Origin of the sequence: Curtobacterium sp. NPDC087082, assembly GCF_044745045.1 — a bacterium.
GTDB lineage: Bacteria > Actinomycetota > Actinomycetes > Actinomycetales > Microbacteriaceae > Curtobacterium.
On the sequence record NZ_JBIUZN010000001.1, the window covers coordinates 66,984 to 181,288 of the forward strand.

Below are 114,305 nucleotides of genomic sequence, written 5' to 3' on the forward strand. Positions count from 1 at the left end.
AGTCCGACGACTCGCCGACCGACGCCGATTCGCCGACCGACGCCGACGACGACCTGGTCGAACTGGTCGACGCCGAGTCGACGCTCCCGGGCGGCCCCGCCCTGCCCGAGTTCGACGCCACCGAGGACGTCGACCCCGCCGACGTCGAGACGGTGCCGTACGTCCGCGCCGAGCAGGAGCGACGGCTCAAGGCGGCCGAGCGGGACCTCGGCCAGCTCGGCAAGGTGAACCCGCTCGCGCTCGAGGAGTTCCAGGCGCTCGAACAGCGTCACGCGTTCCTCGCCGAGCAGCTCGAGGACCTGCAGAAGACCCGGACCGACCTCATGACGATCATCGACGAGCTCGACCAGAAGATGCAGACGATCTTCGAGTCCGCGTTCGACGACACGAAGGAGGCGTTCGACGTCATCTTCCCGATCCTCTTCCCCGGCGGCTCCGGGTCGATCACGCTGACGAACCCCGACGACCTGCTGAACACCGGCATCGAGGTGCAGGTGAAGCCCGCCGGCAAGAAGATCGACCGGCTGACCCTGCTGTCCGGCGGCGAGCGGTCCCTGGCCGCGGTGGCGTTGCTCGTGGCGATCTTCACCGCCCGCCCGTCGCCGTTCTACATCATGGACGAGGTCGAGGCGGCGCTCGACGACGCCAACCTCGGGCGGCTGTTGACGGTGTTCGAGCGGCTGCGGGCGTCGTCGCAGCTCATCGTGATCACGCACCAGAAGCGCACGATGGAGATCGCCGACGCGCTGTACGGGGTCTCGATGCGGCAGGACGGCGTCTCCGCCGTCGTCGGCCAGCGCGTGCAGAAGCGGTCCCCGGAGCCGGAGCCGGCCGTCGCCGTCGCCGTCGCGTAGCCGGCCGCCGCGTGCGGTTGTGATCCGTCGCTTTCGCGAAAGCGACGGATTGCCGCGAACGTTTGGCCGCACAGCGTCGCTTTCGCGGGACGGACGGCGAGCCATCCGCCGGATCTGTCGCTTTCGCGGCAACGAACGCTACCGCCGACGGACGGGAGGCGCGGTGCCAGCTGGCACCGCGCCTCCAGACCGTCAGGCGGTCGCGACTAGTGCGCGTCGGCCTCGACGGCCTCCTTCGGCTCGCCCGTCGGGGTGAGCCCGCGCTCCTGGCGACGCTTCGACACCACGAGCGACGCCACCGTGGCGACCGCGATCGTCAGCATGATGAAGCCCAGCGAGAACCAGATCGGGATCTCCGGAGCCCACTCGATGTGCTCGCCGCCGTTGATGAAGGGCAGCTCGTTGACGTGCATGGCGTGGAAGACGAGCTTGACGCCGATGAACCCGAGGATGACCGCGAGGCCCTGCCCGAGGTAGATGAGGCGTTCGAGCAGCCCGGCGATGAGGAAGTACAGCTGACGGAGCCCGAGCAGCGAGAACGCGTTCGCGGTGAACACGATGAAGGCGTCCTGCGTCAGCCCGAAGATCGCGGGGATCGAGTCGAGCGCGAAGAGCACGTCGGTGAGGCCGATCGCGACCATCACGAGCAGCATCGGCGTGAAGAGGCGCTTGCCGTCGACCTTCGTGGTGAGGCGGTCGCCGTCGTAGTGGTCCGAGGTCGGGATGACGCGCTTGAGGATCCGGATCAGGCGGGAGTCGCCCTCGTCGCCGCCGTGGTCGTTGCCGCTGCGGGCCTGCGACCAGGCGAGCCAGAAGAGCAGCGCGCCGAACAGGTAGAACACCCACGAGAAGTTGTCGATGATCGTGACGCCGAGGGCGATGAAGATGCCGCGTGCGACGAGGGCGATTGCGACGCCGACGAGCAGGACCTTCTGCTGGAACTCCTTCGGCACGGCGAAGCTCGTCATGATGATGAGGAAGACGAACAGGTTGTCGACCGACAGTGCCTTCTCGGTCAGCCACCCGGCGAAGTACTCACCGCCGGCCTGTCCGCCGCCGAAGACCAGGATGCCGACACCGAAGAGGATCGCGAGCCCGACGTAGAACGCCGACCAGAACGCGGACTCCTTGATGTGCGGGACGTGCGGGGTGCGCACGTGCGAGAAGAAGTCGAACACCAGCAGCGCGAGGATGCCTGCGATGGTGAGGAGCCAGACGAAGAGTGGGACGTCCACGGGTTTCCTTCAGGTCGATGGGCGCAACCAGGTGGTGGGTACGCCGAGGCCTGAAGGTCTCTTCCGCCGCGGTCCGCACGATGTGTCGACCACGACCGGCGCCCCGGGCCCGGATCGTTCCGGACCGTACTGACGGGGACACCGAGGAGGAATACTCCCCTTCGTGTACCCGAGCGTACCGGGCGCCGCCCACATGCGCCGCGCTCTAAGCTGGGAACATGGCGAGTTCCTGGTCACTGTCCTCCCGGCTGCGCGGGCTGTTCCAGCGCAAGACGATCGACGAGACCACGTGGGAGGACCTCGAGACGGCGCTCATCGGTGCGGACTTCGGCCCGGACATCGCCGACGAGATCATCGAGGACCTCCACGCGCGCGTCGACCGCTACGGCACGACGGACCCCGCCGACCTCCAGCGGATGCTGCGCGAGGTGCTCGAGGAACGGCTGTCGAAGCTCGACACCACGCTGAAGCTCAGCAACCGGCCGGCGGTCGTGCTCGTCGTCGGGGTGAACGGCGTCGGCAAGACCACGACCATCGGCAAGTTCGCGAAGTTCCTCAAGACGTACGACCGCACGGTCCTCGTCGGCGCGGCGGACACCTTCCGAGCCGCCGCGGTCGAGCAGGTCGCGACGTGGGCGGAGCGAGCGGGCGTCGAGGTCGTGCGACCGGCCCAGCCCGGGCAGGACCCGGCGTCGGTCGCCTACCAGACGGTCGAGAAGGCCATCAGGGACAACACCGAGATCGTCGTCATCGACACCGCCGGCCGACTGCACACCAAGGCCGGGCTGATGGACGAGCTCACCAAGATCAAGCGCGTGGTCGAGAAGCAGACCGAGATCGCCGAGGTCCTGCTCGTGCTCGACGCCACGACCGGCCAGAACGGCCTCGCGCAGGCGCAGGCGTTCATCGAGGGCGCGGGCGTCACGGGGCTCGTCATCACCAAGCTCGACGGTTCGGCGAAGGCCGGGTTCGTGCTGAGCGTGCAGGAGAAGACGGGCATCCCGATCAAGCTCATCGGCCAGGGCGAGGGCATCAACGACCTCACCGGTTTCACCCCGCACGTGTTCGTGCAGAACCTCGTGGGCTGATTCCGGGTACCGTCTGCGCAGTACAGGGATCGTCCAGGTACACGGAAGGAGCCCTCACATGCCCGCTCTGCTGATCATCGCGATCATCGTCGGCCTCGTCCTGCTCTTCAGCGGCATCTTCGTCGGTGCCCTGAAGTTCCTGCTGTGGGTCGGGATCGTCCTCATCATCCTGGCCGTCATCGGCTGGCTGCTCAGGAGCATCCGCGGTCGCGCGTAGCGACCGACGCGTCCGTCACGGACGCATGCGCGGAACGGGAGGCGCGGGGGCCCCGGGGCCCCCCCCCCCCCCCCCGCGGCCCGCCCGGGCCCCCCCCCCCCCCGCCCGGCGCGCCCGCGGCGCCGCGCGCCCGGGCGGCCGGGGGGGGGGGCCCCCGCCGCCCCCCGCGCCGGGTCGTCCGGGCTACCCGCCTGGCCCCGCCTATGGCGGCCGGGGGGGGGCGGCGGGGGGGGGGGGGGGGGGGGGCCCCCCGGGGGGGGGGGGGGGGGGGGGCCCCCCCCCCCCCCCGCCTCCCGTCTGGTGAGAGCGGGGCTTACGCCTCGACCGCGACCTTCTCCGGGTCCTCGTTCGAACCGGGCGCGCTCGGCGCGACCGCCGCGCGCACGCGCGCGCCGAGGTCGGCGTCGACGTTCGTCCAGTAGGCGAACACCCGCTCGCGCAGGTCGTCGCGCGTCACCTTCGAGACGTGCCCGGCGATGTTGCCGACCAGGCGCTCACGGGCGGCGTCGTCGAGGACCTCGCGCACCAGGGTGCCGGCCTGACCGAAGTCGTCGTCCTCGGGGTGGAGGGTCGCGGCGGAGCGCTGCAGCGCGCCGTCGGACTCCCAGCCGGGGGTCTCGTCGGTCGCGGCCGGGTCGGCGTGCGCACCGCCGAGAGAGTTCGGCGCGTAGACCGGGACCTCGGACTTCTGGAAGTCGAAGCGCATCGCGCCGTCCTTCGAGTACGAGTGCACCTCGTTCTTCGGAGCGTTCACGGGCAGCTGCGCGTGGTTCGTGCCGACGCGGTAGCGGTGCGCGTCCGCGTAGCTGAAGATGCGCGCGAGGAGCATCTTGTCGGGGCTCGCCGCGATGCCGGGGACGAAGTTCGAGGGGGCGAAGGTCGCCTGCTCGATCTGCGCGAAGTAGTTCTCCGGGTTGCGGTTGAGCTCCATCGTGCCGACCTCGATGAGCGGGTAGTCCGCGTGCGGCCACACCTTCGTCAGGTCGAACGGGTTGAAGCGGTAGCCCTCGGCGTCGGCGTAGGGCATGACCTGCACCTTGAGGGTCCAGCGCGGGTTGTCGCCGCGCTCGATCGCCGCGTGCAGGTCACGGATGTGGAAGTCCGCGTCCTCGCCGGCGATGCGGTCGGCGTCCTCCTGCGTCAGGGTCTTGTGGCCCTGCTCGGTGAGGAAGTGGTACTTGACCCAGAAGCGCTCGCCCTCGGCGTTGATCCACTGGTAGGTGTGCGAGCCGAAGCCGTCCATCTCGCGCCACGACGCCGGCAGGCCGCGGTCGCCCATCAGCCACGTGACCTGGTGGGCCGATTCGGGCGACAGGGTCCAGAAGTCCCACTGCATGTCGTGGTCGCGCAGGTGCGAACCCGGCAGGCGCTTCTGCGAGCGGATGAAGTCCGGGAACTTGATGCCGTCGCGGATGAAGAACACGGGGGTGTTGTTGCCGACGAGGTCGTAGTTGCCGTCCTCGGTGTAGAACTTCAGCGCGAAGCCGCGCGGGTCGCGCCAGGTGTCCGGGGAGCCCTGCTCGCCGGCGACGGACGAGAAGCGGGCGAGCATCTCGGTCTGCTTGCCCGGCTGCAGGAACGCGGCACGGGTGTACTTGCTGATGTCCTGCGTGACGGTGAAGGTACCGAAGGCACCGCCGCCCTTGGCGTGGACGACCCGCTCCGGGACGCGCTCACGGTTGAACTGGGCGAGCTTCTCGACCAGGTAGTGGTCGTGCAGCGCGAGGGGGCCGTCGGCGCCGACACCCATGGAGTGCTGGTCGCTCGACACCGGCGCGCCGGAGTTGGTGGTCGTGGTGGGGGTGCCGGCCGGCTGGCCGGGCGTCGTGTTCTGGTCGGACACGGTTCCTCCTTGGGTGGAACGGTTGGTTCGGTCAGGGGTGCTCGGGTTGCTCGTGGTCCCGGTTCGGTGCCGGGAGCGGGAACGACTGCGGTCGTCCCCGGGTCGGGGTGTCGGCGGTCAGGCCGGGACGGCCACGGTGTCGTCGCGTTCGGCGGCGGCGCACTGTTCGCAGATGCCCCAGTAGGTGACCTCGGCCGTGGTGACGGCGAAGCCGTGCGTCTCGGACGGGGTGAGGCAGGGCGCGTGGCCGACGGCGCAGTCGACGTCCTCGATCGCGCCGCACATCGTGCAGACGATGTGGTGGTGGTTGTCGCCGGTCCGTCGCTCGTACCGGGCGGGGCTGCCCGCAGGCTCGATGCGCCGGACCAGTCCGACGCCGGTCAGTGCTGCGAGGACGCCGTACACCGCCTGGTGGCTCGTGGTGGGCAGCTCGGCGGCGAGCGCGGTGACGATGTCGTCGGCGGTCGCGTGCGGCATGGTCTCCGTCGCGCGGAGGACCGCCAGGCGTGGTGTCGTGACCCGGAGACCGGAGGCGCGGAGCAGGTCGGCGTCGACGTCCATGCTGAGCCTTTCTTTTGCAGAGATCAAGACAACACGGCCACTGTACACCAGGCGATCCGATGGTCGAGCGCGAACGGTGGGTCATGACAGATGCACCACCAGTCACTCCCGTCCCCGCCGCGCTCCCCGCCCGCCTCGTCGCCGAGGCCGCGGGGACCTTCCTGCTCGTGTTCGCGCTCGTCGGCGCCGCGACCTCCACCGCCGTGTTCCCCGACGAGCACAACACGCTCGGGATCGGGCTGCTCGGGGTCGCGCTCACCCTCGGCCTCGTGGTGATGATCGGCGCGAGTGCGTTCGGTCCCGTCAGCGGGGGGCACTTCAACCCTGCGGTGACGATCGGCCTCGCGGTCGCCGGCCGGCACCGGTGGGCGGACGTCGGCCCGTACCTCGTCGCCCAGTTCGTCGGCGGCACGGCCGGGGCTGCCGTCCTCGTCCTGTTCGCCGGACTCGGACCGGCCACCGCCCTGCAGAGCACGCTCGACGGCGGCTTCGCCTCGAACGGCTTCGACGCGCAGAGTCCCGGCGGTTCCAGCCTGCTCGGTGTCGCCCTCGCCGAGACGATCGCGACGGCCGTCTTCGTGACGGTGATCCTCCGCGTGACCGGAGCCCGCGGGAGCGCGGTCCCGGCGCCCGTGGTCATCGGCGCGACCCTCACGATCCTGCTGCTGACGCTCATCCCGATCTCGAACGCGTCCCTGAACCCGGCGCGGTCGTTCGCCACCGCGGTGTTCGCGGGGCCGGACTGGCTCGCGCAGTGGTGGGTGTTCCTGGTCTTCCCCGTGCTCGGCGCCGTCGTCGCGGGAGCGGTCGGTCGGATCGGACGGACGTCACGCGCGGACGACGCGACGGTCGAGCTCGACGCGCCGCGGGCCTGAGCCGACCCGGGCGCGGGCGGGCCGGGCGACCGGCTCGACCCGCGCCTCCCGGAGCTCGTCCGCAGCGGCGCGACGTGCGGGACGCATGCCAGGCGCAGGCCAGTCGCATGCCCCTGGCGGAATACGATGTGTCACGATCCGGTCGCGATCGGCTGGAACGACGCTGGGAGGGCGGGAACCCGCGCTACCGTCCCGACATGTCCATGCAGCAGGGCCTGCCGCAGCAGGCGCACAGCGCTCAGGACGTCCGGGGGATCATCGCGCAGCGGGACCTGGTCGTCGACCTCATCCGGACGGCCTGCGTCGTCCTCGTCGTCTTCGTGCACGTCACGATGGTCGGTGTCGCCGTGGGGGCGGGCGGCATCGCGGTGACGAGTCCGCTCCAGGAACTCCCCTGGTACGTCGCCGCGACGTGGATCGGCCAGGTGATGCCGCTCTTCTTCGTGGTCGGCGGCTTCGCCAGCGCCGTGGGGTGGCGTTCCACGGTCGCGCGGGGCGGCGGCGCGCGGGACTTCGTGGCGACGCGGCTCGTGCGGCTGTTCCGGCCGGCGATCCCGCTCTTCGCGGTGCTCGCGCTCGGGCTGGGCGTCGCCACGCTGCTCGGCACGCCGCCGGAGCTCCTCGCCGAGGTCGCGTTCGGCATCGGCTCCCCGCTCTGGTTCCTCGCCGCGTACGGGATCACCCAGTGCTGCGTGCCGGTCATGATGCGACTCCACGAACGCGCTCCGTGGCGCACGCTCGGCGCACTGCTCGTGCTCGCCGCGGCCGTCGACGGCGTGCGGTTCGCCACCGGGACGGCAGAGGTCGGTCTCCTCAACCTCGGCCCGGTGTGGCTCTTCGCGCAGCAGCTCGGCTTCCTCTGGGCCGACGGCTGGTTCGCCCGACGATCGCGCGTGTTGCTCGTCGCCGTCGCCGCGGCCGGGTACGGCGTGCTCGTGCCCCTGACGTCGATCGGGCTCTGGGCTCCGGACATGCTGCAGGACCTCAACCCGCCGATGCTCCCGCTCGCCGTGCTGGCGATCGCCCAGGCCTGCCTCGTCCAGGTCGTGCACGCTCCGCTCACCCGGCTGATGCGCACCCGCGCGGCCCAGGGCGCCGTCTTCCTGCTCGGCCGGGACGGGATGACGATCTACCTCTGGCACCTGCCGCTGTTCATCGCGCTGAACGGGGTCGCCCTGCTCGTCGGCGTTCCGTTCCCGGCGCCGGGGTCGCCGACGTGGTGGGCGACCCGTGGGGTGGCCCTCGTCGTCCTCCTCGCGGTCGCCCTCGGCACCGCCCGGGCGCTGCGTCGGTTCGACCGGCCGCTCCCCCGGCTCGTCCCCGGCACCGATCGCCCGGCCTGGCCCGTGCTCGCCGTCGCGGCGCTCTGCACGATCGGGCCGGCCTTCGCGGTGATGCAGCTGCACCTGTCGTTCGGGGTCGCCCTGCTCGGTGCACTGGCCGTGCCGGTGGGGGTCCGGCTCCTGACGAGGACCGTGCCGACCCGGAGCGCCGCCCGGATCTGAACCGGTTCTCACCGGCAGGGGCTGCTCCGGGGTGCGTACCGGGCGGAGGATTGTGGTCGGCCGCACGATCCTCGAGGAGGCACCCCACGCCGTCGACACCCGAGTTCTGGAGCACGTGGCACCTCGACCCGCTCGCGGCCGTCCTCATCGCCGTGGCCGCGGTCACCTACGGCTGGTGGGTCGTCGGTGCCGCCAGGCGAGGCACCCGGTGGCCGTGGTGGCGGACGCTCGCCTTCGTCGGGGCGCTCGTCCTGTTCGGCATCCTGCAGTTCGGGATCGTCGGCATCCACGACCAGGACCTCCGGTGGGCGTTCGTGCTGCGGTTGGCCCTGCTCTTCTTCGCGGTCCCCACCTTCGCCGCGTTCGCCGCGCCCGTCTCGTTGCTCCGCTCGGGAGGCCCGGCTCGTCCCGCGCAGGCAGCCTCCGCAGCGCTCGCATCGCGTCCGGCACGGGTCCTCGGCAACGCGGTCGTGTCGCCGCTGATCGCCCTCGCGCTGTTCTGCGTGCTGCTCACCCCGTTCTCGGCGACGATCCGCGAGTCCCCGGTCTGGGCGACGGCGATCACGGTGTTCGTGCCGATGCTCGGGTTCGCCCTGCTGACCCCGCTGTCCGAGCCGGGAATCCTCCGCTCGTCGACGTTCGTCACGATGGAGTTCCTGCTCGCGTTCGTCGAGCTCATGGCGGACGCGATCCCGGGCATCGTGCTCCGGATCACGAACCACGTGCTCGACGGGTCGGTCACGGCGGCGGTCGGGCAACCGTGGTTCCCGTCGCCCCTGCGCGACCAGCACCTCGCCGGGGACCTGCTGTGGTTCATCGCCGAGGTCGCGGACGTGCCGGTGCTCATCTCGCTGTTCATCCGGTGGCAGCGGTCCGATCGCCGCGAGGCCCGCACCGTCGACGCCCTCACCGACGAGGAGATGGCGGAGCTCACCCGGGCGCACCTGCAGCGCCGCGGGTGACGGGGTGTCGGTGTCGGTGTCGGTCGTGACGCCGCGACATCGACATCGTGCCGGTCGATCGACGGGTGTCTTGTCGACCGATGCACACGCAGTGGATACACGCGCAGAGAACGACGTTCCACGAGTCGATCACGACGTGTCTTGTCGCGAAGTCGCCCCGCACGCGACGGAGCCCCGCGCCGCACGAGTGCGACACGGGGCTCCGGACTGGCTCGGACTAGGCGTCGGCGTGCCGCCCGTGGTGGTCGGTCGCGGCGAGCTCGGCCTCGGCGGTCTCCGGCGCGGGTGCCGCGGCGTGGACACCGTGACGCTGCTCGGACCCCACCACGCTGCCGTCGGACGCAGACGCGGGCGACCCGTCGGACGTGCCGCCGGTCTGCTGCCACGCCACGGTCTGCTTCGGCTTCGCCAGGAACAGCGCGGCGACGATCCCGATGCCGAGCACCACGGCGGGCAGGACGAGCGACTGCCCCATGGCGGTGGCGAACGGCTGCTGCAGGAAGGCCGGGAGCGCCCCGACCTGCTGCTCCGCACCGCCGGCGCTCGTGCCGCCGGTGGACGCCGGGAAGTTGGCCGTGATCCGCGCCTCGATCAGCGCCGCGATGCCGGCCGAGCCGAGGACGGCACCGATCTGCCGCGTGGTGTTGTAGACGCCCGAGCCGGCGCCGGCGAGCTTCGGCGGCAGGTTGCGCGTCGCGGAGACCGAGAGCGGCCCCCACATGCAGGCGTTCGCGAGGCCGAGGAGCGTCGACGGCAGGAGCACCCAGCCCCAGTCGGCACCCGATGCCAGGAGCGACCCGAACCAGAACAGCGCGCCGGAGAAGCAGGCGAGGCCGAACGCCGCGACCCAGCGGAGGCTCCACCGGTTGAGGTTCTTGCCGACGAGCGGGGCGAGGCCGGCCGAGAGCACGGCCTGGGGAACGAGGAGCAGCGCCGCCTGGGTCGGGCTGAACGTCAGCACGTCCTGCGCCCAGAGCATGATCGGCAGGGCGAACGACGAGATGGCGACGCCGACCGCGGTGATGGCGATGTTCGCGAGCGTGAAGTTGCGGTCCTTGAAGAGGCCGAGCGGCAGGAGCGGCTCACCCTTCTGCACGCCCTGCCACACCACGAAGGCGATGAGCACGACGATGCCGGCGATGATGAGCGACCAGACCGAGATCGGGCCGGTGATGGTCCCCCAGTCGTAGGTCTCGCCTTCCTGGATGCCGAAGACGAGCAGGAACATGCCGACGGCGCTCAGGACGATGCCGAGGGTGTCGAAGCGGTGCCCGTGCCGGTCGAACGACGGGACGAAGCGCTGCGCGAGCACGAACGCGACCACACCGACCGGGACGTTGACGAAGAAGATCCACTCCCAGCCGAAGCCGTCGACGAGCAGGCCGCCCACGATCGGACCGACGAGCGAGGCGACACCGGCGACGGCACCCCAGAGGCCCATCGCCGCGCCGCGGTTCTGCGGCGGGAAGATGCGCGTGATCACGGCCATCGTCTGCGGCGTCATCATCGCCGCGCCGAGCCCCTGGACCACACGGGCCACGATGAGCACCTCGATCGAGCCGGCGAGCCCGCACCAGAGGCTCGAGAGCGTGAACACCACGAGCCCGATCTGGTACATGACCTTCGGGCCGAAGCGGTCACCGAGCCGGCCGGTGATGAGGAGCGGCACGGCGTAGGCGAGCAGGTAGGCGCTCGTCACCCAGATGACGGAGTTGATGCTGGCGTCGAGCTTCGCGGCGATGGTCGGCGTCGCGACGGACACGATCGTCGAGTCGACGAGGATCATGAAGAAGCCGACGACGAGGGCCCAGAGGGCCGGCCACGGCTTCTTCTCGGTGGTGGTCGAGACGGAGGTCATCGAGTGGGTTCCTTGCTGTTCGGGGTGGTGCCTGTGTCGGTGGGGACGGCCGGGCCGTCCCAGGGGATGTCGCCGCTCGCGATCCGGTCGGCCGCGGCGTCGAGCCACTCGATCTGCGCGGTGAGCATGGCACGGACGTACGACACGTCCAGCCAGAAGCGGTCCGCGAGACGCTTGGCCTGGAGGCCCGTGGCGGCTTCGTCGTACTGCTCGCGTTCCGTCCGGAGTGCGCGGGCGCGGGCGCGCAGGGCGGTCGCCGCGTCCTCGGCGCTCAGGTTGTCGACGTGCGAGACCGCGAGTTGGAACTCCGGGTACTCGTCGGCGGGCTCGGCGATCATGCGGCGGAGGCCGTCCTCGAGCGCGGTGCGCCCGTGGTCGGTGATCGCGTAGGTGGTGCGTTCCGGTCGGTTGCCCTCCCGCGCGGTGCCGAGCGCCTCGGCGTAGCCGAGGTCCACCAGGCGACCGATCTGGTGGTAGAGCGTGCCGGGTCGGACCTTGACGTTCTGGTCCTCGCGACGCTGCAGCATCGTCTGGAACATCTCGTAGGGGTGCATGGGTGACTCCGCGAGGAGCCCGAGCGCGGCGAACGCGAGGGGCGTGAGCGACGCCATCCGTGCCTCCTGGACTGGTCCGTACCGATTATTCCAAGTGGAATGTACGCCTTCGAACAACCAGACGCAAGCGCGTCCGACCCGCCGCGCGCGCCCCGTAGACTGTTCGCGTCCCACCCATCCCCGAAGTGCTGGAGTGAACACGTGCCAACGATCGTCGTCGAGGTCATGCCGAAGGCCGAGATCCTCGACCCCCAGGGCAAGGCGGTGGGCAACGCCCTCGCCCGTCTCGGCAAGGCAGACCTGACCAACGTCCGCATCGGCAAGCGCTTCGAGGTGGCCGTCGACGGCCCGGTCGACGACCAGAAGCTGGCCGAGGTCCGCGAGATCGCCGCCGACGTCTTCTCCAACGCCGTCATCGAGGACGTCGTGTCCGTGACGGTCGAAGGCGAGTGACACCGGTGCGCATCGGCGTCATCACGTTCCCGGGCTCGCTCGACGACCGCGACGCCCAGCGCGCGGTCCGCCTCGCCGGTGCCGACCCCGTCGCGCTCTGGCACGGCGACCACGACCTGCAGGGCGTCGACGCGATCGTCCTCCCCGGCGGGTTCTCCTACGGCGACTACCTGCGTGCCGGTGCGATCGCGGCGAAGGCCCCGATCATGGCCGAGGTCATCGACGCCGCCGGCAAGGGGATGCCCGTGCTCGGCATCTGCAACGGTTTCCAGATGCTCGCCGAAGCACGACTGGTCCCGGGCGCGCACACCCGCAACGCGCACCAGCAGTTCATCCGGCGCGACCAGAAGCTCCGCGTCGAGACCACCGCCACGGCGTGGACGAGCGGCTTCACGGCCCGGCAGGAGATCACCATCCCGCTGAAGAACGCCGACGGCCGCTTCGTCGCGGACGCCGACGAGATCAAGCGCATCGAGGACAACGGCCAGGTCGTGTTCCGCTACGTCGGCGTGAACCCGAACGGGTCGATCGACGACATCGCGGGCGTCTCCAACGAGCGCGGCAACGTCGTCGGCCTGATGCCGCACCCCGAGCACGCGACGGAGCCCGGGTTCGGCCCGGACACCCCCGCGGCGATGGCCTCCGGCACGGACGGCCTCACCTTCTTCACCTCCGTGATCGAGTCGACGCTCGTCAAGTGACGACCACGCCGACGAACACGACTCCAGTGACAGGGAACGACACCACCGTGACGACACACGTCCGCCCGAAGCCCGACACCGTCCAGGACGCCGCAGCCACGCCCGACAAGGAGCAGCCGTACGAGGCGCTCGGGCTGAAGGCCGACGAGTACGCGAAGATCCGCGAGATCCTCGGCCGCCGCCCCACCTCGGGCGAGCTGGCGATGTACTCCGTGATGTGGTCCGAGCACTGCTCGTACAAGTCCTCGAAGAACTACCTCCGGCAGTTCGGCAAGAAGGTCACGCCGGAGATGACGAAGAACCTCATGGTGGGCATGGGCGAGAACGCCGGTGTCATCGACGTCGGCAACGGCTGGGCGGTGACCTTCAAGGTCGAGTCGCACAACCACCCGTCCTACGTCGAGCCGTACCAGGGCGCCGCGACCGGTGTCGGCGGCATCGTCCGCGACATCATCTCGATGGGCGCCCGCCCGGTCGCCGTGATGGACCAGCTCCGCTTCGGCGCGATCGACCACGAGGACACGCAGCGCGTCGTCCACGGTGTGGTCGGCGGCATCTCGTTCTACGGCAACTGCCTCGGCCTGCCGAACATCGGCGGCGAGACCTACTTCGACCCGGTGTACCAGGGCAACCCGCTGGTGAACGCCCTGGCGGTCGGGGTCCTCCGCCACGAGGACCTGCACCTCGCGAACGCCTCGGGTGCCGGCAACAAGGTCGTGCTCTTCGGTGCCCGCACCGGTGGCGACGGCATCGGCGGCGCGTCGATCCTGGCGTCCGACACCTTCACCGAGGGCGGCCCGACCAAGCGTCCCGCCGTCCAGGTCGGCGACCCCTTCGCCGAGAAGGTCCTCATCGAGTGCTGCCTCGAGCTGTTCCAGAAGGAACTCGTCGAGGGCATCCAGGACCTCGGTGCCGCCGGCATCTCGTGCGCCACGAGCGAGCTCGCGTCGAACGGCGACGGCGGCATGCACATCTCGCTCGACGACGTCCTGCTGCGCGACCCCACGCTCACCGCCGAGGAGATCCTCATGTCGGAGAGCCAGGAGCGCATGATGGCGGTCGTCCGCCCCGAGAAGCTCGACGAGTTCCTCAGCGTCGTCGGCAAGTGGGAGGTCGAGACCAGCGTCCTCGGCGAGGTCACCGGCACCGGCCGGCTCGTCATCGACTGGCAGGGCCAGGAGATCGTGAACGTCGACCCGCGCACGGTCGCCGTCGACGGCCCGGTCTACGACCGCCCCGTGGCCTACCCGACCTGGATCGACGCGCTGCAGGCCGACTCGGCCGCATCGCTCGACCGCCCGGCCGACGGCCCCGCCCTCAAGGCGCAGTTCCTGCAGCTACTGGGCTCCCCGAACCTGGCGTCGAAGAACTGGGTGACGAACCAGTACGACACCTACGTGCTCGGCAACACGGCGCTCTCCTTCCCCGACGACGGCGGCATGATCCGCGTCGACGAGGAGACCGGGCTCGGCGTCACGATCGCCACCGACGCGAACGGCCGCTACTGCCAGCTCGACCCGAAGCAGGGCGCCCGGCTGGCCCTCGCCGAGGCGTACCGGAACGTCGCCGTCACCGGTGCCGTCCCGGCCGCCGTGACCGACTGCCTGAACTTCGGCTCCCCCGAGAACCCCGAGGTCATGTGGCAGTTCTCCGAAGCGGTCGAGGGCCTCGCCGACGGCTGCATGGAACTCGGGATCCCGGTCACGGGCGGCAACGTGTCGTTCTACAACCAGACCGGCACGACCCCGATCCACCCGACCCCGGTCGTCGGTGTCCTCGGCGTGATCGAGGACGTCGCGCTGCGCGTGCCCTCCGGCTGGCAGGACGACGGCCACAACATCTACCTGCTCGGCACCACGTCGCTCGAGCTCGACGGGTCGGCCTGGGCCGGCACCGTGCACGGGCACCTCGGTGGCCGTCCGCCGGCGGTCGACCTCGAGCGTGAGAAGGCCCTCGCGGACCTCCTGCACGCCGCGGCGAACGAGCAGCTGCTCACGAGCGCCCACGACCTGGCGGACGGCGGCCTCGGCCAGACCCTCGCCGAGTCGGTACTCCGGTTCGGGCTCGGTGCCCGCGTCGTGCTCGACGAGCTCGAGGCCCGCGACGGCGTCGACACCGCCACCGCGCTGTTCTCCGAGTCGACCGGCCGCGTCATCGTGACCGTCCGGCGCGAGGACGACGTCCGCTTCCAGGGCCTCTGCGACGGCCGCGGCTTCCCGGTGCTCCGCATCGGTGTCACGGACGCCACGAGCGGGTCGCTCGAGGTCCAGGGTGCGTTCGAGGCGACGATCGACGAGCTGCGCGGCACCCACGGCGCCACGCTCCCGAGCCGGTTCGGGGACGTCATCGTCGAGGACGTGACCGAGGGCTACGTCGGTCGGGGTCCGCTCGACGACCACGGCTCGTTCTCGCCGCGGACCGACTCCTGAACGGGTCGGACCGGAGCGCCACGACGACGGGCACCGACTGATGCCCGTCGTCACCCTGCCGTTCCGTGGACTCGTCGATCGCTTCGGCCCCGTGCCGGAGGGCATCGAGCTCGACGTGTGGGACGTCGAGGCACCGTACGGACGCCCCGACGACGTGGCCATCGCGTTCCTGCCGTTCTACTTCGGTGGGCGGCACCGGTGGCAGTACGTGCACGACCTGCCGAACCTGCGGCTCCTGCAGCTGCCGAGCGCCGGGTACGAGCACGCGGTCCCGCACGTCCCCGGCCACGCGCAGCTCGCGAACGGCCGCGGCATCCACGACGACGAGACCGCCGAACTCGCGGTGGGGCTCGCGCTGACGTCACTGCGCGAGCTCGGGGCGTTCCAGGCCGACCGTGCGAACGGCGTCTGGGACGCCCGGACCACCCGGTCCCTCGCCGACCGTCGCGTGACCGTGGTCGGCTACGGCGCGATCGGGTCCGCCATCGCGACCCGCTTCGAGGCGTTCCGCACCGAGGTCACCGTGGTGGCGCGGACCGCGCGTGAGCAGGACGGCCGGCAGGTCCACGCGTTCGGCGAGCTCCCGGAGCTCGCCGCGACCACCGACGTCCTGGTGCTCATCGCCCCGCTGACGGACGAGACCGAACGGCTGGTGGACGCCGATCTGCTCGCCGCGCTGCCCGACGGCGCCCTCGTGGTGAACGTCGCCCGCGGCAAGGTCGTCGACACCGATGCCCTCGTCGCCGAGCTGCGGTCCGGACGGCTCTCGGCAGCGCTCGACGTCACCGATCCCGAACCGCTGCCCGACGGGCACCCGCTCTGGACGACGCCGAACACGGTCCTGACGCCGCACGTCGGCGGCAACACGGACCTCAGCGTGCCGCGGTCGATCGAGCTGATGCGCCGTCAGGTGGCCGCGTTGGCCGAGGGCCGACCGTTCGAGAACGTCATCGAGTCCTGACCACCCGGCCGGCCGGTCAGTCGGTCAGCAGCGCCATCCCGAGGCTCGGTGCCACGTCGTCGAAGCCGAGCGATCGGTAGAGCCGCTGCCCGGGCGGGTCGCCGACGAGGGTGACGTACGCGCCACGGGGTGCCCGGGAGCGGATGTCCGCGACGAGCCAGGCGACCACCGCACGACCGATCCCCCGGCGTTGGTGCGCCGGGTCGGTCGCGATGTCGGCGATGTGGAAGTACCAGCCGCCGTCGCCGATCGTCCGGCCCATCGCGACGGGCCGCCCGTCGGGATCGAGGACGTGGCAGGCGGACCAGCTGCCGGCGATCGCCCCGGCGCCCTGGTCGGCGTTCTTCGGCGTCAGGCCGGAGTCACGGCGCAGCCGGAGGTAGTCGTCGAGAGGAGGCGGGCCGGGGACGAGGGTGTAGGACGCGTCCATGGGGTCGGACTCAGACCGGCACGACGACCGGGACGACGCACGCCGGCGTGCCGACCGCGATCTGCGCGACGGCCTCGCCCGGGACACCGTCCTCGCCGAGGGGCAGGACCGCGATGGCGTCGGACATCTGGTTCGCCACGAGGAGGAACCCGGGCACCCGTGCGAAGTGCCGGGGCCACACTCCACCGGAGGACGCCGATCCCACGAGCGACAGCCCGCCGTCGGATGCGTCGAGCACCACCACGAGGTCGCGCCCGCGCACCGCGACGTACACGCGCCCGGCCTCGTCGACCTCGATGTGGCTGAGGAGCGACTCGCCGACCTCGCCGGTGAAGGTCGCCGCGGAGGCCATCGACACGAACGACCCCGAGCCGTCGCGGCGGAGGCGGTGGACCCGGCCGTCGAGCTCACCGGCCACGATGAGGTCGCCCTCGTACCAGGCGAGGTGCCGCGGTCCGACACCCGGGGTGACGTGGTGGACGCGGACCTGCTCGATGCTCGGGGCGTCCGTGATCCGGAACTCGTGCAGGGCGTCGCCGCCGAGGTCCGCCACGAGCACGGTGCCGTCCGGCGTCGCGGTCGACTGGTGGGCGTGCGGGCCCTCTTGCCGGTCCTCGACGGGGCCGGTGGCGTCGGGGAGGACCTCGGTGACGAGCGCCGACGCGGGCACCGTCACCTGGTCGTCGCTGCCGTGCGCGCCGATCAGCCCGTCGCTGCCGAGCACCGACGCGGCGTGCGACTCCGCTGCGGCGAGCGAGACCGCCGTGACGGTGCCGGAGACGTAGTTGGTGACGACGAGCGCACCGGACGGGTCGACGCGCACGTGGCACGGGGCGTCGCCGCCGGCCGGAGCGTCCCAGAGGTGCTCGAGCGACGAGCCGCCCAGGCGGAAGGCCGAGACACCGCCGTCGGCCGTCTCGGACACGGCGTAGACCCGGTCACCGGAGACGGCCAGGAACGACGGGTCGTCGATGACCGCGACGGTGCGAGCCGTCGGCGCGCCGCCGTCCGCAGTCCCGACCGGTCCTCCGGGCACGATCGAGATGCCCGTCGCGTTCCCGCCGCCGGTGGCCGTGTACGAGCCGACGAGCAGCGTCGGGAGCGCGTCGCTCACTCGTCGCCGCCGGCGATCTGCTCGTGGTGGTGGATGACCTCGGCGACGATGAAGTTCAGGAACTTCTCCGCGAAGGCGGGGTCGAGGTGCGACTCGGCGGCGAGGGAGCGGAGTCGTGCGACCTGGATCTGCTCGCGCCCCGGGTCGGCCGCCGGCATCCCCGCTGCTGCCTTGAGGTAACCGACCCGCTGGGTGTACTTGAAGCGCTCGGCGAGCATGTGGATGACCGCGGCGTCGATGTTGTCGATGCTCTGGCGGATGCTGGCCAGTTCGGCGACGGCCGCCGGGTCGTACTGGGGCGTGGTGTCGTCGTCGCTCATGCCCCGAGCCTAACGGCCGCGACCGCTCGGCAGGTGTCGGTTACGTCGGCGGCCGGCGACCGGAACCTGAGCGGGAACTGAGCACGCCTTCGGAACTGCGAGAATGGGGACCATGTCGGTCCTGCTCGTGATCTCGTGCGTGTTCGCGGTCCTCGCGGGCCTCGTGCACGTGTACATCTTCTTCCTCGAGTCCGTCGCGTGGACGAGTCCCCGTGTGCGGAAGATCTTCGGCCTGTCGTCCGAGACCGAGGTCCAGGCCACCCGCTCGATGGCGTTCAACCAGGGCTTCTACAACCTGTTCCTCGCGATCGGCGCGATCCTCGGTGTGGTGCTCGCCGTCACGGGCAACGGGGCCACCGGGTGGACGCTCGTGGTGTTCTCGACGGCGTCGATGCTCGGTGCCGCCGTGGTCCTGCTCGGGACGGGTCGCCGGTACCTCAACTCCGCGTTCGTGCAGGGGTCGTTCCCGCTGATCGCTCTGCTCTTCGCGTTCCTCGGTTCGACGTTCGGCGCCTGACCGCAGCGTCGCGACGGGCCGGACGCCGGCTCGGGACGCGACCACAGGAAGACGGGAGGCGCGGTGCCAGCTAGCACCGCGCCTCCCGTCGTTCCGCATCGGCGTCTCGCCGGCGCGTCCCGCCCGGCGTCAGCCGAGCTTCGCCTGGAACTCGTCCGGCAGCTTCTCGAGCGCCCACTCGATCGCGGCGGTGGTCCCCATCGAGAACGCCGACGACACGTCCGGGTCGTCGAACACGATGGCGTGCCCGGCCTCGACCGACGGCACCTTCTGGAAGAGCGGGTCGGACTCGGCCTTGGACGCCTCGACGTAGATCGGCAGGATCAGCGTGAGATCGGCGTCCAGCAGGTCGAGGTTCTCGTCCGACAGGTGCACCGAGAACGCCTTGCCGGCCTGCTCGTCGATCGCCTTCGGGATCGTGAAGCCGAGGTTCCGCATGAACGTCGAGCGGCTGTCCGTCGAGGCGTAGGCCCCGAAGCCCTCGGACGTGTAGGCGCCGACGACCGCCGACTTGCCCGCGAAGTCCGGGTGCGCCTTGCGGGCGGCGGCGTAGGCGTCGTCGAGGCCGGCGAGGAGCTTCTTGCCCGCGGCCTCCTTGCCGAGCGCCTTCGCGATCATCGTGGTCTGCTGCTCGGTCGACGCGAGGTAGTTCTCGCCGCCCTTCGGGATCGCCACGGTCGGTGCGATCGCGGAGAGCTTCGCGTAGCGGTCCTTGTCACCCGACGACTTCACGTCGAGGATCACGTCGGGCTTGAGCTTGAGGATGTCCTCGTAGCTCGGCTCGAGCGTCTGGATGATCTTCGGCGACTTCGTGTACGCGCCCTTGAGCCACGGCCCGACGCCGTCGCCACCGAACGCGAGCCAGTCGCTCGCCCCGACGGGCTGCACGCCGAGTTCGAGCGCGGTCTCGGCGTCGCCCCAGCCGAGGGCGACGACGCGCTTCGGCTGCGAGTCGATCTTCGTGGTGCCGAGGGCGGTGGTGATGGACACCGGGAACTGGCCGTCGGCGGACGTGGTCGCGGCGTCGTCGGACGACGAACCGGGGCCGGAGGCGCACCCGGCGAGGACGAGGGACGCTGCGACGACGGCGCCGGCAGCGGCGAGCGCTCGGCGGAAGCGGGAGGGAGTTCGGATCACGAAGGTAAGCCTAACCTAAGCGCTCGGCGCGGAACACGCCTGGATAGGCTGACGGGGACATGTACTCCGACCCCTCCCGGACCCGCCTCGCGGTGCTCGGCTCCCCCATCGCCCACTCCCTCTCCCCCACGCTGCACGCAGCGGCCTACGACGTGCTCGGGGTGCCGTTCACGTACGGGAGGCACGAGGTCGCGTCCGGCGGACTGGACGCGTTCGTCGCGGGGCTGGGTCCCGACTGGCGCGGCCTGAGCCTGACCATGCCGCTCAAGCGCGAGGTCCTGCCGATGCTCGACCGGACGACCCCGCTCGTCGACGAGCTCGGCGTCGCGAACACCATCGCGTTCCGCACGGTCGGCGACACCGTCCTGCGGTCCGGCGCGAACACCGACGTCGAGGGGATCGTGCGCCCGGTCGAGGCGCTCGGACACCTCCCCGGTGAGGCGACCGTCCTCGGCGGGGGTGCGACCGCAACGAGCGCCCTCACCGCGGCCGTGCGGCTCGGGGCGTCGCTCGTGCGGGTGTTCCTCCGCGACACCGCGAAGGCCGGACACCTCGTCGACCTGGCCGTGCGGCTCGGGGTCTCGCTCGAGGTGCTCCCCCTGACCGCGCTGCCGGGGACCCGCCACGGGTTCGTCGTCTCGACGCTGCCCGGGGGTGCGGCGGACACGCTCGACCTCGTGCCGTCAGGGCCGGACGCGGTGCTCTTCGACGTGGCCTACGAGCCCTGGCCGACCGCCGTCGCCACGCGGTGGGCGGACGCCGGCGGACGCGTGCTGAACGGGCTCGACATGCTCGCCGAGCAGGCCCTCGGGCAGATCCGGTTCTTCCTGAGCGGTGACCAGGACGAGCTCCTGCCGGCCGAGGCCGACGTGCGGAGGGCGATGCGCGCCTCCGTGGGCCTGCCGGAGACCATCGGGGCCTGAGCCTCGGTCAGCGTCGAGCTCGTGCCTCGGCGTCGAGCAACGCGACCGAGACGTCCCAGAGCCGCTCGGCGGCGGCCGGCTCGAGCGCCCACGGGAGCACGCCGTGCAGCCCGTCGGTGATGCGGTCGACGACGGCGGCCTCGTGGCAGTCCTCGAAGTACCGGCCGCTCACGCCGTCGAGCTCCGGAGCGGTGGCGAGGAGCACCGACGTCGCCGCGCCCTGCTCCGGGGACTTGACGACGTCCGCCGCGGAGACCTTCGTCGCCGCGAGCACCTCCGGGTCCCAGTGCTTCTGCAGCCCCGTCCAGATCCCTCCGGGCATGCACGCGTTCGCCGTGATCCCGTCGGCGGCCCATCGTCGTCCGACCTCGACGGCGAAGAGGACGTTGGCGGTCTTGGACTGGGCGTAGGCGAGTCCGGGCTCGTACGGGCGACGCCGGAAGAACAGGTCGTCGAACACGACCGGCGAGCTGCCGTGCCCGCTCGACGACAGCGAGACGATCCGCGCACCGGACGCCGCGGCGAGCGCTTCGTGCAGCCCGAAGGCCAGCGCGAAGTGCCCGAGGTGGTTCGTGGCGAACTGCGTCTCCCACCCGGCCGACGTGTACGACTCCGGGCTGTCCATCACCCCGGCGTTGGCGACCAGGGCGTCGAGGGGCCCGGACCACGACGCCGCGAACGCTTCCACGGAGGCAGGGCGGTCGAGGTGGAGCTCGGCGACGTCGGGTGCCGTGCGCCCGGTGGTGCGGGCGATGTCCGCCGCGACCCGCTGTCCGGCCTCGACGTCGCGGACCGCCAGGGTCACGGTCGCGCCGGCCCCGGCGAGCGCTCGGGCCGTCTCGACGCCGATGCCCGAGGCGGCACCGGTCACGACGGCGGTCCGTCCCCGGAGGTCGAGCCCCGCCACGACCTCGGCGGCGGTGGTGTGGGCGCCGAAGGCGGCGAGGTCACGGTCCGGCACGGTGTGCTCCTGTCTGGGGACGGAGACGCTCAGGACACCGTGCCGTCCACGTAGGACCACCGGCCGTGCTCGCGCACGAAGTCGCTCGTCTCCTCGAGTGTGCCCCGCTCGTCGTCGGTGCGCCACCACGCGCGGAAGGCGACGGTGCCGCGAGAGTCGAACGGGCCGCCGGACTCCGTCGACAGGATGTCCAACCGCGTCCAGCGCTGGGCCGGGTCGAGCTCGAGGCTCGCCGGGCGGGTGCGCGGGTGCCACGTCTGCAGCAGGTACTCGGGCAGGCCGAGGGCGAACGCGCTGAACCGCGACCGCATGAGCCGCTCGGCGGTCGGGGCCGCGGCGCCCGCGTGCAGCGGGCCGCAGCACTCGCCGTAGGGGTTGCCGCTCAGGCAGGGGCAGCGCGACTCGTCGGTGACCACGGGCGGCACGCTAGTCGACGATCGACAGCGCGACCGTGATGTTGCCGCGGGTGGCGTTCGAGTAGGGGCAGATCTCGTGCGCGCGCTCGGCGAGACGCTGGCGCTGCTCGGGTCGGGCGGCCGGCGCGTACACGTCGAGCTCGACCGCGAGGCCGAAGCCCCCGTTGCCGGTGCCGCCGATGCCGACCTCGGCCGAGACCTCGGCGCCGGTCGTGTCGACGTCGAGCTCCCGGCCCGCGGCGTGGAGCGCCCCGAGGAAGCACGCGGCGTACCCGGCGGCGAAGAGCTGCTCGGGGTTCGTGCCCTCGCCGCTGCCGCCCATCTCCTTCGGCGGACGGGTGTCGAGGTCGAGGCGGTCGTCCTCGCTGCGCACGTGTCCGTCGCGGCCGCCTCCGGTGGCGTGGGCGGCGGCGGTGTAGACGATGTCGAGACTCATGGCACGAGCGCATCGTGCGTTCCTGGACGACCGCTGGAGCGGGGCGCAACGGCGGGCGGCGGCGGTCGGTCGACGAGGACGCGTCGGGCGTGTCCGGCCCCACCGCTGTCAGCTTCACGGAGTAGACGGAACCTCGTGTTCAGACTCGGGTGGCAGGTGCTGCGGGAGCGGATCCCCACGGTGGTCGATCCCGCACGCGCCCGTCGTGCCGTGTGGATCGCCGCCGCGTGCTCCGTGGTCGTGCTGGTCGGCGCCGTCGTGCTGCAGCTCGCGTTCGGCTGGGCCGGTACGGGGCCCGTCCGACCGGTCGTGGTCATCGCGCTCGTGTCCCTCGGCCTCGGATCGATCGTGTTCTCCGCCTTCCGGACCGACCGTCCGCTCGACCCGGCAGCGACCATCAACGGGCGACAGGTCCGGCCGGACTGGCAGATGAGTGTGCGGTGGTCGGTGCAGCCCTACCTGGCGAGACGGCAGCTCCCGGTGACCCCCGAGGACCGTGCGGCGGTGCTGACCGACGTCGGACTCCTGCAGCGCGGGCTGGTCCGGCGGCTGACGCGGCTCGCCCCGCTCCTCGGCGGGGTCGCACTGCTCGGGATCGCGGCCTTCGTGCGCAGCGACGTGCGGCCGATCGCGCTGCTGTGGGCAGCGGTGTACGTCTGCACGCTGCCCGACCTCGTGGTGCGGCTCGGCCGGTCGGAGCGCGCGCGGCTCGCAGCCCTCGCGGTCGATCCGCCAGCCGGAGACGCCGATACGGGGAAGCACGGGGTCGACGGCTCGAAGGTGCGGCTGCCCGGTGACTGAGGCCCGCGAGCAGGAACCCCGGACCGTCTTCCGCACCGGGTGGCAGGTGTACCGCGAGCGGCTCCCCGAGCTCGTCGACCGGCGACACCACCGCCGTGCCGTCCGCGTCGGGATCGTCGTCGCGGTCGTCGCGTTCGCCGGGCTGCTGCTCCTGGGGGCGTTCGTCGAGCGCCTCGACGGAGCCGTCCCGGTCGCTGCCGGGGTCGTCGTGGCGCTCCTGGTCGCCGCGGGCATCGGGTGCGTCGGTGCCGCCCTCACGCCGATCGGCCCCCGGGGCTGGTCGCTCCCTCCTGTGCCCGGCATCGGGTGGCGTACACAGGAGGCGATCGCCCGGTACTTCCGCCGCAACCCGCCGCCGGTCGCGCCGGAGCACCGCGACGCCGTGCTGCAGGGCATGCCGGCGACCCGCGACCTGCTCGTCCGAGCGGCGTACCGCTCGCTGTTCCTCACGGGCGGGTGGATCGGCATCGTCCTCGGCACCCTCGTGTTCGACGTGGCCTCGTCGGTGGGCAGCGACACCGTGATCCTGTTCCCGGGCGTCTGGCTGTTCTCCATCGTGGTCACGAGCGGCACGGGGATCATCGGCATCCGGACGCTCGGGCGCCAGGAGCAACTCCGCGTCGAGGCCGAGGCGTTGCCGCCCGGCCCGCCCGCGCCGCGCCGAGGCCGCCCCGACAGCCCGAGCGGCAGCAAGCTGGCCCTCCCAGGCGAGTGAGCGCGTGAGCGCGTGAGCGCGTGTCGGTGGCACCGGGCACACTGGGCGCATGTGTGGAAGGTTCGTCGTCTCCGACACCACGGCCGATCTGCTGCCGGAACTGATCGGTGAGCTCGCCGACCGCACCGAGCACGTCGACGAGGACACCGGCGTGGTCGGCACCGGCCTGGTCCCGAGCTGGAACGTCGCACCGACCGACCCGGTCTTCGCGGTCCGGCAGCGGCACGGGCAGCGCGAACTCCCGCAGATCAGCTGGGGGTTCGTGCCGAGCTGGGCGAAGGACTTCCAGAAGCAGCGCCCGAAGCCGATCAACGCCCGCATCGAGACCGTCGCGACGAGCGGCATGTTCAAGCGGGCGTTCGCGACGAACCGCTGCATCGTCCCCGCCCAGGGCTACTACGAGTGGGTCGTGCGCGAGGACGGCAAGGAACCGCACTTCGTCCACGAACCCGGCGGTGCCCTCGCGATGGCCGGCGTCGTGAGCGCGTGGCCCGACCCCACGAAACCCGACGGCGACCCGGACAAGTGGCGGCTGTCCCTGGCGATCATCACGCGGGACGCCCACGTGGCCCCGGGCGAGGTGCACGACCGCATGCCGGCGTTCCTCACCCCGGACGGCTACGACGCCTGGTTGGACACCGATCAGGGCGGCCTCGGACAGGACGACCTGCTCGCCCTGCTCGACCACGAGTCGCTGACGGTCGCGGCGGGCCTCGAGCAGTACGAGGTCTCGCGTGCGGTGAACAGCGTCAGGAACGACGGGCCGCAGCTCATCGAGCGGGTCGCCTAGCCACGCCGCTCAGCAGACGTCGGACCCCGGCGTGGTCATCCCCACAGTCACGTCCGACACTTCCTGGGTCCGCAGGGTCCCCAGCGGCCCGGTCGTCGTCACCCGGAGCCCGGTCAGGTGTCCGCCGTGCGCCAGGCTCCTCGAGCGCATCTCGGCGACGACCCGGACGTCGTGGTGCGGCGCGATCACCGTGCCGTCTGCGTCGAGGACCTGTGCGCCGTCGACGACGCTCGCGGTGTCGCCCATCAGTGCGCCCGTGCCGGATCCCCGGACCTTCTCCGCGAGGACGACGCGCACCGAGCGGAGCCCGGAGTCCCACGTCGCACGGACGCCCCGGAGCGTGACAGGCCGGTCGGACGGGTTCCGCAGGACGAACCCGGCGGACATCCGGGTCTCGTCACGTCCGGGCTCGTCGTCCGACCACCCGCCGCAGACGCCGCTCGCGCCCAGCGCGCGCAGCGGCGCGGGCGACGAGGTGACGACCACGAGCCCGGCGAGCAGGACGAGTGCCGCGACGACGCACGTCGCCAGCACCGCGCGTGCAGACGGGCCCGCTCGGTGCGGGATGGTCGCGTGCTCGTCCGACGTCATGGTCCCCCCGGTCCGGGCCGAGCGTCGGCCCACGTCGAGAGCATGACAGACAGGAGGCCCGGACCATGTCAGCCGATCGGCTGACGTCGTCCGGGCCCGCAGTCCAGAGCGTCAGGCGCCGTCGCGACGCACGTCCGGCAGGAGCACGTGGAGCCGCTCGGCGAGCCGCAGCTGGGCTTCCTCGAGCGACCGGAAGTCGCCGACGTACTGCCCGAAGGTGTCGGACACGAAGTAGTGCGCGCCCTGGCGGTCGACGGTCCCGCCGTAGTAGCCGCCGTAGTTCGCCGCCCAGAGCCCCGTGTCGGGTCGCGACCAGAGGATGCGCGGGTGGACCGGCTCGTCGACGTCGGTGTCGACGACGAGGTCGACGTGGGTGTCCATGCCGGTGATCGCGACCATGGTGGCGGTGTCGACGGTCACCTCGGTGTGCTGGTGGTGGTCGACGGGCGTGCTCATGGTCGTGCTCCTCTTGGTGCGTGCTGCTGTGGTGCGGCGTTCCGTGGTGCGGGTGGTGCGGGGTGGTGCGGTGCTCCGGGGAGCGACGTCCTAGTCGACCGGGCGGATCACGGACGGCAGCATCACGTGCAGCTGGTCCGCGAGCTTCGCCTGTGCCTGCTCGAGCGACGCGAAGTCGCCGACGACGAGGCCGAACGTGTCCGAGGCGACGTAGCGGTCGTCGCGCTTGTCCACCGATCCGCCGAAGTACCCGCCGTAGTTGGCGACCCACTCGCCGTCGTCCTCCTGCGTCCAGGTGAGCTTGGCGCGGGCCGGGCGGGCGTGCGGTTCAGCCTGGGCTTCGAGGATGGCGATCGTGTCGACGGTCTCGGTGTCGAGCGTGACCTCGGCTCGGGTGTCGGTGCTGACGGTGGTGCTCATGTCGCTCTCCTTCGCGATCCGGGGTACATCGGCTGACATGAGAACGCTACGAGACCGACCCCTCCACCCGCCAGCGACGCCCGCCGATTCACGGGATCCGTCAATGCGCCCCATCGGCGAAGCCCGGGTTTCCGGGGTCGGGCGTCGCACTTCCGGGGTACAGGGGACAGATCGGGGTACTCGTTCTCCGGCCAATCCGATGGAGGACCGTCAGGCGCTCGTTCGGCCAGCAGCCCGGCGGTACGTCCCCGGTGTCATCCCGGCCAGCGGCGTGAACTGCTCGATGAACTGGCTCGTCGTCGCCCAGCCGCAGGCCGCCGCGACGTCGGTGACGCTGTGTCCTCCCGCGAGCAGTACGAGCGCACGGTGCACCCGGAGCTGCAGGCGCCACTGCCGGTACCCCGTGCCCGTCTCCTGCCGGAACAGCCGGGTCAGCGTCCGTTCCCCGAGCCCCGCCCAGGCCGCGAGCTCGGCGAGCGACAGCGGGGTCGACAGGTCGCGCTCGACCCGTCGCACCACCCGGCGCAGCCGGGGGTCGCGCGGCTCCGGCAGGTGCAGCGGCTGCTCCGGCGCGGACGCGACCTCGTCGACGACGACCGCACGGAGGTGGGACCTGGCCGTCTCGGAGCGCGGCGCCGGTGTCGTGAGGGCGAGCAGCGCCTCCCGTGCGAGCGGTGAGACGGACAGGACGGCGGGGCCGGACGGGAGGCGCGCGGCGGCCTCCGCGGACAGGTACACGATCCGCATGTCGGTCACCCCGTGGGCCCGGTGCCGGTGCTCGGCACCGGCCGGCACCCACGCGACCCGGTTCGACGGCGCGATCCACGCACCGTCGGCGGTGATGAGCGACAGCACGCCCGTCGCTGCGTGCACGAGGTGACCGAGCGGGTGCGCGTGGGGCGGGACCGTCTCGGCGTGCTCGAAGCGGTACGCCGCCTCGGTGCGGTCGTCGACGATCCGCTCGTGGGCGTGGCTGGAAACCGACATCGAGCGGCAGCATACGTGTTCCGGGCCGGTCCCGCCGGATGGTGGGATCGATGCATGACCACCGCTTCCACCACCGTGCCCGACACGAGACCCCGCCGGCGACTCCTGGCCGCCTGGTACGTCGGCGCCGGACTCCTGCTCGTCGCGCTGAACCTGCGGATGGGCGTGGCGTCGGTGGGTCCGGTCCTCGGTGCCGTCGAGCGCTCCCTGCACCTCCGTCCGTCGGCGGCGAGTCTGCTCACCACCATCCCGGTGTTCGCGTTCGGGGCGTTCGCGTTCCTGACGCCGCTGCTGACCCGGCGGATCGGGCTGCACCGGCTGCTCGGCCTGACGATGGCCGTGCTCGCTGTGGGCATCGCGCTGCGGATCGAGCCCCACGGCTGGGCGCTCTACGGCGGCACCGTGCTGGCCGGCGCCGCGATCGCGGTGGCGAACGTCCTCATGCCCGCGGCGATCAAGAGCGACTTCGCGCACCGGGTCGGGCTGATGATGGGGCTGTACTCGACGGCGCTGTTCCTCAGTGCCGCGATCGCCTCGGCGGCCGTCGTCCCGCTCGCGACGGCGTTCGGGTCGTGGCGACCGGCACTGGCGTTCTGGGCGGTGCCGGCGGTCGTCGCGTTCCTCGTCTGGTTGCCGCGGGCGCTGCGGAACCCGGGGCACACCGGGCGCTCGCGGACGGTGGACGACGCTCCGGTCCAGGCCGCCGACGAGCCGACGTTCGCCCGCCTGTTCCGCGACCCCGTGGCGATCGCGGTGACCGGGTTCATGGGGTTGCAGAGCCTGTCGTACTACGCGTTCCTCACCTGGGTGCCGACGGTGCTGCAGGACGCCGGGGTGACCGCGCACGAGGCCGGTCTGATGCTCGCGTACTCGAGCCTGCCCGGAATCGTCACCGGGGTGACCGGGCCCGCGATCGCGCGGCGACTGCGCCCGACGTGGGTGCCGGTCGTCGTCGTGGTGGTGCTCTGCGCGGTGGGGTTCGTCGGCCTGCTCGTGGCTCCGGCCGCCGGGGCGTGGCTGTGGATGACGTTGCTCGGGCTCGGGCAGGGCGGCGCGATCAGCCTCTCGTTGAGCTACATCGTGTGGCGGTCGCCCGATGCCCGGCACACCGCGCACGTGTCGACGATGGCGCAGGGGACGGGGTACCTGCTCGCGGGGCTCGGACCGCTCGGGATCGGGTTGCTGCACACGGCGACCGGGGGCTGGACGGTGCCGGTCGTGGTGCTGCTGGCGCTGCTGGGGGTGCAGCTCGTGGCGGGCGTCGCCGCGAGTCGCGAGCGGCAGGTGCTGGCGCGGCGCTGAGCGGCGGGCGGCCGGGGCGCAGGGTGCCCGCGCGTCAGCGCCCGGCGCGCAGTGTGCCCGCGCGTCAGCGCCCGGCGCACAGTGTGCCCGCGCGTCAGCGCACGGCGCGCAGCGCGTCCGCGACCACCACGAGCGCCGCGGCGATCTCGTCCGCCACCCGCTCGTGCGTCGCCGTCGACCGGCGGTACGGGTCGTCGACGTCGTCGTCCGCCGGGTCCGCGAGCGGCGGCACGGTCCCCCGCAGCCGGGCGACGAGTGCGACGAGCTCCTCGGGCGTGGACACGCCGCCGAGCTCGGCCGGTTCGAGCCCGTCGAGCACCCGGGCGAACTGCTTGACCGTGAACGCGCGCTTCGCCGTCCGGGGTGCGAGCGAGACCACGGCCGCACGGTGCGAGCGCTCGGCGGTGAGGACGAGGTCCGCCGACCCCGCGATCACTGCGGTGAGGTACCGCGCACGGTGCCCGTCGGGCGACCCGCCGAGCCGCACCGACTGCGCTGCGGCGGCATCGTCCATCGGAGCGCCGTCCTGCGCGATGGTGCCGGCGGACTCGACCACGAACGCGGGTTCGTCCGGGCCGAGTCGCGCCGTGAGGACCTGTGCGCCGAGCGGCGAACGGCAGATGTTGCCGCTGCAGACGAACAGGACGCGCATCGTCAGGCTGCGGTGTCGCCGAGCAGGTCGTGCCGCACGACGATGGCGTCACGACCGGGGCCGACGCCGATGGCGGAGATCCGCGCCCCGGACATCGCCTCGACCGCGAGCACGTAGTCCTGCGCGTTCTTCGGCAGGTCCTCGAACGAGCGGGCACCCGTGATGTCCTCGGTCCAGCCGGGGAACTCCTCGTAGACGGGCTTCGCGTGGTGGAAGTCCGACTGGTTGACCGGGACCTCGTCCACTCGGACGCCGTCGACCTCGTAGGCCACGCAGACGGGGATCGTCGACAGCCCGGTGAGGACGTCGAGCTTCGTCAGCACGAAGTCCGTCACGCCGTTGACGCGCGCCGTGTAGCGGGCGATCGGGGCGTCGTACCAGCCGCAGCGGCGCGGGCGACCCGTGGTGGTGCCGAACTCGAAGCCGTTGGCCCGGAGGAACTCTCCCGACTCGTCGAACAGCTCGGTCGGGAACGGACCGGCGCCGACGCGGGTCGTGTACGCCTTGACGATGCCGATGATGCGCTCGAGCTTGCCCGGGCCGATGCCCGAACCGGTCGCCGCGCCACCCGCCGTCGCCGAGGAGGAGGTCACGAACGGGTAGGTGCCGTGGTCGACGTCGAGCATGGTGGCTTGGCCTGCCTCGAACAGGACGGTCTCGCCGCGCTCGAGCGCACGGTGGATCTCGAGCCCGGTGTCGGCGACCATCGGACGCAGGCGGTCCGCGAAGGACAGCAGCGATTCGACGACCTCGTCGGCGTCGATCGCGCGACGGTTGAAGACCTTCACCAGCAGGTGGTTCTTCTGGTCGAGGGCCGCTTCGACCTTCTGGCGCAGGATGTTCTCGTCGAAGATGTCCTGGATGCGGATGCCGACGCGGTTGATCTTGTCGGCGTAGGTCGGGCCGATGCCGCGACCGGTGGTGCCGATCTGGCGCTTGCCGAGGAACCGCTCGGTCACCTTGTCGATCGTGCGGTGGTAGTGCGTGATGACGTGGGCGTTCGCCGACACGAGCAGCTTCGAGGTGTCGACGCCGCGGGCCTTCAGCGCGTCGAGCTCCTGGAAGAGGACCTCGAGGTCGACGACCACGCCGTTGCCGATGACGGGCGTGACACCGGGCGTGAGGATGCCCGAGGGCAGCAGGTGCAGGGCGTACTTCTCGCCGCCGACGACGACCGTGTGCCCGGCGTTGTTGCCGCCGTTGAACTTCACGACGTAGTCGATGCGGGACCCGAGGAGGTCGGTGGCCTTCCCCTTGCCCTCGTCGCCCCACTGGGCTCCGATGATCACTGCAGCGGGCATCTGGTTCTCCTCACGTTGGCGGAGGACCTCACACGACCAGTCGGGCCGGTGGTCCACCCGAGTCTATCGGACGGCCACCGGCACGCTACCTGCCGGTCGCCTGGCGCGGCCGACGCGGCGCCCCGCCGTCTGTCCGACGGACGGTACCGGAGACGGACTGGAGGCGCGGTGCCAGCCGGCACCGCGCCTCCAGTCCCCGAGCGGGTCGCGCTCGCGCGCTCAGCTGCGGAAGAAGTCCTGGTACGACGGGTCGCCCACCGGGGCCGAGTGGCCCGGCTCGGCGAGGCGTTCCTCGATCATCGACTGGATGACGTCGGGCGGGGTGAGCCCACGGCGACGCCACTCCATCGGGTTGGCCCGGAGCTGCTTCAGGGTGGTCTGCGTCTGCATGCTGCAACCCTCCCACCGGATAACTAGTTTGTCTAACTACATGTCCTCTTGACGCACTGCGGGCCCCGTCGCTGGGGTGCGACGGGGCCCGAGTGGTGGTGTCGGTGCCTAGCGGCGAGCGACCTTGGCGGTCGACTTCGAGGTCGACGTGCCGTCCTGGTAGCCCTTCGCCGTCGCGACGACCTTCACCGAGAAGGTGTGGCCGGCGTCGGACGTGCCGAGCTTGTAGGACGAGCTCGTCGCGCTCTTCACCGCCTTGCCGTCACGGAGCCACTGGTACGAGTACGTGACGCCCGAGCCGTTCCACGTACCGTGGTTCGCCTTGAGCTTCGTGCCGACCGTCGGCTTGCCGCTGATGGAGACCGCACTGCCCTTGACGAGCGTCAGTGCCGGGGCCACCCAGGTCGCCGCGGCGCTCTGGGCCTGGCTGCCGACCGCGTTGCCGAGGTGCAGCAGCAGGATCCGGGCGCTGGCCACACCGGCGCCGCGGGTGACCTGGAGCGTGCCCTTGTCGGCGAACAGCGTGCCGCCCTGGCCACCCTGCGCGAACGTGAGCGTCGGCTTGGCGAGGTTGAACTTCGCCATCGAGGTCACGTCGACCACCGAGGACCCGCTGGTGGCCGCACCCGGCGCGTACGCCGACTCGGTCTCCACCCGGTACGAGATGGTCTTGCCCGCGGCGCCGATCGCCGAGGCCGTCACCGGCAGCACCTTGACGGCGCTGTCGAACGTGTTGACGTCCTGGCCGGGGGCACCGCCGTTGAGCGGGAAGGCGTCGACCACCGGGTCGATGTCGGGGTCGTCGACGGCCTGCGCAGCCTTGGCGAGGTCGATCGTCGTGACGAGCGTCGCGTCGACCACGGACGACTTCGCGTCGTAGACGAGGTAGTCGTCCTTGCCGTCGCCGTTCGTGTCGATGAACACCTCGACGTTGGTCACGGCGCCCGGGTTGGCGTCGGGACCGGCCGTCTGCACACCGAACGCGAGGGTGTCCGACGCCTTGTCGTAGCTGACGCCGTAGGCACGGACGTCAGCGGCCTTGAGCGACTGCGACGCCGAACCCGTCGGGAACGACTCCACGCCGTCCGTCCCGCCGAGCACGAACGGTGCGACCGCGGCGTGGTAGCCCGAGGTCAGGCCGCCCTGGTCGACCGTGCGGCCGCTCAGCGCGAGGTTCGCGGTCTTCTGGGACCCGGTGAAGGACACACCCGAACCGCGCACGGCGCTGACCGGCTTCGGCGCGACGTACGTGCCGAGGCGCAGCGGGTCGAGCGTCTTGTCGGTCGGGGTGAAGGTCACGAGACCGGTCGCGGCGGTGACGAACTCCCGCTGGTAGCCCTGCTGCACCGACTCCTGGGTGGGGTCGATGACGCGGCGGAGCTGCGTCGGGTCGGCGACCGTGAAGGTCAGGTCCACGACCGCACCGCGACCGGGGCCGACGGTGACGCGCTTCGTGCTGAGCGAGAACGCGACACCCGGCTGGGACACCTGCGGCTGGTAGGCCACGTCGTAGGTGTGGGCCGTGGAGTCGGTGTTCTCGATGAGGAGGGACCGGGTCTCGCTGGTCTTGCCCGCGACCTCGACGACACCGAACGAGGCGGTCACGAGCTGACCGTTCTCGACGCTCTTCACGGTGGTGTCGGCGGTGACGGCCTGCAGGGCGTCGACGCGACCGGTGCCCTGGCGCAGCAGGGTCGCCGTGCCGGAGCCGTCCTTGACGTCGTGCGTCGCCGTGTTCATGAGCGCGGCCTTGACGTCCGGGGCCGACCAGGTCGGGTGCGACTCGAACGTCAGCGCGGCGATGCCCGCCACGTCCGGCGTCGCCATCGACGTGCCGCTCATCGACATGCGGTCGTCACCGGTGCCGTTGGCCGCGGAGATCACGTTGACCCCGGGGCCGGCGATGTCCGGCTTGACGATGTCACCGAACGAACCGTGGACACCGCGGCTGGTGAACGACGCGAGCGTGTTCACGGCCTCGGGGTCGGTGGCGAGTTCGAAGCCCTTGAGCTCGTCGGCGAACTTCACGTGCAGGGTCCCGGCCTTGGCAGAGGCCAGGAGGCTCGTCACGCTGTCCTTGGTCAGCTCGGCACCCGGGATGGTCGCGTTCCCCGCGATGCCCGAGCTGAAGGTGTTGATCGTGCCCGCGAGGAGCACGCCGACGCCGCCGGCGGCCTGGACGTTGTTGAACCGGACCCCGGACCCGCACTCGAGCGCGGCGTCGGTCCACTTGAGCCAGACGACCTTGCCTGCGACGGCCGCGGCGTCCGCACCCGTGAAGGGCGTGCAGCCGTCGACGTTCGTGGTCGGGACGACGACGTCGCCCTCGACCGGCAGCGTGCCCTGGAAGTTCTGGGAGTACTGCGCGCGGTAGGTCTTCGCGACGGCGGACGGGGCGGTCACCTGGACACCGTCGTAGAGCGACTGGCCGGTGGCGCTGGCGGCGACCGTCAGGGCACCCTCGGCGTTCCCGGGCGAGCCACCGATGTCGGTGAAGTCGTCGGCGTTGCCCGAAGCGATCACGGGCAGGACACCGCGGGCGGTGAGCGCGTCGATCTTCGCGTTGTCGGGGTCGTCCGGTGCGCCGTAGTCGGAACCGAGCGACAGGTTGAGGACGTTGATGTCCTTGCCCTCGGTCAGCGACTGGCCGACCCAGTCGAGCGCGGCACCGGTGAGGTCGGTCGAGCCGCCGCCGTCGCCGAACACCTTGAGGGCGTAGAGGCCGGCCTCGGGCGCGGTGCCCGGACCGATCCACATGTCCTGCACCTGCTGCGTGGTGAGCTTGGTGTAGTCGCCGTCGAAGGTCTGCTTGTCGGCGTCGAGGCCGTAGCCGGCGATCGTGCCGGACACGTGCGTGCCGTGGTCGCCGCCCTTGCCGTCGATCGGGTTGTCGTCCGGCGCGGGCACCGGCTGGTAGGTGTCGGGGTCGGTCGGGTCCGCGTTGTAGGTCGGCCCGGCGAAGTCGTACCCGCCGAGGAACTTCTGCGGGTCGTACGAGCCCTGAGCAGGCGCACTCGTCGAGGCGAGGGCAGCGTCGTAGGCGGCCGTGGTGCCGGGGCCACCGAAGTCCGCCTGGGTGTAGTCGAGGCCGGTGTCCAGCACGGCGACGTTGACGCCCTTGCCGGTGTGGCCGGTCTGCTGCCACGCGTTGAGCGCCCGCGTGTAGACGTCGCTCGCCGCGTTCTTCGGGCTGACGCCGTCCGCGCCCGGCTTCGCGAGGCTCGGGTCGACGCCGGACGGGGCCGCCGAGGCATCCTTGTTGACCGTCGGCTCGACGACCTTCTTCGGCGTGAGGGGGATGATGCTCGCGACGTCGGAGCGCGCCGCGACCTTCCGGAGCGCCTCGACGTCGGCGACGACGGCGATGCCCGGGACGGTGTACTCGGTCGAGTAGAGCTCGGTGGCGTCCGCGTCGGACTGCTTGACGGCAGCGCGGACCGCGTCGACGGTCGAGCCGATCGCCTTGACGCGCTGCTTCGCGGCCGAGGACTGCTTCTTCGACTTCGTCAGGTCGCCGCCCTTGGCCTTCGCGTCGACCTCGAGGGCGCCCTGGCCGGTCGTGCGCACGAACGCCGCGATCGTCTTCTGGGGCTTCGCGTCACGCAGCGGCTGCGCGATCTTCAGGTCGGCGGGCGAGAGGCCGGACGGGGCCGCGGAGGCCGCCCCACCGACGGCGAGCCCACCGCACGCGAGGGCCGCGGCGGCGATGCCGGCGGTCAGGACGCGTGCGATGCGATGGGGGTTCGGGTTCGGGTTGTCGTTCGGTGTTGCACGGTTCAAAAGGCGCACTCCTGGCTCCGTCCGTGTTCTTCATGGAATTGCTGTGAAGTTATGCGCTTGCTCTCAGGGAGCGCAGTCGGCACTTTGGGGGACCACCCTCGGTCGGGGGTGCCGGAACTGATAACTTGCACACATGTGTGCACGTTATTACGATGGGGTGCGTGACCACTCCTGACCAGCCCGCACGCGCTCCCCGCCGGGACGCGGCGGAGAACCGGGCTGCCCTGATCGAGGCGGCGAAGACCGCGCTCCAGGCGGACCCGGACGTCTCGCTCGAGACGATCGCGTCCGCCGCGGGACTCTCCCGGCGTGCGGTCTACGGACACTTCCCCTCCCGTGACGACCTCGTGCGCGAGGTCGTGACGGCCGGGGCCGCCCGTGTCGCCGGTGCGATGCCGACCGCGGCGGACCTCGGCGCACTCCCACCGGCCGCTCGGCTCGCCGCCATCGCGGTGACGCTGTGGTCCGAGGTGTCCCACGTCCGGTCGATGGCCCGGGTCGCGATCCGCAGCCCGTTCAGCGAGTCCGTGGCCGCGGTGTTCGCACCCCTGCGCGCCCAGGTCCGCGACGCGTGCGCCCTCGGGATCGCCGACGGCACCATGCGCGACGACGTCGACCCCGCGACGCTCGGCCGGCTCGTCGAGGGCGCCTGCATCGCCGTGCTCGACGAGGCCACGCGCTCCGGCACCTCGGACGACGACGGACGCCGCATGGTCGTCCTCTCGGCGCTCGGGATGGCCGGCATCGACTGGCGCACCGCTTCGCTCTCCGAGCCGGCCGCCACCACCACCACGAAGGTCTCCACAGAGAAGGACCGCGCATGACGCTCGAACTCGACCACGTCGGCATCGGCGACGACCCCGGTGCCGCGCTGCCCGTCGTCTCCGCCGTCGCCGCCCCCGGCCGCCCGGGTGTCGTCGCCGTCGAGACGGAGCAGGCACCCGTGCTCGCCTCGCTCGTCGCCGGCGGGCGCATGCGGCCCGAGACCGGTCGCGTGCTGCTCGACGGGCACGACGACGCCGCGGCGGTCCGGAGGACGTTCGCCCTCGTGGACACGCCGGGCATCGCCGAGCCCTTCCCCGTGATGAGCCTCAAGCGCATCGTGCGCGAGGAGCTCGCCTTCGCCGGACAGCGGCCCTCCCGCGAGCACGTCGACACCGTGCTCGACGAGCTCGGGCTGCGGGACTACGCCGACACGCACGTGCAGCGGGTCCCGACCGACGTGCGGGTCCGGCTCCTCGTCGAACTCGCCCTGCTGCGGGACGGGGTGACCGGGCTCGTCATCACCTCGCCCGAACGGCACGGCGGCGCCGTGGAGGGGTGGTTCGCGGTCGTCCGCGACGTCGCCCGCCGCGGCGTGACCGTCGTGCTCGTGACCTCCAAGGCCGCAGCCGCGACCGTCGAACACCTGCTCGACACCATCCAGACCGAGGACCCCGAGGACGTGGCCCGACCTGACGGAGACGACCCGCGCCTCCAGTCCGACACCGACCACCTGCCCACGGAGGCGACCGCGTGACCACCACCTCGCTCGTCCGCGCCGAACTGGCGCGACTCACCGCGACCCCGCTCGCACGACTCGCGTTCATCGCGCTCATGGTCGTGCCGCTGCTGTACGGCGGCGCCTACCTCTGGGCGAACCGCGACCCGTACGCGAAGCTCGACCAGGTCCCCGCCGCCATCGTCGACCAGGACGCCGGGGCGACGCTCGACGGCGACCACGTCGACTACGGCAAGGACGTCACGAAGGAGGCCATCGACGGCGCCGACTTCAAGTGGACGAAGACGACCGCGGCCGACGCGCGCTCCGGCGTCCGGAACGGCACCTACGACTTCGTCGTGACGATCCCGCACGACTTCTCGGAGTCCCTCGTCTCCGCACAGTCCGACGACCCGAAGCGTGCCGAGCTCGTGATGACGACGGCGGACACGAACTCGTACCTCGCCTCGACCATCGCGGAGCAGGCGGGCAAGACGATGCGCACCGCCGTCGCCGAGCGGGTCGGCAAGCAGGCGGCGAAGACCCTGCTCGTGGGCCTCGCCGACGTGCGCGACAGCCTGGGCGACGCGGTCGACGGCGCGGGGCAGCTCGCCTCCGGTGCGAAGTCCGCTGCGTCGGGCGCGGCCACGCTCGCGGACGGCACCGGCAAGCTCGCGTCCGGGGCGGCGACGCTCGCGGACGGGACCGCCGCGTTGCCGTCGCAGACCGCTGCGCTCGACCAGGGCGCCCAGCAGGTCGCCTCCGGGGCGGCGACGCTGTCCTCGGGCCTGCAGACGGCGAAGCAGCAGACCGCGTCGCTGCCGGCGCAGACCGCGCAGCTGAACGAGGGCGCACAGCAGGTCGCGGCCGGCAACAAGGCACTGGCCGACCAGACCGATCCGGCGCTCGACGCGCTGAACGGCCTCTCCCCCGACACCGTGACGGCGGCGATCACGAAGGCCGCCGCAGACCGTGGGGTGGAACTGACGCCGGAGGTGCAGGCGGTCATCACCTCCACCGTCGAGGCGCAGCTCGGTGACGAGAAGACGAAGGCCGACCTCGCGAAGGCCAAGGCCGCGCTCGAGGGCGTCGACCAGCTGCGCGACGGGTCCGCCCAGGTCGCGGCCGGCACCTCCGCCCTGGCGACGGCGGCCCCCACCCTGGCCGGCGGGGTCTCCTCCGCCGCGGACGGTGCCGCGCAGTTGGCGTCCGGCTCGTCGCAGGTGGCCTCTGGCACCTCGCAGCTCGCGTCGGCCGCGCCCACGCTGTCGTCCGGTGCGGCTTCGTTGGCGTCCGGAGCGGCCTCGGCCGACGACGGCGCGAAGTCGTTGGCGTCCGGGCTGACGAAGCTGCAGAGCGGCTCGTCCGAGCTCGCCTCGAAGCTCGACGAGGGCCGCACGAAGATCCCGGCGTCGAACGCCTCGCAGCGTGAGGACCAAGCGTCGGTGATCTCGGACCCGGTCAAGGTCGGGGACGACAACGTCGCGGCGGCGGACAACTACGGGGCCGGACTCGCGCCGTTCTTCATCTCCCTCGCGGCCTGGATCGGCATGTACGCGCTGTTCCTCATCCTCAAGCCGATCTCGAAGCGGGCGATCACCGCGGTGCGGAAGCCCCTCGCGGTGGTGTTCGGCGGATGGCTGACGCCGGCGCTGCTCGGACTCGTGCAGATGGTGGCGCTGTTCTTCATCGTCCGGTTCGCCCTCGACCTGAACGTCGTGCACGCCGGGGCGACGATCGGGGTCATGGTGCTGGCATCGGCGACGTTCGCGGCGATCATCATGGCGCTGAACGTGCTGCTCGGCTCGGTGGGGCAGTTCCTCGGCCTGGTGCTCATGCTCGTGCAGCTCGTCACCGCCGGCGGGACGTTCCCGTGGCAGACGCTGCCGGGGCCGTTGGCGGCACTGCACTTCGCGCTGCCGATGACGTACTCGGTCGACGCGATCCGGCAGACGATGTACGGCGGGGACCTCGGCGCGGCGTGGTCCGATGCGGGCGTGCTCGCGTGCTGGCTGCTCGGGGCGCTCCTGGTGTCGTTCGTCGTGACGGCGCGGCAGACGCGGTCGCGGACGCTGCGCGACCTGCGCCCGAGCCTGATCGGGTAGCGGGCGGGGGGGGGCCGCCCCGCGCCGCTTCGTGAGCAGAAATGGTCGGGTGACCTCAGGGAACCCGACCGTTTCTGCTCACGAAGTGCTTCGCCCGAGCGGCAGCTCGACCATGTCGCCGCCGAGGTAGCGGAGGTCCTCGGCGGGCAGGGCCGCACGGGCGTCAGGGTCCAGCACGCCCGAGGCGTCGTCGACCGGCACGAAGCCGATCCGCTCCCCCGCGGTGAGGTCGGCCGGGGACCCGGTGTTCCGGGACAGCGCCCACACGACGTGGTGCCCCGGGTCCCGGAGCGCGACCGTCGCCAGCACCAACCGAACCAGGTCGTCCGGCGAGCTCCACATCAGGAGCGCACGACCGGACGACGGCTGCTCGCCGAACGCCCCGATGCGTGCCGAGACGATCGACATCCCGAACCGATCGGCGAAGAGACTGCCGAGGAGTTCCATCCCGGCCTTCGTCACGCCGTAGTACGTGTCCGGACGGGGCAGCCGGTCCCCGGGCACGCTCCCCGGTTCGTCGAGCGGCTCGGGCACTCGGCCGACGGCGTGGATCGAACTCGCCTGGACGACCCGGAGGACCCCGGCCGCGGCCGCTCGCTCGAGCACGTTCTTCGTCCCGGTGAGGTTCGCCGCGACGAGGTCGTCCCACGCGGCCTCGGTCGGGATGCCCGCCAGGTGGACGACGGTGTCGACGCCGATCAGCGCGTCGTCGAGGGCATCGGCGTCGTGCACCGACCCGGGCACGAAGCGCTCACCACCGGTCGGTGGGTCGTCCGGCGTGCGCTCGTCGAACAGCACGAGGTCGTGACCGGCCGCGAGGAGTCGGGGCCGGAGTGCAGCGCCGATGCGTCCTGCGGCCCCGGTGATGAGCAGCGTCGCCATTGCCCGGACGCTACCCCCGGCGTGTGAGCACCGACCGCAGGTGTCCGATGGCCTCAGCGAGGTACCGGGTGAGGTCCGAGCGCGACCACCGGACGACGACCCAGCCGAGGCGCTCGGCCTCGCGGTAGCGACGGAGGTCGCTGGCCCACTGCGCGGCATCCGTGCGGTGGTGGTCGCCCTCGTACTCGATCAGGACGCGGTGCCGCGGGTAGGCCATGTCGACCCGACCGACGAACGACCCTGCCTCGTCTCGGATCTCGACCTGCAGTTCCGGTTCGGGAAGGCCCGCGCGGACGATCGCGAGCCGCGCCCGCGTCTCCTGGGGCGAACCGGCACCGACCCGGACCAGCTCGATCGCCGTCCGCAGCTTGCGGACGCCTGCTCGGGCTCCGGCCCGGACGAGTGCGGTCCGAAGGTCGTCGATCGTCGTGCGACACCGTGGCTCGGTCACGATCGCGTCGCCGAGCACGACGAGCTCGTCGGTCGTCAGCATCGCGCCGCAGTCGACCCACAGCGCTGCGGGAGTGCTCGCGGGCATGCCCCACCGCTCGGCGACGTCCGCTCGGTCGGGCGTGATCCGGTGTCCGACCACGCCCGTGCGACGCGGTTGGGCGGTCGGGATCGGACTCGTGACGTGCACCGGTGCCTCGTCGTCGACCGGGACGGGCAGCCCCCAGAGCACGGCGGCGGAGACGTGGCTGACGAACTGTCCGGGCAGCAGGACCGGCCGGAGGGCTCGGATCCGGTGCACGGCGTCGGGTGGGCGGTCGCGGGCCCACCGGATCGAACGGGTGGGCCGGACGAGGTCGCTCCGACGGAGTCGCTGTCGGGAGACTCCTGCACGGTCCGCGGCGTGGACGTCGAACGCGCGGTTGCGGAGCGCGGGCGGAAGCGGGCGTGGTCGCATGCGGTCACCCTCGCGCCCCGCGCCCCCGCACCACCCCCGAACGGAAGCACTCGTGCAGAACTCGCACCGCGCCTCCCGTGTGGAGGAGTGACCACGCGTAGATCGTGAGCAGACGATGTCGGGCCGGCACCACGCACCCGACCATTTCTGCTCACGAAGCGGCCGCGTGCCGGCCGCGCGCCGCCCGCGCGCCACCCCCGCTACCATCGACGGGAGAGCCACGGAGGTCGATGCAGATCATGGGAGCCGGCAAACCCGCGACCATCTACGACGTCGCCGCGCGCGCCGGGGTCTCGAAGTCCCTCGTGTCGCTCGTCCTGCAGCGCTCCCCGCGGGTGAGCCAACAGCGGCGTGACGCGGTGCTCAAGGCGATCCAGGAGCTCGACTACCGCCCCTCCACGGCCGCGGTGTCGCTCGCGGGCACGCGCTCCCGGACGATCGGCGTCGTCCTCGACGACTTCCGGAACCAGTGGTTCGTCGACCTGCTGACCGGCCTGCGCGAGGCACTGCAGGACCAGGGCCACCGACTCGTCGTCGCCGACCGGTTCCTCAACACCGGGCTCGACGCCTCGCCGGTCGAGGGCTTCCTGTCCATGCGCGTCGAGGGGATCGTCATCGCCGGCGAACCCGACACCGACCTCGCGATCCCCGCCTCGACCCCGCTCGTCATCGCCGGCGGCCGCGTCGCGATCCCCCGCGCGGACACCGTGGCGAACGACGACCGTGCGGGCGGGGCGATGGCCGCGGAGCACCTGCTCGCCCTCGGCCACACGCGGCTCGGGTTCGTCGGTGCCTCGTCGGCCGCGTCCGACGAACGACGCACGGGGTTCACCGCCGGTGTCGACGGCCGCGCCGAGGTCGCGACGGTCGTGCTCCCGGGCGAGCCCACCGAGGAGGCCGGGTCGCGCGCCCTGGCGCAACTCCTCGACGCGCACCCCGAGGTGACGGCCGTCTTCGCCGCGAACGACGTGATGGCGCTCGGCGCGCTGTCCGAGCTCGCCGAGCGTGGGCTGCGCGTCCCCGAGGACGTGTCGGTCATGGGCTACGACGACACCCCGCTCGCGGCGACGCGGTACGTGGGGCTCACGAGCATCGACGACCGCAGTGTCGAGATCGGGCGTGGCGCCGGCGAGCGGCTCCTCGCGCGGATCGCCGACCCGACGTCGGCGGCGACCGAGGTCCTGGTCGAACCCCGGTTGGTCGCGCGGCGCACCACCGCGGCGCGCTGACGCCGACGCGCCGGACGACCCGAGCGACCGCCCCTGCGCGCTGACGCCGACGCGCCGGACGACCAGCGCACCACCGCGGCGCGCTGACGCCTACGCCCCGGACAACCCGAGCGACCGCCCCTGCTCCACGGCCTCGCGCCGCGTCGACACCCCGAGCTTCCGGTACACGCTCCGCACCTGGGTCTTCACGGTGTTCACCGACACGTGCAGCTCCGACGCGATCCCCGGCACGCTCAACGGCTCCCCGAGCAGCCCCAGGACGACGGACTCCCGCTCGGACAGCACCACGCCGACGTCCGGCCCCGGGAACACCGACCGCAGCCCGCTCAGCGACGCCCACAGCGCCCGCACCCGCTCGTCCCCCGACGCCTCGACAAGCTGCCGGACGTCGTCCCGCGGCGGCGTGAGCAGCTCCCCGCGGAGGCCGTGCCGGTCGAACAGGTCCATCGCCTCGTGGAAGGCCGCGACCGCGCCGAGCACGTCACCGGTCCGTCGGAGCGCCACGGCCCGCAGCAGCACGAGGAGCGCGGTCGTGCGGGCCTGGTAGACCCCGTGCACGGTGACGGCGTTGACGATGGCGAGTGCCCGCTCCGGCTCGGCCCGGGCGAGTGCGAGGCCCATGTGCTCGGCGGCGTTCCAGACCTGCACCGGCCCGAGCGCCCCGAGCGCACGCTCGGCCTGCGACAGCTGTCCGGCGGCGAGCTGGAGCCGCACCCGGGCGAGGGCGAGCATCCGAGCGCCGACGCCCCCGGCGGTGCTGCGCTGCCGGTAGCGCTGCACCCCTGCGTCGTGCGCGGCGAGCTGGTCGGCCGGCGGGACCCGCCCGGCGACGGTGCTGGCACGGGCGCGGAGGGCGAGCACGATCGGCCAGTGCTCGAACGCGCCGAAGAGCGGGTCGACCCTGCGGAGGATCTGCTGCACCTCGTCCGGCTCGCCCTGCTCCAGCGCGACGATCGCCGTCGCGAGGGCGCCCGTGGGAACGTCGAGCGGTCGTCCGCCGTCGAGCAGCCGGCGCGCGACGTCCACCTCGCCGCCGAGGGCGTGCACGAGCGCCGTCAGTCCCTCGGCGGCCGCACGCTGCAGGTCGCCGTCGGCACCCTCGACGGGCTCGATGCGGGCGAGGGTGGCGAGTGCCCCCTCGCCGTCGCGGTCCGCCAGCTCGGTGGCCGCGATCTGCTGGAGGACGAACGGGAGGCGCGGTGCGAGTCGGTCGGCGGACGTCGCGTCGAGCGCGTCGAGCCGGGTCCGGGCCGTGCTCGCCGCCGCCACGGCGCCCACGTCGTCGCCCACGATCCGCCGGGCCTGTGCGTCGATCGAGGCGAGGAACACGGCGTCGGCGGGCGGGGCGGTGGGCAGGACGGCGGCCACCGCGGGGATGACGGCGGCGTTCACCCGGGAGGCTCGTGCGTGGTGCCGGTCGGCGGCGGACTCCGACCGGGCGATCGCGGCGAGCACGACGGGGTGCCGTGCCGCGCGCTTCGGACGGATCGGGTCGAGGAGCCGGGCGATCGCCGGGGCCCCGGGGCCGGTGATCCGTGTCCACGCGGCGGTGAGGACGTCGGAGAGCAGGTCGAGGTCGTCGAGCTGGACGGCCGCGTCGATGGCGGTGACGGTGTCGTCGTGGGTGATCGCCCACGCCGCGGCCCGACGGACGACCTCGCGGTGGCGCTCGGCGTCCGTCGCGGCACCGGCGGCCCGGAGTGCCCGGGCGATGCCGTCGAACCAGGTGAACCCGTCGTCGTCGAGCTGTCCGAGGCCGGCGTCCGCGGCTGCCCGGTGCACCGAGGCGAGGTCGACGTCTGCCTCTCCGCCGAGCTCGGCCAGGAACTCGTCCGGGGCGGACGGCACCACCGCGGCCCGTTCCCCGAAGGTCCGCAGCCACGGGTCCTGCACGGTCTCGCGGACCCACGCACCGGTCGCCGCCGTCGCCGCGTGGTCGAACCGTGCGGCGAGGTCGACGGGTGGCCGGTCCTCGTCGGCGACCGCGGTGGCGGCAGCGGCGAGCACGCCCGCGACACCGCCCACCTCGGCAGCGGTCCGGGCGACGAACGCGGGGGCGATCACGACACCGACCGCACGGCCGAGCAGGGCGGCGGTCTCGGCGGCGTCGAACGCGAGGTCCCCGGGGCCGATCACGGTGGCGTGCGTCTCGTCGGCGACGGCGGCGAGCACGGCCCCCGGCCGTCCGGCGAGGACGACGGGACGCTCCGCGCCGGCGGCGAGCAGGGCCCTGGTGCCGGCCGTCCCGAGCAGGTGGGCGTCGTCGACGAGGAGGGCGCGCCTCCCGGCCCGCTCGTCGTCGGCCACCTGCCGGAGCTGCCCCGTGGCGCCCGCGGCGTGCTCGACCGGCACCGACGTCCGGTCCGCCCAGTCGGCGACGAGCGTCGTCACGCCGGACCGCGGTGGGCCGGCGACGACGACCACCCCGCCGGCGCGGACGGCTCGCTCGATCGTCGACACCAGCCGCGCCCGGTGGAGGAGCGGCGTGGCGCGACGGACACCGCCCACCTGGGCGGTCGCGTGCGGGCGAGGGAGGGGCACCACCGGTGGACGGGCCGTCAGGCCGCGAAGCGCTCCACGCGCAGCACGCAGGAGAGGCCGCTCTCCGAGGTGTCGATCGTGGTGTCCCAGTCCTCCGACGCACCGGCGCCGACGGCGGCGACGTCGACCTCCTTCACGGCGCGGGTGTCCGACTGCCCCTTGAGCAGCGAGACGTAGATGCGGTAGCCCTGGCCGGTCTTCTCGGGGTTCTTCACGGTCCCGGCGACGGCCCACGACGAGCCGGAGCGCTTGCACGAGGTGACCTGCACGTCGGACTTCGCGCCCACGAACTCACCGGTGCCGCCGGCCGGGGTCTCCACGTCGGTGATCGCCGGACGCTCCGTGGCGGCCGTGGTCGAGGACGCCGAGGGCTTCGCGTCGGGGCCGTCACCGCCCGAGCAGCCGGCGAGGCCGACGCCGAGGGCGGCGACCCCGGCGAGTGCCAGGAGCCGGACGGACAGGGAGCGCGAGGGGCGCAGGGTCATCGGTGTTCCTTCCTGGGGCGACGGCGGCTCCCGATGACCGCCGTTGCGATGCCGAGTGCCACGAGGAGTGCGGCCACGGCGATTGCCGGCACGGGGTCGGACCCGGTGAACGCGAGGGCAGGGACCCCCGCGGCCGGGTGGACCGCGATCCGGACGGTGTCGGGCGCTGAGGTGATCGGGCCGGTGCCGGGCAGGGTCCCGGGCGTCGGCGTCCCGATCGCCGTCGCGCTGTTCTCGACGCTACCCGAAGCGCCGTCGGCCTGACCGATCACGTAGGTCGCCGTGGCGGTCACGCGCTGCCCGGGGGCGAGGACGCCCGCGGCGCCGGGCCACTGCCCGTAGGCGACGTCGGAGAGCCCGGCGAGCCGGTCGTCGACGTGCACGCCGCGCAGGGTGACGGTGCCGGTGTTCACGAGCGTGAAGCCGTACTGCAGCTGCTGCCCCACGGCGCCGTCGGTCCCGGCGGCGTACTGCACGGTCTTGTCGATCGTGAGCGAGCCGCGGCCGGCGACGGGTGCGGTGGCCGAGGAGGCCCCGCTCGTGACGTCGGTGCCGTCCGGTCCGGTGCCACCGACGGTCGCGGTGTTCACCACGCCGCCGGCGTCGACGTCCGCCTGGGTGATGCGGTATCCGGCGGTGCCGGTCGCCTGCTCACCGGGGGCGAGCGTGCCGGCGGTGCCCGGCCAGGTCCAGGTGACGTCGGTGAGCCCGGCGAGGCCGTCGTCCAGGGTGACGCCCGTGATCGGCGCGGAGCCGTCGTTCGTCACGGTGAACGTGTAGTCCACGCGGTCCCCGACGGCGCCGGTCGCCCCGGCCGCGAGCACTCCGCGCTTGTCGAGCGTCAGGTGCGGCGCGTTCGGCAGGGAGACCCCGGCCTCGGAGGTGTCGGTGACGGTGCTGCCACCCGGAGCGGTGCCGACGACCGTCGCCGGCGAGGACAGCGACCCGGCGTCCACGTCCGCCTGGGTGACGACGACGGTCGCGTCCACCTCGACGGTCTCGCCCGGCAGGAGCACGCCCGGTTCGCCCGGCCAGGCGTAGGTCATCGCGGAGACCCCCGCTCCGGCGTCGCGCACGGTGACCCCGCGCAGGGTCGTGTCCCCGCCGTTCGTGACGACGTAGTGGTACCGGACGGTGTCGCCGGCGGCGCCGGTCGTCCCCGGGGCCAGGGTCGCGGTCTTCACGATCGAGATCCCCGCGGCCGCGGTGCCCGTCGGGACCGTCGCGGCGCCGCCGCCGTCCACCACGACGCCGTCCGGTGCCGTGCCGGTCGCCCGTGCGGTGTTCACGACCCCGCCGGCGTCGACGTCCGTCTGGCCGACGGTGCTCGTGCCCGTGACCCGAACGGTCTCGCCCGGCGCGAGGGTGCCCTCCGCCGCCGGCCACGCCGTGTCGGTGGTCCGGAAGCCGGCGAGGTCGTCGGTGACCGCGACCCCGGTGAGCGTGACGGTGCCGCTGTTCCGGACGTCGATCGTCCAGCGGAGCTCGGTGCCACGGCCCGCGGTCGTCCCGGACGCGGGTGCGCCGGACTTCGCGACGGTCAGGCCCGGGGTCCCGGTGACGGTGGTCGACCCGGCGTCCGAGGCCCGCACGGTCGCCCCGGCCGGGCTCGTGCCGGTCGTGGTCGCCGTGCTCGAGACCGAACCGCGGTCGACGTCCTGCTGGGTCAGCGTGTACGTCGCCGTGGCCGTGGCGGTCTGCCCGGGTCGGAGGACACCGGACGTCGCGGGCCAGTCGACCGAGATCGCGCCGAGGCCGGGCTGGCCGTCCGCGACGGTGACCCCGCGGAGCGTCGCCGCCCCGGTGTTCGTGATCGTGAACGTGAACGCCACCTGGTCGCCCGCACGCCCCGCTGCACCGTCGGCGAGGCGCTGGGTCTTGACGATGTCGATGCCGGCGTCGGCCGCGGCGAGGGGCACCGTGGCGCTGCCCGCGGCCGAGACCGGGCCACCGGTCGGCGGGTTCGCCGTCGCCGTCGCGGTGTTCACGACGCTGCCGGCGTCGACGTCCTCCTGCGTGACCGTGTACGCCGCGGTCGCGACGACGTCGGCCCCGGGGGCGAGCGTGCCGTCGAACCCGTCCGGGTACTCCAGCGCGCCGAGCCCCGGCAGCGGGTCGCTGGCGGCGACGTCGCGCAGGGTGGTGGTGCCGGTGTTCCGGATCGTCAGGCGGTAGTCGACGGTGTCGCCGACGGACCCGGCCGCACCGTCCGCGAGCGCGCCGTCCTTGCCGACGGTGAGCGCCGGGGCGCCGGGCAGCACGAGCGTCGCGTCCGCGCTGGCCGTGACGTCGGTGCCGGTCGGCGGCGTGCCGTTCGTGGTCGCCGCGCTGCCGGCGCTCCCGTGGTCGACGTCCGCCTGGGTCAGCGTGTACGTCGCGGTCGCGGTGACGACCTGCCCCGGTGCGAGCGTGCCCGGGGTCCCGGGCCAGTCGTACGACACGGTGCCCACGCCGTCCTGCGCGTCGGTCACCGTGACGCCGGCGAGCGTCGACGTCCCGCTGTTCGTCACCCGGTAGGTGAACGTCACGACGTCGCCGGCCCGCGGGGCGGTGTCGCCGTCCGGCAGCGTGGCGGTCTTCGTGATCCCGATGCGGGCGTCGGCGGGGCCGGTCTCGACCGTCGCGGTCGCGTCGGCGGTGACGACGGCGCCGTCCGGCGCGGTCCCGGAGGCGGTGGCCGGGTTGGTCACCCGGCCCGCGTCGAACTGGGCCTGCGTGATCGTCGAGATCGCCGTCGCGGTGACGGTCTGCCCCGGTGCGAGCGCGCCCGGGGTGCCGGGCCAGGTGCCGAACGTCACGTCGCCGGTGCCCTGGAGCTGCTGGGCGATCGCGGTCCGGTCGAGGGACACGGTGCCGGAGTTCGTCACGGTGTACGTCCACTGCACGGTGTCGCCCACGGCGCCGGTCGCGCCGGGTGCGAGCGCACCCTGCTCGGCCAGCTCCAGGGCCGGGCGCGCGGTGATCGCGACGGCGGCGGTGTCGGCAGCGTCGACGGTCGCGCCACCGGGTGCGGTGCCGGTCGCGGTGACCCGGGAGGCCTGGGTCCCCTCGTCGACGTCGGCCTGCGTGAGCGCGTAGGCCGCGGAGGCGCGTGCGGACTCCCCGGGTGCGAGCACCCCGGTGGTCCCCGGCCAGGCGATCGTGATCGCGGACGTGCCGGTCTGCGCGTCGGCGAGCGTCACACCGCGGAGCGTCGACGTGCCGGTGTTCGTCACGACGTAGCCGAACTCGACCGTGTCGCCGGCCGTGCCGGTCGCGCCGTCGGCCAGGCTCGCGGTCTTCGTGACGGCGATCTGCTGGGTCGAGGCGCGCAGCGCGACCGTCGCAGCGTCCCGCTCCGGACCGGGGTCGCTCACGCCGGTCGGCACGGTGGCGTCGGCGGTCGCGGTGTTCACGACACTGCCGGCGTCGACGTCCGACTGCGTGACGGTCGAGCGTGCCGTGGCGGTCACCGACTGCCCGGGCAGGAGCTGCCCGGCGGTGCCGTTCGGCCACGTCCCGACGACGGGCGCGGAGACCCCGGGCAGGGCGTCGGCGACCGAGACGTCGGTGAGCGTGACGGTGCCGGTGTTCGTCACCCGGTACGTCCAGTCGATGCGGTCGCCCAGGTCGCCCCGGTCGCCGTCCGCGAGCACGCCGGTCTTGTCGAACGTCCACGACCCGGTGCGGACGGTGTCCAGGCCGCCGTCGGCCGTGGCGGTGACGACCTCGCCGGAGGGGACGGTCGCCGTCGTCGTGGCGGTGCTCGCGATCGAGCCCCGGTCGACGTCCGCCTGGGTGAGCGTGTACGTGGCGGTCGCGGTGACGGACTGCCCGGGCGCGAGCGTGCCGACGGTGCCGGGCCAGGTGCTGTAGGTCACGGCGCCGAGGCGCGTCTGGTCGTCGTCGAGCGTGACGCCGGTGAGCGTTCGGTTCCCGGGGTTCGAGACGGTGAACGTGAGCGTGACGGTGTCACCGGCGACCCCGGTGCCCGAGGTGACGCGCTCGTCCTTCACGAGCGCGATCACGTCGGACGGGTCCGCGGTGCGGATCGTCGCGCCGTCGGTCGCGGTCACCGGTGCGCCGGTCGGCGGGTTGCCGACGACGGTCGCCTGGTTGACGACGCTGCCGGCGTCGACGTCGGCCTGGGTGACCGTGTACGTCGCCGTCGCGGTGACGACCGCGCCCGGGGCGAGGGTCCCCGCCGTGCCCGGCCAGTCGGCGTCGATCGCGGAGAGCCCGGCGAGCCGGTCGGACGCCGTGATCCCGGTGAGGGTGACGCTGCCGGTGTTCTCCGCGCGGAACGTGTAGCGCACGGAGTCGCCGACGCGGCCGGTCCCCTCGTCGGCGTACGCGGCGGTCTTCGACAGCGTGATCGACGGCGACGGGGCGATGGTCACCGAGCGGGTGTCGGCGTCGCTGACCCCGGTGCCACCGGGGGCGTTGCCCGAGGCCGTGACGGTGCTCGTCAGGGTGCCGCGGTCGACCTCGGCCTGGGTGAGCACGTGGGACGCCGTCGCGGTGACGGTCTCCCCCGGTGCGAGGCGCCCGGCGGTGCCCGGCCACGTGCCGTACACGACGGTGGACGCGTCGGTCTGGTCGTCGCGGGCGGTGACGCCGGTCAGGGTGACGTTGCCGGTGTTCGTGATCGCGTAGGTGTACTCGACGCGGTCGCCGGCGACACCGGTCGACCCGCTCGCGAGTGCCGCGGTCTTCACCACGCCGATGCGCGGGCCGGACGCGGCGGTCTCGACGGTGGTGCCGTCGGTCCCGGTCACGTCGGAGCCGTCGGGTGCACGCCCCACGACGGTCGCGGTGTTGGTGACGGCGCCGGCGTCGACGTCGGACTGCGTGATCGTGTACGTCGCCGAGGCGGTGACGGTCTGACCCGGGGCGAGGACGCCGACCGCTCCCGGCCACTCGTCGACGGTCGGGTCGCTGAGACCGGGCATGCGGTCGATGAGGTCGAGCAGCGTGACCGTCACGTTGCCGGTGTTCGTGGCCGTGAAGGTGTAGCGGATGCCCTCGCCCGCGGACCCGGTCGCACCGGGCGCGAGCCGGCCCTGCTTGAGCAGGGTGAGCCCTGGAGCCTGGGCGAGGTCGACGCCGGCGGTGTCGGTGGCGCGCACCGTGCCTCCCGTCGGTGCCGTGCCGGTGGCGGTGGCGGCACTCGCGACGCGACCCGCGTCGAGGTCCGCCTGCGTGAGCGCGTACGTCGCGGTCGCGGTGACGGACCGGCCCGGAGCGAGCGTGCCCGCGGTGCCCGGCCACGTGCCGTACGTGACCGCGCTCGTGCCGGTCTGGGCGTCCGCGACCACGACGCCCCGGAGCGTCTGGTTCCCCGTGTTCGTGATCGTGTAGCCGAGTCGGACCGTGTCACCGACGGCCGGGGTGCCGGTCGTGGTGCGCTGCTCGGTCTTCGTCAGCGCGATCGCGGGCGCTCCGTCGTCCGTGCGGATCGTCGCGCTGTCGGATGCCGTGACGTCCGCGCCGCGCGCCGGCGTCGCCGTGACGGTCGCCTGGTTGACGACGGCGCCCGCGTCGACGTCGGCCTGCGTCACCGTGTAGCCGGCCGTCGCGGTGGTCGACTGTCCCGGTGCGAGCGAGCCGTCGCCGTTCGGGCCGGCCCCCACCGTGATCGTGCCGAGTCCGGCGAGGCGGTCCGTCACGCGGGCCGAGCCGAGCGTGACCTGGCCGGTGTTCGTGACTGTGAAGGTGTAGCGGACGGTGTCGCCGACTCGGCCGGTGCCGCCGTCGACGTACGCGGCGCGCTTCGTGACGCCGACGCCCGCGGCCGCGGTGAGCGCGACGGAACCCTGCGCCGCGTCGCCGACCCGGGTGCCGGTCGGGCCCGTGCCCGTCGTGGTCGCGGTGCTCGCGACGCTGCCGCGGTCCACGTCCGCCTGGGTCAGCGTGTACGACGCCGTCGCCGTGATGGACCCGCCGGGCGCGAGGGTGCCGACGGCGGTCGGCCAGGTGCCGAACACGATGTCGGACAGCCCCGCCTGGGCGTCCTCGAGCGCGACGGCGGACAGCGTCGCCGTGCCGGTGTTCGTGATGGTGTACCCGAACCGCACGGTGTCGCCCGCGGTGCCGGTCGCACCGCCGGCGAGCTGCTCGGTCTTGTCGAGCCGGATGCCGGGCACGGCCGTGGCGAGCGCGACGGTCGCGGCGTCGGACGCCGTGACGGTGTCGCCCGCGGGGGTGCGGCCGGTGACGGTGGCGTCGTTCAGGACGCTGCCGGCGTCCACGTCGGCCTGGGTGACGCGGTACGTCGCGGTACCGGTGACGACCTGCCCGGGGGCCAGCCGTCCGGCGGCGGTCGGCCAGTCGGCGACCTCGACGTCGGACACCCCGGCGAGGACGTCGGCGACCTCGACCCCGCTGACGGTGAAGGTGCCGGTGTTGGCAACGCGGAACGTGTAGCGGACGGTGTCGCCGACCGCACCCGTCGAGCCGCCGAGGCTGCCGGTCTTGTCGATCGACAGGGCGCCGCGCGGTGCCACGGTCACGCCGCCGTCGTCGGACGCGGCCACGTCGGCGCCGCGGGGCGGCGTGCCCGTGGTCGTCGCGGTGCTCGCGATGCTGCCGCGGTCGACGTCCTGCTGCGTGAGCGTGTACGTGGCGTGGGCGACGACGGACTGCCCGGGCGCGAGGCGTCCGGCGGTGCCACCGGGCCAGGCGTCGAACCGGACGGCGGACAGACCCTGCTGCGAATCGGTGACCCCCACGCCGCTGAGCGTGACGTCGCCGGTGTTCGTGACCGTGAACGTGAGGTCGACGGTGTCGCCGGCGGCGCCCGCTCCCCGGTTCGTCTCGGTCTTCTGGATCCCGATGCCCGGCGCTCCGGTCGTCGTGACGACGGTGCGCGTCCCCGATCCGGACACGGTCGTGCCGGCGGGGGTGGTGCCCGTGGTGGTCGCGGTGTTCGCGATCGACCCGGCGTCCACGTCGTCCTGCGTGACCGTGCGGTCCGCCGTGACGACGACCGCCTGGCCGGGCGCGAGGGTGCCCGCCGTGGCGTTCGGCCACGTCGTGGTGGGGGTGCCGAGCCCGTCGAGCGGGTCGTCGACCGTCACGGCGGTGAGGGTGGTCTGCCCCGCGTTGGTCGCGGTGACGGTGTACCGGACGACGTCGCCGACCCGAACGGCACCGACGTCGCCGGCGCCGACGACCGCGGCCGTCTTGCGCGTCGACACGGCCGAGGTCGGGTCGAGCACGACGCTGCCGTCGTCGGTCGCCGAGACCGCGGCTCCGCTGCGCCGGTCGGTCGCGGTGGTGGTGGCACCGCTGGACAGTGCGACGTGGCCGTCGGTGTCCGCCGCGGCACGGTCGACGTCCGCCTGGGTGAGCCGGTGGCTCGCGGTCGCGGTCACCGACTGGCCCGGGGCGAGCGTGCCGGTCGTCCCCGAGGGCCAGGCGCCGAACACGATGCCGGACAGCCCCTGCTGCTCGTCGGTCAGCCCGACGCCCGTCAGCGTCGTCGTACCGGTGTTCGTGATCGTGTACCCGAAGCGCACGGTGTCACCGGCGACGCCCGCGGACCCGTCGGCGACGGCCTCGGTCTTGTCGAGGGTGATCGTCGGGGCGCTCGCGTCGACCGCGGTGGTGCTCGTGGCGGTCTTCGTGATCGCGGCGCCCGCGGGCGGGCTGGCGACGGCGTTCGCGGTGTTCACGACGCTGCCGGCGTCCACGTCGGCCTGGCTGATCGTGTACGCCGCCGTGGCCGTGGCGACCTCGCCCGGTGCGACCACCCCGGGGCGGGACGGGTCCGGCCACGTGTACGACAACACCCCGACGCCCTGCAGCTGGTCGGTCATCTGCAGCAGGTCGAGCGTGGTGTTGCCGGTGTTCCGCGCGGTGAGCGTGAAGCGGAGGTCGTCGCCGACGGCCGCACTGCTGCCCGCGGGCACGCCGGACTTCGTGAAGTCGAACGTGTTCACCTGCGTGACGGGCACCGTCCGGTAGCTCGTCGCGGTGACGGCCGCGCCGCCGTTGGACGGGGTGCCGCGGGTCGTCGCCGGGCTCGTGACGTACCCGGCGTCGATGTCCGCCTGGGTCAGCGTGTGCACGGCGGTGGCGGTGACGGTCTGGCCCGGGGTGAGCGTGCCGGTCGTCCCGGACGGCCACGTGCCGTACGTCACGGCGCCGTCGCCGGGGTCGGCACCGGCGTCGGTGATGCCCACGCCGGTCAGCGTGAAGTCGCCGGTGTTCGTCACGGTGTACGCCAGGTCGACCGGGTCGCCCGGGCGGGGCGCACCACCAGAGCCCGCGACGGACGCGTCCTTGACGATGCCGATCGCGGCGGTGTTGTCGGCGTCGGTGGCGATCGTCACGGTCGCGTCGCGGCTCGTGGTGGCTCCGGCGGGCGTGGTGCCGGTGACGGTCGCCGTGTTCGTGATCGCGCCGGCGTCGACGTCGGCCTGCGTCACCGTGTACCGCGCGGTGGCCCGGAGCCGCTCGCCGGGCGCGAGGGACCCGGCCGTCCCGCCGGACCACTCGAGGTCGCGGAGCCGGCCGGCGGCCGCCGCGTCGGTGACCGGGGTCGAGGCGCCGAGCCCGATGAGCTGGTCGCGCAGGGCGAGGCCGCTCAGGGTGACGGAACCGGTGTTCGTCGCGAGGAACGAGAAGACGACGGTGTCGCCGACCCGGCCGCTCTGCACGGCGCCGTCGGCGGACTGGCCGTAGCGGGCGGTCTTCGTCAGCGTCACGGCCGGGGTCGGCGTGATCGTGACGCCGTCGGTCGCGGTCGCGGTGACGCGGGTGCCGGCCGGGGTGGTGCCGAACGCGGTCGCCGCCGAACGGATGCCGCCGGCGTCGACGTCGGACTGGCTGATCGTGTAGGTCGCCGTGGCGGTCGCCGAGCGACCGGGGGCGAGCGTGATGGTGGTGTCGCCGTCGGCGAAGACGACGCTCGAGATGCCGCGCTGGGCGTCCTGCACGCCGACGACGGTGAGCGTCACGTTGCCGGTGTTCGTGACGACGTAGCGCATGTCGACCTGGTCGCCCGCGGTCGCTGCGCGGGTCGTCGAGCCGTCGGCGTCGAAGGTCTCGGCCTTCGTGACGGCGAGCCCCGGTGCCGCGCTCGAGGTGGGGACGGTCGCGGCGGCCGTGGCGGACACGGTGGCCGGGTCGGTGCCGGTCGGTGCGGTGCCGGTGACCGACGAGGTGTCGACCAGCGCGCCGGCGTCGACGTCGGCCTGGGTGACGGTGGAGGTGGTGGTCGCGGTGACGGTCTGGCCGGGTGCGAGGGTGTTCGGCGCGTTCGGCCAGGCGTACGTCACCGTCCCGCCGAGGGCGTGCACGACCTCGGGCACGGTGAGCGTGACGGAACCGGTGTTCGTCGCCTGGTACGTCCACGTGACGACGGAGCCGACGCCGCCGGACCCGCTCGTGACGGACCCCGTCTCGGTCAGGGACACCGCCGGGGTGCGCTTCGTGCTCGCCGAGCCGGTGTCGGTCGCGCGGACGGTGGTGCCACCGGGCGACACAGCCGTGGTGGCGGCGTCGCTCGAGACGGTGCCCCGGTCCACGTCCGCCTGGGTGAGCGTGTAGGTCGCGGTGACCGTGACGGACTGCCCGACGCCGAGGGTCCCCGCGGTGCCGGACGGCCACGTGCCGTAGGTGAACGCGGAGTGGCCGGACTGCTCGTCGGTCAGGGTCACGTTCGTCAGGGTCTGGTTGCCGCTGTTCGTGATCGTGTACCCGAGCCGGACGGTGTCACCCGCGACGCCGGTGGCACTCGTGGCGAGGCGCTCGGTCTTCGCGAGGGAGATCGCCGGTGCACCCGAGGCCGGGGTGACCGTGGCCGCGCCGGTGGCCCGGACGGTGCCGCCGGTCGGGGTGGTCGCCGTCGAGGTCGCGGTGTTGACGATGCTGCCGGCGTCGATGTCGGACTGGGTGACGGTGTAGGTCGCGGTCCCGCGCACGGTCTGCCCGGGTGCGAGGGTGCCCGTGGTGCCGGACGGCCACGTGCCGAACGTGATCCCGGACAGCCCGGCCAGCTGGTCGCGCACCCCGACGCCCGTGAGCGTGGTGGTGCCGGTGTTCGCGACGTCGAAGCGGTACGTGACCGTGTCGCCCGCGGCGCCGGTCCCCCCGACGACGGCGCTCTTCGACACCGCGATGCCCGGCGCCGGCGTGATCGTCTGCGCGGCGGTCGCGGGCGTGGACACACCCGTCCCCTGCGGCGTGGTGCCGGACACGGTCGCACGGTTCGCCACGGTGCCCGCGTCGACGTCGCCCTGGGTCACCGTGTACGACGCGGTCGCCGTCACGGACTGCCCCGGTGCGAGTCGCCCGGCGGCGCCGGGCCAGGTGTACGTCAGCGTCCCGAGCCCCGCGTGCGGGTCGGTGATCGTGACGCCGGTCAGGGTCTGGTTGCCGGAGTTCGTGGCGCGGAACGTGTAGTCCAGGGTGTCGCCCGCGCGGCCGGTGTACCCGGTGCCCGTGGCGACCGACTTGGTGAACCCGAGCGCGGGCGACCCGGTGAGCGGGATGGTGCCGGAGCCCTGCGCGGTGGCGGTCGAGGTGCCCGACGGGCCGGAACCGGTCGCCGTCGCGGTGTTCGTCACCGAGCCGGCGTCGAGGTCGGTCTGGGACACCGTGCCGGTCGCCGTCGCGGTCGCGGTCTGCCCCGGGGCGAGCGTGCCGCCGGTCCCGGGCCATGAGTACGTCAGCCCGGACAGCCCGGCGAGCGAGTCCGTCGCCCCGACCGAGGTCAGGGTGGTGGTCCCGGTGTTCGTGATGCGCAGGGTCCAGGTGGTGCGGTCACCCGCGGTGCCGGTCGACCCGGCGTCGAGCGCGCCGGACTTCGCGACGCTGATCGCGACGGTCCGGTCGACGGACACCGACGCGGCGGTCGCCTGCGAGACCAGGGTGTTGCCGGGGGTGGTGCCCGCGACGGTCGCGGTGTTCCGGACGGTCCCGGCGTCGACCTGCGCCTGGGTCAGCGTCGAGGTCGCGGTGGCCGTGACGGTCTGCCCCGGCGCCAGGCGACCGGTGGTCCCCGGCCACGAGTACGTGATCGACGACAGGCCCGCGAGCTGGTCGGTGATCGCGACGCCCGTGAGCGTGACGTTGCCGGTGTTCCGGGCGCTGAAGGTCCAGTTCACGGTGCCACCGGCGGTCGGCGAACCGGACCCCGCGACGGCACCCGTCTTCGTGAACGACAGGGCGCCGGAGGACGGGACGGGCAGCGTGTGCGGGCTGCTGGCCGTGACGGACCCCTGCGCGGGCGTGGTCGCGGTCGCGCGGGCCGTGTTCACCACGCTGCCCGCGTCGACGTCGGCCTGGGTGAGCGTGTACGTCGCGGTGGCCGTGACGGTCTGGCCCGGAGCGAGGGTGCCCGCGGTCCCCGAGGGCCAGGTGCCGTACACCGGCGTGGAGACGCCGGCGAGGGCGTCGCCGATGCGGACGGCGGTGAGCGTCTGGTTGCCGGTGTTCCGCGCGGTGAACGTGTAGTCCACGGTGTCACCGGCGCGGCCGGTCGCGCCGGACGCCAGCGCGCCGGTCTTCGACACCGCGATCCCCGGCGTAGCCGGCACGGTCGTCCGTGCGGTGGCGGCGTTCGTCGCGGTGGTGCCGTTCGGGGCGGTGCCGGTCGCCGTCGCCGTGTTCTGCACGAACCCGGCGTCGACGTCCTTCTGGGTCAGCTTGTAGGTCGCCGTCCCCGTGGCGCTCTGCCCGGGGGTGAGCCGCCCGGCGGTGCCCGGCCACGTGTACGCGATCGTCGACAGCCCGGTGAGCGGGTCGGCGACGGTCACCCCGGTGAGGGTGGTGTTGCCGGAGTTCCGAACAGTGAACGTGTAGTCCACGGTGTCGCCGACGGCGCCGGTCGCCCCGGACGCCAGCGCGCCGGTCTTGGCGATCGCGATGCCCGGGGCGCGGGACACCGCGACGGTGGCGGAGGTCGTCGACGACGCGGGCTGGCCGGAGCCGTCGGCACGGGTGTTGCCCGCGCCGGTCGCGGTGTTCACCACGCTGCCGGCGTCGACGTCGGCCTGGGTGAGCGTGGACGTGGCCGTCGCGGTGACGGTCTGGTTCGGGTCGAGCTGTCCGGTGGTGCCGGGCCAGCCGTAGGTCAGCGCGGAGATGCCGCTCAGCCCGTCGGCGATCGCGACGCCGTACAGCGTGGTGTTGCCGGTGTTCGTGGCGCTGAACTGCCAGTTCACGGTGTCGCCGACCTTGCCGGAGGCGCCGGTCGCCAGCGCGCCGGTCTTCGTCACGGCGATCTTCTGTGCGGCCGCGATGTTGACGGTCTTCGAGGTCTGGCCGCTCGTCACGGCGGTGCCGGACGGGTTGCTACCGTTCGCGGTCGCGGTGTTCGTGATCGAGCCGGCGTTCACCTGCGCCTGCGTGAGCGTCGAGGTGGCCGTCGCGGTGACGGACTGGCCCGGCGCGAGCTTGCCGGTCGTGCCGGAGGTCCAGGTGCCGTACGTGATCGCCGAGATCCCGGCGAGCGGGTCGGCGATGGTGACGCCGGTGAGGGTGCGGTTGCCCGCGTTCGTCACGGTGAAGGTCCAGGACACGGTGTCACCGGCCCGCCCGGTCGCGCCGGACGCCAGGGTCCCGTCCTTGACGATGGTCAGACTGGAGGCATCGGTCACCGCCACGGTCGCCGTCGCGTCCGGCGCGGTGACGGTGCCGCCGGTGGCGCCCTTCGCTGCGGCTCCGGCGGTGTTCACGACGCTGCCCGCGTCGACGTCGGTCTGGGTGAGCGCGGAGGTCGCTGTGGCGGTCACCGTCTGCCCCGGCGCGAGCGTGCCGCTCGTGCCGGACGGCCAGGTGCCGTAGGTGAGCGCGGAGACGCCGGCGAGCCGGTCGGTGATCGAGGCGGCGGTGACGGTCTGGTTGCCGGTGTTGCGCAGCGTGAACGACCAGTTCACGGTGTCGCCGGCCTTGCCCGTGGACCCGGCGGCGACGGCACCGCTCTTGGTCAGGACGAGTGCGTTCGCGGCGGGGATCGCGACGGTGGCGGTGGCGGTGGGTGCCGTGACGGTGCTGCCGGTGGCGCTCCGACCGGCGGCGGTCGCGGTGTTCGTCAGCGTCCCGGCGTCGACCTGCGCCTGGGTGAGCGTCGAGGTGGCGGTCGCGGTGACGGTCTGCCCGGGGGTGAGTCGGCCGGTGGTGCCGGACGGCCAGGTGCCGTAGGCGATGGCGGAGACGCCGGCGAGCTGGTCGGTGATCGCGGCACCGGTGATGGTCTGCGCGCCGGAGTTCGTCAGGCGGAAGGTCCAGTTCACGGTGTCGCCGGCCCGGCCGGTGCTCCCGGACGCGAGGGCGCCGGCCTTCGTCAGCGTCAGGGCGTTCGCGGCCGTCAGCGGCTGGGTGCGCGACGCGGTCGCGCTGGGCTTCGGGCCGCCGTCCGGGTCGGTGCCGGTGACGGTGGCGGTGTTCGCGACCGAGCCGGCGTCGACGTCGGTCTGCGTCAGCGTGTAGGTGGCGGTCGCGGTGACGGCCTGGCCGGGCTGGAGCGTCCCGCTGGTGCCGGACGGCCAGGTGCCGTAGGCGAGCGCGGAGAGCCCCGACAGCGGGTCGGTGATCGCGACGCCGGTGAGCGGCGAGGTGCCGGAGTTCGTGGCGGTGAACGAGTAGTTCACGGTGTCGCCCGCCTTGCCGGTGGCGCCGGAGGCGAGGGCGGAGGTCTTCGTGAGCGCGAGCGACGACAGGTACGTGTTCGTCGCGTTCGTGTCGGTGACGGTGATCGTCGGGTCGCCGGTGACCTGACCGGTCGCGGTCACCGAGCTCGTGGTGGACGCGGCGGTGGGTGGCGGACCCGTGCACCGGACCGTGGCGGTCGCTCCGGAGGCGAGCGGCCCCGCGATCGTCGTCGACGGCGTGCAGGACTCGGTGTCCGGGAAGGTCAGCTGGATGTTCGACAGCGACACCGAGCCGTTGTTCGTCACCGTGATCGTGAACGAGGTGTTCTCGGTCGCGGTGCGGTACTGGTCGTTCGTGCTGCCGTCCAGGGTCTTCACCACGCTGAGCGCCGCGGTCGGGACGGACAGCACGGCGTTCTGCAGCAGGTAGGAGTCACCGCTCGTGCCGACGGTGAGCGTCATCGACGTGTCGCCCTTGTCGACGCCGCTGAGCGTCTGGGTGTGGACGTCGACGCTCTGGTTCGTGAAGGTCGACGTGTCGCCGGTCTGCGTGTACCGCACCGACCCGTCCGCCTGGCCGACACCGATGTTGCCGGAGGCGTTCTTCGTGTTGAGCACCTCGGTCGGACTGCCGCCCTGCGGGGTGTACCGCATGTAGTCGCCCGTGATGCCGCGGTCGCCCTCGTACAGCGTGTAGCCGAACTTCACACCGGGCTGCAGCGCCGAGAACCCGGTGAAGTTGACGGTGAGCGGGCTGTCCGACGCTGCCTCGCGCACGTGGCCCTGGTAGTAGATGACGCGGTGCGGGGCGCTCGCGGCGTTGCCCGGCACGTACTTGCCGTAGTCGTAGACGACCGTGAGCGACCAGCCCGCGTAGCAGCCGGCGCCGACCGCTGCCCAGATGTTGCCGGCGCTGATGGTGAGGGCCGACCCGGTGGTGGCGTTCGCGAACGCACTCGTGACGTCGGCGGAGGCCGAGTAGTACAGCGCGCTCGCCTGCGACGCCGGGTCCTCGAGCAGGGCCTGCGGCGCGACGGTCTGGATCGCGCCGGAGCCGACCTTGAACTGCACGCCCTGGGTCCGGTAGCCCGCGGCGGCGTCCGGTCGGGTGGCGTACCACTGCGAGCCGTTCGCCGAGTTGCCCGAGCAGGTCACGTTGCCCGCGCCGGTGAAGACACCCGTGTTGGCGCTCCAGTCCAGGTAGGCCTTCGCGACGGTGGCCCCCGCCGGGATCGTCAGCGCGCCGGTCGACGAGTTCGTGGTGAAGCCGGAGACGGTGTTCGAGTTCACCATCTTGAAGTAGTCGTTGTACGACGTGGAGACGCCCGTGCCGGGGTTGTTGGCGTGCAGGTCCGTGCAGCTGCCGCTGGTGTTCGTCGCGGTGAGCGCGGAGCCGGTGCAGGCGAGCACGCCGTTGCCCGTCATCGTGAAGTCGCCGTTGACCGTCGCCTGGTAGTTCGGCGACTGGTCCGAGCCGGTGCCCCACTGCACGACCGCGGCCTGGGCGACGCCCTCGGTGCCGAGTGCGACGCCCGCGGTGGGGATGAGCACGGCGAGCGCCATCGCGATCCCACGGAACCAGCGGGGACGGGCGATGGTCTCCGCGCGGTGGCGGGGACGGGGTGCGAGCAGCAAGCAGTGACCTTCCGGGCACGACGAACAGACCCTTGGGAGTGGTCGGGTCCACGCTGCCGGGTGGGATCAGGGATGTGACGACCGCCTCACAGGTCGTCCTGTCGATCTTCTGTCGCTTCTCTGACACCCGTCGCGCAAACGGGGGTTTTTCACCCTGCGATTCACCCCGTTCGGGGGACAACCCTCAGTCGGTGGCGGCGTGCTGGACGACCCAGCTGTGCATGACGATCGCCGCGGCCGCCGAGGCGTTGATGCTCCTTGTCGACCCGAACTGCGTGATCTCGAGGTGTCCGTCCGCCCCGGCGACGGCCTCGTCGGTCAGCCCGGGGCCCTCCTGCCCGAACAGGAACACGCACCGTTCCGGGATCGGCGCCGTCTCGATGCGGGAGGCCCCGGGGGTGTTGTCGATCGCGATCACCGGACGCCCCTCGTCGCGCATGGCCTCGAGGAAGGCGGCGACGTCGGGGTGGTACCGCACGTGCTGGTACCGGTCGGTGACCATCGCGCCGCGCTTGTTCCACCGACGGCGCCCGACGATGTGCACGGTGCCGGCGAGGAACGCGTTGGCGCTCCGCACGATCGACCCGATGTTGAGGTCGTGCTGCCAGTTCTCGATCGCCACGTCGAACGCGTGGCGGTGCGTGTCGAGATCGGCGACGATGGCGTCCATCGACCAGTAGCGGAACCGGTCGACGACGTTGCGGGTGTCCCCGGTCGCCAGGAGCTCCGGGTCGAGCCGCGGGTCGTCCGGCCAGGGCTCGGGGTGCGGCCCGACCCCGTTCGTCGTCCGCTCGTGGGACGGTTCGGGGACGGCGGTCACGCCCCCAAGCGTACGGCGGGGTCGCCGGTCACCGGATCCGGGACTCGATCCCCGCGATGAGGACGTCGAGCCCCAGCGCGAACCGGTCCTCGTACGAGTGCGAACCGAGGATCTCCGCCACGAGCTCGTGCCGCTCCGGACGACCGGCCGCGGCCGAGCCCCGGCCGACCTGCACACCGGTGTGCCCGACCACGAAGTCGTACACGACGAAGAACGCGTACATCGCCTCGGCGTCGGGCAGGCCGGCCGACCGGAGCGCACCGACGACCTTCGCCACGACGGCGTCGGACTCCGTCGACACCAGGGCCCCGCGGCGACTGTGCGACTCGAGCACGAGGGGGTGGGTCAGCATGAGGTCGCGGAAGGTCGTGGCGAACGTCCGGACGACCGCGTGCCACTCGTCCGGCCAGACGAACGTCGCGGTGAACTCGTCGACCGTGCGGCGGACGAGCTCGGCGTGCAGGTCGTCGAGGCCGCCGATCGTCCGGTGCACGGTCATCGGCGCGACGCCGAGCCGGACGCCGAGCGCGCGGAAGGACAGCCGGTCGAGGCCGTCCTCGTTCGCGATGGCCGTCGCGGCGTCGATCACCTGCTCGCGGCTGAGGACGTTGGGGCGGCCACGGCGCCGTCGCGGAGTCGCCTCGGCCTGCTCCGACGGCGTGACGGGCCGGGGTGCGACGGGCGGGGTTCCGGGTTCGACGAGCACGGGGCGTCCTCCTTCTTCCAGTACGTGTCCCGAAAAGCCTAGGGCAAAGCCGACCGGCATTCGGTGTCTCGACCATCTCGGGTCCGCGACCGGCGCGCAAGAGCCGATCCGTGCCTCCCGGCCTTCTCCGAGCCGACGCCGAGCCGGGCCGTCACGGGCGCGCACTAGGGTGAGGGGCATGGCAACCCGCGACGAGGTCGAGTGCTGGCTGACCGACATGGACGGCGTGCTCGTGCACGAGAACCAGGCGCTCCCCGGGGCGCCGGAACTGATCCAGCAGTGGCTCGACGAGGGCACGGAGTTCCTCGTCCTGACCAACAACTCGATCTTCACCCCGCGTGACCTCAGCGCCCGGCTCCGCTGGTCCGGCATCCACGTCCCCGAGGAGCGCATCTGGACGAGCGCCCTCGCCACCGCCGACTTCTGCAAGTCCCAGATGCCCGGCGGCTCCGCGTTCGTCATCGGCGAGGCCGGCATGACCACGGCCCTGCACGAGGCCGGCTTCATCATGACCGAGACCGCCCCCGACTACGTCGTCGTCGGTGAGACCCGCAACTACTCGTTCGAGGCGATCACCAAGGCCGTGCGCCTCATCCGCGACGGTGCCCGCTTCATCGTCACGAACCCCGACGCGACGGGCCCGTCGGCCGAGGGGGTCCTCCCGGCGACCGGCGCCATCGCCGCGATGATCGAGAAGGCCACCGGCAAGCAGCCGTACGTGGTCGGCAAGCCGAACCCGATGATGTTCCGCTCGGCGATGAACCGGATCGGCGCCCACTCCGAGAACACCGGCATGATCGGCGACCGGATGGACACCGACGTGCAGGCCGGCATCGAGGCAGGACTCCACACCGTCCTCGTCATGACCGGCATCAGCGACCAGGCCGAGATCGACCGCTACCCCTTCCGCCCGAGCGAGGTCATCTCCGGCGTCCACGAGCTCGTCCGCACCGAACCCTTCGAGGTGGAGCTGTAGCGATGCGCTGGGACCCGACGCGGTACGCCGCCTTCGCGGACGACCGCGCGCGGCCCTTCCACGACCTCGTCGCGCAGATCGCGTGGCCGGCGGGTGCGGGCCAGGAGGCGCCCCGTCGCGTCGTCGACCTCGGCTGCGGCCCCGGGACCCTCACCGCCACGTTGGCAGCGCGGTGGCCTTCCGCGTCGGTGGTCGGGATCGACAGCTCGGCGCAGATGCTGGCGTCGGCGCCGACCGGCCCCGGGTTGTCGTTCGAGCTGGGCTCGATCGAGGACTGGACACCCGGCCCCACGGACGACGTCGTCGTGACGAACGCGGCGCTCCAGTGGGTGCCGTCGCACGTGTCACTGCTGCCGCGATGGCTCGACGCGATGCCGTCCGGATCGTGGTTCGCGATGCAGGTGCCGGGCAACTTCGGGTCGCCGTCGCACGCGCTCATGCGGTCCGTCGCCGCCTCCGGGCCGTGGGCGCCGGCGTTGGCCGGTGTCCTCCGCGAGGACCCGGTGCTCGACCCGGCGGGCTACCTCGGCATCATGCTCGACGCCGGGTTCGAAGCCCGCGCGTGGGAGACCACCTACGCCCAGCTCCTGCCGGGCGTCGACCCGGTGCTGGACTGGGTGCGCGGGACCGGGCTCCGTCCGGCACTGCAGGCGCTCGACGCGGCGGACCCGTCCGGCGCGTCGACCGCGGCGTACGAGGCGGAGTACGCGGCGGCGCTGCGGTCGGCGTACCCGGCGGGGGCGCACGGCACGGTGTACCCGTTCCGGCGGGTCTTCGCCGTCGGCCGCAAGCCCTGAACCGAACCCCGTGATCGCCGCCGCTCATCGGGCGCGGCAACGCGTTGCCACTCGGTTGCTCGACCGCGTCGCCGCCACCAGACTCGGAACTCCTGAAACATCAGATTGGAGTTCCACGATGGAGCGAATTCTCTCGGTCGCCGCGGTCGGCACCATGGCGCTCGGCCTCTCGGTCGCTGCACTGCCCACCGCCGCGTCCGCCTCGGTCCCCGGACCTCGGGACCCGTCAGCCCCCGGCTGTTCGACGACGACGATGGTCGCCGACCACCTGAAGGGCTGGGTCCACTGGACGATCGAGTGCACCGAGGCCCGCACCGTCGTCGTCGACGCGACGGCGTTCTCGGGCACGCCCGACGACCACGAGATCGTGGACGAGCAGCAGGCCTCGCGGTTCGTCGCCGCGGGCGAGACGTGGACGGACTTCGTCAGGCTGCCGACGGCCGGGGTCGACCAGTTCCGCGCACAGGCGGTCACGTTCGTCACCGCGGACCCGTTCGAGCGTCCGGCGATCATCGGCGGCGCCACCGGCTGATCGCCGCCGCTCGGCGCCCTACTCGACCGTGACGAGGGTGCCGAGCGGCAGGGCGTCCACCGCCGCCACCGCTTCGGCGTCGAGCCGCACGCAGCCGTGCGACACCGCACCCGAGGTCGTCGCGTTCCAGTGCAGCCCGATCAGCCCGCCGTCGTGCCCGCCGTACGGCTCGTCGGCCGCGCTCGAGTGCAGCGAGGTCAGCTGGATCGGGTGGTCGCCGGTGCCCTGCGCGGGGTCGACGTACCGCTGCTCGAGGTAGCCGGTGACCCCGGTCGGCGTCGGGGTGTCCGCCGTGCCGACCCCGGCGCGGAACCGCTGCACGGCCCCGCCGTCCGACGAGACGATCGACACGGACTGGTCCGTCGTCGAGATGACGACGCGGGAGGTCGGGGTCGACACCTCCCGGAGCGACGCCACCGGCACCCACGCCGAGGTCTGCGCCGCCGCCGATCCCCCGGCGGCCGAGGGCAGCTGCTGGCGCGCCGGGGTGAGGACACGCTCCCAGTCCCCGTCGCGCTCGACCCCGACGACCGTGGTGGGCTGCCGGAGGAAGTCGGTGGCGGCGAACCGCGCGACCGGTGTGGTCCGCGCCGCGCCGAACAGGGGTGCGTCGGCCCGGAGCCGGAACACGGTGTCCGAGGTGATGGTCCGGTCGAACGGCATGAGCCCGCCGATGACCGCCGAGTACTGCGCCTCCGGCAGTGCGGCGAGCGCGGCTGCCCCGACGTGCGGGACGGCCGGGGCGACGTGGGACCGGGTCGCCGACGCCGACGGGACGGGTGCCGAGGCGACCGGGGTGGACCCGAGCAACGGGACGGCGACCGCCCCGGCGAGGACGACCGCGGCAGCGACGCCGGTCGCGGTCCAGAGGGTGCGTGTGCGCATGGGGGTGCTCCAGGGGTGACGGGAACGGGAAGGCGGCCGGCGCCGCCGCACGGGACGGACGCCGGCCGGCCCGCGATCAGCCGGAGACGACCGGCAGGTGGATGCCCGTCCCCGGGTCGACGACGGTGCCGGTGCCGCCGCTCCCGGCTCCCGTGCCACCGGTGCCCGTGCCCGACCCGGCAGCGGCCGGGGTCACCGTGATCGCGAGCGGTGCGACGAGCGCCGAGGCGCCTGAGGCGTCGACCACGTCGATCGTGTGCGCTCCGGTGGCCGTGCCGGCCGGGATGGTGACGCTGCCGGACACCGTGCCGTCCGCCGCGACGGTGAGCGTGCCCACCGTGACCGGGGTGGAGTGCAGGACGACCCGGACCGAGGCCCCCGGGGTGAACCCGGTGCCGGCCAGCGCGAGCGACCCTCCGGCAGCGACCGAGGTGCCCTTCGGCGCCGTGAGGACGCCGGTCACGACGCGAGCGGTGCCGCCGGTCGAGAGGACCTTCGCGGTGCCGTCGGCCGACACCGCGACCGTGGCGCTCGTGGCGGCGGCGAGGTCGAGGCGCTCCCACGAGCCCGCGGCCGAGCCGGACTGGTCGAGCGGGTAGCCCGACGCGATCTCGGTCTGGGCGAGCACGGCGGTGCGCTGCGCGTCGGTCAGGGTCGGGAACGCGGTGAGGAGCAGGTTCGACGCACCGGTCGGCACCGAGGGGGCGAGCCCGGTGGTGCCGGTCGCCGCGAAGCCGTAGGTCATCCGCTCGCGGTAGACCGCCGCGGCCGAGGCGCGGTCGGTGACGACCTGGGCGGTGCCACCGGGGATCGCGGCCCCGCCGTACGGGTCGTCCGAGTACGCCGTCGAGTGGGCGATGCAGTTCGCGAGCGTGTCGCCGCACTGCTGCTCGAGGTACGAGACGAGTTCCTTCCGCGCCGGCTCGAGGACCTCGGTGCGGTACTGGGTGTCCGACCAGCGGGCCGCGAGTGCCGCTTCGCCGTCGATGCGCCCGCCCATGATGTCGAGCGGGTAGTGGACGCCGAGCACGATGCGGTCGTTGCCGGCCTCGGAAGCGCGGGCGAGCAGCTCCGGCGCCAGCTCCGGCACGAGCGTGGCGAGGGTGATGCCCGCCTGGTACGCCGTGGTGGTGTGACCGCTCGGGTACGAGCCGCCCGTGCAGATGCCGGCGGTGCCGTACCCGGGGTCGAGCACGACGTCGTTCGGCGAGAACTCGTGCGACGTGTCCGTGGCGACCGGCACCCGCGTGATGTCGAGCGTCCCGTCCGCCGATGCCCAGGCCTTGCCGGCGCGGTTCGCGGCGAGCGACGACGCGTTCACCTTCGCCGGGGCGCAGCCGGTCTGGTCGTCGGTCGCGGGCAGCGTCGCGGTGCTGCTCGCCGGCAGGTACGGCCGCGGGTAGCTGTAGTGCGCCTTCGCGTCACCCGTGCTGACGTACGCGCCGCTCGTACCGTTCGAGGAGTTCACCACCGCCGAGGTCAGCGGCAGCTTCCCGGCGTTCCGACCCTCGACGTAGATCTTCTCGAGTGCCGGACCGAGCCCCTGCGACACCGTCATCGACTGGTCGTACGCGGTGTTCGTGGCGTTCTGGTATTCGGAGTCCTGCAGCGCCTTCAGCTGCTGCGCCTTCGTGGCGTGCTGGTTGATCCACGAGGTCAGCTGGTCGTTCTCCGCCAGCGTCCCGGCATCGAGCACGGTGCCGTGCAGGTCGTTCGTCCCGCTCGACTTCCAGTAGTGGTCGTACCCGCTCAGCAGGGAGACGAGGTCGGGCTTGGCGGTGTCGCTCGGGTACCCCGCCGCGGTGGCGACGAGGGGCGAGCCGACGACGAGGGCGGTCGCGACGGCGGCGACGGTCACCCCGCGGAGTGCTGATCTGTGCATGCGCCGAACGCTAAGGACGGGTGGTTGCCGAGCGGGGAACGGTGCACCAAGCCGAGGTGAACCGGACCGCAGCCTGTGCGCACTCGCAGCCCCGCGCCTCCCGTCCGTCCGTCGTCACCACACGGCGGACAGGGCCCACGCTCGCCGGTCCCTGAACGACGCGTCAGCGGCGGTCAGGCCGTGCCGAGTGGGGAGAGGCGCGGCTCGTCGCCCAGCACCGCGTACGCCCCCATGGGCGGCACCGTCCGCCACCGGCGCCGCAGGCGGCGCGGCCGGTCGTCCCGCCAGGCGATCACCCCACCGGCGACGACCCCGAAGGCGAGGACCGCGAAGGACAGCAGCCCGATCACGCCGACGACGGCGAGCTTCGACGGGTCCTGCACGTCCGTCGTCGCCGAGAGGCCGATCGACCCGAAGTCCCAGAACGCGTGCAGCAGCACCGGCAGGAGCAGGTTCCCGGTCAGCCGACGCGCGACGTAGAGCGTCGAACCGAACGACGCCGCGAACACGACCTGCACGAGCGTCACCCCGAGACCGGCCCCGGCGAGGGCGTTGAGCAGGTGCAGCACCCCGAACAGCGCGCACGACGCGATCCACACGCCGAACTCGGGCAGGCGCCGCCGGAGCCCGACGAGCAGGACGCCGCGGGTCATCAGCTCCTCGAAGACCCCGACGAGCAGCACCCCCACGGCGAGCAGCAGGAAGTAGCGGACCGGCAGCGCCGACCAGTCCACGAGCGGCAGCCGCACGATGCACACGACCGCGATGAGGATCGGCGCCACCATCGTCCACCGCAGGCGCGTGCGCGTCGGGTCGACGGTCGCGATGCGCCACCAGCCGAGCCCGGTCACGACGAGGCAGAGTGCGACGGCGGCGATGCCCTCCGGGACGACGAGCGACCGGACGACGCTGTCCACCGTCTGCCCGAGGGTCGGGTAGTCGTCGCTCGGCCGGGCCCGCCAGGCGCTGACGGCCGCGAACGCCACGAGCGGCGCGAGGCCGACGAGCAGCGACGGCGGGACGGGCCAGCGGCGGCGGCGGGAGGGGTCGGCGGCGGTCACCTGCCGTTTGTACCATTGGGGCATGCGCTTGCCCTCCCTGTCCACGATGGCGGAGGACTACGTGAAGCTCGTCTGGAAGGCGAGTGAGCGCGGCGGGACGGGTCTGGCCACCCGCGACATCGCCGCAGCGCTCAAGGTGTCCGCGTCGACGGTTTCCGGCAACCTCCGGAAGCTCGACCGCGACGGCCTCATCGAGCACACCCCGTACTACGGCGTCGTGCTCACCCCGCTCGGCCAGCAGGTCGCCGTGGCGATGGTCCGGCGGCACCGGCTGATCGAGACGTTCCTCGTGCAGCGGCTGGGGTACTCGTGGGACGAGGTCCACACCGAGGCCGAGGCGCTCGAGCACGCGGTGTCGGAGACCTTCCTCGACCGGGTCGACGCCGACCTCGGGCACCCGACGCACGACCCGCACGGCGACCCGATCCCCCGCGCGGACGGCACTGTGCCGGACTCCCCCGGGACCCTGCTCGGGGCCATCGAGCCCGGGGCGTGCGGCACCGTCGACCGGGTGTCCGACGATGACCCCTCGCTGCTGCGGTACTTCGACGAGCTCGGGGTCGGGCTCGGGACGCACCTGCGCGTGGAGCAGGTGCGGGACTACGCGGGCGTCATCGCGGTGTCCCGGCGGTCGTCGGACGGGTCGGAGTCCCTCGTGGACCTGCCCGCGGCGGCGGCCTCCGCGATCTGGCTCGCCCCCGACGCCGACTGACGCCCGGCGCCGGCCGCGCCCGCCGCTCGCGGCCGCGCCGCTCGCGGCTGCGCCGCACCGCGGTCGCACGACATGCCGCTCACGTCCGCCGAGCGGGCACAACGTGCCGCCCGGCGACGCCGAGCGTGACGTTTTCTGCCCACTCGGCGCGCGGCCGACGGCATGTCGCGCCCGCTCGTGGGAACGCACCCACCGGACGGACGGGAGGCGCGGCGCCAGCCCGCACCGCGCCTCCCGTCCCAGCGGGCGGAATCCACCGCCGCCCACCGGGCACGACCCGCCGCTCACGTCCGCCGAGCGGGCGCCACGCGCCGCCTGGCGGCGCCGAGCGTGACGCATCCCGCCCACTCGGCGCACCCCCGCGCGCCGGCCCCGCGCCCGCGCGCCCGCGCGTCAGCCCCGCAACACGGGGGACGACGCCCGGCGGAACGGCGCCGTCACCGTCGGCAGGATCTCCCGCCGGTTGATCCAGAACACCACGACCGCCGCCGCCAGGTGCACGATGCTGAGCACCCACCGCCCGTTCGTGTCCGTCACGAAGAACTGCACCGCGAAGAGCGCCGCGAGCCCGATCGCCGACCACCGGTGGAACCGCAGCGCGATGATGATCGCCACGCCGAGCACGGTCTGCGACGCGGTCAGCATGAACTCCTCGACCTGCCGACCGTCGAGCGGCAGCCCGCCCGAGGTGCCACCGCCGAGCACGTGCGCGATCGGCAGCGACCCGACGAGCAGCGACCACTGGTTGACCTTCGACGCGATGAGCGTGCCGATCGCCGCCCCGCCCATCCCCCGCAGCGCGAAGAGCGCGGCGACGATGAACTCCGGCGACTCGGTGGCGAGCGGCGCGAGCCACTGCACGAGGAAGTAGCTGTCGATCCCGAGGGCGCTGCCGGACTGCACGAGCGCGTCCGCGAACGGCTCCGCCGAGGACAGGATCACGGCCGCGGCGACGACGAACAGCGCCACGATCGTCCAGCGACGCCCACGCTGCGGCATCGAGGCGATGTTGCCCGCCATGCCGACCATCTCCTCCTCGTCGTTGTCGCCGTCCTCGACCTTCGACGCCCGCCAGAGGTACCAGACGAACGCGGCGAGCAGCACGAACCCGAACCACATCGGGATCGAGCCCATCAGCGGGATGAGGAACGCGACGAGGGCCAGGAGCGCCAGGAACCCGATGTCGAGCCGCGAGGACCGCTCGAGCTCGAGCACCCGGGTAGCCGAGGCGGGGAGCGACCCGGTCCGGACGAACCGGCGCGCCACGAGCAGCGAGATGATCACGACGAGAGGCCACCCGAACCCGAGCAGCAGCCGGTTCGAGCCGGTCATGTTGGCCGCGGCGAACTGCTCGTACGAGGGGTCGTACCCGGAGCGGAACGCGTAGTACAGGTCGACCGCGTACTCGGGCAGCACGGCGATCAGGGCGAGGATCGCGATCGCGAGGGCGCCGGCGATGTCCTGCTGCGCGGCCTCGGCGGCCCAGGCGAGCAGGAACGAGGCGGCGACGACGGCACCACCGAAGACGAGCAGGTCGACGACGGGGTTCGGCGCGAACCCGCCGATCCGGAAGACGACGGCGGGCAGGGCGATGGCGATGCAGATCGCGATGCGGCCCCAGGCGCTGGCGCCCATCCGGGACGCCACGACGCCGGGCGTCGAAGCGGGAGACAGGGTGTCGATCATGGTGGTCCTCGTGGTCGAGCCATGACGCTGCACACACTCGAGCGGCTTCGGCCATGGCGGAACGGCCGAAGGTCTCGCTCGCCTCGAGGGCCACGTGCACCGGGCCGATCGTCGTGATGGCCAGTGTGTCGATGCACGCGCTGGGAGCTACTCCCCTTCGCCACCCACCTTGGCGCGCCCCGATCCGCGTGCGCAAGCCGATCCGGCCTGTTCGGCGTCCCGAATCCCGGTGTTCCCCGACCCGCCCCGGAACGGCCTGGAGGCGCGTGGCGGCGCCGCACCGCGCCTCCCGTCCGTCCCCGGGTCGCGCCCACCGCGTTTCGTGCGCAGAAATGGTCGGGTCACCTCCGCCGACTCGACCGTTTCTGCTCACGAAACGACGCCGCGCGGCGCCGCGGCGCGTCGCCCCGCGCGCGCTACCCCTTCGCGGAGCGGGTGCGGCCGAGGGCGACCTCGCGGCGGGCGCGCTCGACGGCGAGGGCACTCGCGGCGTCCGGGTCGCGGAGCAGGCGGTCGACCTCGGCCACGTGCGCACGGACGTCGTCCGAACCGCGCCCCGAGGCGTCGTCGAGGACCGGTCGCACCGCGTCCTCGCCGAGTGCGACCAGGGCGCGGGACAGGCTGAGCCGGGTCTCCTGGTCGCCACGGCCGAGGTGCTCCGCGAGCGTCCGGGCGAGGGCGTCCCGCTCGGCGTCCGGGACGAGTGCGGCCGCGGTGCGCCACGCCGCCCGGAGGACCCCGACGTCGGAGTCCCGCAGCAGGGGCCGCACCGACGGCCAGACCGCGGGGTCGCCGATCTTCGAGAGCGTGTGCAGCGCCTGGCTCCGGGCCTGCGGCAGCGGTCGGTCGAGCTCGGGCAGCACCCGACGGACGACCGCGTCGGCGGGGAGCCGGATGAGCGCCCACGTGAGCATGTCGCGGACGAAGAAGTCCGGCTCGACGGCGCACTGCTCCACCAGCACGTCGAGGTCCGCCGGGTCCGGGTGCGTCCCCGCGGCCATGACGGCGCGGAGGCGGACGGACGAACGCGGGTCGGCGAGTGCGGTGGTGAGCGCGGACATGGCCCCATGCAAGCGCACCGTCCTGCGTGACGTCCGGAGACCGCCCGCCAAGGGTCGAGGCATAGCGTGGGCGGGTTCGTTCGACACGACCACGAAAGGATCCCCATGCCCCGCATCGGTACCAGTGACCTCACGGTGTTCCCCCTCGCCCTCGGCGGCAACGTCTTCGGTTGGACGGCCGACGAGCAGACCTCCCACCAGGTGCTCGACGCCTACACCGCGGCCGGCGGCGACTTCGTCGACACCGCGGACGTCTACTCCGCCTGGGCACCCGGGAACTCCGGCGGCGAGTCCGAGCAGGTCATCGGCTCGTGGCTCGCGACGTCCGGCAAGCGCGACGACGTCGTCATCGCCACGAAGGTCTCCCAGCACCCGCAGTTCCAGGGCCTCTCCGCCACGAACGTCGCCGCGGCCGCACGAGCGAGCCTCGAGCGGCTCGGCACCGACCGGATCGACCTGTACTACGCGCACTTCGACGACGAGTCGACCCCGCTCGAGGAGACCGTGCGCGCGTTCGACCAGCTCGTGCGCGACGGCCTCGTCCGGTACACGGCCATCTCGAACTACTCGAAGGAGCGGGCGGCGGAGTGGATCCGCATCGCGCGGGAGAACGACCTCGCCCTGCCCGTCGCGATCCAGCCGCACTACAACCTGGTCACCCGCGAGCCGTACGAGTCGGACATCGCTCCCCTGGCCGCCTCCGAGCACCTCGGGGTCGTGCCGTACTTCTCGCTCGCGGCGGGCTTCCTGACCGGCAAGTACCGCACGAAGGAGGACTTCGCCGGCAAGGACCGCGAGGGCCAGGTCTCCGGCTACTTCAACGAGGCGGGGCTCGCGGTGGTCGACGCGCTCGCCACGATCGCCCAGGACCGCGGCACCGAGGTCGCGACGGTCGCCCTCGCGTGGCTGCAGGCGCAGCCGGACGTCGTCGCGCCGATCGCCAGCGCACGCAACACCGAGCAGCTGCCGGCACTGCTGGCGTCGGCGGAACTGGAGCTCAGCGCCGACGAACTGCGGACCCTCTCCGACGTGTCGGGGAAGGTCTCGGCCGCGGCCTGACACCGGCGCGGTCGACCCGGGACGACATCGTCGACGTCGTACGACCTCGGTGATGTCGTTCCGGGTCCGCCCGGCCCGACCCCTCACGTGCTCGGCGCGACCGACCCCGTCATCGTGTCGCCCGACGACCGGGTGACGAAGCACGAGATGAACGTGTCCCCCTGGTCCCACGTCGTCTGGTCGGGCGCGTAGGACCCCTGCACCTGCACGTCCCCGTACGCCGCCGCGGCCGAGGCGTTCAGGGCCGCCGACGTCTGGCACTGCTCGGCCGCCTGGGCCGCGAGCGCGTCCGGCCCGGGCCACTGGTTGGCCGAGACGGGCAGCCGCGCGGTGAGCTGGGCGACGTGCGGCGTCTGGCAGTCGACGACCGTGTAGGTCTGCGCCCAGGCGTTCGTGAACGGCGACAGGCACTCCCCGCCGGCGAGGTCGGTCCACGCGTGCTCGCCGGGGGCCGCCGGCGTGGTGGCGAACTGCAGCGTCTCGAGCGAGGTCGATGCCGACGAGGGCTGCGACGCCGCGGCGGACGGCGTCTCCTTCGGGGTCGCCGCCGCCGAGGCCGCTGACGTCGAGGTCGGCGCCGGCGTGCGCTCCTCGATCGAGTTGCCGAGGATCCACCGCGTCAGCGCGAACACGGCGACGAGCAGCACGACGATGAGCGCGACCGAGCCCCAGATGAGCAGCCGCTTCCCGCGCTGTCCCTCGTTCCGGAGCTTGGCGAAGCCCTCGTTGATGAAGTTGTCGCGGTCGCCCCCGCCCGCGGACGCCGACGGCACCGGCGCCACGGGTGGCACGGGCGTGCGCTCGGGCGCGGGTGCGTGCGCCGGCGTGGCACCGACGGCCGGCATCATGCGCGTTCCGGTGTCGTGCGGGTCGTACCCGGTCCCACCGAGCTGCCCGACCGCCTCGGTCCCGAAGAGGTCCTTGATCGCACTCGTGTCGCTGGTCTCGCGACCGTCCCACTCGGACTGGTCGAGGTCGTCCGGAGCGGCGGCCGGGAGCGGTGCCGGCTCGTCGCGCTGCGGCTCCGGCTCGTGACCGCGGATGCCCATCACGGCGTCGAGGTCCTGCCCGACCGCCGGAGGCAGGTGCGCGGGGTACGCGCTCGGCTCCGCCTCGGACGCGGCCGGTTCGACCAGCGGCGGGGCAGCCGTCGGCGGCACGGTGCCGTCCGGCTCGGCCCACCACGGGCCGCCGGCAACGGGCAGCGCCGTGGTCGGTTCGTCGACCTGGAGGCGCGGCTCGTCCTCCGGCGCCTCCGTGGCGTCGTCGGGGTGCCCGGGCTCCACCCCCGTGGTCGGCTCGACGACGGGCGTCCCGCCGACCGGGGTCGGCAGCGCACCCGCGACGACGTCGTCGTCCGAGTCGTCCGAGTCGTCCGAGTCGTCCGCCAGGCTCCACGAGCCACCGGCCAGCGCCGTCGTGTCGAACGCGTTCGTGGTCAGGGTCGCCGGCACCTCGCCGGCCTCGTCGTCGCGGATCGCCCAGTCGAACGGGCGATCCTGCCCGCCGGTGCCCTCGCCCTCGCCGTCGGCGATGCGGAGCAGCTCCGTGAAGCTCGGCGGTTCGTCGGTGGCCGGCAGGACGTTCTCCACGCCGACCGGCTGCGGCACGACGGGGAACGCGGGCGCAGCGGGCGCGTCGGCCGGCTGCGAGCCCGTGGCCCGACCGAGCCAGTCGACGTCCTCGCGTCCGGCGCCGAACGGGTCGGTGCGACGCCGCTCCTCGTCGATCGCGCGGTTCTCGGCCGCACGCTGGTCGCGGTGGGACTGGGCGGTCGGCAGGCTGATCGACGACGGGTGCGGTGCCGTCGACGACGGCGGGACCGGGGCCGCTGCGGGGATCCGGTCGGAGAGGGTGGCCCGCTCGGCCTCGGCGTCGGCCTGGGGGTTCTCGGACGGTGCCTCGAGCTGCTCGGGCATCGAGATCGCCTGCGTGGAATCGTCCTCGGCGGACGACGCGGGGGACGCGGGGGACGCGGACGACGCGGGGGTCACGGGCTCGTCGGACACCACCGGCTCGAACGGGTCCGGCAGGGGTGCGCCGGTCTCGCGCGCGGTCTTCTCCGCCTCGCGCCGCTCACGGCGCGAGGGCCAGTCGTCCGCGCCCCGCGGCGCACCGAAGATGTCGGCGGCACTGCGGAGACCGTGGAACGGAGCGTCCGGGGCGGAGTCGCGCCGTGCCTCCAGTCCGTCGTCCCCGTCTGCGGGACCGGCGGTCTGGTCGGGCTCGTGCGCGTCGTCCGGACGCTCCTCGGTCACGCGCTCAGCCCCAGATCAGCCAGCCCGATCGCCGCGAAGTACGGGTACCCGGCAGCCTCGATCTTCTCCTTCGCGCCGGTGTCGCGGTCGACGACGACGGCCACGGCGGCGATGATCGCGCCCTCGCGCTCGAGTGCCTCGGCGGCCTTGAGCGGCGAGCCGCCCGTCGTCGAGGTGTCCTCGAGTACGATCACGCGCTTGCCGGCGAGGTCCGGCCCCTCGACCTGCTTGCCGCGGCCGTGGTCCTTCGGCTCCTTGCGCACGACGAACGCGTCGTAGGCGAGTCCGCGGGCGGCGGCCTGGTGCAGCACGGCGCTCGCGATGGGGTCGGCACCCATGGTCAGTCCGCCCACGGCGGCGACGTCCGGCACCTGGCCGATGAGGTCGGTCATCACCTGACCGATGAGCGGGGCGACACGGTGGTCCAGGCTCACCTTGCGGAGGTCGATGTAGTACGTCGCCTTCTTCCCGCTGGTGAGGGTGAAGTCTCCGTGGAACACCGCTTCGTCCGTGATGAACTGGATGAGCTGGTCGCGCGCGTCGGTCACAGCCCACAAGGGTAGCCGGTCGTCCCTGCAGCGCGCTGCCCCGTGTGGGTGGGGTGCGCTGCGAGCCACGCTCGGTACGCTCCGGTCATGTCCTCCGACGCGCGCCCGGTCAGCGAGGTCGTGCGTCCGACGGGCGGCTCGCGGTGGCGCGCGCGACGGCTCGCGGTCGGCCAGGAGGCGCTGGGCGCCCTGGTCGCGCTGGCCCTGGCCGTCATCGCCCTGCGCCACGTCGTCGCGACCTCCAGGGTCGCCCTGCTCTGGTACGACGGGGACTCGGTGCTGCTGCCGCTCGTCGAACGGTCGATGCAGCTCGGGCAGCCGTTCGAGTGGGCGATGTCCCCGGCGCTGTTCTTCTTCCCGGAGCTGCCCGTCTACCTCCTCTGCTCCGTCGTGACGGCCACGCCGCAGCAGGCGCTCGCGCTGAACGGCGTCCTCGTGCTGCTCGCCGTGTACGCGCTCGTCCGGGCCGCGGCGAACGAGCTCATGCCTGCGGCCCGGCGGTCGGCCCGGATCGCGGTGTCCGCGGTCGCCCTCGGGTTCGTGACGCTCCTGGTGCTCACCGAGTCGTCGGCCACCGCGACCTCGTTGGAGCTCGCGTCCCTGCTCCTCACGACGACGTACTACTACGGCGCGGTGCTGGCGATGCTCGGCACCGCGGTGCTCGTGCTCCGTGCGGTGCGGCTCGGGCGGGCGTCCGTCACGGTCCTCGTCGTGCTCGGCCTCGTCGCCGCGTGCACGACGGCGTCGAACCCGCTGTACGTCCCGTGGTCGGCCGCCCCGGTCGTCGTGACCCTCGTGCTCCTGGCACTCGCCCGCCGGCTCCCGTGGCGTCCGGTCGGGCTGCTCGCCGCGACGCTCACCCTCGGGTCCGTAGTCGGCTACCTGCTGCGGATCCCGCTGCGGCCGTTCGTGTCCCTCGACCCGTCGACCTACGTCCAGCCGTCGCGCGCCGGAGAGACACTCGGGTTCTTCGCCGCGCTCACCGACGACCGCGCGGGGTCGGCGGCGGGCGACGCGGGGCTGCTCCTGCTGCTCGTCGGGGTGCTCCTGTCGGTCGGCGGCACCGTCTGGGCGTGGCGGGTCCGGACCTCGCGGACCGTCCTCGTCGCCGCAGCGCTCCCGCTCGTCACCGTCGTGGCGGTGTCGGTCGGGGTCGTCGTCGCGGGTTCGGAGACCCCGCGCTACCTCGAGCCGATCGTCACGGCGCCGCTGCTCGCCCTGGTCGCGGTCGCCGAGCTCGCCCGCACCGCCGTCCGCCGGACCCAGGTGCACCGGCCGCGACGCGGCATCCGGGCCGTGCTCGCCCTCGCGGCCGCCGGGGTGCTGCTCGCCGGGATCGCCACCGCACCGAGCACCGCCCGCGCGGTCGCACAGGCGCGCTACGACCCGGCGGCCTGCCTCGACCGCTGGGCCGACGGGCGGGACGTCGTCGGGGTGGGGCAGTTCTGGACGGTCCGCCCGCTCGCCACGTACGCGTCCACGAACGTGCAGCTGCTGCAGGTACGGGACACGTTCGCGACCTACCCCTGGCTCGTCGACCTGGGGGCCTACCGCGACGCCGCGCCGACCTTCGTGGTGATCGGGTCCGGCGACGTCTGGACGACCGCCGTCGAGGACTCGCTCGGCCCGCCCGCGACGATCACCCACTGCACCGGGTTCGACGTGTACGACTACGCCGGGACGTCGGGCGCCGCCGTCCTGCAGCGGGACGTCGTCGACAGCGCCGATGCCGTCCGGCGGGAACGCGGCTTCTGAGCGACCGCCCTGCGAAGTTGTCCACAGCCGCGCGGCGACGGCCGATCGTGCCTGAACGGATGTATAGGCTCGTGCCCGTGACTCGTCCCACCAGCCACTCCCGTCCCCGTGCCGCCGTCCGACTCCGTCTCGCCGCCACCGGCCTCGCGCTCGCGGGCCTCGTCGGCACGGTGGTGTTCGACGCGCCGGTGGCGAGCGCGGCGACCTACCCCTCGTGGGACGAGGTCATGGCCGCGCGCGGGCAGGAGTCCGACAAGCAGGACCAGATCACCGAGATCCGCGGCATCATCTCCGGGCTGTCGAGCAAGGTGAAGGCGGCCGAGGCCGAGGCCGAGCGCCTCGGCACCGAGTTCTTCGATGCGCAGAGCGAAGCGCAGGACGCCGCCGAGAAGGAACAGCGGCTCCGCGCCGACGCCGACGACCACGCCGAGGTCGCCGAGCAGAGCGCCGCCCAAGCGGGGCAGTTCGCCGCCCAGATGGCCCGGTCCGGCGGCGCCGACGTCACCGCGTCCGTGATCTCCGGCGGCCAGGACGCCAGCGACCTCCTCTACAACCTCGGTGCGCTCAGCAAGCTCTCCGAGCAGGCCGAACGCGTCGAGGCCGCCGCCACCGCCGACGCCGCCGTCGCCCGGTCCCTCACCGCCCAGGCCGACCGTGCGTCCGAGGCGCTCGACGACCTCGCTGCCGAGGCCGAGCGCCGCATGCAGGCCTCCCAGGCCGCGGCGGACAAGGTGCAGGCCGCCTACGACGAACAGCAGACCAACAAGGCACGGCTCGACGCCCAGCTCGCGACGCTGACCTCCGGCCGGGTCCGGACCGAGGCCGAGTTCGCCAAGGGCGAGGCCGTGCGCAAGGCGGCGGAGGAGAAGGCCGCGCGCGAGGCCTACCTCCGCGCCATCGCCGCCCAGAACGCCGCGAACGCGGCCAACGCCGGCAGCGGCGGCGGGGGTGGCGGTACCGGCAGCAGCGGCTCGGGTTCCAGCGGTTCGCCGGGGTCCGGCTCAGGGACCGGGTGGGTCCGTCCGGCCAGCGGGTACGTGATCAGCCCCTACGGGTACCGCGTGCACCCGATCTACGGCACCGTCATCAAGCACGACGGCGCCGACCTCGCGAGCGGGTGCTCGACGCCCATCGTCGCGGCGGCGGCCGGCACGGTCGACTACGCCGGCTGGTACGGCGGGTACGGCAACTACGTCCGCATCAGCCACGGCGGCGGGGTCCAGACGGCCTACGGGCACATCGTGAACGGCGGGTTCCGGGTCAGCCCCGGCCAGCAGGTGTCGGCCGGGCAGCTGATCGCGCTCGTCGGCTCCACCGGCAACTCGACCGGCTGCCACACGCACTTCGAGGTCCACGTGAACGGCGCCACGGTCGACCCGGTGCCGTTCATGCAGGCGCGGGGCGTGGCCTTCTAGCCGTCCCGTCGGGCATCCGGTCCGGCGCTCGTCCCGTGGGCGGTCTCCGTGCCGGACGCGGTCTCGAAGCCGGACGCGGTCTCGATGTCGGACGCGGTCTCGATGCCGTCGTCGTCCAGGTTCCACAGCGCCCGGTACCAGGCCGTCCGCTCCTCGTCGACGGGCAGCCCGTACGCCTCGTGGAAGAGTCCGTCCCACCCGGGGCCGTAGTTCCACCCGAGCGCCATCGTCGCCACGCCCAGGTCCGCCCAGCGGTCGGCGATGCCGAGGGCGTCGAGGTCGACGTGCCCGGCGAACCGACCGTCCGCGCCGATCAGGGTGTTCGGCGTGCACGGGTCGCCGTGGCACACCACCACGCGGTCCACGGGCGGCTCCGGACCGAGCGCGTCGGGGTCCGCGCCGGCAGCGCGGGCCCTTCCGGCCCGCTGCACGGTGGACCACTCGAACGGGCAGTCGAGCACGGGCAGGGTGTCGTGCAGCGCCCGCAGTCCCTCGCCGGCCGCGATCACGGCCGTGCGCGGTTCGTCGTGCCACCGGGGGTCGACCGCGCTCCACCCCGGCAGCGCGCGGGTGCGGAGCCAGGCCCCCTCGTCGTCGACCCCGTGGTCGAGGAGTTCCGGGACGCGCGCGTACCGGGAGGCCCAGGTCAGGCGTGCGGCCTCGCCGACGATCCAGGGCGTATAGGCGTGCGGGAGCACCTTGACGTACTCCTCGGCCAGGCCGTCCGCACCGATGCGGAACGTCCGGCCACCGATCTCGTTGACCCACACGGCCTGCACCGGACGACCCCGTGCGACGCCACGGACGACCGCGGGCACCGCGACGGCACCCCGCGCACGGGACAGTCCGTCGATCGAGCGCGGCATGCCGACCTCAGTGCACCCGGTCCGTGCGGCGGGAGCCCGCGCCACCCCGGGCGATCTCGAGCAGGACCGGCAGACGGTCCCCGAGCAGGGCGTCCAGGTCGGCGACGATGTCCTCCACCCCGGTCGTGATGTCGCGCGGCGAGGCTCCGCGACGGGGTCGGACGCGGATCCGGATCGCCCGGCCGCCCCGGACCCGGAACACGTCGACCGCGAGCGAGCCCACCTGCGGCATGGCACCGATCGCCGACGACAGCGCGTGCTGCACCGCGGCAGCGTCGATCCGGACCGAACCGGCGACCCCGCCGGCGGACCCGTCGTCCTCGACCACGGTGCCGACCCGACCGCCACCGAGCGTCGACAGCACCACGATCGCCAGGACCCCGAGCACCACCGCGCCGCCGAGGACCCAGGTCCACGCCGTCACCGAGGTCTCGCGCGGGGCATCCGCACCCAGGGCGTCGAGCACGCCGGCACGCTCGTGCCACGCCGTGGCCGCCCACGGCAGCGTCTGGACGAGGATCGCCCCGACGCCGAGCACGAGCAGCGCGAGTCCGACCAGCACGAGCGCCGTCCGTCCGACGACGCGGTTCGTCGCGTTCATCCGTCCACCCGTCCGGTCGGCTGCACGCGGACCCGCGCGGTGACGACGGGCTGCGCGTCGATCGCGGCGAACTCCGCGGTCACGGCGTCGGTCGCGGCGACCGCGGGGACGTCGGCACCCGCGGGCGGGCGGAGCACGACGTCGACCGTCCGACGGCCGACGGTGCCGACGGCCGCGTCCGGACCGAGCCGGGTGGCCGACCGTGCGGCCCGCGCGGCGGCCGATGCGAGCACCTCGTCGTCGACGACCACGGCGAGCCGCGACGACGACATCGCGTGCCGGGGGCGACGCTGCGGCAGGAGCCCCTGCGCGAGGAACACGAGACCGACCAGGGCGACGATCGCCGCGATGCCGACCACGACGGTCGCGTCGAGCCCGCGGGGTGCCCGGGCGGCGGCGTCCACGACCGCGCGGGGGTCGACACCGAGCGCACGCTGGTCGAGGAACACGAGTGCGGCGGCGAACACGGCGGCCGCGGCGAGCACGAGGGTGACGAGCATCGCCACGACGACCGCTCCCGACCGCGAGGCGTTCGTCTCGCGGCGGACGATCCGGCGGTACACCCGGCCGTGGGTCGGGCCGGCCGGCAGGGAACGCTCGGTCACCGGACCCTCCTCGGGGTGTCGACGACGGACGACGAGAACGTCACGGTCACCCGTTCGACCTGTCGGCCGGTGATGGCGCGGAGCCGCTCGGCGATCGTGCCGCGGGCGCGGTGCGCCGAGGTGGTGACGGGTTCGTCGGGGACCGCGTGGCTCCCCAGCACGGGGACGGCGAGCGGTGCGGTGATCTCGACCGCCAGCCCACCGCGGCCGTCGTCGGCGACCCGGGCACGCGCCTCCTGGAACGGCACCCGGAGCGCTTCCGCAGCGACCGCCTGCGCGGTGTGCACGAGGGCTGCCGAACCGATCCGGTCGGAGCCGGGGACCCGTCCGCCGCTGCCGGGACCGGCGACGGCGGGCGTGCTCACGACGAGCTCCGGCGTCCGCGCAGCACGTCGAGGAGTCGGCGCACGTCGACGTCGCCGGTGACGATGCGGGCGACGATCCCGCCCACGAGCATGCAGACGGCCACCACGACGAACGCCCATGCCCCGAGCGTCACGGCGACGATCGCGAGCAGTGCGCCGACACCCATGCCGACGACGGTGGCGTTCACCGGACGCGGCCCTCGGCGTCGTCGGCGACACCGTTGAGGGCGGGGATGTTCACGTCGTTGATGGCGATGTTGACCTCGGTGACCTCGAGCCCGACGAGCTCGGTGACCGCGGTCGTGACGGCCGCGCGCACCGCGGTGGCGACGTCCATCATCGGCGTCGGGTAGTCCACGACGATCGTCAGGTCGACCGCGACCTGCGTCTCGCCGACCTCGACGCGGACGCCCTGGCCGAGCGCGCTCGAGCCGATCGCGTCACGGATCGCGCCGAACGCCCGGGCCGCATTGCCGCCGAGCGCGAAGACGCCGGGGACGTCCCGGGCGGCGATGCCGGCGACCTTCGCGACGACCGTGTCGTCGATGATCGTCCGGCCCTTGGTGGTGACCTGCGTCGTCGTGGTGCCGGTCGTCGCGGTCCCGTCGACGCGGTTCGTCGTCGATGCCATGAGTGCCTCCGATGCAGTCTCGTCCTGGTGTCCAGCGAACACCATCGTGCCGTGCTCCGCCCGGGAGCACGGCCCGGCGCGCGGAGCCCGCCGGGCCGGCGCACGGTAGGTTCGGACCCATGCGCGTGGCGACCTGGAACGTGAACTCCGTCCGCACCCGAGTGGGTCGGATCGTCGACTGGCTGGTGCGCGAGGACGTCGACGTCCTCGGCATGCAGGAGATCAAGTGCAAGCCGGAGCAGTTCCCGGTCGAGGCGTTCGAGGCCGCCGGGTACCAGGTCGAGGCGCACGGCCTGAACCAGTGGAACGGGGTGGCCTTCGCCAGCCGACTCCCGCTCGAGGACGTCACCCGCGACTTCCCCGGCCAGCCCGGGTTCCTCAAGGGGCACGAGGGCCCCGACCTCCCGGTGGAGGCCCGCGCCCTCGGTGTCACGGTCGACGGCGTCCGCCTGTGGAGCCTCTACGTGCCGAACGGGCGCGAGGTCGGCGACCCGCACTACACGTACAAGCTCGACTGGCTCGGGCAGTTGGCCGACCGCACCTCGGAGTGGCTCACCGCGCGCCCCGAGCAGCCGCTCGCGCTGATGGGCGACTGGAACGTGGCGCCGCTCGACTCCGACGTGTGGGACGTCTCGGTCTTCGAGGGGCACACGCACGTCACCGAGCCCGAGCGCGCGGCCTTCCGGGACTTCGAGGCGCGGGGCCTGCAGGACGTCGTCCGCCCGATCGTGCCGGACGGCTACACCTACTGGGACTACAAGTCCCTGCGCTTCCCCCGCAACGAGGGCATGCGCATCGACTTCATCATGGGCTCGCAGGCGTTCTCGGACGTCGTGACGGACGCCCGCATCCACCGCGACGAGCGGAAGGGCGACGCGCCGAGCGACCACGTCCCGGTGTCGGTCGACCTGGACCTCGAGACCTCGCTCGACGACGACCGGCCGATGATCTTCTGACGCCGTCTGTTACTCCCCGCGTCCGCCCTCGTTGAGCGGGGCGGACCCAGCGACGTACGTTGCCTGCACCGAACCCCTTCGAGAGCAGGTGAAGCCATGTCCCGCACGACCCCGTCGACGATCCTTCCGATCCAGCGCGTCATGGCCGACGCCACGCCCCGCGCCTGGAGGGACGGCATCGTCGCCGAGACACGCCCCGCCGACGTGGTGGTCGCGTTCCTCGACGGCGGCGTGACGCAGCTGCGGGTGGCGGACGCCGACACGCTCGTGTCGGTCGGCGACCCGGTCGCCCACCACCCGGCCGCGGAGATCCTCAGCGCCGGCGGTCGGAAGACCACCGCGCGCACCGCGTGACGCGTCAGGCGGTCATCGAGGCCATCATCGCCTCGCACTTCGCGACCATCTCGTCGCACGCCATCGCGCAGTAGCGGCACGACTCGTCCATGTCCGCGTGGCTGCGGCACTCGGCGGCACACGCCGTGCCCATCGCGACGCAGGCCGTGAGCATCGCGCGCATGCTGTCCACGTCCATGCCCATCGGACGCATCATCATCCGCATGCCGGTGTCGGCCATCATCGCCGTGTTCGAGCACATCGCGGCACAGGTGGCCATGTCGGCACCCATCTGCATGTCGCTCGCGGAGCACATGGTCGCGGCCATCGACGCGGCGTTCATCGCCATCATCGTGTCCTGCATGAGCTCAGCGTTCATCGCCACGGGCATCTCGCTCGTGGACATGGTCTTCATCATCGCCATGGTGTCCATCGGGGACCTCCTCTTCCGTTCGGTGGCGCCCACGGTACGCGCCGCCCCGATGCGGCACGCGGCTAGGGGTGCAGGAGCGCGGCGACCGCGACCAGCACCGGCACGGAACCGATCGTCGAGATGAGCACCACGTCCCGCGCGACCGGCACCGCCGCCCCGTACCGCTGCGCGTAGTTGAAGACGTTCTGCGCCGCCGGCAGCGCCCCGAGGGTCGTGAGCACGAAGACGTCCTGGTCCCCCAGCCCGAACACGAACCGGGCGAACACGAACGCCACGGCCGGCATCACGACGAGCTTGATCGCCGACGCCACGATGACGTCCGTCCGGATCGCCGGGTCGCGGAGCGGGGTCGCACCGTGCAGGCTCATCCCGAACGACAGCAGGACCACGGGCACGGCGGCCGCGCCGACGAGCGAGAACGGCTCGAGCACGGGCGTCGGCAGGTCGATGCCCGTCGCCGAGAAGACCAGGCCCACGAGCGAGGCGATGATGATCGGGTTCCGGAACGGCCCCGAGATCCGGCGCCACCAGCTCCCGCCCGCCGAGGTCGCGGTGTCCAGGATCGTCAGCGCGATCGGCGCGAGCACGATGAGCTGCAGCAGGATGACCGGCACGACCGCGGTGGCCTGGCCGAGGACGTAGACGGCGACCGGCAGCCCGATGTTGTTCGCGTTGACGTAGCTCGCGGCGAGCGCCCCGACCGTCGTGGTCGCGAGCGGCCGGCGCAGGACGACCCGGAAGACCACGCCGGCGCCGATGGCCACCACGACCGCGCTGAGCAGGGACACCCACAGCATCGGCGACAGCAGGACGTGGATGTCCGCCGTGGCGATCGTGTGGAAGAGCAGGCAGGGCATGAGCACGAAGAACGCGAGCCGGCTCATCACGAACTGGGCGTGCTGGCCGAGCAGTCCGATGCGTCCGACGACGTACCCGGCGGCGATGATCGCGCCGATGATCGCGAACCCGGTCAACACGCCACCCATCGGCTCCATCCTTGCACCATGCGACGTTGCTCAGGCCGGAAATGCGAACGCATCGAATACCGTTGTGCCCACCATGACCTCGACGAACTCCAGCACGCTCACGCGTTCGACCGACTCCAGCCAGCCCCTCGTCCCCCTGCTCGAGGAGCGGTGGAGCCCCCGTTCCTACGACGAGACCGCGACGATCGACGACGCGGCGTACGACGCGGTCCTCGAAGCCGCTCGCTGGGCCCCGTCGGCCATGAACTTCCAGCCGCGCCGCTTCATCGCCGGCCGCCGTGGCACCGAGACGTTCCGGAAGATCAACGAGAACCTGCTCGGCTTCAACGCCGCCTGGGCCTTCCGCGCCAGCGCCCTGGTCGTCGGCGTGCTCGAGACCGTGACCGAGGACGGCGACGAGCGTCCCTTCGCCCAGTACGACCTCGGCCAGTCCCTCGCGGCCCTGACCGTCCAGGCGCACGCCGAGGGCCTGCACGTGCACCAGATGGCGGGCATCGACGCCGAGGGCCTCCGTGCCGCGTTCGACCTGCCGGAGCGGTTCCTGCCCTACACGGTCACCGCGATCGGCACCGTGGCCGACCCGTCGCAGCTCGACGACAAGGCCGCCGAGCGCGAGGTCGCCCCGCGGACCCGTCTCCCCCTCGACGAGGTCGTCCTCGTCAAGGAGTAGTCCTGCACCACCGCACGCGGCCGCATCCCCACCGGGGTGCGGCCGCTGCCGTGTGCGGCGGGGCGTAGCATGTACTGACATGCAGCACGACGCGAACACCCCCGGCCCCGAGATGAACTTCTACACCCGCAAGTGGGTCCGTCCGGAGGACCTCAACGCCAACGGCACCCTGTTCGGCGGCAGCCTCCTCCGCTGGATCGACGAGGAAGCCGCCGTCTACGCGATCATCCAGCTCGGCAACGGCAAGGTCGTCACGAAGTACATGTCCGAGATCGTGTTCGTGTCGTCGGCGCGCGAGGGCGACATCGTCGAGATCGGACTCGTCGCCACCCGCTTCGGCCGCACCTCGCTGACGATGCGGGCCGAGGCACGGAACCTCTTCACGCACCGCAGCATCCTCACCATCGACGAGGTCGTGTTCGTCAACCTCGACGAGGACGGCTCCCCGGCGCCGCACGGCTACACCGACATCACGTACGACCGCGACCGGGTGCCCGCCACGCACCGCGCGTGACACCGCAGACATCACGCAGCGCCGTCCGGGCAGGACATCGCACCCGGCATGTGATCGGGGGCCTCTGGCAGGATCGGGGCATGACCACGCCCCGCCTCGTCGCCTTCGACCTGGACGACACCCTCGCCCCCTCGAAGTCCGCGCTCGACCCCCGGATGCTCGAGACCTTCGCGTCCCTGCTCGAGGTCGTGCCGGTCGCGGTGATCTCCGGCGGCAACTTCCAGCAGTTCGAGCAGCAGCTGGTCGCACCCCTGCGGCGTCGCGACGGGCTCGTGCTCGACGACCTGCACCTCCTGCCGACCTGCGGCACCGCCTACTACCGGTGGACCGGCAACGACTGGGCGCTCCAGTACGCCGAGGACCTCACCGACGAGCAGAAGGCGCGCGCCCTGGCCGCAGTCGAGGCCGAGGCAAAGGCCGCCGGGTTCTGGGAGTCCGAGACGTGGGGCCCCATCCTCGAGGACCGCGGGTCCCAGATCACGTTCTCCGCGCTCGGCCAGTCCGCTCCGGTGGACGTGAAGAAGCAGTGGGACCCGACGGGCGCGAAGAAGGACGAGCTCCGTCGGCGCGTCCAGGCCGAGCTGCCCGACCTCGAGGTCCGTTCCGGTGGCTCGACGAGCGTCGACATCACCCGCAAGGGCATCGACAAGGCGTACGGCATGCAGCGCCTGGCCGAGATCACGAGCGTCGCGCTCGACGACATGCTGTTCGTCGGCGACCGCCTCGACCCCGAGGGCAACGACTACCCGGTGAAGGCCCTCGGCGTCCCCTGCCACGCGGTCGAGGGCTGGGAGGACACCGACGCGTTCCTCACGGAGCTGATCCCCACCCTGCGCTGACGCGCCGACGGACGGGAGGCGCGGCGAACCACTCAGGGGATGCTGCGGACCGCCTCGACGAACGCCCGGATCTTCGCCTCGTCCTTCACGCCGCGCTCGGACTCGACACCGCTCGACACGTCCACGCCGTCCGGGTCGAGCGACTCGATCGCCGCGACCACGTTGGCCGGCGTCAGCCCGCCCGCGAGGATCCACGCTTCGTCGACCTTCCCCGTGATCGAGGCGGGGTCGATGAGCCGCCCACTGCCCGGCACCGCGGCGTCGAGCAGGAGCAGGTCGTGGTCGTAGGACGCGCGCTGTTCCGGCGTCTCGGCCAGGTAGTCCTCGGCCGCGACCGCCCGGATCGTGAAGAACCCGGCGTCACGGGCGCGCGCGAAGTCCGTGGCCGACTCGCCGCCGTGCAGCTGCAGCGTGGTGAGCCCCACGGCCGAGGCGATGCCGACGACCTCGTCGATCTCCTGGTCACGGAAGACCCCGACCGCGTCGATGCCGTCCGGCACCCGCTCGACGAGCTCCTTCGCGAGGTCCGCCGTCACGGTCCGGGGGCTGCCGGCGGCGAAGACGAACCCGACCGCGTCCGCACCCGCGTCGATGGCGGCGTCCACGGTCGCAGGGGTCGACAGTCCGCAGATCTTGATCCATCGCTGGTCGGTCATACCGTCCATCCTGCCAGGGACCCCGGAGGTGCGGAGCGGCCGCCGGTACGGGGTGCGCGGCGGCCGTGCGACCGGCCTAGTGCAGGGTGCCGGCGACGTAGGACGCCCCGCAGGCGACCAGGACGCCGAAGGCCGCGAACGACCCGACGAGCACGTTCCGCCGCCGCCAGCGCCGCACGGTGACGAACGTCCCGCGCTTGGCGTGCCGGTGCGCGGCACGGTGCAGGCGGTGGTCGCGCTTGTGCTTCACGCGCTGCGGCCCCAGCGGCACCGGACCGGTGATCTGGGCCGAACCACCGCGGAGGGCGTTCGCGATCGCCACCGCGGTCGGGCGGCGGTCGGGGTTGCGCGCGGTCATCTTCGCGAGGAGGTCCCGCCACTCCGGCGCGATGTCGTCCGGGATCTCGGGGTCGTGGCGGAGCCGAGCGAGTGCCGCTTCGATGAGGGTGCCGGAGTACTCCTGCTTGCCGGTCAGGGCCTCGAGCAGCACCAGTCCGAGCGAGTAGACGTCGGTGGCGAAGCCGATCGGTTCCCCGGCGACCTGCTCGGGGCTGAGGTACGCGGCCGTGCCGATGATGGTGCCGTCGTTCGTCAGGCGCGAGCCGTCGACGAAGTGGGCGACGCCGAAGTCGGTGAGCTTCACGGTGCGCGCGAAGCCCGACGAGCCCTCGTCGCTGATGAGGATGTTCGCCGGCTTGACGTCGCGGTGGACGATGCCGCGCGAGTGCACGTACGCCAGCGCGTCGGCCAGCTGGGCGCCGAGGTCGGCCACCTCGTAGTTGTGCAGGGCGCCCCCGGCGAGCCGGCGCAGGAGCGTCGTGTCCGCGATGAGCTCCATCACGATGTACCGGTGCGGACCGTCCTCGAAGTCGTGGGTGCCGGCGTCGTACAACGGGATGAGCCCCGGGTGCGACAGCATGCTGAGCAGCCGGATCTCGCGCTCTTGGCGGACCCGGTCGGCCGTGGTCATCGACTCGGGCGTGGCGAAGAGCTTCACGGCGACGGCACGGTAGGTGTGCTCGTCACGTGCTTCGTAGACGGATCCCATGCCGCCCGTGCCGATGAGCTTCACGAGGCGGTAGCGGCCCGAGAGGACCGTTTCCGACCGTGTGTCGTTCAGCAGGGTCATGGCTGATGTCGTTCCGTCCGGAGCCGGTGTTCCGTGGCAGTTGCCAACGTGGTGACTCACCCACTACGGTACGCGGCCGCCCCGTGATCCGCGCGGACGTTATGACATCGTGATCGGCCCACTTCCCTGTGTTCATGCGGATGCATCGGGGTACAGTCCGACGTCCGAACAGGTGAGCGATCACGCAAGGAGGACACCATGGCGCTGTCGAAGGGCGACACCGTGCACTGGAACACGTCGCAGGGGAAGACGACCGGCACGCTCGTGCAGAAGCGGGTCTCGGACTTCGAGTTCGACGGCCAGTCGTTCAAGCCGAGCGACGACGACCCGTACTGGATCGTCGAGTCGGAGAAGTCCGGCAAACGCGCCGCCCACAAGGAGTCGGCGCTGACGAAGGCGTGAGCGCTCAGTCGCCGGCGGGCTCGGCGCGACGACGGCCTCGGGCAGGCACTGCGCCGTGCTCGGTGCGCTGGTTCCGCTCGGCCCGGACGCGTCGGACCCGTCGGACGACGAACGTCACCACGACGACGGCGATCGCCACGTAGAGGACCCGGTCGATCCACTCGGTGTACTGCTCGACCTTGTCGTACTGGGTCCCGAAGGCCGCTCCGAGCAGCACCAGGGCGCTGTTCCAGATCCCGCTCGCGATGATCGTGAACACCGAGAACGTCCCGAGGTGCATCCGGTCCGCTCCGGCCGGCAGCGAGATGAGGCTGCGGACGATCGGCACGAACCGGCCGAAGAAGACCGCGCTCTTGCCGTGCCGGTGGAACCAGTCCGCCGCCTTGCGGAAGTCGTCCTCGTCGACGAGGGGCAGCTTGCCGAGCCAGCGCGTCGTCCGCTCGAAGCCGATGACGGCGCCGAGCCAGTACAGCACCAGTGCGCCGAGGTAGGAGCCGAGGGTCGCGAGCAGCAGGACGAGAACGAGGTTCATCCGGCCGGCACCCGCCAGGAACCCGGCCAACGGCAGGATCACCTCGGACGGGATCGGCGGGAAGACCGTCTCGACGAAGAGCATCAGCGCGACGCCCCACTCCCCCAGGGCGTCGATGAGCTGCAGCACGAGGCCGGAGAGCCCGCCCATCTCGGGGTCCGCGGCGGAGTCGCCGGCGGCGACGGTCATGGTGTGGGCAGGCGCAGCCACGGCAGTCGTCATCCCCCGATGGTGCCTGAGTGCCCTGTCAGGACCCGGCACGCAGCCTGGACGTCAGCCGAGTCCCATGTGCGTCGTCCGGACGTGGGTCAGGGAACGGGCGAGGGCGCCGCGGGCCACGGCGTCGCGGCCGACCGTCGACGGGACGATCTCGACGGGGTGCCGGAGCTGCGGCGTGACGATCTCGGTCAGGGCCTCGCAGAACACCGGGGCCGCCGGCAGGACCTCGCCCCCGACGACGACCACCTCGGGGTCGATCGTCGCGATGAGCTGCACGACCCCGGGCGCGACGTCCGCGGCGAGCGCCCGCACGGCCGCGGCGGCGTCCGGGTCGCCTTGCCCGGCCGACGCCATGACGGACTCGACGTCCGTACCGGGGGCGATCCGCGCCTCCAGTCGGGCGGGTGCGCCGGGCCAGCCGGTCGATGCCAGGCCGCCCATCTCGCCGGCCGCCCCGCGCGCACCGCGTGCGAGGGAGCCGTCGACCAGGTAGGCCGCGCCGATCTGGCGACCCATCACCAGGTACAGGCCGTCCTGCACGCCGCGGAAGCGTCCCCACATCGCCTCGGCGGTGGCGGCGAGCTTGGCGTCGTTGTCGAAGAACGTGGTGGCCGTGGGGAACAGGTCGCCGATCCGGCCGGGGACCCGTCGCTCGACCCACTGCGGGACCGCGACGGTGTAGTCGATCTCGCCGGAACGGTCCACGACGGCCGGGACCCCGAAGGTGGCGGCGAGGAGCCGTGACGGGTCGGTGCCCTCGACCAGACGACGGACGACGTCCTGCACGCTCTCCCACGCCTGCTCGGCGGAGGCGAGGTCGGTGTAGACCTCCTCGACCCGGGCGAGCTGCCGACCGCGGAGGTCCGAGCGGAGCCCCACGATGCCGTGCAGCCCGAGGTCGACCCCGAGCACCGACCCGGCCCCGGCGTCCGCGCGGAACCGCTTCGCGCGGCGACCCGCCTTGTTCGGCGTGGCGATCGCCTCGGCCTCGGTGACCCACCCCTCGTCGACGAGGTCGGCCAGCGCCGCCTCGACCGTGGGGCGTGACAGGCCCACGGTCTGCCCGAGCTCGGTGACGGTGTGCGAGCCGTCGTCACGGAAGAGCTCCGCGAGGAGCGCACGCGAGTTGATGAGTCGGAGCATCCCCGGTGTGCTGCCGACGACACCGTTCGGAAGCGTTGACACGGTCTCGTCCACGGCCATAGCCTCCATATTACGAAAGATCATTGAGGAATGGTGGACTCCGACATGCTCATCCCACGGCCGCGCCGCACCGAACCGGGTGCCGGCGCCTTCGCGATCACCCCGTCGACCCGCATCGCCGCAGACGCCGCGAGCGAGTCGGTCCGACTGTACCTGCAGCAGACCCTGCGGGGGTCGACCGGGCTGCCGGTGCGCGACGCCGACGACGCGGCCGGGGTCGACACCGTGCGCACGGACGTGATCGCACTCCGTGTCGCCGACGACGACACGCTCCCCACCGGACCGGCCGGTGACCGCTCCGAGTCGTTCCGGCTGCGGGTCACGGCCGACCGCGTCGAGATCACCGGCGGGGGCCCGGCGGGCGTGTTCTACGGCGTCCAGGCGCTCCTGCAGTCGCTGCCGGCCGACATCTACCGCAAGGGCCGGGTCGGCACCGGCCCGTGGACGGTCCCGGCGGTCACCGTCGAGGACGCCCCCGCGTTCGCCTGGCGCGGCGTCATGCTCGACGTCGCCCGGCACTTCCGCACCAAGCACGAGGTCATGCGGGTGATCGACCAGCTCGCCGCGCACCGGCTCAACCGACTGCACTTCCACCTCACCGAGGACCAGGGGTGGCGCATCGAGATCCGGAAGTACCCGCGCCTGACCGAGGTCGGCTCGTGGCGGAAGGAGTCGCAGGTCGGGGCGCACGTGCCGGACGCCGACGGGGTGCTGCACCCGGCGGCGTTCGACGGCCGTCCGCACGGCGGCTACTACACCCAGGACGACATCCGCGAGATCGTCGCCTACGCGGCCGACCGGTTCGTCACCGTCGTCCCCGAGATCGAGACGCCGGGGCACGTCCGCGCCGCCCTCGCCGCCTACCCGTCGCTCGGCGTCTCGGGCGAGCCGATCGACGTCTGGACGGAGTGGGGCATCGCCGAGGACGTCCTCAACGCCGAGGAGTCCACGATCGCCTTCTTCCAGGACGTCCTCGACGAGGTCATCGCCCTGTTCCCCTCGGAGTACATCGGCGTCGGCGGCGACGAGTGCCCCAAGGTCCAGTGGGAGGACGACCCCCGCACGCAGGAACGCATCCGCGAGCTCGGCCTCGACGACGAGGAGCAGCTCCAGGCGTGGATCATCGGCCGGCTCGCCTCCCACGTCGAGTCGCACGGGCGGCGGGCGTTCGGGTGGGACGAGATCCTCGAGGGCGGCACGCTGTCGAAGTCCGCGACCGTGCTCTCGTGGCGCGGGCTCACCGGCGCCCGGACCGCGGCGAAGCGGGGCCACGACGTGATCTCCGCCCCGGACGACCAGGTGTACCTCGACTACCGGCAGAGCGACCTCGAGACCGAGCCCATCCCGGTGTCGATCGTCCTGTCCGTCGACGACGTGTTCGCCTTCGACCCGGTGCCGGCGGACCTCACCGACGCCGAGCGCGCCCACGTGATCGGCGGCCAGGGCAACATGTGGACCGAGCACGTGGACACCGCCCGCAAGCTCGACTACCAGCTCTTCCCGCGGGTCGCCGCCCTCGCCGAGGCGCTCTGGTCGGCCGACGTCACCGGGCCCCGAGACGTCGCCGAGTTCCGGGGGCGGCTCGCCGAGCACCTCGCACGGCTCGAGGCGATGGGGATCGAGTACCGGCACGACGCCGGGCCGTTCCCGTGGGAGCAGCGGCCGGGGGTGCCGGGGCGGCCGCACTCGCGCGAGGAGCGTGCGGCCTACATCGACGCCGTCACCGCGAACATCGCGGACTGAGGCCCGGCCGCGCACGCTGGCGCGCGCTGCGTTTCGTGAGCAGAAACGGTCGGGTCGCGCCTGCCCACCCGACCATTCCTGCTCACGAAGTGCGGTGGTCGCGACCACGGACGGACGGACGGGAGGCGCGGTGCCAGCCGGCCCCCCCTCCCTCGCAGGCTCGGTCGGCGCGCCCCGCGCAACGCTTCGCGTTGCCGCTGAGCGGGGCGCGCCCGTCAACCAGGTGGTGACGACCACTACACGGCGACCGCCACGCGGTCGTCCGCCGTCTCGGACACGGCGGCGTCCGCCGCCGGCGCCCGCCGCACCCACTTCTTCAGCCCGACGAGCACGAGCGCCGACACCACGGTGCCCGCGAGGATCGCGACGATGAACATCGCCACGTCCCCGATCGCGAAGAACACGAAGATCCCACCGTGCGGCGCCCGCGAGGTCACGCCGGCAGCCATCGAGATCGCACCCGTGACCGCGGCACCGACCATCGACGCCGGGATGACGCGCAGCGGGTCGGCGGCCGCGAACGGGATCGCACCCTCGGAGATGAACGAGGCACCGAGCAGCCACGCGGCCTTGCCGTTCTCGCGCTCGGGCTTCGTGAACCCCTTGCGGTAGAGCACGGTCGAGGCGAGCGCGAGGGCCAGCGGCGGGACCATGCCCGCGGCCATCACGGCCGCCATGATCTCGAACGGGACGACGTTCGTCGCGGATCCGGCGCCGAGGCCGGCGACCGCGAACGCGTACGCCACCTTGTTGACCGGGCCGCCGAGGTCGAACGCCATCATCAGGCCGAGGATGATGCCGAGCAGGATCGCCGAGGCACCGGACAGCGAGTTGAGGAACTCGGTCAGCTGGGTCATCAGCCAGGCGATGGGACCGCCGAGCACGAGCAGCATGAGCCCCGAGGCGATGATCGACGCGAACAGCGGGATGATCACGACGGGCATCAGGCCACGCAGCCAACGCCAGGTCGGGATGCGGCCGATCCAGTAGGCGGCGGCACCGGCGATGAGACCACCGATCAGGCCACCGAGGAACCCGGCGTTCATGAAGACGGCGATCGAACCGGCGACGAAGCCGGGCGCGATGCCGGGTCGGTCGGCCATGGCGTAGGCGATGTACCCGGCGAGCGCTGCCACCAGGAACCCGAGCGACACGCCGCCGATCTGGAACGCGGCGGCGCCGAGGTAGTACGCCAGACCCTCCGGCGGCAGGTTCAGGAGCGTGTAGTTCGTCAGCGTGTAGACCGCGTTGTTCTGCCCCGAGTCACCGTGGGTCAGCGCGATGCCGTAGCCGGCGAGCAGGAAGCCGAGCGCGATGAGGAGCCCGCCGCCCGCGACGAACGGGATCATGTAGCTCACACCGGTGAGCAGCCAGCGCTTGAGCGCCTGCCCGAAGTGCTCGTCCTTGGCGGTGCTCGAGCCGGCCTCGGCCGCGTTGCCGTGCACGCGTGCGGCGTTCGGGTCGTCGGCGGCACGGAGGGCCTCGGCGATCATCTTGTCCGGCTCGTCGACACCGCGCTTGACCGGGCCGGCCACGAGGGGCTTGCCGGCGAAGCGGCCGCGGTCGCGGACGTCCACGTCGACCGCGAAGACGACGGCGTCGGCGCGGGCGATGAGGGCCGGGTCGAGCGGCTCGACCTGCGAGGACCCCTGCGTCTCGATGTGCATCTCGGCACCCGCGCGCTGGGCCGCGGCGACGAGGGCGTCGGCTGCCATGTAGGTGTGCGCGATGCCGGTCGGGCACGCGGTGACGCCGACGAGCACCTTGCGTGCTCCGGCGGTGGACCCGGCCGCGTCGCCGTCCGCGGCGTGCGTGGCGGCGGCGGGTCGCGCCTCCTGGCCGGTGACGGTCGCACTGGAGGCGCTGCTCGCGGTGCCGACGCCGGCCTGCGCGACCTCGCCGCTCACCTCGCGGTCGACGAGGTCCACGATCTCCTGTGGGGTGGCGGCGGCGCGGAGGGCGGCGGTGAAGTCCTCGCGGATGAGCGCACGGGCCAGGGTCGAGAGGACCGTGAGGTGGTCCTTGTCGGCCCCTTCGGGCACGGCGATCATGAAGACGATGTCGGCGTCGCCGTCCGGGGCGCCGAACGACACCGTCCGGGCGAGGCGGCTCATCGCCAGGGTCGGCTCGGAGACCGACGCGGACCGGGCGTGCGGGATCGCGATGCCACCGGGGACGCCGGTGCCGACGCTGGCCTCGCGCTTGATCGCGTCAGCGGCGAGGGACGCCCCGTCCGCCGCGCGGCCGGTCGCGGCGACGCGGTCGGCGAGGACGCGGATGACGTCGCTCGAGGTGGCGCCGAGGTCCTCGTCGAGACCGACGAGCTGGACGCTGATGAGGCGTGGACTCGTGTTGACGGACATGGGTTGCTCCTTTGCAATGGCGCTGGGGGCGCGGGTGCTGCGGGGTTGAGTGTGTGTGCGGGGGTGGGTCAGGCGGGTTCGGGCGCTCGCTCGAGCGCTCGGACCTCGATGCCCGACGGGTCGGTGTGGTCGAGGGCGGGGACGTCGCTGCCGGGGAGGGCGGCGGCTGCCGCTCCGGTGGCGACGGCCTGGGCGAGGCGCTGCTCGGGCGACTGCCCGGCGACCTCGGCGAGCAGGTAGCCGGCGAGGGAGGAGTCCCCCGCGCCGACGGTCGAGCGCGCCACGATCCGGGGTGCTGCGGCCGCGTAGCTCCCGTCCTCCGTCACGAGGACGGCTCCGGCGCTGCCGAGCGTCAGGAGCACGGTGCCGACGTTCTTGTCACGGAGGCGCTGCGCCGCGATCGCTGCCGCGTCGACGTCCCGCTCGAACTCGTCCGGGTCGCCGCCGACGACCTCGGCGAGCTCCTCGGCGTTCGGCTTCACGAGGTCGATCCGCTCGCCCGACTGCAGCAGCGCGGTGAAGGGGACGCCCGAGGAGTCGACCGCGATCCGGACGTCGTCGCCGTGGCGCTGCCGGACGGCTCGGACGAGGACCGCGAGGGCGTCGTCCGGCAGCCCCGGGGGCAGGGAGCCGGCGAGGACCACCCAGCGTGCGACGGGTCCGGTCGCGGTGGCACCGGCGGTGTCGGCGACGAGGGCCGCGAGGTCCTCGAGGCGACCCGCGAGCGACGGACCGGGCTCGTTGAGCTTCGTCGTCGTGCCGGTCGGCTCGGTCACCGTGACGTTCGAGCGGAGCGGTGCACCGATCGGGAGTGCCGCGGTCGGGATCCCGCGCGTCGCGAGGCCGAGCAGCACCGGGTCGAGCTCGTCGCCGGGCAGCACCGCCACGGTGTCGCCGCCGCTCGCGACGACGACACGGGAGACGTTGACGCCCTTGCCGCCGGGCTCGGCCGTGGAGCGGGTGGCGCGCTGGACGGCGCCGCGCTGGAGTTCGCCGGCGAGCTCGATCGTGCGGTCGAGGCTCGGGTTCGGGGTGACCGTGACGATGCGGGTGCTCAAGGTGCTGCGTGTCGTGTTCGTGTTCGTGCTCATGCGACGACCACCTCGACGTCGGCTTCGGCGAGCGCTCCGGCGAGGTCGGCCGGCGGCTCCTGGTCGGTGACGATCGTGTCGATCTCGTCGAGCCGGGCGAACCGCATGAGCGCCTCGACCCCGTGCTTCGCCGCGTCCGCGAGGACCACGCTGCGCCGGGCCGCGAGGACGTACGCCCCCTTCACCGCCGCCTCGTACTCGTCCGGCGTGCTCAGGCCGAAGCCCGCGGACAGGCCGTTCGTCCCCACGAAGGCGATGTCCGGACGCAGCGCGCCGATCTGCTCGACCGTGGCCGTGCCGACGGCGGCGCTCGTCACCCCGCGGACACGGCCGCCGAGCAGGTGCAGCTCAACGTGCTCGCTGTGCTGCAGGGTCGCGGCGATCGGCACCGAGTTCGTGATGACCGTGAGGGTCGCCCCGGCCGTCGCGGGCTCCCACCGGGCGAGCTCGGCGGCAACCGCGGCGCAGGTGGTGCCGGCGTCGAGGGCGATCGAGCCGGTGAAGGTCGGCGGGACCAGGCGCATCGCGGCCCGGGCGATGGCGGACTTGGCGGAGTTGTGCTGCCCCTCGCGCTCGGCGACGGAGAGTTCGACGACGCTCGATCGTCCGACCGGGACCGCTCCCCCGTGCACGCGGCGCAGGAGGCCGGCGGACTCGAGGGCGTCGAGGTCACGCCGGACGGTCTCGGTCGTGACGTCGAAGTGCTCGGCGAGGTCGGCCACGGACACGCGGCCGGCGTCCTGCAACGCTGCTGCGATCGCGTCGTGCCGCTCGGTTGCGTACATGCCCGAACTCCTTCGTTCCCGTGGGTTTCGAGAAGAGTACGTCCGGATGCCACACAAACGCAACCGTTCCGTGCCGGAACCAACACGGCCGCAGGTCGGCCCGCCCGCGGCCCGCCCGGGGCCCGCCCGCCGAGCGGGCGCTTTCCGTCCCGCTCGCCGCCCCCGCCCGCCCGCCGAGCGGGCCTTTTCCGTCCCGCTCGCCGCCCGCGGCCGACACCTTCCGCCCGCTCGACGAACGCGAGCGGCATGTCCCGCCCGCTCGAGCGCGCCCGCCCGGTCCCGCCCGCCCCGGGCGCGCCCGACCCCGCCCAGGCCGGTCCCACCCACGGCCGAGGTCGCACGAACTGCCGCCCGCGCGCCCCCCGAACGGCACATCGTGCGACCTCGGCGGAACGCAGACGGCAGGTCGTGCGACCTCGGCCCCGCCCCCACCCGCGCGCCCGACACACACCCCGGACACGACGACGCCCCTACCCGCCGAAGCAGGTCGGGGCGCGGTCGTCCCGGACGTCGAGCGCGTCAGCCCTTGACGGCCCCCGCGGTCATCCCACTCACGAGCCGCCGCTGCACGATGAGGAAGAACACCACCACCGGGATCGAGAACAGCACACTCGCCGCCATGAGCCCGCCGAAGTCCGTCCCCTTGTTCGTCGAGAACCCCGCGAGCCACACCGGCAGCGTGTACATCCCCTGGTCCTTGAGCATCACGTAGGCCGTCAGGTAGTCGTTCCACGCAGCGATGAACGCGAACACACTCGTGGCGATGACACCCGGCATCACCAGCGGGAACAGCACGCTCCACAGGATCCGGAACGTCCCCGCACCGTCGACCTTCGCGGCTTCCTCGATCTCGACCGGCACCGCGACGAAGAACCCGCGCATGACCCAGATCGAGAACGGCAGCACGCTCGCGACGTAGGCGAGGATCAGCCCGATGTAGCTGTTGAGCAGCCCGAGCGACTGGAACGACAGGAACAGCGGGATGAGCAGAGCACCCGACGGGATCATCTGCACGAAGAGGATCGCCACGAGGATCGCCCGCCGCCCACGGAACCGGAAGCGCGACAGCGCCGCCGACGCCAGGAACCCGACGACGATCGACAGCAGCACGGCCGCCACGACCACGATCGCGGAGTTCCGCAGGTACACGAGGAACCCGTCCTGCGTCAGCGCCCGCGTGAAGTTCTCGAGCGTCGGCCGCAGCGGCAGCCAGATCGGCGTGAGGGTCGTCACTTCGTCCGACGGCTTGAACGCCGTGTTCACCATCCAGTAGATCGGGAACACCCAGACCAGGCAGAAGACCACCGCGATCGTGTTCGCCACGACCCGCGGCCTGCGTCGGCGCGCGCGCACCGGCGCGATCGGACCGGGCCTGGAGGCGCGACCCGCCCCCGTCACGTCGGGTTGCGTCTCGGAAGCGGTCGCCCCGGTGACACCGGGCGTGGTCGTCGTCGTCACAGGTCTTCCTCCCCGCTCCGGACCAGCCGGCGGATGTAGTAGCTGGTGAGCGCTCCGAGGATCAGCGTCGAGATGACGGCGATCGCCGCACCCTGCCCGTACGCGTTCGACACGAAGGACTTCACGAACGTCCAGATACCGAGGGTGAGCGTGGTGTCCTCGGGGCCGCCCTTGGTGAGCAGCCAGATCTGGTTGAAGACGTTGAAGTCCCAGATCACCGAGAGGATCGTCACGAGCAGCAGCGTCGGCACGAGCGCCGGCAGGGTGATCGAGCGGTACATCGCCCACGCGGACGCCCCGTCGAGCGCCCCCGCCTCGTAGTACTCCGGCGCGATCTGGGACTGCGCGGCGTACAGCGTCAGCGCGACGAACGGCACCGCCTGCCAGATCACGAGCGAGAGCACGATCGTCAGTGCCTGCCCGGGACTCGACGCCCAGTTGTCCTGCGTGTGGTCGCCGAACACCCCGAGCTGGGTGATGAGCCAGTTGAGCACGCCGTAGAAGGGCTGGAAGAGCCACTGCCAGACCAGGCTCGACGCGACGTTCGGCATCGCCCACGCCAGCACGAGCACGACGCTCACGACGGTGCGCATGACGACACCGAGCCGGGTCAGCAGCTGGGACACCGCCATGCCGATGCCGATGGTCCCGATCACCATCGCGCCCGTGACGAGCACGGTGCGCAGTATGACCGGCCAGAAGCTGGCGTCGGTGAGGACGTTCGTGTAGTTCGTGAAACCGGCGAACCCGGCCTGCCCGGTGAAGATCGCCCGCAGCCCGTAGTCCTGGAAGGAGATGACCACCAGGCGAACGAGCGGGTAGACGACGAGCGCGAGGAGCAGCAGCGCAGCCGGTGCGAGCAGGACCAGCGGCGCTCGGGACGAGGTGAGCGATCGACGTCCTGCGCGACCGCCCGGGCCGGTGGGACCGCGACGCCCCGTCGACCCACGCCGGGTCCCCGGCTCGGCCTGCGCCGAACCGGGGACCCGCTCCGCAGTGGAGGTCATCGACTACTGCTGCGCGTTGAGCGCGGTCGTGAGGTGCTCCGAGAAGCCCTCGGCTGCCTGCTTCGGCGTCTTCCGACCCGTGGCGACGTCCGCGAACATCGTCTGGAACGTCGAGTCGCCCTCGATCGTCGCCCAGCCCGGGGTCGCCGGCGTCGGACGGCTCGTGGAAGCGGCCTCGAAGTACGGCTTGTGGAGCTCGTCCACGTCACCGGCGACCGCGTCGAGCAGCTGCGTGGAGTTCGGCTCCCAGCCGTCGACCCCGAACACCTGGTCCTGCTGGAACTTCTTCGAGGTGAGGATCTTCGTGTAGTACAGCGCGAGGTCCTGGTTGGCGGACTTCGACGGGATGCCGAGGTCGGAGCCACCGAGGAACACCGGCTGCGTCTTGCCCGCGGTGCTCGACGGCATCGCGAAGGTGCCGATCTGGTCCTTGAGCTCGGGCTTCGCCGTGGTGATCGAACCGATCTCCCACGCGGACCCGAGGATCGCCGAGGTGTTGCCCTGCGCGAAGACGTCGGACTCGGCCGGCTTGTCGGTGTTGATGTCCTGCGTGGACTTCGCCGAGTACGCGTTCTGGAAGTCCTTCCACGCGGTGAGGCCCTTCACGGCGTCGGCGGAGTCGATCGCGCCCTTCCACTTGCCGTCCTTCTCGGTGGCGATCTGCCCACCGGCGTCCCACACCCACTGCAGCCCGCCGTACCAGTACTGCCCCGGCATGTAGAACGCCGAGAAGTCCGCCTGCGGGTTCTTCGCCTTGACCTTGTCGAGGTCGGCCGTGAGCTCGTCGTACGACTTCGGGACGTCGGTCACCCCGGCGTCGGCCCACATCTTCTTGTTGTAGATCACCGCGCGGTTGCCGGCGAAGAGCGGGGCGCCGTACAGCTTGCCGTCCACGGTCGCCGGGCCTTCGAGCCCGGAGAGCCACGTCTGCCCGTCGGCCAGCTCGTCCTTGTACGGCGAGAGGTCCATCAGGCCACCCGTCGCCGCGTACACCGGCACCTGCGTGTTGCCGAGGTCGACCACGTCCGGCGCGTCCTTCTGCGCGAGGGCCGTGGTGAGCTTCGTGGTGATGCCGTCCCACTGCTGGAGCTGCAGCTTCACCTTGGCGCCGGTGGCCTTGGTGAACTGCTTCTCGGCGACGTCGAGGATCTTCGGGCTGAGGTCGCCGTTCATGATCCAGACGGTGAGGGTCTTGCCCTTGCCATCGGGTGTGCCGATGGACTTCGTGCCGCCGTCGGAAGCTCCGTTGCTTCCGGCGGAGCACCCGGTGAGGGCGAGCGCGCCTGCGAGGGCGAGCGCACCGAGTGCGGCGAAACGCGTGCGTGTCACGTTGACTCCCTTGGTCCGACCTTTATGAAAGGACGTTGCATAATGGTGAGTAAAGACCCATCACGCAGGGATGTCAACCACGAATCGGCAGGCTGTGGACAATCGCGATCCGCATGTTTCCGGGGGATCACGGATGTGGAACGGATGATCGACGGCGCTTGACGAACTGGTCATGACCAGGCATGATCAGCACCCACGCTCAGGCGTCGAACGGCACCTCGCCGTGCTGGCTCACACCCGCACGCTGCCGGTAGGCCAGGTGCCCACCGAGGTACCCGCCGACGCCGACGACCGCGAGCCCCGCGAACCCGAGGAGCTTGCCTGCCCCATGGTTCCCGGACTTCCGTTGCATCCACGACAGCCCGTACAGCGAGATGCCCACCCAGTTCACGGCCTGGTGCACCCAACCGGTGCGGAGTTGCTCACGATCGAGCTCCGACCAGTCGACGTAGCCGGCCACCGAGGCGCTGCCCGACGACACCAGCCCCACACCGACGAGGGTCTTCGCCGCCCGCGCGTTCCCCTTCCCGCCGATCAGGTCGAGCACCGCCGCCGAGATCCACGCACCCAGCGGTACCTGCACCATGAGCGGGTGCAGCGGGTGCCCGAACGGCACGCCGTGGAGCAGCTGGCGCAGTGCCTTCGGCTTCGCGAGGGCGTTCACCACGGAACGATCGATGTCGACGGCCCTGTCGAGCACGCTCGCGTGCTCGACGGCGTCGGTGAGGCGACGGAACGCTCGGATCTCAGGCATGCCCTGGACCGTAGGCCGGGCGAGACCGGAGCGTTCACAGCGCGCCAGCGCTGTGCTCCGGTCTCGCCGAGCGAGCCCGCGAGCGAGGCGGTACCGGTCCCAGGAACCGGCACCGCACCTCCGGGTCGTCACGTCCAGTGCGCCGCCTACTCCTCGACGATCTCCGCGAGCTCGAACGGCTCCACCGTCAGCTCGTCGCCGCCTGCGGCGACGTCGACGCGGACGGTGTCCCCGTCGCGCACGTCACCGGCGAGGATCGCCCGCGCCAACCGGTCGTCGATCTGCCGCTGCATGAGCCGGCGGAGCGGACGCGCTCCGTACACCGGGTCGTACCCGCGCTCGGCGAGCCAGGCCCGGGCGTCCGGGGTGACGGCCAGCTCCAGTCGGCGGTCGGTCAGCCGGCGTGCGAGCCGGTCGACGTAGAGCGACACGATCTGGCCGAGGTCATCCTGCGTGAGCGCCTGGAACACCACGATGTCGTCGAGTCGGTTGATGAACTCGGGCCGGAAGACCTGCTGGACGAGCTCGCGGACAGCCTCCTCGCGCTGCACGTCGGTGATCGACTGGTCGGTCATGAACTGCGACCCGAGGTTCGACGTCAGGATGAGGATCGTGTTCCGGAAGTCCACCGTCCGGCCCTGACCGTCGGTCAGGCGGCCGTCGTCGAGGACCTGCAGGAGCACGTCGAAGACCTCGGGGTGGGCCTTCTCGATCTCGTCGAGCAGCACCACGGAGTACGGGCGACGCCGGACGGTCTCGGTGAGCTGCCCGCCGGCCTCGTAGCCGACGTACCCGGGCGGGGCGCCGATGAGCCGCGCGACCGAGTGCTTCTCGCCGTACTCGCTCATGTCGATCCGGACGAGTGCCTTCTCGTCGTCGAACAGGAACTCGGCGAGCGCCTTGGCCAGCTCGGTCTTGCCGACGCCGGTGGGGCCGAGGAACAGGAACGAGCCCGTCGGACGGTCCGGGTCGGAGATGCCCGCGCGGGTGCGACGGACCGCTTCCGACACGGTCGAGACGGCGGAGCGCTGCCCGATGATCCGTCGGCCGAGTTCGTTCTCGAGGTGCAGGAGCTTCTCGGTCTCGCCGTGCAGCAGGCGCCCGAGGGGGATGCCCGTCCACTGCGCGATGACGGCGGCGATGTCCTCGTCGGTGACGCTGTCGTTCACCATCCGGTCGGCCTGCTCAGCTTGTTCGGCGGCGGCGAGCTCGGCCTCGATCCGGGGCTTCTCGCTGTACTCGATGCGCGACACGAGTTCGTAGTCGGCCTCGCGCTGCGCCCGCTGGGAGCGCATGTTGAGGTCGTCGAGCTGCTGCTTGAGTTCACCGATGCGGTTGAGGCTGGCGCGTTCGGCCTGCCACCGCTGCTCGAGTTCGCCGAGCAGGGTCTCGCGGCTCGCGAGCTCGGCCCGCAGCGTCTCCAGCCGGGCTTTCGACGCGTCGTCCTTCTCCTGCTTCAGCGCGAACTCCTCGACGCGCAACCGGTCCACGGTGCGCTTGAGCTCGTCGATCTCGACCGGGCTCGAGTCGATCTCCATCCGGAGCCGGCTCGCGGCTTCGTCGATGAGGTCGATCGCCTTGTCGGGCAGCTGCCGCCCGGAGATGTACCGGTTCGACAGGCTCGACGCGGCCACGAGCGCGGAGTCGTTGATCGTGACCTTGTGGTGCGCCTCGTAGCGCTCCTTGAGGCCGCGGAGGATCGCCACGGTGTCCTCGACGCTGGGTTCCCCCACGAAGACCTGCTGGAAGCGCCGTTCGAGGGCGGCGTCCTTCTCGATGTACTCGCGGTACTCGTCGAGCGTCGTCGCGCCGATGAGCCGGAGTTCGCCGCGCGCGAGCATCGGCTTGAGCATGTTCGACGCGGCCACGGAGCCTTCGCCCCCACCGGCGCCCATGAGCGTGTGCAGCTCGTCGATGAACGTGATGACCTGCCCGTCGGAGTCGTTGATCTCCTTGAGCACGGCCTTGAGCCGCTCCTCGAACTCGCCACGGTACTTCGCGCCGGCGATGAGGGCGGACATGTCGAGCGACACGAGCCGCTTGTCCTTGAGGGAGTCGGCGACGTCACCCGCGACGATCCGCTGGGCGAGTCCTTCGACGACGGCCGTCTTGCCGACGCCGGGTTCCCCGATGAGCACGGGGTTGTTCTTGGTGCGACGCGTCAGCACCTGGGAGACGCGTCGGATCTCGGCGTCCCGCCCGATCACCGGGTCGAGCTTGCCGTTGCGGGCGATCGCCGTGAGGTCGACGCCGTACTGCTCGAGGGCGGTCTTCTGTCGCTCTTGCGAGTCAGGAGCGCCCTGGAGGTTCGCCATGCGTTCCGTCCTTTCGTTGCGGTGGTCCTGTAGTTGAGTCTACTCCACTCAACTTGCGTTCGCAGCGGGAGATTCCCGCCGCGGGTTCCGGATGCCGACGGCACTCACGAGTGCGCCGGCGAGGAGCAGCAGCGCCATCACGACCATCGCGCGGTGCAGTCCCTCGACGCTCACGGCACCGCCGAGGACGATCCCGGCGAGCGCGACCATGACGAGCCCGGCGATCCGCGCGATCGCGTTGTTGACGGCCGAGCCTGCACCCGCCTCGGACTGCGGGACCGACCCGAGGACCGCACTCGTCAGCGGCGTCACCATCAACGCGATCCCCGCTCCGACGAGCACCAGACCGGGGAGCACCGACCACCAGTACCCGATCGGCTCGTCACCGGCGAAGAGCAGCAGGAGCGCCCCGACCGCGGCGATCGCGGGACCGGCGGCCATGAACCACCGCGGACCCCAGCGGCCGGCCAGCGACCCGACCGTGGTGGAGAGGAGCAGGAGCATCACGGTCGGGGGCAGCGTCGCGAGGCCGGCGAGCCAGGCCGGGAACCGCCAGACCTCTTGCAGGAACAGCGTCACGACGAAGAACACCATCCCGAGGGCCCCGTAGATCGACAGCGTCGCGAGGTTGCCGACGGTGAAGTTCCGCGCACGGAAGAGCTCGAGCGGGACCAGGGGTGCGCCGTGCCTGCGGGTGACGCGGAGTTCCCACGGCACGAACGCCACGAGCGCGGCCCCGCCGAGCACCAGCGCAGCGAGGACGACCGGCGCGCCCCACCCGAGGCGCTCCTGCTCGATCAACCCGAGGACGACACCGCCGACCCCCACGACCGCCAGCACCGCGCCGACCACGTCCACGTGCGCCCGCGGCCCCACCCGGACGTCCGCCGAGATCCGCGACACGAGCGGGATCGTCACCGCGATCGGCACGGCCGTCAGCACGAAGATCCACCGCCAGCCGATGCCGTCCACGACGAGGCCGCCGACGACCGGACCGAGGATCGTCGCCGCGCTCGACCACGCCGTCCACGTGCCGATCGCCTTCGCCTGGGCCGCCCCGCGGAACGCCGCCACGATGAGCGCGAGGGCACTCGGGGTCACGAGCGCACCACCGACGCCCTGCAGCGCCCGGGCGACGATGAGGATCTCGCCCGTGGGGGCGATCGCACACACGATCGAGGCGATCCCGAAGACCACGAGGCCCCACGTGATGATGCGGACGCGGCCGAACAGGTCGGACAGACTGCCGGCCACGAGGATGAGCGAACCGAGCGTCACGAGGTACGCGTCCACCGTCCACTGCTGCACGACCAGTCCCCCGCCGAGTTCGTCGCGGATGGCGGGGAGCGCCACGTTCACGACGCTCGAGTCGAGTCCCACGACGAAGGACGACAGGATCGCGACGACGAGCACGATACGGCGGTCGTCGCGGAGCGGGGCCGTGGCTGCCGGGGCTGGGGTCGTCATGTGCCCATCCTCCGCCACCGCGCGCGGTCCCGCCTGCCCCTGGGAGGACCTGTGGACAACTCGCCGGACACGACGAAGCCCCCGCGACCGATGGGGTCGCGGGGGCTGCCGACAGGACGGGGCTGGGGTCCTAGTTCCTGGAGTCCGAGTTCGGCTGGACCGACGGGCCGGGGTTGACGACCGGCTGCGGAGCCGGCTCGGCCGCGGTGTTCGTCACGGTCGTGGTCTGCACGCCGGGGTCAGTGCCCTTGGCCTTCTTCTCGTCGTCGCCCATCTCCTTCTTGAAGATGTTGATCGACTGCCCGAGGCCCTTGGCGAGTGCCGGGAGCTTGGTCGCACCGAACAGCAGGATGACGATCCCGAGGATGATCAGCAGGTGTACGCCACCGAGGTTTCCGAGCATCATGACTCCTTGAATCTGGATCTGGTCGCCGTCTCCGAGTCACCGTCGACGCGTGCGGCGGAAGTCCGTCGTGCACCCATCGTAACTCGCACCGGTCGGGAAACCCAGGCCGGGCACCCGAACGGACACCGTTCGCACAGGCAGCACCCCCGGACTGCCGTTGCAGCCCGGGGGTGCGCGTGCCGGTTGCGGGTCAGGCGCGACCGGGTCAGTAGGCGCCTCGGGAGCGCAGCACGGACGGGATGGTCCGGGCGAGGATGACGACGTCGTGGACGAAGGACCAGTTCTCGACGTAGTGCAGGTCGAGTCGGACACCGTCGGCCCAGTCGAGGTCCGATCGGCCGCTCACCTGCCAGAGCCCGGTGATGCCCGGGGTGACGAGCAGCCGACGGTCGGCGAAGTCCTCGTACAGGGCGACCTCGCGCGGGAGGGCGGGTCGGGGGCCCACCAGGCTCATCGAACCGGTCAGGACGTTCCACAGCTGCGGCAGCTCGTCGAGGGACGTCCGACGCAGGAACGCACCGACCCGGGTGATGCGCGGATCGTGCTTCATCTTGAAGAGCGGCCCCGCGCCCTCGTTCGCCTGCTCGAGCGCGGCCATCCGGGCTTCGGCGTCGACGCACATCGTCCGGAACTTGAGGATCGGGAACTCCCGCCCGTCGCGCCCCACGCGGGTCTGGCGGAAGAACACGGGGCCACGGTCGTCCGCGCGGATGACCAGGGCGATGACGGCGAACACCGGCGCGAGGAGCAGCAGACCGATGCCGGCGCCGACGACGTCGAGCGTCCGCTTGCCGATCCGCCGCCGGTAGTCGGGCGTCTCGACGTGCATGAGCGGCAGGCCGTCGACGGGTCGTTCGTGCACCCGGCCGGCAGCGATGTCCGCCAGCGGCGAGGAGACCACGAGTTCGACGCCGTGCGCTTCCAGTTGCCATCCGAGCCGCCGGAGTCGCTCGTGCCCGCCCCGGATCGCGCCGGCGACCACCACGGCGGCCACCGGTTCGCTCTGGGCCCGGTCGAGGACGGCGTCGACCCCGTCGATCACCGGGACGCTCGAGTCACCGAGGGGCACCCGGGACCCGGCCCGGACACAGTCGGAGATGACTGCCCGGACGCGGTACCCCGCCGCGGGGGTGGCCGCGATGCGCCGTCCGACGTAGGTCACGTCGTCGAGGTCGCCGACGAGCAGGACGTCCTGCAGCCCCTCGCCCCGGCAGCGACGTCGAGCGAGCACGGTCCGGACGGCCTTCCGACCGATCGCGAGGAGGAGCAGCCCGAGCGGGAACGCGATGGCGACGTAGCCGCGGGCGAGGTCGACCTGGACGGCGTAGGCGACCCCGGCCACCGTCGCGACGGTGACGAGGCTCGCGGTGATGAGTCGCCGGAACTCGTCGCCGCCGACACCGACGATGCGCGGGTCGCGGCTGCGGGACACAGTGAGCAGGACCATCCAAGCAACGATCATCACGGGGGCGACCACGAACTCGGTCCACCCGGCAGCGCTCGAACCCGCGGGGAGCTCACCGGGGAACCGGACCACGTGGGCGACGGCGAACGCGACGAGCAACAACCCCAGGTCGAGCCCGGCCAGGCCGAAGCCCGTCGCACGACTGCGGCGGGTCCGGCTGCGGGTCGGACGCCCGACGACCTCGACGGAACGGGACACCGCGCTCAGCGGTCGCATCGCGAGTGACATCGGGAGCCCTCCTGTCGGCCACCGGCCGGGGGGACCGACCGGGTGCCGCCGTCATCCGGGAGGACGGAACGGCACTCCGATCAGAATATCACGCTGGAGTTCTGCATATCAATGGCCGAGCACGTCCGCGAGCGTCCACGCCACGGGAGCCGCGGTGAGCGCCGGGATGTCCGCCTCGGTCACGCCGCGCAGTCGGTAGGCGACCCGCTCCCCCGGCAGCAGGGTCATGAACCCGCGGTCGACGGTGCCTCCTGGTGCGACCCGGTCGGGCTGGAAGAGGAGGTCCCGCACGAGGCCCTCCGCCTCGACGACGAGGTCGAGGCCGTCGCCGTCGGGAGCCGCGGCGAAGGCGGTCCGGTAGCGTGCCGGCTCCCAGCGCATGTCCTTGTCGGGTCCCGGGGTCCACACCGCCCGTCGCCAGTCCATGTCCGCGACGACGAGCTCGTTCGTCGGGTCGTCCACCACGCCGACCGACTCCGGCAGTGCCACCACGGCGACACCGGCGGCGGACAGGCGGACGGGGAGCGACACCTCGGCGAGGACCGTCCCCGCGAGGGTGACCCGCCGCACGCGGACGACGCTGTCGTGCCCCGTGCGGGTCGAGCGGACGGCGACCTCGATGGGCGCGTTGCCGAACGACCCGGGCGACACCCCGAGCGAGAGCGTGTCCGCCAGGTCGCCCAGATCGGCCGTCTCACCGACGGAGGCCGACGTGGTCGGGCGATCCGCGCCTCCTGGCTGCCCCGACGGATCGCCCGCAGAACCGGACGCGCCCGCCGGAGCGGACCCGCCCGCCGGACCGGACCCGCCCGCCGGACCGGACCCGCCCGACGGACCGGACCCGCCCGCCGGACCGGACGCAGCAGCCGGACCGGACCCGCCCGCCAGAGCGGACCCGCCCGCCGGACCGGACCCGACCACAGCCGCGACCGAGGACACCGGACGGATCGTCAGCAGCACGTCGTCGTAGAGCCGCCGCAGCTCGTGCGCCAGCGGCTTCAGCCGCCCGGCCGAGTCGATCGCCGACCAGGACGAGACCGGCCAGAGGTCGTTCAGCTGCCACACGACGACGCCGGTGTTCCGGGGCCAGTGCGTCCGCCAGTGCTCGACGCCCGTCGCGATGGCGCGCGCCTGCTGCAGCTGCGTCAGGTAGTGCCACCGGTCGAACTCGGCCGGCGCCACGGAGCCGAACCGCGGCGCGAGCCCCCGCGCGAGCTTCCCCATGCCGTCCGCGGCCTTCTGGTGGTGGACGACCCCGGGCGAGTCCACCGCGAGCGGTGAGTCCCGCACGGCATCGCGCAGCGTGCGCCACGCGGGCGGTGCCTGCCAGCCGAACTCCGAGACGAACCGCGGCACCGAGTCGCGGTAGGCGGTGTCCGGGAGCCGGTTCCAGACGTCCCACGAGTGGTGCGTCTCGTGGTCGACGTCGTTCGCGGGGAGCGACTCGGAGCCCGACCACGGCGAGGCGACCGTGTAGAAGCGCGAGGGGTCGACCGCGTCGACGATCGTCGGCAGCAGGTCGAGGTAGTAGTCCAGGCCCCAGCCGCGGCCCTCGAGCGAAGCCTCCCAGCCGTCGACCTCGTGCAGCCAGATGTTCTCGTTGTTGCCGTTCCAGAGCACGAGCGAGGGGTGCCGTGCGAGCCGGGCGACGTTGTCCCGGGCCTCGGCGATGACCTCGCTGCGGATCGGCTCGCCCTCGGGGTAGGCCGAGCAGGCGAACGGGAAGTCCTGCCAGACGAGCAGTCCGAGCTCGTCGCAGACCTCGTAGAAGTCGTTCGACTCGTAGACCCCGCCGCCCCAGACCCGCACGAGGTTGACGTTGAGGTCCGCTGCCGCGCGCAGACGGTCCTCGACCCGGTCGCGCGACACCCGCGAGACGATGACGTCGTCCGGGATCCAGTTCACGCCGCGGACGTCGATGAGCGTGCCGTTGACGTGCACGTTGAAGGGCTTGCCGATGCTGTCCGACGTCGTCTCGATGCGCGTCGAGCGGAAACCGGTGCGGAACGTCGAGCGGTCGAGGACCTCGCCGTCGACCGTCTGCAGCTCGACCACGACGTCGTACAGGTCCTGCGCGCCGTAGCCACGCGGCCACCACCGCTGGACCTCCGGCACCCGCACGGTGACCACGGTCTCGTCGTCGCGCGGGGTCAGCTGTGCGCGGGAGCGCTGGCGGGTGGTGCCACCCTCGGCCGTCGCTCCGCTGACCGTCACGACGAGCACGAGGTCGTCGTCCTCGCCGTCCTGGTCGAGGTCGTTCAGCCCGGAGCGCTCGACGGTGATGTGCGCGTCCAGCACGCCCTCGCCGGCCTCGACGTCGACCAGGGGCCGGACGTCGCGCAGCCTGGCTGTGGACCAGCGCTCGATCGCGACCGGTCGCCACGGGCCGCTCGTGACCGCCGTCAGCCCCCAGTCCCACCCGAAGTTCGAGGCCATCTTGCGGATGTAGGGGAACGGTTCGTCGTAGGGCCCGGGCATGCTGCCGGCCTTCGCCGCGACGCGTCCGGCCTCGCGGTAGGGCGACTCGAACAGGAGCTCGAGCGTCTTCTCCCCGCGGCCGACGCCGCCGGTGCTGTCCCGGGCGTCGAAGCGGTAGCGGCGGTGCATGTTCCGCGTCGTCCCCACCACGACGCCGTCGAGGCTGAGCTCGGCGACGGTGTCGAGCCCGTCGCACACGAGGTCCACGCGCTCGAAGCCCCGCGGGTCGACGTCGACGGTGCGCTGGTAGGACCAGTCGGCCCGGCCGACCCACTTGGCGCCGTCCTCGTTCCGGTCGAACGTGGGGTCCGCCAGCAGCCCCTCGCGCTCGAGGTCGGTGTGGACCTGCCCCGGCACGGTGGCGCCGATGGTCCGGCCCACGACGTCGGCCGGCGCGCCTGCTGGCGGCGCCTCACCCGCCATGGTCACGGTCCAGCCGTCGCGGAGTTCCTCGCGTTCGAGGGTCATGCGGGTCCTTCTCTTCGGCGGACGGGTTGGTGTCCGCTGCGGTCGGGACGCCGGCCGGGGGCCCGCCTCGTGGCCGGGTTCTCGGCCGGGAGGCGCGGCACCGGTTGCCCGGGCGTCGTCGCGTCGCGCGCGCGGAACGCTGGTGCGGTCGCGCGTCGGGGTGCTCGGCGATGCTAGTACGGCGACCTTGCAGGACTGCGAGTGGCAGGCTGGAAGACGTGATCAGTGTTGCACTCGCCACCGCCCTGCGTGACGCCGGCCTGCGGTGGCACCCGACGACCGGTGACCGGTTCGTGATCGACAAGCCGGGCGTCGACGACGACGTCTACACGGTGTCCGAGATGACCGTGGAGCGGCACGACTACCCCTCGGGGACGGTGCTCGGCTTCAACGGGACGACCGAGTGGGCGCTCGACTCGGTCGACGCCGCGGAGTCCCTCTGGCTCCCGCGCGAGGACCAGCTGCGTGGGCTGCTCGGGCCGGCGTTCGTGTCCCTGTCGGCGGGGTTCACGGTGGTCGCGACCATCGACGGCGCTGATCGTTCCTTCACGTCCGACGACGCTGCGGAGGCGTACGGGCTGGCCCTGCAGGCGTACATCACGGCGGCGCTGGCGTAGCGGAACACCCCGCACCGGTGGGGTGCGGGGTGTTCGCTGTCGTCCTGCTGTGGGTCAGGCGCGGTGACGTGCCTGCGCGTCGGACTCGTTGTCGTCTCCCGAGCGGCGTCGGCGTGCCCAGAGCAGGAGCACGAGCCCGCCGAGCAGCCCGACGATCGAGGCCGGGACAGCCACCTGGGTGATCTCCGACCCGGTGAACGCGAGCTCGACCGGGGCCGGTTCCGCGTCGATCGTGGTGCGGACCTCGGTGGAGAACACCCACACGGGCTTGCGGAGCTGCTGCAGCTTCTCCGCACCCGACTGCTCCGCTGCCATCGTCGTGATGGCGTTCTCGGTGTCGGTCTGGCCGGTGCTGGCCTGTCCGTCGGTGACGGTGTCACCGTCCGCTCGGGTGACCTGGCCCTTGACCTGGCCGAGGAGCACGACCGTGCCCTCCGCCGCTTCCGCGTCCGACACGACATGCGCGTCGGTCGTCATCGCCGTGGTCCGCTCGCCCGGCTGCAGGATCGCTTCCTCGACGGTCATCGCCGGCATGGAGTCCATGTGCTGCACCGCGTTGACGACCAGGTTGCCCGTGTTCGCCACCGAGTACCGCACCCAGACCTGCTCGCCCGGACGCAGCATCCGGTCCTCCGCCAGCACCACCATCGTGCCGGCGCTGTCCTGGACCATCGGCTCCGCCGTGACGTCCAACACGCTCTTCGCCGTCAACCCCACACGCACCTCGTCACGATCGTTCACCCGATCATCGCCAGCACCCGTGGCATCCAGGACCGCAGCGATCGTGACCTGCCCGTGGTCGATGTCGCCCTGCGTGAGGACGTACTCCGGCACCACGCACTCGATCTCCGCACCCGGAGCGACACCATCAGCAGCGCACTCGACCGGCAGGTCCGCCAGCTCGATGATCTCCGCACGCGTCCCGGTCAACGTCGTGTTGCCCGTGTTCACCGCACGCACCCCGACGCTCACGCGGTCGCCGGCCTGGGGAACGTCATGCTCCGACTCGGACAGGTGCCCGATCACGGTCGTGTCCACGCCAGCGACCCGGACGATGTCGACACCCGTCCTCGCAGACGCGTCCACGACCTGACCGTTCGCACCCGTCGCACCAGCCGTGATGTCGAACCCGACCTTGCCGGCATCGACGTCGCCCTGCGTCAGTTCGTACTTCGACAGTGTGCAGTCCGCGCTCTCGCCCGGCGCGAGGGACTCCGACCCGCAGGAGACGACCATGCCGTCACGGCCCTCGACGGCACCCGTCAGGTTCCGAACCGTCACGTTCCCGGCGTTCACGACCGACAGGCGAACCGTCGCCGTGTCACCGGCCATCGTCATCGCCGCATCGGTCTCGTCGAGCTCCGCCGTCGCCGCGGTCGTGATCGCCGGCGCCCGCACGATGCTCAGCGTCGTGTCCGCAGCCGCTTCCACACGCTCCCGATTCGCACCCGTCGCCGCGGCCGTCACATCGAACCGGACCCCACCACGATCCACATCGGCCTGCGTCAGCGTGTACTCCGACACCTCACACTCGACCGACTCCCCCGGAGCCAGCACATCCGACGGGCAATCAACCTCGAGCCCATCACGCTCAGCGACCTGACCACGAACACCCGTCACCGTGACGTTGCCCGTGTTCCGGATCGTCACCGCCACCGACGCCGTGTCCCCCGCGAACGGCACCTCGTGCTCACTCGGATCCAACACACTCGTCACACCCATACTGATCGACGGCACACGCACCAACTCCACCGATGCCTCGTCCGACGCGGACGCCGTCCGACCACCAGGTGCCGCAGCGGTCACCGCGACCTCGAACGCCACCGCACCACTGTCGATGTCGGCCTGGGTCAGCTCGTAGTCCTCGATCGTGCACGAGACCTCGGCACCAGGAGCGAGTGCACCCTCAGCGCACGCCACGTCGAGCGCACGTCCATCGACCTCGGCCGCGACCTCGCGAAGCGTCACGTTGCCGGAGTTCCGCACTGCGACCTCGAGCGCGACCTTCTCGCCCGCCATCGGAGCACCCTCGGTGTCCTTCAGCGCAGCCGTCGTCACTGCGACCACACCGTGCTGGCGGTCGACCGTCACCGTCGCCGAGTCGGCACCGGCGACGTCCTGCCGCTTCGGACCGGTCGCGGTCACGTCCGCGTCGAAGACGACCTCGCCGTTGTCCACGTCGTCCTGGGTGAGCGTGTACGACGGCAGCGTGCAGTCGATGCTCGCCCCCGGAGCCAACGGCCCAGCCGGGCACTCCGCCGCGAAACCATCACGATCCGCGATCACACCGGCAACATCGGTCAGCGTCACGTTGCCGGTGTTCTCCACCGACAGCACCAGAGCGACCTCGTCGCCAGCGCCCGGGGCCATGCCCGAAGCGTCCAGCGTCGGCGACAGCGTCACACCCACCGCCGGCGCCTGCGCCTCGGTCTCCCGGGTGGCCTGTGCCTCAGTGCCGACCGCGTTCCCTGCGGTGTCCACACCGGCGACGGTCGCAGCGAAGTCCACCGCGCCGGCATCGACGTCCGCCTGCGTGACCGTGTACGTCCCGGTCACGTCGCACTCGATCGACGCTCCCGGCGCGAGCGAGGGCACGTCGCACGCAGCGGCGAGTCCCTGCTTGTCCAGTTCGACAGCGAGGTCCCGGACCGACGCGTTGCCGTCGTTCGTGATCGTCAGCGCGAGACCGATCTCGTCACCGACGCCGGGCTCGCCCTCCGCCACCGGCTTGAGCGCGGCGGAAACCGCGCCCTGGCGCTCGAAGTCCACCGTTGCCTGCGACGCGGTCAGCGTCACGGGCACACCCGACGGAGCGTTCCCGGTCGCGGCGCTCTGGAAGATGAGCTGACCCGCGTCGAACTCGTCCTGCGTGACGACGTGCTCGAAGGTCTTCTCGATCGATGCGCCCGGTGCGATCGTGGCCGACTCGAGCGGAAGATCCGCACCGTTGACCGACGCCACCAAGTCCGACAACGTGACGTTGCCGTCGTTGCGGAGCGTGGTCGTCACCGAGACCTTCGACCCAGCAGCGGCCACGGGCCCCGTCGCCGTGGTCGACGTCACGCCAACAGCGTCCGCCTCGATCTCAGCCGACGCCGATGCCTCCGGTAGCTCGAAGGCCACGTTCTTGGGCGTCCGGGCGGAACCCGTCATGGTGGCATCGAGCTCGCCGGCATCGATGTCGGACTGCGTCAGGATCTGTTCCGTCTCACACGTGATCTCCGCACCGGCATCCACCATCGCCGGGTCGCACGTGAGGTCGACGCCGTTCGACAGCTCGACGTCGATGTCTCGCAGTCGCACGTTGCCGGAGTTTTTGATAGTCGCCGTCACACGCGCGAAGTCCCCGGCCCCGGTTCGACCATTCTTGTCGGTGTCTGAGACATCGACTGAAAGCGACGTCGATGCAGCCGGGACCTCGGGGTAGGCGAACAGCGTGATCGGCGTTGTCGCGATCAGGTCGAGCGCCGAACCGTCACCGTTCCCGAGGTACCGGTTGTCGCTCGCCGTTCCGGCATGCTCGACTCGGAAGGTGAAGTACCCCTCAGCCGTCACCTCGGATCGGAACTTCAGACAGGCGGATCCGTCGCCTACTGGCACACCCGTGATGTTGCTTGACGTTGGCGATTGGGTCGTGGGAACACAAGTCCCGTCGAGCGAAACGATTCCCAATCCGTCTGGAACCGGATACGTCACTTGGCCTGCGGTCGTCATCTGCTCTGACCAGACGCCGTTTGCCAGCAATCCTACGAACGTAGTTTTCCTCGAGTTCTGCAGTGGACCGGTGATCGTGTCACCTTCCGCGCGGACCGAGGTCGACTCAGACGCCGCGAGCGCAGCATCACCGACGACGAGCGAGCCGACCAACGCGGCCGCCCCGACGGGCAAGAGCGAAAGGCTCCGAGTAGATCGACGCACGAGTACCTCCAAGAACGGGTTGACTGTCCATATCAGTATGTTGCATATCAATACCGAACGCAAGGTCGACGCCGCGCCCGGCTGAGAACACCCGGAATGGACCGCGCCAGCACGGTGGTTGACTCGGACCATGACCGTTCCGAACATCACCCTGAACGACGGCAAGACCATCCCGCAGCTCGGCTTCGGCGTCTTCCAGATCGACCCCTCCGAGACGAAGGAAGCGACGCTCGCGGCGCTCGAGGTCGGCTACCGCCACATCGACACCGCCGAGATGTACGGCAACGAGAAGGAGGTCGGCGAGGCCATCGCGTCGTCGGGCATCCCGCGCGAGGAGATCTTCGTCACCTCGAAGCTGAACAACGGCTTCCACGACCCCGAGGCAGCGCTGGAGAACGGCAAGAAGTCGGCCGACCTGCTCGGCGGCTACACCGACCTGTTCCTCATCCACTGGCCGCTGCCCACCGTGTCGGACTTCGTGCCGACGTGGAAGGCGATGGAGGAGCTCTACCGCGGCGGCACCGCCCGCTCGATCGGCGTGAGCAACTTCCAGGCCCACCACCTCAACCGCCTCGCCGCCGAGACCACGATCACCCCGGCCGTGAACCAGATCGAGGTGCACCCGTACCTCACGCAGGACGAGCTCCGCGCCTACGACCGCGAGCACGGCATCGCGACCGAGGCCTGGTCGCCCATCGCGCAGGGCCTCGTGCTCGACGACGAGACGATCACCCGCATCGCCGGCAACGTCGGCAAGTCCGCGGCGCAGGTCGTCCTCCGCTGGCACATCCAGCGCGGCGACATCGTCTTCCCGAAGTCGGTCACCCGTGCCCGCGTCGAGGAGAACTTCGCGATCTTCGACTTCGAGCTCTCCGACGAGGACATGACGGCGATCTCGTCGCTCGACAAGGGGCACCGCACCGGTCCGGACCCGGACACGT

Annotated in this window: 95 protein-coding genes (2 of these 95 cut by a window edge); 36 read left to right on the plus strand and 59 right to left on the minus strand. The window is 72.4% G+C overall.

The window, feature by feature from the left end; translation table 11 throughout:
• A protein-coding gene (locus ACIPEP_RS00315; protein ID WP_402716134.1) for an AAA family ATPase crosses the window boundary here: on the plus strand, window positions 1-854 show its final stretch. 2,941 nt of this gene lie to the left of the window's left edge; only the last 854 of its 3,795 coding nucleotides appear in the window; its start codon lies beyond the left edge, outside the window; the stop codon is at window positions 852-854.
• A gap of 206 nt (window positions 855-1,060) precedes the next feature.
• On the opposite strand, the gene ACIPEP_RS00320 is transcribed toward ACIPEP_RS00315, so the two are convergent.
• Entirely contained in the window at window positions 1,061-2,089 is a 1,029-nt protein-coding gene (locus ACIPEP_RS00320; protein ID WP_070416415.1) for a TerC family protein, read from the minus strand.
• A 218-nt stretch (window positions 2,090-2,307) separates the two neighbouring features.
• Here ACIPEP_RS00320 and ftsY point away from each other — a divergent pair, with 218 nt between their 5' ends.
• The gene (gene ftsY, locus ACIPEP_RS00325) at window positions 2,308-3,177 is read left to right on the plus strand and encodes a signal recognition particle-docking protein FtsY (protein WP_070416414.1); all 870 of its coding nucleotides are present in this window, start codon (window positions 2,308-2,310) and stop codon (window positions 3,175-3,177) included.
• A 58-nt stretch (window positions 3,178-3,235) separates the two neighbouring features.
• Window positions 3,236-3,394, plus strand: a complete 159-nt coding sequence (locus ACIPEP_RS00330; protein ID WP_139199230.1) for a DUF4175 domain-containing protein — start codon at window positions 3,236-3,238, stop codon at window positions 3,392-3,394.
• Between the two features lie 313 nt (window positions 3,395-3,707).
• Here the strand turns inward: ACIPEP_RS00330 and ACIPEP_RS00335 are convergent, their stop codons facing one another.
• On the minus strand, window positions 3,708-5,237 hold the full coding sequence (locus tag ACIPEP_RS00335; protein WP_070417016.1) for a catalase: 1,530 nt from the start codon (window positions 5,235-5,237) through the stop codon (window positions 3,708-3,710).
• A gap of 117 nt (window positions 5,238-5,354) precedes the next feature.
• On the minus strand, window positions 5,355-5,798 hold the full coding sequence (locus tag ACIPEP_RS00340; protein WP_070417017.1) for a Fur family transcriptional regulator: 444 nt from the start codon (window positions 5,796-5,798) through the stop codon (window positions 5,355-5,357).
• Between the two features lie 83 nt (window positions 5,799-5,881).
• On the opposite strand from ACIPEP_RS00340, the gene ACIPEP_RS00345 reads away from it, so the two are divergent.
• The 3 genes from ACIPEP_RS00345 to ACIPEP_RS00355 all read left to right on the plus strand — a co-directional run bounded on the left by ACIPEP_RS00345 (window position 5,882) and on the right by ACIPEP_RS00355 (window position 9,140).
• On the plus strand, window positions 5,882-6,673 hold the full coding sequence (locus tag ACIPEP_RS00345; RefSeq protein ID WP_402716135.1) for an aquaporin: 792 nt from the start codon (window positions 5,882-5,884) through the stop codon (window positions 6,671-6,673).
• Window positions 6,674-6,870: 197 nt separating this feature from the next.
• Complete coding sequence (locus ACIPEP_RS00350) at window positions 6,871-8,178, plus strand: acyltransferase (RefSeq protein ID WP_402716136.1); 1,308 nt, start codon at window positions 6,871-6,873, stop codon at window positions 8,176-8,178.
• 50 nt (window positions 8,179-8,228) lie between these two features.
• Complete coding sequence (locus ACIPEP_RS00355; RefSeq protein ID WP_402716137.1) at window positions 8,229-9,140, plus strand: cytochrome c oxidase assembly protein; 912 nt, start codon at window positions 8,229-8,231, stop codon at window positions 9,138-9,140.
• A gap of 217 nt (window positions 9,141-9,357) precedes the next feature.
• On the opposite strand, the gene ACIPEP_RS00360 is transcribed toward ACIPEP_RS00355, so the two are convergent.
• On the minus strand, window positions 9,358-10,998 hold the full coding sequence (locus tag ACIPEP_RS00360) for a DHA2 family efflux MFS transporter permease subunit (RefSeq protein ID WP_083414090.1): 1,641 nt from the start codon (window positions 10,996-10,998) through the stop codon (window positions 9,358-9,360).
• Entirely contained in the window at window positions 10,995-11,609 is a 615-nt protein-coding gene (locus ACIPEP_RS00365; RefSeq protein ID WP_402716138.1) for a PadR family transcriptional regulator, read from the minus strand. Before ACIPEP_RS00365 ends, ACIPEP_RS00360 begins: the two co-directional genes overlap by 4 nt.
• Before the next feature lie 144 nt (window positions 11,610-11,753).
• Between ACIPEP_RS00365 and purS the strand changes: the two genes are divergently transcribed.
• From purS to ACIPEP_RS00385, 4 genes are read left to right on the plus strand one after another with little or no spacing between them, the layout of a single operon-like run.
• The gene (gene purS / locus ACIPEP_RS00370) at window positions 11,754-12,005 is read left to right on the plus strand and encodes a phosphoribosylformylglycinamidine synthase subunit PurS (RefSeq protein ID WP_070417019.1); all 252 of its coding nucleotides are present in this window, start codon (window positions 11,754-11,756) and stop codon (window positions 12,003-12,005) included.
• Window positions 12,006-12,010: 5 nt separating this feature from the next.
• Window positions 12,011-12,706 carry a phosphoribosylformylglycinamidine synthase subunit PurQ gene (purQ, locus tag ACIPEP_RS00375; protein WP_402716139.1) on the plus strand — a complete coding sequence of 232 codons (696 nt, stop codon included), beginning with the start codon at window positions 12,011-12,013 and terminating at the stop codon, window positions 12,704-12,706.
• Between the two features lie 47 nt (window positions 12,707-12,753).
• Window positions 12,754-15,135, plus strand: a complete 2,382-nt coding sequence (gene purL, locus ACIPEP_RS00380) for a phosphoribosylformylglycinamidine synthase subunit PurL (RefSeq protein WP_229085404.1) — start codon at window positions 12,754-12,756, stop codon at window positions 15,133-15,135.
• A gap of 40 nt (window positions 15,136-15,175) precedes the next feature.
• The gene (locus tag ACIPEP_RS00385) at window positions 15,176-16,096 is read left to right on the plus strand and encodes a 2-hydroxyacid dehydrogenase (protein WP_071294462.1); all 921 of its coding nucleotides are present in this window, start codon (window positions 15,176-15,178) and stop codon (window positions 16,094-16,096) included.
• A gap of 16 nt (window positions 16,097-16,112) precedes the next feature.
• Here ACIPEP_RS00385 and ACIPEP_RS00390 read toward each other — a convergent pair whose 3' ends face one another.
• The 3 genes from ACIPEP_RS00390 to ACIPEP_RS00400 are packed head-to-tail and all read right to left on the minus strand — an operon-like array spanning window position 16,113 to window position 17,960.
• Window positions 16,113-16,526, minus strand: a complete 414-nt coding sequence (locus ACIPEP_RS00390; protein ID WP_071294461.1) for a GNAT family N-acetyltransferase — start codon at window positions 16,524-16,526, stop codon at window positions 16,113-16,115.
• A gap of 10 nt (window positions 16,527-16,536) precedes the next feature.
• Entirely contained in the window at window positions 16,537-17,640 is a 1,104-nt protein-coding gene (locus tag ACIPEP_RS00395) for a beta-propeller fold lactonase family protein (protein WP_070417023.1), read from the minus strand.
• Window positions 17,637-17,960, minus strand: coding sequence for a chorismate mutase (locus tag ACIPEP_RS00400; RefSeq protein WP_070417024.1), 324 nt, complete (start codon window positions 17,958-17,960; stop codon window positions 17,637-17,639). Before ACIPEP_RS00400 ends, ACIPEP_RS00395 begins: the two co-directional genes overlap by 4 nt.
• 112 nt (window positions 17,961-18,072) lie before the next feature.
• On the opposite strand from ACIPEP_RS00400, the gene ACIPEP_RS00405 reads away from it, so the two are divergent.
• A complete protein-coding gene (locus ACIPEP_RS00405; protein ID WP_083295407.1) occupies window positions 18,073-18,477 on the plus strand; it encodes a DUF1304 domain-containing protein in 405 nt (134 codons plus the stop codon).
• 129 nt (window positions 18,478-18,606) lie between these two features.
• Here the strand turns inward: ACIPEP_RS00405 and ACIPEP_RS00410 are convergent, their stop codons facing one another.
• Window positions 18,607-19,614, minus strand: a complete 1,008-nt coding sequence (locus ACIPEP_RS00410; protein ID WP_402716140.1) for an iron-siderophore ABC transporter substrate-binding protein — start codon at window positions 19,612-19,614, stop codon at window positions 18,607-18,609.
• Window positions 19,615-19,673: 59 nt separating this feature from the next.
• Between ACIPEP_RS00410 and ACIPEP_RS00415 the strand changes: the two genes are divergently transcribed.
• The gene (locus ACIPEP_RS00415; protein WP_402716141.1) at window positions 19,674-20,537 is read left to right on the plus strand and encodes a shikimate dehydrogenase family protein; all 864 of its coding nucleotides are present in this window, start codon (window positions 19,674-19,676) and stop codon (window positions 20,535-20,537) included.
• Between the two features lie 7 nt (window positions 20,538-20,544).
• Here ACIPEP_RS00415 and ACIPEP_RS00420 read toward each other — a convergent pair whose 3' ends face one another.
• The 3 genes from ACIPEP_RS00420 to ACIPEP_RS00430 are packed head-to-tail and all read right to left on the minus strand — an operon-like array spanning window position 20,545 to window position 22,350.
• Window positions 20,545-21,498: an SDR family NAD(P)-dependent oxidoreductase gene (locus ACIPEP_RS00420; RefSeq protein WP_402716142.1), complete on the minus strand. Its 954-nt coding sequence runs from the start codon at window positions 21,496-21,498 to the stop codon at window positions 20,545-20,547.
• A 29-nt stretch (window positions 21,499-21,527) separates the two neighbouring features.
• On the minus strand, window positions 21,528-21,914 hold the full coding sequence (locus ACIPEP_RS00425) for a YchJ family protein (RefSeq protein ID WP_071303600.1): 387 nt from the start codon (window positions 21,912-21,914) through the stop codon (window positions 21,528-21,530).
• Window positions 21,915-21,924: 10 nt separating this feature from the next.
• Window positions 21,925-22,350, minus strand: coding sequence for an organic hydroperoxide resistance protein (locus tag ACIPEP_RS00430; protein ID WP_071294457.1), 426 nt, complete (start codon window positions 22,348-22,350; stop codon window positions 21,925-21,927).
• A gap of 135 nt (window positions 22,351-22,485) precedes the next feature.
• On the opposite strand from ACIPEP_RS00430, the gene ACIPEP_RS00435 reads away from it, so the two are divergent.
• Genes ACIPEP_RS00435 through ACIPEP_RS00445 form a run of 3 tightly spaced genes read left to right on the plus strand, consistent with a single transcriptional unit; the run spans window position 22,486 to window position 24,656 of the window.
• Window positions 22,486-23,151 carry a hypothetical protein gene (locus tag ACIPEP_RS00435; protein WP_402716143.1) on the plus strand — a complete coding sequence of 222 codons (666 nt, stop codon included), beginning with the start codon at window positions 22,486-22,488 and terminating at the stop codon, window positions 23,149-23,151.
• Window positions 23,144-23,866 carry a hypothetical protein gene (locus ACIPEP_RS00440; RefSeq protein ID WP_402716144.1) on the plus strand — a complete coding sequence of 241 codons (723 nt, stop codon included), beginning with the start codon at window positions 23,144-23,146 and terminating at the stop codon, window positions 23,864-23,866. The genes ACIPEP_RS00435 and ACIPEP_RS00440 overlap by 8 nt, the downstream gene beginning before the upstream one ends.
• 49 nt (window positions 23,867-23,915) lie before the next feature.
• Window positions 23,916-24,656 carry an SOS response-associated peptidase gene (locus tag ACIPEP_RS00445; protein ID WP_092384600.1) on the plus strand — a complete coding sequence of 247 codons (741 nt, stop codon included), beginning with the start codon at window positions 23,916-23,918 and terminating at the stop codon, window positions 24,654-24,656.
• Window positions 24,657-24,665: 9 nt separating this feature from the next.
• Here the strand turns inward: ACIPEP_RS00445 and ACIPEP_RS00450 are convergent, their stop codons facing one another.
• The 4 genes from ACIPEP_RS00450 to ACIPEP_RS00465 form a co-directional block, all read right to left on the minus strand.
• Window positions 24,666-25,247, minus strand: coding sequence for a hypothetical protein (locus ACIPEP_RS00450; protein WP_402716145.1), 582 nt, complete (start codon window positions 25,245-25,247; stop codon window positions 24,666-24,668).
• Window positions 25,248-25,358: 111 nt separating this feature from the next.
• On the minus strand, window positions 25,359-25,703 hold the full coding sequence (locus tag ACIPEP_RS00455; RefSeq protein ID WP_402716146.1) for a hypothetical protein: 345 nt from the start codon (window positions 25,701-25,703) through the stop codon (window positions 25,359-25,361).
• 90 nt (window positions 25,704-25,793) lie between these two features.
• Window positions 25,794-26,123 carry a hypothetical protein gene (locus tag ACIPEP_RS00460; protein ID WP_070417032.1) on the minus strand — a complete coding sequence of 110 codons (330 nt, stop codon included), beginning with the start codon at window positions 26,121-26,123 and terminating at the stop codon, window positions 25,794-25,796.
• A 210-nt stretch (window positions 26,124-26,333) separates the two neighbouring features.
• Window positions 26,334-27,110: a helix-turn-helix transcriptional regulator gene (locus ACIPEP_RS00465; protein ID WP_083403142.1), complete on the minus strand. Its 777-nt coding sequence runs from the start codon at window positions 27,108-27,110 to the stop codon at window positions 26,334-26,336.
• 54 nt (window positions 27,111-27,164) lie between these two features.
• Between ACIPEP_RS00465 and ACIPEP_RS00470 the strand changes: the two genes are divergently transcribed.
• Window positions 27,165-28,412 carry an MFS transporter gene (locus ACIPEP_RS00470; RefSeq protein WP_402716147.1) on the plus strand — a complete coding sequence of 416 codons (1,248 nt, stop codon included), beginning with the start codon at window positions 27,165-27,167 and terminating at the stop codon, window positions 28,410-28,412.
• Window positions 28,413-28,506: 94 nt separating this feature from the next.
• Here ACIPEP_RS00470 and ACIPEP_RS00475 read toward each other — a convergent pair whose 3' ends face one another.
• From ACIPEP_RS00475 to ACIPEP_RS00490, 4 genes are all read right to left on the minus strand, one after another.
• Window positions 28,507-29,064 carry a low molecular weight phosphatase family protein gene (locus tag ACIPEP_RS00475; RefSeq protein WP_402716148.1) on the minus strand — a complete coding sequence of 186 codons (558 nt, stop codon included), beginning with the start codon at window positions 29,062-29,064 and terminating at the stop codon, window positions 28,507-28,509.
• Between the two features lie 2 nt (window positions 29,065-29,066).
• Window positions 29,067-30,365 carry an adenylosuccinate synthase gene (locus ACIPEP_RS00480; protein WP_070417034.1) on the minus strand — a complete coding sequence of 433 codons (1,299 nt, stop codon included), beginning with the start codon at window positions 30,363-30,365 and terminating at the stop codon, window positions 29,067-29,069.
• A 219-nt stretch (window positions 30,366-30,584) separates the two neighbouring features.
• On the minus strand, window positions 30,585-30,755 hold the full coding sequence (locus ACIPEP_RS00485) for a hypothetical protein (protein WP_156794772.1): 171 nt from the start codon (window positions 30,753-30,755) through the stop codon (window positions 30,585-30,587).
• 108 nt (window positions 30,756-30,863) lie between these two features.
• Window positions 30,864-34,535: a S8 family serine peptidase gene (locus ACIPEP_RS00490; RefSeq protein WP_402716149.1), complete on the minus strand. Its 3,672-nt coding sequence runs from the start codon at window positions 34,533-34,535 to the stop codon at window positions 30,864-30,866.
• A gap of 161 nt (window positions 34,536-34,696) precedes the next feature.
• Here ACIPEP_RS00490 and ACIPEP_RS00495 point away from each other — a divergent pair, with 161 nt between their 5' ends.
• Genes ACIPEP_RS00495 through ACIPEP_RS00505 form a run of 3 tightly spaced genes read left to right on the plus strand, consistent with a single transcriptional unit; the run spans window position 34,697 to window position 38,120 of the window.
• Complete coding sequence (locus ACIPEP_RS00495; RefSeq protein WP_402716150.1) at window positions 34,697-35,359, plus strand: TetR/AcrR family transcriptional regulator; 663 nt, start codon at window positions 34,697-34,699, stop codon at window positions 35,357-35,359.
• The gene (locus ACIPEP_RS00500; protein WP_402716151.1) at window positions 35,356-36,054 is read left to right on the plus strand and encodes a hypothetical protein; all 699 of its coding nucleotides are present in this window, start codon (window positions 35,356-35,358) and stop codon (window positions 36,052-36,054) included. Before ACIPEP_RS00495 ends, ACIPEP_RS00500 begins: the two co-directional genes overlap by 4 nt.
• A complete protein-coding gene (locus tag ACIPEP_RS00505; protein ID WP_402716152.1) occupies window positions 36,051-38,120 on the plus strand; it encodes a YhgE/Pip family protein in 2,070 nt (689 codons plus the stop codon). Before ACIPEP_RS00500 ends, ACIPEP_RS00505 begins: the two co-directional genes overlap by 4 nt.
• Before the next feature lie 78 nt (window positions 38,121-38,198).
• On the opposite strand, the gene ACIPEP_RS00510 is transcribed toward ACIPEP_RS00505, so the two are convergent.
• Together ACIPEP_RS00510 and ACIPEP_RS00515 are read right to left on the minus strand one after the other, a co-directional pair.
• Window positions 38,199-39,002 (minus strand): NAD(P)-dependent oxidoreductase, encoded by an 804-nt coding sequence (locus tag ACIPEP_RS00510; protein WP_175495977.1) that lies wholly within the window; start codon window positions 39,000-39,002, stop codon window positions 38,199-38,201.
• 10 nt (window positions 39,003-39,012) lie between these two features.
• The gene (locus tag ACIPEP_RS00515; protein WP_175495978.1) at window positions 39,013-39,909 is read right to left on the minus strand and encodes a hypothetical protein; all 897 of its coding nucleotides are present in this window, start codon (window positions 39,907-39,909) and stop codon (window positions 39,013-39,015) included.
• 230 nt (window positions 39,910-40,139) lie between these two features.
• On the opposite strand from ACIPEP_RS00515, the gene ACIPEP_RS00520 reads away from it, so the two are divergent.
• Window positions 40,140-41,138, plus strand: coding sequence for a LacI family DNA-binding transcriptional regulator (locus tag ACIPEP_RS00520; RefSeq protein ID WP_071303471.1), 999 nt, complete (start codon window positions 40,140-40,142; stop codon window positions 41,136-41,138).
• A gap of 90 nt (window positions 41,139-41,228) precedes the next feature.
• Here ACIPEP_RS00520 and ACIPEP_RS00525 read toward each other — a convergent pair whose 3' ends face one another.
• The 5 genes from ACIPEP_RS00525 to ACIPEP_RS00545 all read right to left on the minus strand — a co-directional run bounded on the left by ACIPEP_RS00525 (window position 41,229) and on the right by ACIPEP_RS00545 (window position 60,905).
• Window positions 41,229-43,682, minus strand: coding sequence for a LuxR C-terminal-related transcriptional regulator (locus tag ACIPEP_RS00525; protein WP_402716153.1), 2,454 nt, complete (start codon window positions 43,680-43,682; stop codon window positions 41,229-41,231).
• Window positions 43,683-43,696: 14 nt separating this feature from the next.
• A complete protein-coding gene (locus ACIPEP_RS00530) occupies window positions 43,697-44,164 on the minus strand; it encodes a hypothetical protein (RefSeq protein WP_402716154.1) in 468 nt (155 codons plus the stop codon).
• Complete coding sequence (locus ACIPEP_RS00535) at window positions 44,161-59,379, minus strand: hypothetical protein (protein ID WP_402716155.1); 15,219 nt, start codon at window positions 59,377-59,379, stop codon at window positions 44,161-44,163. Before ACIPEP_RS00535 ends, ACIPEP_RS00530 begins: the two co-directional genes overlap by 4 nt.
• A 184-nt stretch (window positions 59,380-59,563) precedes the next feature.
• Entirely contained in the window at window positions 59,564-60,199 is a 636-nt protein-coding gene (locus ACIPEP_RS00540; protein ID WP_402716156.1) for a TrmH family RNA methyltransferase, read from the minus strand.
• Between the two features lie 28 nt (window positions 60,200-60,227).
• A complete protein-coding gene (locus ACIPEP_RS00545; protein WP_402716157.1) occupies window positions 60,228-60,905 on the minus strand; it encodes a TetR/AcrR family transcriptional regulator C-terminal domain-containing protein in 678 nt (225 codons plus the stop codon).
• Window positions 60,906-61,083: 178 nt separating this feature from the next.
• Here ACIPEP_RS00545 and ACIPEP_RS00550 point away from each other — a divergent pair, with 178 nt between their 5' ends.
• From ACIPEP_RS00550 to ACIPEP_RS00560, 3 genes are all read left to right on the plus strand, one after another.
• Complete coding sequence (locus ACIPEP_RS00550) at window positions 61,084-61,881, plus strand: HAD-IIA family hydrolase (protein ID WP_070417042.1); 798 nt, start codon at window positions 61,084-61,086, stop codon at window positions 61,879-61,881.
• A 2-nt stretch (window positions 61,882-61,883) separates the two neighbouring features.
• Window positions 61,884-62,678: a methyltransferase domain-containing protein gene (locus tag ACIPEP_RS00555; RefSeq protein WP_402716158.1), complete on the plus strand. Its 795-nt coding sequence runs from the start codon at window positions 61,884-61,886 to the stop codon at window positions 62,676-62,678.
• Between the two features lie 118 nt (window positions 62,679-62,796).
• On the plus strand, window positions 62,797-63,210 hold the full coding sequence (locus tag ACIPEP_RS00560; protein WP_402716159.1) for a hypothetical protein: 414 nt from the start codon (window positions 62,797-62,799) through the stop codon (window positions 63,208-63,210).
• Between the two features lie 18 nt (window positions 63,211-63,228).
• Here ACIPEP_RS00560 and ACIPEP_RS00565 read toward each other — a convergent pair whose 3' ends face one another.
• From ACIPEP_RS00565 to ACIPEP_RS00575, 3 genes are all read right to left on the minus strand, one after another.
• Entirely contained in the window at window positions 63,229-64,095 is an 867-nt protein-coding gene (locus ACIPEP_RS00565) for a L,D-transpeptidase (RefSeq protein ID WP_402716160.1), read from the minus strand.
• 76 nt (window positions 64,096-64,171) lie between these two features.
• Entirely contained in the window at window positions 64,172-65,977 is a 1,806-nt protein-coding gene (locus ACIPEP_RS00570; RefSeq protein WP_402716161.1) for a phosphatase PAP2 family protein, read from the minus strand.
• Between the two features lie 173 nt (window positions 65,978-66,150).
• Window positions 66,151-67,038, minus strand: a complete 888-nt coding sequence (locus ACIPEP_RS00575; protein WP_402716162.1) for a lysostaphin resistance A-like protein — start codon at window positions 67,036-67,038, stop codon at window positions 66,151-66,153.
• A 22-nt stretch (window positions 67,039-67,060) separates the two neighbouring features.
• Here ACIPEP_RS00575 and ACIPEP_RS00580 point away from each other — a divergent pair, with 22 nt between their 5' ends.
• Window positions 67,061-67,750 (plus strand): metal-dependent transcriptional regulator, encoded by a 690-nt coding sequence (locus ACIPEP_RS00580; protein WP_071294437.1) that lies wholly within the window; start codon window positions 67,061-67,063, stop codon window positions 67,748-67,750.
• Window positions 67,751-68,143: 393 nt separating this feature from the next.
• Here the strand turns inward: ACIPEP_RS00580 and ACIPEP_RS00585 are convergent, their stop codons facing one another.
• Both ACIPEP_RS00585 and ACIPEP_RS00590 read right to left on the minus strand, forming a co-directional pair.
• Window positions 68,144-69,436, minus strand: a complete 1,293-nt coding sequence (locus ACIPEP_RS00585; protein WP_402716163.1) for a sodium:proton exchanger — start codon at window positions 69,434-69,436, stop codon at window positions 68,144-68,146.
• Between the two features lie 416 nt (window positions 69,437-69,852).
• Window positions 69,853-70,497 carry a HEAT repeat domain-containing protein gene (locus ACIPEP_RS00590; protein WP_402716164.1) on the minus strand — a complete coding sequence of 215 codons (645 nt, stop codon included), beginning with the start codon at window positions 70,495-70,497 and terminating at the stop codon, window positions 69,853-69,855.
• A gap of 105 nt (window positions 70,498-70,602) precedes the next feature.
• Between ACIPEP_RS00590 and ACIPEP_RS00595 the strand changes: the two genes are divergently transcribed.
• On the plus strand, window positions 70,603-71,556 hold the full coding sequence (locus ACIPEP_RS00595; protein WP_402716165.1) for an aldo/keto reductase: 954 nt from the start codon (window positions 70,603-70,605) through the stop codon (window positions 71,554-71,556).
• Between the two features lie 83 nt (window positions 71,557-71,639).
• Here the strand turns inward: ACIPEP_RS00595 and ACIPEP_RS00600 are convergent, their stop codons facing one another.
• On the minus strand, window positions 71,640-73,814 hold the full coding sequence (locus ACIPEP_RS00600) for a septum formation family protein (RefSeq protein WP_402716166.1): 2,175 nt from the start codon (window positions 73,812-73,814) through the stop codon (window positions 71,640-71,642).
• Window positions 73,811-74,362 (minus strand): orotate phosphoribosyltransferase, encoded by a 552-nt coding sequence (pyrE, locus tag ACIPEP_RS00605; RefSeq protein ID WP_022905654.1) that lies wholly within the window; start codon window positions 74,360-74,362, stop codon window positions 73,811-73,813. Before pyrE ends, ACIPEP_RS00600 begins: the two co-directional genes overlap by 4 nt.
• A gap of 87 nt (window positions 74,363-74,449) precedes the next feature.
• Here pyrE and ACIPEP_RS00610 point away from each other — a divergent pair, with 87 nt between their 5' ends.
• Both ACIPEP_RS00610 and ACIPEP_RS00615 read left to right on the plus strand, forming a co-directional pair.
• Window positions 74,450-76,117 carry a hypothetical protein gene (locus tag ACIPEP_RS00610; RefSeq protein ID WP_071303461.1) on the plus strand — a complete coding sequence of 556 codons (1,668 nt, stop codon included), beginning with the start codon at window positions 74,450-74,452 and terminating at the stop codon, window positions 76,115-76,117.
• Between the two features lie 77 nt (window positions 76,118-76,194).
• Window positions 76,195-77,532 carry a M23 family metallopeptidase gene (locus ACIPEP_RS00615; RefSeq protein ID WP_139201829.1) on the plus strand — a complete coding sequence of 446 codons (1,338 nt, stop codon included), beginning with the start codon at window positions 76,195-76,197 and terminating at the stop codon, window positions 77,530-77,532.
• On the opposite strand, the gene ACIPEP_RS00620 is transcribed toward ACIPEP_RS00615, so the two are convergent.
• The 6 genes from ACIPEP_RS00620 to ACIPEP_RS00645 are packed head-to-tail and all read right to left on the minus strand — an operon-like array spanning window position 77,529 to window position 80,600.
• A complete protein-coding gene (locus ACIPEP_RS00620) occupies window positions 77,529-78,398 on the minus strand; it encodes a phosphotransferase (RefSeq protein WP_402716167.1) in 870 nt (289 codons plus the stop codon). The two genes, ACIPEP_RS00615 and ACIPEP_RS00620, sit on opposite strands and share 4 nt — an antisense overlap.
• Before the next feature lie 7 nt (window positions 78,399-78,405).
• On the minus strand, window positions 78,406-78,999 hold the full coding sequence (locus ACIPEP_RS00625; protein WP_402716168.1) for a hypothetical protein: 594 nt from the start codon (window positions 78,997-78,999) through the stop codon (window positions 78,406-78,408).
• Window positions 78,996-79,604 carry a hypothetical protein gene (locus ACIPEP_RS00630; RefSeq protein WP_402716169.1) on the minus strand — a complete coding sequence of 203 codons (609 nt, stop codon included), beginning with the start codon at window positions 79,602-79,604 and terminating at the stop codon, window positions 78,996-78,998. Before ACIPEP_RS00630 ends, ACIPEP_RS00625 begins: the two co-directional genes overlap by 4 nt.
• Window positions 79,601-79,969 (minus strand): hypothetical protein, encoded by a 369-nt coding sequence (locus ACIPEP_RS00635; protein ID WP_402716170.1) that lies wholly within the window; start codon window positions 79,967-79,969, stop codon window positions 79,601-79,603. Before ACIPEP_RS00635 ends, ACIPEP_RS00630 begins: the two co-directional genes overlap by 4 nt.
• Window positions 79,966-80,157, minus strand: a complete 192-nt coding sequence (locus ACIPEP_RS00640; RefSeq protein ID WP_070417057.1) for a hypothetical protein — start codon at window positions 80,155-80,157, stop codon at window positions 79,966-79,968. The genes ACIPEP_RS00635 and ACIPEP_RS00640 overlap by 4 nt, the downstream gene beginning before the upstream one ends.
• Window positions 80,154-80,600: an Asp23/Gls24 family envelope stress response protein gene (locus tag ACIPEP_RS00645; RefSeq protein WP_070419251.1), complete on the minus strand. Its 447-nt coding sequence runs from the start codon at window positions 80,598-80,600 to the stop codon at window positions 80,154-80,156. The genes ACIPEP_RS00640 and ACIPEP_RS00645 overlap by 4 nt, the downstream gene beginning before the upstream one ends.
• Before the next feature lie 119 nt (window positions 80,601-80,719).
• On the opposite strand from ACIPEP_RS00645, the gene ACIPEP_RS00650 reads away from it, so the two are divergent.
• Window positions 80,720-81,556 (plus strand): exodeoxyribonuclease III, encoded by an 837-nt coding sequence (locus ACIPEP_RS00650; protein WP_402716171.1) that lies wholly within the window; start codon window positions 80,720-80,722, stop codon window positions 81,554-81,556.
• A gap of 96 nt (window positions 81,557-81,652) precedes the next feature.
• Window positions 81,653-81,910 (plus strand): nuclease, encoded by a 258-nt coding sequence (locus tag ACIPEP_RS00655; RefSeq protein WP_402716172.1) that lies wholly within the window; start codon window positions 81,653-81,655, stop codon window positions 81,908-81,910.
• A gap of 4 nt (window positions 81,911-81,914) precedes the next feature.
• Here ACIPEP_RS00655 and ACIPEP_RS00660 read toward each other — a convergent pair whose 3' ends face one another.
• Window positions 81,915-82,322, minus strand: a complete 408-nt coding sequence (locus ACIPEP_RS00660; RefSeq protein ID WP_402716173.1) for an aldehyde dehydrogenase — start codon at window positions 82,320-82,322, stop codon at window positions 81,915-81,917.
• Window positions 82,323-82,384: 62 nt separating this feature from the next.
• Window positions 82,385-83,308, minus strand: a complete 924-nt coding sequence (locus ACIPEP_RS00665; RefSeq protein WP_402716174.1) for an AEC family transporter — start codon at window positions 83,306-83,308, stop codon at window positions 82,385-82,387.
• A 73-nt stretch (window positions 83,309-83,381) separates the two neighbouring features.
• Here ACIPEP_RS00665 and ACIPEP_RS00670 point away from each other — a divergent pair, with 73 nt between their 5' ends.
• From ACIPEP_RS00670 to ACIPEP_RS00680, 3 genes are all read left to right on the plus strand, one after another.
• Window positions 83,382-83,978 (plus strand): nitroreductase family protein, encoded by a 597-nt coding sequence (locus tag ACIPEP_RS00670; RefSeq protein ID WP_070417061.1) that lies wholly within the window; start codon window positions 83,382-83,384, stop codon window positions 83,976-83,978.
• A 79-nt stretch (window positions 83,979-84,057) separates the two neighbouring features.
• A complete protein-coding gene (locus ACIPEP_RS00675; protein ID WP_083295084.1) occupies window positions 84,058-84,492 on the plus strand; it encodes an acyl-CoA thioesterase in 435 nt (144 codons plus the stop codon).
• A gap of 80 nt (window positions 84,493-84,572) precedes the next feature.
• Entirely contained in the window at window positions 84,573-85,331 is a 759-nt protein-coding gene (locus ACIPEP_RS00680; protein WP_071303454.1) for an HAD-IIB family hydrolase, read from the plus strand.
• Window positions 85,332-85,363: 32 nt separating this feature from the next.
• Here the strand turns inward: ACIPEP_RS00680 and ACIPEP_RS00685 are convergent, their stop codons facing one another.
• Window positions 85,364-85,987, minus strand: coding sequence for a phosphoribosylanthranilate isomerase (locus tag ACIPEP_RS00685; RefSeq protein WP_070417063.1), 624 nt, complete (start codon window positions 85,985-85,987; stop codon window positions 85,364-85,366).
• Window positions 85,988-86,063: 76 nt separating this feature from the next.
• Window positions 86,064-87,116 carry a serine/threonine-protein kinase gene (locus tag ACIPEP_RS00690; RefSeq protein WP_402716175.1) on the minus strand — a complete coding sequence of 351 codons (1,053 nt, stop codon included), beginning with the start codon at window positions 87,114-87,116 and terminating at the stop codon, window positions 86,064-86,066.
• 198 nt (window positions 87,117-87,314) lie between these two features.
• Between ACIPEP_RS00690 and ACIPEP_RS00695 the strand changes: the two genes are divergently transcribed.
• Window positions 87,315-87,518, plus strand: a complete 204-nt coding sequence (locus ACIPEP_RS00695) for a DUF2945 domain-containing protein (RefSeq protein WP_070417065.1) — start codon at window positions 87,315-87,317, stop codon at window positions 87,516-87,518.
• Between the two features lie 4 nt (window positions 87,519-87,522).
• Here ACIPEP_RS00695 and ACIPEP_RS00700 read toward each other — a convergent pair whose 3' ends face one another.
• Both ACIPEP_RS00700 and ACIPEP_RS00705 read right to left on the minus strand, forming a co-directional pair.
• Window positions 87,523-88,272 (minus strand): DedA family protein, encoded by a 750-nt coding sequence (locus ACIPEP_RS00700; RefSeq protein WP_402716176.1) that lies wholly within the window; start codon window positions 88,270-88,272, stop codon window positions 87,523-87,525.
• Between the two features lie 51 nt (window positions 88,273-88,323).
• The gene (locus ACIPEP_RS00705) at window positions 88,324-89,466 is read right to left on the minus strand and encodes an ROK family transcriptional regulator (RefSeq protein WP_217637336.1); all 1,143 of its coding nucleotides are present in this window, start codon (window positions 89,464-89,466) and stop codon (window positions 88,324-88,326) included.
• Window positions 89,467-89,502: 36 nt separating this feature from the next.
• Between ACIPEP_RS00705 and ACIPEP_RS00710 the strand changes: the two genes are divergently transcribed.
• Window positions 89,503-91,215 carry a beta-N-acetylhexosaminidase gene (locus ACIPEP_RS00710; protein ID WP_402716177.1) on the plus strand — a complete coding sequence of 571 codons (1,713 nt, stop codon included), beginning with the start codon at window positions 89,503-89,505 and terminating at the stop codon, window positions 91,213-91,215.
• Window positions 91,216-91,451: 236 nt separating this feature from the next.
• On the opposite strand, the gene ACIPEP_RS00715 is transcribed toward ACIPEP_RS00710, so the two are convergent.
• The 12 genes from ACIPEP_RS00715 to ACIPEP_RS00770 all read right to left on the minus strand — a co-directional run bounded on the left by ACIPEP_RS00715 (window position 91,452) and on the right by ACIPEP_RS00770 (window position 108,829).
• Window positions 91,452-93,578: a fructose-specific PTS transporter subunit EIIC gene (locus tag ACIPEP_RS00715; RefSeq protein WP_402716178.1), complete on the minus strand. Its 2,127-nt coding sequence runs from the start codon at window positions 93,576-93,578 to the stop codon at window positions 91,452-91,454.
• Between the two features lie 68 nt (window positions 93,579-93,646).
• Window positions 93,647-94,669: a 1-phosphofructokinase family hexose kinase gene (locus ACIPEP_RS00720; protein ID WP_402716179.1), complete on the minus strand. Its 1,023-nt coding sequence runs from the start codon at window positions 94,667-94,669 to the stop codon at window positions 93,647-93,649.
• Complete coding sequence (locus ACIPEP_RS00725) at window positions 94,666-95,454, minus strand: DeoR/GlpR family DNA-binding transcription regulator (RefSeq protein WP_070417069.1); 789 nt, start codon at window positions 95,452-95,454, stop codon at window positions 94,666-94,668. The genes ACIPEP_RS00720 and ACIPEP_RS00725 overlap by 4 nt, the downstream gene beginning before the upstream one ends.
• Window positions 95,455-95,973: 519 nt before the next feature.
• A complete protein-coding gene (locus tag ACIPEP_RS00730) occupies window positions 95,974-96,777 on the minus strand; it encodes a carbohydrate ABC transporter permease (RefSeq protein ID WP_254791852.1) in 804 nt (267 codons plus the stop codon).
• Window positions 96,778-96,908: 131 nt separating this feature from the next.
• Window positions 96,909-97,919, minus strand: a complete 1,011-nt coding sequence (locus ACIPEP_RS00735; RefSeq protein ID WP_402716180.1) for a carbohydrate ABC transporter permease — start codon at window positions 97,917-97,919, stop codon at window positions 96,909-96,911.
• A gap of 3 nt (window positions 97,920-97,922) precedes the next feature.
• Window positions 97,923-99,248 (minus strand): sugar ABC transporter substrate-binding protein, encoded by a 1,326-nt coding sequence (locus ACIPEP_RS00740; RefSeq protein WP_402716181.1) that lies wholly within the window; start codon window positions 99,246-99,248, stop codon window positions 97,923-97,925.
• Window positions 99,249-99,447: 199 nt separating this feature from the next.
• Window positions 99,448-100,002 (minus strand): DUF2231 domain-containing protein, encoded by a 555-nt coding sequence (locus ACIPEP_RS00745; RefSeq protein ID WP_402716182.1) that lies wholly within the window; start codon window positions 100,000-100,002, stop codon window positions 99,448-99,450.
• Between the two features lie 146 nt (window positions 100,003-100,148).
• A complete protein-coding gene (locus tag ACIPEP_RS00750) occupies window positions 100,149-102,317 on the minus strand; it encodes an ATP-dependent Clp protease ATP-binding subunit (RefSeq protein ID WP_402716183.1) in 2,169 nt (722 codons plus the stop codon).
• 48 nt (window positions 102,318-102,365) lie between these two features.
• Complete coding sequence (locus tag ACIPEP_RS00755) at window positions 102,366-103,784, minus strand: MFS transporter (RefSeq protein WP_402716184.1); 1,419 nt, start codon at window positions 103,782-103,784, stop codon at window positions 102,366-102,368.
• 130 nt (window positions 103,785-103,914) lie between these two features.
• Window positions 103,915-104,190: a twin-arginine translocase TatA/TatE family subunit gene (gene tatA, locus ACIPEP_RS00760; RefSeq protein WP_306577014.1), complete on the minus strand. Its 276-nt coding sequence runs from the start codon at window positions 104,188-104,190 to the stop codon at window positions 103,915-103,917.
• Window positions 104,191-104,395: 205 nt separating this feature from the next.
• A complete protein-coding gene (locus ACIPEP_RS00765) occupies window positions 104,396-105,883 on the minus strand; it encodes a sugar transferase (protein WP_402716185.1) in 1,488 nt (495 codons plus the stop codon).
• 108 nt (window positions 105,884-105,991) lie between these two features.
• On the minus strand, window positions 105,992-108,829 hold the full coding sequence (locus ACIPEP_RS00770) for a glycoside hydrolase family 2 protein (RefSeq protein WP_402716186.1): 2,838 nt from the start codon (window positions 108,827-108,829) through the stop codon (window positions 105,992-105,994).
• 218 nt (window positions 108,830-109,047) lie between these two features.
• On the opposite strand from ACIPEP_RS00770, the gene ACIPEP_RS00775 reads away from it, so the two are divergent.
• On the plus strand, window positions 109,048-109,446 hold the full coding sequence (locus tag ACIPEP_RS00775; RefSeq protein ID WP_402716187.1) for a pilus assembly protein CpaE: 399 nt from the start codon (window positions 109,048-109,050) through the stop codon (window positions 109,444-109,446).
• Window positions 109,447-109,500: 54 nt separating this feature from the next.
• Here ACIPEP_RS00775 and ACIPEP_RS00780 read toward each other — a convergent pair whose 3' ends face one another.
• Complete coding sequence (locus tag ACIPEP_RS00780; protein WP_402716188.1) at window positions 109,501-113,511, minus strand: hypothetical protein; 4,011 nt, start codon at window positions 113,509-113,511, stop codon at window positions 109,501-109,503.
• Between ACIPEP_RS00780 and ACIPEP_RS00785 the strand changes: the two genes are divergently transcribed.
• Window positions 113,495-114,305, plus strand: partial view of an aldo/keto reductase gene (locus ACIPEP_RS00785; protein ID WP_229085871.1) — the 5' portion only. 20 nt of this gene lie beyond the right edge of the window; the window shows 811 of its 831 coding nt (coding positions 1-811); its start codon is at window positions 113,495-113,497; its stop codon lies off the right edge, out of view. The two genes, ACIPEP_RS00780 and ACIPEP_RS00785, sit on opposite strands and share 17 nt — an antisense overlap.

Excerpts from the sequence above, each read along its gene's own strand:
- ftsY (WP_070416414.1), top strand. The coding sequence starts at position 2,308 with ATGGCGAGTTCCTGGTCACTGTCCTCCCGGCTGCGCGGGCTGTTCCAG.
- ACIPEP_RS00330 (WP_139199230.1), top strand. The coding sequence starts at position 3,236 with ATGCCCGCTCTGCTGATCATCGCGATCATCGTCGGCCTCGTCCTGCTC.
- ACIPEP_RS00340 (WP_070417017.1), bottom strand. The coding sequence starts at position 5,798 with ATGGACGTCGACGCCGACCTGCTCCGCGCCTCCGGTCTCCGGGTCACG.
- ACIPEP_RS00345 (WP_402716135.1), top strand. The coding sequence starts at position 5,882 with ATGACAGATGCACCACCAGTCACTCCCGTCCCCGCCGCGCTCCCCGCC.
- ACIPEP_RS00350 (WP_402716136.1), top strand. The coding sequence starts at position 6,871 with ATGTCCATGCAGCAGGGCCTGCCGCAGCAGGCGCACAGCGCTCAGGAC.
- ACIPEP_RS00360 (WP_083414090.1), bottom strand. The coding sequence starts at position 10,998 with ATGACCTCCGTCTCGACCACCACCGAGAAGAAGCCGTGGCCGGCCCTC.
- ACIPEP_RS00365 (WP_402716138.1), bottom strand. The coding sequence starts at position 11,609 with ATGGCGTCGCTCACGCCCCTCGCGTTCGCCGCGCTCGGGCTCCTCGCG.
- ACIPEP_RS00385 (WP_071294462.1), top strand. The coding sequence starts at position 15,176 with ATGCCCGTCGTCACCCTGCCGTTCCGTGGACTCGTCGATCGCTTCGGC.
- ACIPEP_RS00390 (WP_071294461.1), bottom strand. The coding sequence starts at position 16,526 with ATGGACGCGTCCTACACCCTCGTCCCCGGCCCGCCTCCTCTCGACGAC.
- ACIPEP_RS00400 (WP_070417024.1), bottom strand. The coding sequence starts at position 17,960 with ATGAGCGACGACGACACCACGCCCCAGTACGACCCGGCGGCCGTCGCC.
- ACIPEP_RS00405 (WP_083295407.1), top strand. The coding sequence starts at position 18,073 with ATGTCGGTCCTGCTCGTGATCTCGTGCGTGTTCGCGGTCCTCGCGGGC.
- ACIPEP_RS00415 (WP_402716141.1), top strand. The coding sequence starts at position 19,674 with ATGTACTCCGACCCCTCCCGGACCCGCCTCGCGGTGCTCGGCTCCCCC.
- ACIPEP_RS00430 (WP_071294457.1), bottom strand. The coding sequence starts at position 22,350 with ATGAGTCTCGACATCGTCTACACCGCCGCCGCCCACGCCACCGGAGGC.
- ACIPEP_RS00445 (WP_092384600.1), top strand. The coding sequence starts at position 23,916 with ATGTGTGGAAGGTTCGTCGTCTCCGACACCACGGCCGATCTGCTGCCG.
- ACIPEP_RS00450 (WP_402716145.1), bottom strand. The coding sequence starts at position 25,247 with ATGACGTCGGACGAGCACGCGACCATCCCGCACCGAGCGGGCCCGTCT.
- ACIPEP_RS00455 (WP_402716146.1), bottom strand. The coding sequence starts at position 25,703 with ATGAGCACGCCCGTCGACCACCACCAGCACACCGAGGTGACCGTCGAC.
- ACIPEP_RS00460 (WP_070417032.1), bottom strand. The coding sequence starts at position 26,123 with ATGAGCACCACCGTCAGCACCGACACCCGAGCCGAGGTCACGCTCGAC.
- ACIPEP_RS00465 (WP_083403142.1), bottom strand. The coding sequence starts at position 27,110 with ATGTCGGTTTCCAGCCACGCCCACGAGCGGATCGTCGACGACCGCACC.
- ACIPEP_RS00470 (WP_402716147.1), top strand. The coding sequence starts at position 27,165 with ATGACCACCGCTTCCACCACCGTGCCCGACACGAGACCCCGCCGGCGA.
- ACIPEP_RS00475 (WP_402716148.1), bottom strand. The coding sequence starts at position 29,064 with ATGCGCGTCCTGTTCGTCTGCAGCGGCAACATCTGCCGTTCGCCGCTC.
- ACIPEP_RS00480 (WP_070417034.1), bottom strand. The coding sequence starts at position 30,365 with ATGCCCGCTGCAGTGATCATCGGAGCCCAGTGGGGCGACGAGGGCAAG.
- ACIPEP_RS00485 (WP_156794772.1), bottom strand. The coding sequence starts at position 30,755 with ATGCAGACGCAGACCACCCTGAAGCAGCTCCGGGCCAACCCGATGGAG.
- ACIPEP_RS00500 (WP_402716151.1), top strand. The coding sequence starts at position 35,356 with ATGACGCTCGAACTCGACCACGTCGGCATCGGCGACGACCCCGGTGCC.
- ACIPEP_RS00510 (WP_175495977.1), bottom strand. The coding sequence starts at position 39,002 with ATGGCGACGCTGCTCATCACCGGGGCCGCAGGACGCATCGGCGCTGCA.
- ACIPEP_RS00515 (WP_175495978.1), bottom strand. The coding sequence starts at position 39,909 with ATGCGACCACGCCCGCTTCCGCCCGCGCTCCGCAACCGCGCGTTCGAC.
- ACIPEP_RS00520 (WP_071303471.1), top strand. The coding sequence starts at position 40,140 with ATGCAGATCATGGGAGCCGGCAAACCCGCGACCATCTACGACGTCGCC.
- ACIPEP_RS00530 (WP_402716154.1), bottom strand. The coding sequence starts at position 44,164 with ATGACCCTGCGCCCCTCGCGCTCCCTGTCCGTCCGGCTCCTGGCACTC.
- ACIPEP_RS00550 (WP_070417042.1), top strand. The coding sequence starts at position 61,084 with ATGGCAACCCGCGACGAGGTCGAGTGCTGGCTGACCGACATGGACGGC.
- ACIPEP_RS00555 (WP_402716158.1), top strand. The coding sequence starts at position 61,884 with ATGCGCTGGGACCCGACGCGGTACGCCGCCTTCGCGGACGACCGCGCG.
- ACIPEP_RS00560 (WP_402716159.1), top strand. The coding sequence starts at position 62,797 with ATGGAGCGAATTCTCTCGGTCGCCGCGGTCGGCACCATGGCGCTCGGC.
- ACIPEP_RS00565 (WP_402716160.1), bottom strand. The coding sequence starts at position 64,095 with ATGCGCACACGCACCCTCTGGACCGCGACCGGCGTCGCTGCCGCGGTC.
- ACIPEP_RS00570 (WP_402716161.1), bottom strand. The coding sequence starts at position 65,977 with ATGCACAGATCAGCACTCCGCGGGGTGACCGTCGCCGCCGTCGCGACC.
- ACIPEP_RS00580 (WP_071294437.1), top strand. The coding sequence starts at position 67,061 with ATGCGCTTGCCCTCCCTGTCCACGATGGCGGAGGACTACGTGAAGCTC.
- ACIPEP_RS00585 (WP_402716163.1), bottom strand. The coding sequence starts at position 69,436 with ATGATCGACACCCTGTCTCCCGCTTCGACGCCCGGCGTCGTGGCGTCC.
- ACIPEP_RS00590 (WP_402716164.1), bottom strand. The coding sequence starts at position 70,497 with ATGTCCGCGCTCACCACCGCACTCGCCGACCCGCGTTCGTCCGTCCGC.
- ACIPEP_RS00595 (WP_402716165.1), top strand. The coding sequence starts at position 70,603 with ATGCCCCGCATCGGTACCAGTGACCTCACGGTGTTCCCCCTCGCCCTC.
- ACIPEP_RS00610 (WP_071303461.1), top strand. The coding sequence starts at position 74,450 with ATGTCCTCCGACGCGCGCCCGGTCAGCGAGGTCGTGCGTCCGACGGGC.
- ACIPEP_RS00620 (WP_402716167.1), bottom strand. The coding sequence starts at position 78,398 with ATGCCGCGCTCGATCGACGGACTGTCCCGTGCGCGGGGTGCCGTCGCG.
- ACIPEP_RS00625 (WP_402716168.1), bottom strand. The coding sequence starts at position 78,999 with ATGAACGCGACGAACCGCGTCGTCGGACGGACGGCGCTCGTGCTGGTC.
- ACIPEP_RS00645 (WP_070419251.1), bottom strand. The coding sequence starts at position 80,600 with ATGGCATCGACGACGAACCGCGTCGACGGGACCGCGACGACCGGCACC.
- ACIPEP_RS00650 (WP_402716171.1), top strand. The coding sequence starts at position 80,720 with ATGCGCGTGGCGACCTGGAACGTGAACTCCGTCCGCACCCGAGTGGGT.
- ACIPEP_RS00655 (WP_402716172.1), top strand. The coding sequence starts at position 81,653 with ATGTCCCGCACGACCCCGTCGACGATCCTTCCGATCCAGCGCGTCATG.
- ACIPEP_RS00660 (WP_402716173.1), bottom strand. The coding sequence starts at position 82,322 with ATGGACACCATGGCGATGATGAAGACCATGTCCACGAGCGAGATGCCC.
- ACIPEP_RS00665 (WP_402716174.1), bottom strand. The coding sequence starts at position 83,308 with ATGGGTGGCGTGTTGACCGGGTTCGCGATCATCGGCGCGATCATCGCC.
- ACIPEP_RS00670 (WP_070417061.1), top strand. The coding sequence starts at position 83,382 with ATGACCTCGACGAACTCCAGCACGCTCACGCGTTCGACCGACTCCAGC.
- ACIPEP_RS00675 (WP_083295084.1), top strand. The coding sequence starts at position 84,058 with ATGCAGCACGACGCGAACACCCCCGGCCCCGAGATGAACTTCTACACC.
- ACIPEP_RS00680 (WP_071303454.1), top strand. The coding sequence starts at position 84,573 with ATGACCACGCCCCGCCTCGTCGCCTTCGACCTGGACGACACCCTCGCC.
- ACIPEP_RS00685 (WP_070417063.1), bottom strand. The coding sequence starts at position 85,987 with ATGACCGACCAGCGATGGATCAAGATCTGCGGACTGTCGACCCCTGCG.
- ACIPEP_RS00690 (WP_402716175.1), bottom strand. The coding sequence starts at position 87,116 with ATGACCCTGCTGAACGACACACGGTCGGAAACGGTCCTCTCGGGCCGC.
- ACIPEP_RS00695 (WP_070417065.1), top strand. The coding sequence starts at position 87,315 with ATGGCGCTGTCGAAGGGCGACACCGTGCACTGGAACACGTCGCAGGGG.
- ACIPEP_RS00700 (WP_402716176.1), bottom strand. The coding sequence starts at position 88,272 with ATGACGACTGCCGTGGCTGCGCCTGCCCACACCATGACCGTCGCCGCC.
- ACIPEP_RS00710 (WP_402716177.1), top strand. The coding sequence starts at position 89,503 with ATGGTGGACTCCGACATGCTCATCCCACGGCCGCGCCGCACCGAACCG.
- ACIPEP_RS00715 (WP_402716178.1), bottom strand. The coding sequence starts at position 93,578 with ATGTCCGTCAACACGAGTCCACGCCTCATCAGCGTCCAGCTCGTCGGT.
- ACIPEP_RS00720 (WP_402716179.1), bottom strand. The coding sequence starts at position 94,669 with ATGAGCACGAACACGAACACGACACGCAGCACCTTGAGCACCCGCATC.
- ACIPEP_RS00725 (WP_070417069.1), bottom strand. The coding sequence starts at position 95,454 with ATGTACGCAACCGAGCGGCACGACGCGATCGCAGCAGCGTTGCAGGAC.
- ACIPEP_RS00735 (WP_402716180.1), bottom strand. The coding sequence starts at position 97,919 with ATGACCTCCACTGCGGAGCGGGTCCCCGGTTCGGCGCAGGCCGAGCCG.
- ACIPEP_RS00745 (WP_402716182.1), bottom strand. The coding sequence starts at position 100,002 with ATGCCTGAGATCCGAGCGTTCCGTCGCCTCACCGACGCCGTCGAGCAC.
- ACIPEP_RS00750 (WP_402716183.1), bottom strand. The coding sequence starts at position 102,317 with ATGGCGAACCTCCAGGGCGCTCCTGACTCGCAAGAGCGACAGAAGACC.
- ACIPEP_RS00755 (WP_402716184.1), bottom strand. The coding sequence starts at position 103,784 with ATGACGACCCCAGCCCCGGCAGCCACGGCCCCGCTCCGCGACGACCGC.
- tatA (WP_306577014.1), bottom strand. The coding sequence starts at position 104,190 with ATGATGCTCGGAAACCTCGGTGGCGTACACCTGCTGATCATCCTCGGG.
- ACIPEP_RS00765 (WP_402716185.1), bottom strand. The coding sequence starts at position 105,883 with ATGTCACTCGCGATGCGACCGCTGAGCGCGGTGTCCCGTTCCGTCGAG.
- ACIPEP_RS00770 (WP_402716186.1), bottom strand. The coding sequence starts at position 108,829 with ATGACCCTCGAACGCGAGGAACTCCGCGACGGCTGGACCGTGACCATG.
- ACIPEP_RS00780 (WP_402716188.1), bottom strand. The coding sequence starts at position 113,511 with ATGTTCGGAACGGTCATGGTCCGAGTCAACCACCGTGCTGGCGCGGTC.